Raw genomic sequence first — 115,343 nt, 5'->3', positions numbered from 1 at the left:
GTTATAGCCCTTACCTTTTTCCGCGCCGTCTTCTTCAGAGATCACGTCAAAACCGTAAAGAGCATCGTAGAGTGAACCCCAACGTGCGTTCGCAGCGTTTAAGCAGTAACGTGCATTACGTACAGGCACTACTAATTGCGCACCAGCCAATAATGCGATTTCTTCGTCTACATTTTCTGTGCTGATTTGGAAATCTTCTACTTCTGGTAATAAGTAGCCAATTTCAGTAAGGAAAGCTTTGTAAGCTTCGAGTTCAAATTTGTTGTTGCGGTGCCATTCATCAATTTTAGCTTGAATGTCGTCACGCTTAGCCAATAGTGCTTTGTTCTTTGGGCTAAGATCGACAACGACTTGTTCAAAGTTTTTCCAGTAAGTTTCACTGTCTAAACCTGAACCCGGTAGTGCTTCATTTTCGATGAAATCGTAAAGTTCTTTAGCAATCGCTAACTTGCCTTTTTGAATACGTGCAGTCATTGTCTTTCCTGATATTGCTATTTTTTATAACAAGAGATTCTAGTATACCCATTTATACTTTGCTGAATAGTACTATCACATTCCTAAATAATGATCATTTTCTATGTAATGAAATACCCTCATCATTCAACATAATAAAGATCAGAAATACGACGTCATCATCAGCCTGAATACCTTTTTACAGTGTATAAAGTTTTTGAAATGTCGAAATTAGACTTAAGTGCAGAATTTTGTTCTAAAACTGAACAAATAGACCCAAGCGTCAAACAAACTCACTCGATTAAGCCATGAAATGCTGCCAATGTCGATGCTACAACTTCAACCAATCAGTTTAAATTTAACGCTTTTATCGATGAATTATTAAACAACCCTTCTTCTTATTAAATGATGCTTTTATCTTCCGACCTCGCTTTTAAAGTCGATTGTTCGATCTATACTTTTTCTTATCTATGCATGTAATCTAAAACTAAAAATCAAAAAAAAAGAACGCCATCAAGACGTTCTTTTTTCATTCCAACAGAAACGCTTAATTTTCTGCCGTAGATTCTGGTGCATTGATTTGACGGTGAGAGGTATGTAGATAATCATCAGATTGCATTTCCAATAAGCGCGAACGTGTACGCTCAATTTCAAATGCCAATTTTTCACCTTGATATAATTCAATAATCGTATCTTCTGAAGTAAGCAACAACTTCACACCACGGTCATAAAACTCATCAACTAGATAGATAAAACGACGAGTCCCTTCAGACAAATAATCCGTCATGTGCGGCACATTACTCACCAAGACCGTATTATAAATATTGGCAATTTCAATAAAGTCCGCTGGACTACGTGGTTTTAGGCAAAGCTCAGAATATTCACACCACAGCACATCTTCCGTATGACCAATGGTTTCTACAATACGCTGATTAATAATAATTGGCTCTTGTGAAACCGTTTGGGTTTGCGTTAATGCTGTAAAACGCTGTGCCATCCACAACTTATGTTCATGTGTTAAAGGCGACTTAAACAACTGCGCTTGTTTCAATACACGTAAACGATAGTCTACGCCTGAGTCTACATTTAAAATCACACAGTTCTTTTTTACCATTTCGATGGTTGGGATAAAACGGTCACGGTGGATCCCGTTTTTATATAAACCATCTGGTGCGATGTTAGATGTTGCAACAAGGGTGATCCCACGCGTAAATAATTTTTGGAATAGATCACTCAAAATCATTGCATCCGTGACATTGGATACAAAGAATTCATCAAAGCAGATCACGACTGCTTCTTTATAAATTTGGTCGGCAACAAGGTCTAGTGGATTACGCTGACCTGAAAGCTTATTTAATTCACGGTGTACGTACTGCATAAAGTGATGGAAATGCATACGTGTTTTGCGTCGAAATGGCACAGAATCATAAAACTGATCCATCAGCCACGTTTTACCACGTCCTACACCGCCCCACATATACACCCCTTTCGGTGCAGTTTGACGACGGAAACGACGAAACGCTTTTTTAGAAGCCTTAAAACGTTGGATTAATTCTTGCCAAACTCGATCCAACTCATGCACCGCTTGCGCCTGTTCCTGATCTGGTAAAAACTGACCAGATGCTAAGGCTTGAGCATAACGCTCAGCCGGTGAAATCGGAGTAAATGCGGTGTTGTGTGGTGACTGAAAATCTGACATATCATTAAATACTTTTTTGGGCTAAATGAATTATAACGAAGAATAAACTCGAAGATATAACACTTTGGCAGTAAAGCGCATTGGCTATTTATTATATTGTCTCGGACTATGCCCAAACCAACGTTTAAACGCATGATTAAACGCCGCAGGTTCTGAATAGCCCAGCAATTCAGCAATCATTTCAATTGAATATTCATTATATTCAATCATACGGAGTGCTTTATCTTTAATAATATCTTCACGAATTTGCTTATAACTGGTATTTAACTGTTGCAGTTGATGACGCAAAGTTCTTTCAGGCAAGTTCAACGCTTGAGCAGTTGCTGCCATACTTGGCATCGCACCACTTTGTAATTCCAAATAATCTTGCACACGCTGAACCAATGATGGCGCATCTTCATCGGCGCTTAAACGTTCTAACTCCGCAATACATTTCGACTCATATAATCGAAAAGTAATAATATCTGCGGATGGAATACGAATATCTAAAACATCTTCATCGAACCAAAATGCCGCAAATGGCGCACCAAATCGAACTTGAGAGCCATAATAATCAGTAAACATTTTTAATTTTTCAGGATCTTTGGGTTCAGCAAACGGCAAATCAATTTGAACTTGTGGTGTCGATAACCCCATCATTTTGTAAAGATCGCGGATGAATTTATAAGTTCCTGAAATTTCCGACTGCGCCAATAATGCACCCAGTGGTGCATACACATCTTGCGGTTGGTAGCATAAAGCCACTTTATGCTGACTGATTTGCAAACTCAAACGCCCAGTTAGATGCGTCAACTGTTGAAAGCGAATTCCCTGATTTAAAGCTTGGCGTAAAGTATCACTGGTGACCAATAACATCAGCAACGGGCCATAACCCGCCAATGTATAATGCTGACCAATAAATAACCCTTGCTCAGGTTCTACATCTTTACCAATGACTTTCAGTACATCCCACTCCAAACTCGGATGAATCACCGAAGTAGGATCGAGTGCATCGACACGCAGCCCAATAGTTTGCAAACGTTGATCGACATCTACGCCTGCTTTACGCATTCCTTGTACTAAATACATCAGGCTTAGAATAGATCGTTTCATAAATCGTAAAATGACATTAAATTTCTTCTTTTTTACTACAAATTTGCAATTATGAACATTGCCGTTTCGATCAATTTTTCTGTCACCTCAATCATATTGTTCTGATCATGAACTCAAGTATGCTTAACTTGTAATCTCGCTTGGAATTAAAAAAATGATGCAGGAAGCGCAAACAAAAACAGTGCAAACCCCAAAAGCCAATTCTGAAATACATACACAAATCGCCATCATCGGCGGTGGTTTTGGTGGTATTGCTATGGCGATACGCCTTTTACAACAAGGTAATCAAGATTTTTTGATCCTCGAAAAAGCCAATGATTTTGGTGGAACCTGGCGTGAAAACCGCTACCCTGGCGCTGCGTGTGATGTGCAATCACATATGTATTCGCTTTCTTTTGCACCCAAAACAGATTGGTCAAAACGTTATGCTGAAGCGCCGGAAATATTTGACTATATCCAACAGGTCACCCGTGAATATAATTTAAAACAATTCTGTCGCTTTAACAGTGAAGTACTTTCAAGCCAATACAATGAATCAATCTGCGACTGGCATTTAGAACTCAAAGATGGCGTTAAAATTACCGCTCAATACGTGATTTTTGCATCTGGCCCGCTACATGTCCCGCAAATTCCACACATTCCGGGCATTGAAAAATTTAAAGGCAAAGTGTTTCATTCTTCTCAATGGGATCATCAATATCCATTAGAAGGTAAAAAAGTCGCATCGATTGGTACAGGCGGCAGTGCCATCCAATACATTCCTGAAATCGCACCACAAACAAAACAACTGTATGTTTTTCAACGTACCGCAGCTTGGGTCATTCCACGAGATGAACGCAGTTATCATGGTTTAGAAAAATCATTATTTAAAAAATATGATTGGTTTCGAAAAATTCACCGCGCTCGCCTGTATTGGACCAACGAATCACGTGTCGTGCCAATTGTTAAACCAACTACCATGAAATATGCGCAAAAACTGGCAGAACTGTATATTAAGTATCAAGTGAAAGATGCTGAACTTGCCAAGAAACTAACGCCAAACTACATCATGGGTTGTAAACGCATTTTAATTTCTAATAAATACTTTCCAACCTTTAATCGACCTAATGTGGAATTGGTCAGTGATGCAATACAAGAAATCACTGAAAATGCCATTATTACCAAAGATGGAAAATCCCGTGAAATTGACTGCTTAATCTATGGGACTGGCTTTATTACTGACCCACGTATTTATCTCAAGTCCTTTGAATGTATTGGTGAAAATGCTCAAGAACTCAAACAAGTTTGGCAAGCTGGCGCAGAAAGTTTTTATGGCATTTGCACCAAAGGCTTTCCAAATCTGTTCCAATTATTAGGCCCCAATACCGTACTTGCGCATAATTCAGTGGTATTTATGATTGAGGCACAAGTCGATTACATCTTACAAATGATGCAATTGGTTTCAAAATCTAATATTCAAGCCATCGCTGTCAAAGATCAGGTGCAAGATCAATTTAACACTCATGTACAAGACATGCTTGATGGTACGGTATGGCAATCAGGCTGCGTGAGTTGGTATCAGCAAAATGGCGGTAAAAATTTTGCACTGTGGCCAACTTATACATGGAAATATTGGCTGGCTACTCGAAAAATAAATCCAGCCGATTTTCGACTCCTCAGTAAAACAAAATCTAGTCATGCAGCTTAAGCAATAACAGGTCATAATAGGCAGGTATTCATTATCTGCCTATTTTTGTATGCAATCTTTCTGGTTGATTTTCCAGCTCTTAGCCTGTTTAGGGCTTGGTTTTATTCTTGCACGTCGCCTACCCACTTGGCTTGAAAAAATCGCCTTTAAACTCCTGCCGTACTTTACTTATATTTTGTTATTTGCGATTGCGATCGAATTTTCTGAAACATTACACACTATTCCAGCACCTCTGCAAATCCTCTCTTCATCAGTACTTATTGCACTATTGACCTCAATGGGTGCGTTTATTTGCTGCTATATTTTGTTTAAGCTTTTAGGCTACAAACCCAGTCATGGCAAAGTGTCCATGCAGTTAGTGACAAGCTCACTCATCAATATTAGCTTTGCTTTTATTGCATTAGGTTTAGGTTATGCTTTTGCTGAAATGGCAGCACATTTTAGTCTTCAGCCACATATGAGTACTTGGGATCTACTTTTAGTCTTTATGTTTCTGATTGGGCTTGATCTCGCCTACTCACCGCTCGATCGTTCTTGGTTAAATTGGAAAATTCTACTTGTTCCTCTGGGCTGTATCGTCGGTTCACTTTTGGGCGCTTTTGCTGCAGCCTATCTATTGCCACAAATCAGCCCGAAAGATTTGATTATGCTGTCACAAGGATATGGTTTCTATTCGATGACAGGCATCGTCGTGACTGAATTAAAAAATGCGCATCTAGGCAGTATCGCGCTGATGAATGATTTATTCAGAGAAATCTTTGCGATTGTGTTTATGTATATTATTGGCTGGCGTTACCCACGCTCTGCAATTTCATCTGCGGGTGCAACAGCTATGGATGTCACCTTACCTATGGTCAAACAAGCCTGTGGTAATGATTTTATTCCACATGCCATGGTCAGCGGCTTTATCCTTTCTGTACTTGCACCTATATTGGTGAGTATATTAGCAGCTATCTAACCCTCACCTAAGTCCTCTCCCAGAGAGGGAAAGGACTTCCTCTCTCCCTTTGGGAGAGAGTTAGAGAGAGGGTAAATTTTAAAGTGTCGCCAAAATATCTTTTAAAGTCTGACGCATATTCTCCGATTTAGTAATTGGACGGCCAATCACCAAATGTGTAGAACCATCAAGCATGGCTTGTTTAGGCGTCACAATTCGTTTTTGATCATCAGCAGCAGAACCTGCAGGACGGATACCCGGTGTCACTAAAGCAAAGTCAGCACCCAAAGTTTCACGCAGCATTTTTGCTTCTTGAGCCGAACACACCACACCATCTAAGCCACTTTCTTTCGTTAAAGTCGCAAGACGTTTCACGTGTTCAAATGGTTCAAGATCTAAACCTAAATCCGCAAGATCTTCACGGCCCATCGAGGTCAAAACTGTAACAGCTATCAGCTGAGTATTGTAATTGCCCGCCTTTAAGCGCTCCACACAGGTTTCCATCATTTTACGACCACCTGATGCATGGACATTGACCATCCACACACCCATATCCGCAGCTGCACAAACTGCTTGCGCTGTGGTGTTTGGAATATCATGGAATTTAAGATCTAGAAATACTTCAAAACCTTTATCATGCAAGGCCTTAACGACACTTGGACCCTCATGGGTAAATAACTCTTTACCAACCTTAACTCGACATAATGCAGGATCTAACTGCTCTGCAATTGTAAGTGCGTCATATTGGCTTTTAGCATCTAGTGCAACGATGATACTCAAGAGACTTACCCTTCATTTTGACAAAATTAGTGCATTATAGATGGATTCAACTTGATCAGAAAGTCATAAAACTCATGTTATTTGAAATGATTAATTTGAATTGAGCTATCTCATTATTTTATTTGAGATATGCGTTTTATTTTTTCAGTCCATAAAAAAACACCCCGATGATCCACCGGAGTGTTTAATATAAAATTTAACTATACTCATAAAAGTAGTTAATTTACTTCATAAACCCAATTATAACGGGTTAGAAGGACGCTCATTTGCATCAATATCTAAAACTGTTTTTTCATGACGTGTATGTGCAGCCGCTTCAGCAGCAGCCAGTTGAGCAGTTTGAATTTGCTCTTTACGTAGGCGGTCAATATCTTTACGTAGACGTTTAATTTCCCAGTTATTTTGAAATACTCGGAATACTTGCACTGCTAATAAAAGACCTAAAACCAAACCTAATGACAATGTTAATAGCAATAAAAGCCCTAAACGCATTGCAGGCACTTGTGTAAACAACAAATCGACTGAAAGTTCAGTGCCGTTTTGCAGAACCAAAGCCAATGAGTATCCAAATAGGACTAGTAGAATTACGACCAATACGTAACGCATAAACACCCCTAACAATGTTTTGAATTAGTTTGCAGATTCGTTTACCGCATCACGTAAAGCTTTACCAGGTTTAAAGTGCGGTACAGCTTTTGCTGCAACTTCAACTGATTTACCTGTTTTTGGGTTACGACCCACACGTGGTTCACGGTGATGTAATGCAAAACTACCAAAACCACGGATTTCAATTCGGTTGTCTGTAGACAAAGCTTCGATCATTTGATCGATCATTATCTTAACGGCCTCTTCCACTAAGGGTTCAGCTAAGTGTGGGTTTTTAAGAGAAATACGCTCTATTAAGTCAGACTTATTAAGTGCTTCAGTAGTCATCTGCGACCTCTTTAATTATCAAGCTACCTAGGATCAGTTTCCCGATAATAACCTGTTTAAATACAAAACGGTAGCGTAATAATCACTTACTACGCTACCGTTACAGTAATTGTGTAAAATATATTAATTAATTTACATTAACAATACAATTCAAACACTTACTTAGTGGTTCATTTGAGCTTTGATCAAATCACCAATAGTCTTAGGACCATTGTCTGAAGTTGCTGTAGCTGTCTTGTTCAAGTTAGCTACTGCTTCTTTTTCTTCAGCTTCGTCTTTCGCTTTGATAGACAAGTTGATAGAACGTGATTTGCGGTCTACGTTGATGATTTTAGCTTCAACTTCTTGACCAACTTCAAGGAACTTAGTTGCATCTTCAACGCGGTCGCGGTTGATTTCAGATGCTTTAAGAGTCGCTTCAACTTCGTCAGCTAACTTAACAGTAGCGCCTTTAGCGTCAACTGCAGTTACAGTACCTTTAACAAGCGCACCGCGTTCGTTAGCAGCTAAGAAATCGTTGAACGGATCGCTGTTCATTTGTTTGATGCCAAGGCTGATACGGTTGCCTTCAGCGTCTACTGAAAGGATAACCGCTTCAACTGTGTCACCTTTCTTGTAACGACGGATAGCTTCTTCGCCTTGTTCGTTCCAAGAAATGTCAGACAAGTGAACTAGACCATCGATACCGCCTGGTAAACCGATGAAGATACCGAAGTCAGTGATTGACTTGATAGTACCTGAAACTTTTTCACCTTTATCGTGTTCTTTAGCAAACTCTTCCCATGGGTTAGCACGAGTTTGTTTGATACCAAGAGAAATACGACGACGCTCTTCATCAACTTCAAGAACCATAACGTCAACTTCATCACCGATCTGAACAACTTTAGATGGGTGGATGTTTTTGTTAGTGTGGTCCATTTCTGAAACGTGTACTAAACCTTCAACGCCTTCAGCGATTTCAGCGAAGCAACCGTAGTCAGTTAAGTTAGTTACACGAGCTTTAACGATAGAACCTTTAGGGTAACGGTTCATGATCGCTAACCATGGATCTTCGCCTAATTGTTTAAGGCCTAAAGATACGCGGTTACGTTCGCGGTCGAATTTAAGTACTTTAACAGTAACTTCTTGACCAACTTCAACAACTTCTGAAGGGTGCTTGATACGTTTCCAAGCCATGTCAGTGATGTGAAGAAGACCATCAATACCGCCAAGGTCAACGAACGCGCCGTAGTCAGTAAGATTTTTGATAGTACCAGTAACTGTTTGACCTTCTTCAAGCTGAGCAAGAAGAGCTTCACGGTCAGCTGAAGATTCAGCTTCCATAACAGCACGACGAGATACAACAACGTTGTTACGTTTAGCATCAAGTTTGATTACTTTAAATTCTAACTCTTTACCTTCTAAGTGAGTAGTATCACGAATAGGACGAGTATCAACTAAAGAACCTGGAAGGAACGCACGAACTGGGCCGATGTCAACAGTGAAACCGCCTTTAACCTTACCAGAGATAACACCAGTAACGATTTCGCCGTCTTCAAAGATTTTTTCAAGTTTAGTCCAAGTTTCAGCACGTTTAGCTTTTTCACGTGATAAAACTGTTTGACCCATACCGTTGTCAAGAGCTTCAACAACTACATCAACAGTGTCGCCAACTTGAACTTCAAGTTCACGTTGTTCATTTAAGAATTCAGCGCGGTCAACAATACCTTCTGATTTAAGGCCAGTGTCAACTGTTACCCAGTCAGAGTCGATGCTTACTACAACGCCTTGGATGACTGCACCCTTTTCAACGTTGAGGTTTAATTCGCTTTCTTCAAAGAGGGCTGCAAAAGATTCGGTCATGATATACCTAGTAAAGTCAGCGGTCTTGGATCAGACAAGGCCGGTTTAATTAAGCGTCTACATAGTCCGTATAAGACTGATCAAGCTATGCTTCTGCTGAAAATTCTTTAGTTTGCTAATTGCTGATCGATGTAATTCGTCATCAGCGTGAATACTTCATCAATACTCAAAGTTGAACTATCAATAAAATAAGCATCTGGCGCAGGCTTGAGTGGAGCGACTGCGCGTTCCATATCTCGCTTATCACGCGCTTCGATATTAGCTAAAATGTCGTTTATTTTAACATCCACGCCCATAGCCTGCAACTGATTTACACGGCGCTCCGCACGGGACTGAGCAGAAGCCGTTAAATAAATCTTGGCTTGAGCATTTGGAAAAATCGTTGTTGCCATATCACGGCCGTCTGCAACCAAACCAGGTGCTTGAGCAAAGGCATGCTGACGTTCTAAAAGCGCAGTTCTAAGTGCAGGAATTGCAGCAACTTTTGAGGCAAACTCTCCGACTCTCTCAGTACGGATAACTTTTGAGACATCTTCACCATCTAAAAGCACCGAAACACCTGCTTCATTTGTCACAAATTGTATGTCTAAATTTGTTGCAATTTTTACGCATTCATCAAGCTTTGAGTCTAATGCATCAATTAAGTCTTGCTTATGCAATGACAATCCCAACAGACGATATAACGCACCTGAGTCGAGTAAGTGGAACTGATAATGTGCCGCAATTTTTGCTGCCAATGTTCCTTTACCTGAGCCACTTGGGCCATCAATTGTAATGATTTGAACTGTCATTGCTCTTCCACTTTTGTTTATACGGTTTTTGCAAGTTTTGAAAAACCAATTTTAATCGCTGACTTCAGTTGCGCAAGGATTAATTGACTAACGAATGGCGCACGCGCCTGTAATTCAATCGTATAAGTGACTAAAGTACGCGCAGCATCAATCGCTTCGAATTGAATCACACCCAAATGATGTTTCACCAGTGGGTTTTTAATAATCTTATATTCAATGCGTTGGTTTGGCTCAAGCAAGGTAATTTGCTCTTGTAACGGCTTCACTGGCCCAAAGCCCATACGACGTACAGAACCCACACCATCAGGACGTTCAGGATCTGCAGAATCTTTGACGCGCACCACTTGAATCGGCGCAAAAGCCACGTTATAGGTTGAATGTTTTGAAAGTAATTCAAAAACTTGCTCGACCGGTGCATTAAATTCTTTTTTTACTTGAATGGATTTCATGATGTACCCTATTTTATTTGACAATATTAATTGTCAGTAGAGTTTACTTGATTTTTTAAATTAAGTTCAGTCAAAGTGGCTTTTTCCTGTAACTTCATCAGTCGTTTTTGTTCACGACGCATTTTAAAAAAATCACTTAATTGTTGGGAGCATTGCGCTTGTAGGCAACCATGCTCAAACTCAAAGATATGGTTATAGTAGCCTGAATTTAATAATTGACGCGAACTGACCAAAGAACCTGCTTTAGGCTCAGTCGTCGCAAATACCACACGCTTAATTCTCGAATGTACCAAAGCGCCCACACACATTGTGCATGGTTCCAAAGTCACATATAAGGTTGCATCGTCAGGTAAACGGTAATTATCGATATTTAAACAAGCTTGACGCAAAGCTTGTACTTCCGCATGTGCGGTGGGATCTTTCAGAGAAATCGGCGCATTAAACCCTGCACCTATGACTTGATTTTGACTCACAATGACTGCGCCTACAGGAATTTCTTGCAATTCGGCAGCTTGTGCAGCCTGCTCGAAAGCAAGCTGCATCCAATGTTCATCACTATATAGATTTTGTTCAGACATCAATTAATTAAATTACGCCATACTGTCTTAACAGTGCATTCCAACTGTCAATATTGGTTACAGGAGGCTCATCTGCCAAAATTCCTTTGAGAGAAAGATCTGTACCTTTTTTCCATTCTGGAGACAGGTCTTTATCGACTAGACGGGCGCGTACACCTTCAACAAAGTCCGCATGACGAATTTTCCAATCCGAAATTTGGGTTTCCAGTTCAAACACTTCATTCCAAGAATGCAATTGCTTGCCCCACTGCCACAACAACCATGTTAATGCTGCTGTTGCAGGTGAACCTTTTTGTAGATTTTCACTGGCTTGACGTAGCCAATCACTGCGTGCATCGCTTAAACCAATAATTGATTCATAGTCATGTTCAAAATTATGCCCACGGCACACACTTTGAATCACATCCAAAGAATTTTGTAATGGGCCAGGCCCCACAGGACGATGCATACTATTTAAAGTGTCATCGATGGCACGAAAATCGCCAGCTGGATAATGATCCCAATCAATATTAATGACAGTTTCAAGTACGTTATCACGCTGTGCATCACAAATATGCGTTGCCCAACCGATACCATATGCACCTGCTGCGGTCATAATTGAGCCCGTTAACCCAGTAAACAACCCAATGGCGCCACGATCAGCCAAGAAACGTGTCGCACCGACATCTGGATACAAACCGATATTAATTTCAGGCATTGCTAAACGTGAATAAGGTGTCACCAAACGAAAAGGTGCAGCCATAAACAGACCTAAACCACCACCCATGACATAACCTTCACCCCAAACCAAAATCGGCTTTGCATAATTATGCAGCAGCAAATCTAGGGCATATTCTTGTTCAAAAAATTTATTCGCCGTTTCAACTTCATCATTGACCACCAATTGTCGCAATTTGCGTACATCGCCACCTGCACAAAATGCTTTCGGCGTAGTGGAATCTAACCAAATTGCTTTTACAGCATCATCGTGTTGAAAGTCCTGAAAGACTTCAAGCAACGCTGTACAGATTGATTCATCTAATGCATGAAGCGATTTTGGGCGATTCAAGCGAACAATGCGCCAGCCCTTTTTCGCTTCTTCAACAATCAGATCTGGGTGATAATTTTTTGAAACGGGAGAATAAGTCATGCGTCCAGCTGCCAGTCTATTGGCTCAATGCCATTTTGTTTAAGATAATTATTACTTTTTGAAAACACCTTACAACCAAAAAATCCACCGCGGTTTGCAGCCAAAGGAGATGGATGCGCGGCTTTTAGCACTAAGTGCTTATTTTGGTCAATGCGTTGTCCCTTACGCTGTGCATATGCCCCCCATAAAATAAAGACGATATGCTCACGTTGTTCATTTAAAACATCAATCACATGGTCTGTAAAATCTTCCCATCCACGTTTTTGATGTGAAGTTGGTTGCCCAGCCTCAACAGTCAGTACCGCATTTAAAAGCAACACACCTTGTTCTGCCCAGCGTGTTAAGTCCCCATGTTTTGACACAGGTACCCCAAGGTCGGTATTTAACTCATGAAAAATATTACGTAAAGAAGGTGGTAATGCAACCCCCTTTTGTACCGAAAAGCTTAAACCATGTGCCTGATTTGGCCCATGATACGGGTCTTGACCTAAAATCACCACCTTTACATTTGCCATAGGCGTCGTGTTTAGGGCATTAAAGATCAGCGGATTCGGTGGATAAATCACTTTATCCTGTTTGATTTGTTGTAGCAGAAAGTCTTTTAACTCATCCATGCGGGGGCTAAGCAAAAACTCACTTAGGGCATATTTCCAGCTAGGCTCAAGCTGCACTTTAGCGAGTTTTGCTTGTTGCTCTTCTGTTAAAGACATCACTGTTAACCAATCCTAATAAAACCAAATATTTACTTAAATTCTAACTTGTAAATCAACTGCAGGGTTTAAAAATTTTTGACCCTGTTTTAATTTTTCATACATCTGGGTATCGTTCCATTCCGACTGAACCTGTTCGGAGAAGATAATTTGATCTAACTGCAACAACCCCATTTGTGCGTTGTCGATATCTTCTAAGAAGCTTTGCGCATAGCCTGTGTCTGTCTCATGCACAATTACAGAATACACCTCAACATCACCCTCACCATTTTGAGTTTCTGTTGATTTTAGAACTTGTTGTGCTAAGTAAAAGAAGATTCGTGAAAACTGTTCTGCTGAGGGCGATACGGGTAGTTCAACCCAACGTGCACTGAACTGTTTGCAGGCACGAATGTACTCAGCATCATCGTGTTGCCAAAAACAAATCGCGTGATCAAAACTGTCAAATAAGTCTTTAATTACCCCTTTGAGCAAACCGAAATCGTAAACCATTTGCCCATGGTCAAGTTTCGACGCTTTAAGTAATAGTTCGACTTTATAACTGTGTCCATGAATGGAACGTTTGCAACGGTCTGACGTGCAATTACGCACGATATGCGCGTTTTCAAACTTAAATAACTTACGAATTAACATGTGTCGTAATGCAATCAAATAATCTATGGGTTCTTAGAGATTATAATGCAAAAGTCTAACAAGAGGCATTAATTTTGCTATTCAGCACAATTGGGAAAAGGCATCATGAAAATTTAGCGACCTTTAAGACCTAAAATGGTGCCATACTGCGAAAAGCCACATATACATCTTTATCTTTTCGCACTAACTCACTGGTAAATTGACGCTTTCTTTCATTTAAAATAATTTCAATTTGCGCTTTAAAATAGTTCGACTGCACACCCAATTGTGAATTTAAAACTTCCCTATTTTCTGTGCTCACCTGTGCAAATGGCTCCATTGCCCATAAATCATTGATATTTTCGAAATGTTCAAATTTGGCAGCTTTTTGTTGCAAAGCTTGCTCAACTGCATTGACATCTAAACGATCATCCATAGTCGCTAACAAAAATGCAGGAGCGGTATTAATGTTTACCGTTGTTTCATGCGAGGGCAAGCTGCTCACATAGGGCGCAATCAGTTTATATTGAGCACCTTCAAAACCACGGACTGATTTCAGTTCTTCCACACTATGGAATTTTGCATTTGGCGGTAGTGCCGCATTATTTAAACCACGATAGTACGCCAGCTCTGCTCCCATCGGGCCAGAGGTCTCATCATCTTCATCTTGCCAATCAATCACGGCTTGACTTAATTCTGCGGGTAAACCAACACGCTGCAATATTTTTTCAAACCATAGCTTTGCTTTGTCATTTACCACACCCTCTTCTGAAACCAAACTATTAAGGTTAAATTTTCCAGATTCGTCTTGGAGCACACCTGCAACAGTTCCACCTTCCACAGGAAAGGCTGGCATAGGCTGAGCCCAATTTTCTTGGAGGTGATCCACCTGCCCTGCATTTTCGGCATCATTTACCAAAAGTTCAGCAAAAAATGCTTCAGCACTTTTCGCATATAACATCGATTGATTTTGGCGCATCACGTAGGCGGTATTTTCAGAAGTATGGGCTTGTTGTTTTGCGATGCCTGCTGCAACTATGGTTGCCAAAGCTACCATCATCAGGATAGTTAACAAAGCGATGCCACATTGCTGTTTCATAAGCAACTCCGAACTTCAAATGCCTCTACTACCTGACCGTTAACCATTCTTATTTTTATCCAATAAAAAATCAGTATTTAACAAACTGAATAGCCATTCATAGTCTGTTCCATCGACTGTGAGTTGCATCCTAATGCCGCGTGGTAACAGTTGTATGGTTTTTTCATTATTCAGATCTGCGGCAGCATCTGGCCAACTTTCCAACTCATTTGGATTGAGTACCGTGATTTTAAATTGTTCAACATTATCCAGTAATACACTCGAATCTGGCTGATCATGCCCCGTTTGGTTGAGATTTTTAAATTTTAGCCGATACAATTTTTTTTCATCAGCTTTGTATTGATATTCCACTCGCTCATCAGGTGCAATGCCCTGATTTAATGGGTCAGTGACACCAGTCTTACTGAAATTAAATCGGCCATTTTGCAACACCAACGCTGGTTGAATATCTCCATTAATATTGGCAGTTAATGGCACAGCTTGTACCGTGTCTCTGAGTATTTGCTGATGGGCATCTTGCAACTGACTCAGCCGTGCCTCATGGGTTGCGTTTCGTTCCTTCACTTTCGAGACATAATCAAAAACCTTCCAGCCCAATGCAGATAGCACTGCAAAGATGGCAATCGCAACCAAAAGCTCAACCAAGGTAAATCCTGCTTGATTCTTCATTCCTTGCTGCACAAGCACAGGCATATCTTGAGATGTACGTTTTTTTCTAGTTATTATTTTCATCCAACGGAGCCTTATAGTTAAAGAACACCAAACTGCTAATCCCTGCTTCAACATCGCCTGTTTCAGCATTCATCAAACTCACTTGGATATCAATCCGTTGTACATTTGGACTAATGGTGGCTTGGGCTTTTTTGTCAATTTGCCATCGTTCGCCTTGTTCAGTGACCTGTTTAGATGCAGTACCTGTCATCCATTCACGATTGATTTCCATCTTAGCGATTTCATTCAGCGCAACGAATTGTGCTTTATTTCTTAAAATTGCGTGTGCTGTCGACTGTGTATATTGCATCGCAACATTAGACAAAGCCATTGCCGCAGTCGCAAAAATCGCCAATGCCACCATGACTTCAAGTAGCGTAAATCCTTTAGCCCCCATTAACTTTCCCTAAATGATCAATTTCGATTTCATTGCCAATGGGACGTTCTTCAAAATAAAACTGTATACGCACAGGCTTCACTTCCCCATTACCTAACCAAATCAACTTGGGTGCATTGGTATTTAACAAATCATCATTATTGGCATTTTCATACTGCTGGTCTAAAGGCTGAATCGTAAAAGAGACATTTTCAGGTAATACTCGGGTTTCAAAGTTTTTATAGTTTTGCCATTTATTGTTCTGATTTAAAATACTATTTTCTACACGTTTTTGTTCTGGTAAATATTCTTGTACCGCATAGCTTTGCGTGTTGACATCCGTTCCAGCTTTTTGCTGTAAAGCCAATATCAAAGCTTGATCATTTGCATCACGTAAAATTCGTTTCAGATCCATCACAAACACTTCGCGTGCTTGCATGGCTTTGCGTTGATCTGTCCCACCAATATTTAAAAGTACCAATGAGGCCATGATGCCCATAATCACAATCACCACCATCAATTCTACGAGGGTGAAGCCACGAACCGATGATGGTGATGCACTTTTCATAAGCAGCCTTTAAGCGAATTGAGCAACCGCATGCACTTGTTTTGGTAAGGCCAAGGCTTGATCAATATAAGCAACCCGCAAGGTGTCTCTTGAACCCAAATAACGCTGATAAAAACTAGAGTTCAAAATTGCTGCAGCACCATGTGTAAGTGACCAAATCGAAGCAAGATAATCACGTACTGGCATGCTACTTTGAATCGACTCCAAATAACGCTCAGTTATACGGATGATCAATCGTAGGCGCTGTTTGCGCACTTGATAAAGTTCACTAAACAAGTGTTGAATACCCACACCCGTTGTCGATAAACGCTCTTCAATTTGATGAAACAACACTGTACGTTCTGGGTGATGTAAGTGATGCAACATAAAGAAAGCAAGGTGTTCAGGAAAAGCTTTATCGGTGTCTTTAATCATTTCCAATAACATGCGTTCATTACGAATAATGAGCAACATATATAGTTCATCTTTACTTTGAAAATGTTTATATAACGTCCCTTTTGCCAAGTCGAGTTCTGCCGCTAGCGCATCTAGTGTCATCCCTGCTTCGCCATTTTCCAATAGCAGCTGCTCTGCCACTTGGAAAATTAATGCCTCTCTTGCTCTAAACTGAGCTTGACGATCCATCTTCACCCTATACTCTCTTACTCTTATATCAATTCAAATTATTTACTTAAGATTGAGGAGATTTTCAAAGTTTTGCATTGTAATGAAAGCCATCTCTTCAATTGACTTATCATATACATCACTTAAGGCTTTGGCTACATAAGGAACGTATTTTGGTTCATTAGACTTTCCTCTATAGGGCATCGGTGCAAGGTATGGGCTATCTGTTTCAATCAGCACGCGATCCAGTGGTACTTGCTTGGCCACATCACGCAAATCTTGTGCATTTTTAAAAGAAACAATGCCTGAAAATGACACGTAATAACCACAATCTAAGACAGCTTTTGCCGTTTCCCAATCTTCAGTAAAACAATGCAAAATACCGTGAGTAGATTTCTCTGCACGGATAATATCCACCGTATCATGCTTTGCAGAACGAGTATGTACAACCACCGGTTTTTTCACGGCTTGCGATGCGCGAATATGGCGGGCAAAACATTCTTTTTGCTCTGCAACAAAGTCGGTACTATGAAAATAGTCCAGCCCTGTTTCACCAATCGCCCAAACCTTTTCAGGTTGTGCTAATTCAATGAGATATTCTTCTGTTGCCCGAGCCATCGTTGCAGGATCTTCACATGGGTGCACCCCAACGGAATAACCCACATCGGCATGACGTGAAGCAATTTTTGAAAGTTCGATATGGTCATCTAGATCAACCGAGATACTCATAAATTTTGAGACCCCGGCTTGACGAGCCTGATCCAATGCAAGATCTAAATTACCCTCATAAGAGCTTAAGTCAAGCATGGTTAAATGGCAATGGGTATCTACAAACACAATATGTACCTACAAGTCTTCACTGTTGTAACTACATAGTGTAACTTCTACGCCCCTCAGATTTAAGCCCTGCAAGTAAACGTTCTGCTTCTGTTTTGAAATAAACGCCTTTTTCGCCGCTTAATTGAATTCCAAAGCCTTGTGGTTTAATGCCATTTTGCTTTTGCGAAATCCAAATCACTTTCCCTGTCAAAGGAATTTTTATACTTTGTTCAGGCAGCGTAGCCAATAAGAAAACTTCATCACCCATTTTCACAGCTTGCTTTGATGGTACAAATAAACCGCCACCAACGACATAAGGCATGTAGCTCGCAAAAAGTGTTTCCACATCTGGAATATTAGCGTGAACAATCCCGCCCATACGTGGTTGCATGATTTTTCCCCTTAATTAAACATTCATCAGTTTGATGCAAAGCTCATCTACGACCAGATTCCCCTGTACGTTCTGCTCGATGAACTGCTTAGACTGCTGTAATTCTGTATAAATCCCAAAGAGTATTTCGAGCGAATATTGCTCTGCCAACACTCCAAAATCCAAATCTATATTTTTTATGGATTGATTTAGCTTGACACAAATTATATCGGACAACAAGTATTCAAACATTTGACTAAAATCACTAAAACTCAGAGCTTTATTCCACTTGGTCGCAATTGCCATCGGCATGTTTTTTTGTGTCACAAGTTTTTGCCAATCTTGTAGAAAATCTTGGCGCATATTTAACCATTCGCTACTTGCCAATGAAATCGCTTGTAATGGCATTTGACTGGCTAAGTTCATGAGAACTTTGCGCTGAGTTTCACCACTATCGGGCAAATGCTGCTGTAAATAAAGTTGTGATTGTTCTGGTTCGATACGATCCAATGCATAGTGCTGCATTCGACTGCGAATTGTTGCTGGCAATTTCAAATAATGCTCTGCCAACAACATAATCACAATCCGTTCGCCCGGCTCTTCTAGCGTTTTCAGCAACGCATTCGATGACGCAATGTTTAATGCTTCAGCAGGCTCAATCAACACAACTCGCCAACCATCCACGGTTTGTTGTACAAAAGGCAACAAATCACGAATTTTTTCGATTTTAATTTTGGCATTTTGCTTTTTATTGTCTTCATCTGTACTGATGTGGACAAAATTTGGATGTGTATCTGACTTTAACCACTGGCAACTCCCACACTCACCACATGGCTCAGTCCGCTCATCACGTTTTTGACACAGCACCCATGCAAGAAATTGTTTTGCAAATGCCTCTTTACCACAGCCTTTTTTGCCATACAAAAGCACGCCATGTCCCAGTTGTGGAAAACGGCTGGTTAATGTATTCCATGTATTTTGCTGCCAAGGGTACACTTGCGCCACAATTTCATTTTGCATAAATCATTTAACCTTATTCGAAGTTTGAAACATCCATTTGGTTCAAACGATCAAGGTCAGATTGAGTGTCTACGCCCGGTGGTAGGTTCGCTTCTGCCACAGCAATGGCAATACGGTGACCATTTTCCAAAACGCGTAATTGTTCAAGGCTTTCTAATTTTTCTAGTACACCCATATCCCAAGTGACATATTCTTGTAGCAGTTTTACGCGGTATGCATATAGGCCTAAATGACGATAAGCCTGATCATGCAAGGTTTGTTCTGCTTGCTTTGCACCATCACGGTCATACGGAATAGTCGCACGGCTGAAATACAGCGCTTGATTGTGCTTTGACATCACCACTTTGACGATACTGTCACGTTGAAACTCATCCAGACTATGAATCGGCTCACAGAGCGTCGACATTGAACATGTCGGCTGATCAACGAGTAATTGTGCAACTTGTTTTACCAATTGAGCGGGAAGCAAAGGTTCATCGCCTTGCACATTGACAATAATGTCATCACTCGCCCAACCTTTGATGCGTGCAACTTCACTTAAACGATCTGTCCCTGATGGATGCTCTGCAGAGGTCAATACCACATCAACCCCTTCCGCACGACATACTGCTGCAATACGTTCATCATCTGTAGCAACACAAAGGTCATCGAATCCTGCAACTTTTTGGGCTTGATCGACCACTCGTAAAATCATCGGACGGCCATGAATTTCAAGCAATGGCTTACCTGGTAAACGAGAACTTGAAAAACGTGCAGGAATAACAATATGTTTCATAAATTAAATGCCTTCGGGAAGTTTCAGACCCAGTTGTTTCAACTGCGCATGCAAAGTTTCATAACACGCAGGTGACAACACTGCATCTACAGGAACAACCCATATTTCTCTTTTAAAATCTGGATTATTTTTGAGGATCGCTAAAATTTTAACTGCATCTTTTTCAGTGGTAATGATGGGATTGGCATCTTCAAACTGCAAATCACTCAGTTCATATTCATAATGATCCGGGAATTCATGACATTGAAATTGATGAATCCCCATGTTTTCTAGGGTTTTATAAAAGCGTTGCGGAAAGCCGATACCCACCACAGCATAAAAATCTTTATTTGCATCAAATGTCGTCACAAGATCTTTATTGAGCAAATAAGGCTGCGCCGCTTCTAGGTGCATATTCAGTGGAGAACTTGGATCTGCTGAATGCTCAATGACCGTTCCACTGGCAAGGCGCTTTTTCGGTTCACGCAAATAACCTTCGGGTAATAATTTTTCATTGCCTAAACCACGATTATTATCCAGCACGATCCACTCCAACTGACGTTGAAGCGCCCAATGCTGCAAACCATCATCGCAGATAATCAAATCCAATTCATGCTTGGATAGTAGCAACTCAATACTTTGCTGGCGGTTTGGACCGACTGCCATCGGCACACCTGTAGACTGAACAATTAAGCTCGGTTCATCACCCACCATTTCAACCGTCGAGTCTAAATCGACATAAGCCGGAAATGGTCCTTGACCACCATAGCCACGACTGATCACACCAACACGCAGGTTTAAGCTATTTAAATAACTGACCAAGTGAATGAGCAAGGGGGTTTTGCCACTCCCACCCACTGTAATATTTCCAATGACCATGACTGGAATAGGCGCTTTATAGCTTTGCTTAATACCTGATTGATAGAGTTTTTTATTAAGTAAAAATCCGCCACGATAAAGCCATGACAAAGGTCTAAACACAATGAGCCACTTTGCCTGTTCATTCCAAGCATCCTGAATCAATTGTGCAAAAGACATGACTTAATTTTCCTCAAAATTACGCTGATGAAGTTGGTAATATGCACCACGTTGTGCCATCAATTCTGTATGCGAACCTTGTTCAATAATACGCCCTTTATCCATCACTACAATACAGTCTGCATTTTCAATGGTCGATAAACGATGCGCAATCACGATCGTGGTACGATCTTGCATCGCAGCGTCAAATGCTTGCTGAATATAAAATTCAGATTCGTTATCTAGCGCACTAGTCGCTTCATCTAAAATTAAGATCGGTGCATTTTTCAAAATGGCACGTGCAATCGCAATCCGTTGACGTTGACCACCAGATAGATTTAAACCTTGGGCACCCAATGGTGTGTCATAACCTTGCGGTAAATCCATAATAAAATCATGTGCAAATGCAGCTTTGGCAGCAGCAATGACTTGCTCATCTGTTGCATGCTCGAGCTGACCATAAGCGATATTTTCACGTACTGTACGGTTAAACAAAACCACTTGCTGATTGACCATCGAAATCTGAGTACGCAAGCTATTGAGTTCTATGTCGTGAATATCATGCTGATCTAGCAACAATTGTCCTGATGACACCTCTTGGTAACGCACCAACAGATTGACCAATGAAGTTTTACCTGCACCTGAACGCCCAACCAATGCAACGGTTTGCCCTGCATTAACTTTTAAATTGAAGTCATGAATCGCATGGTGACCATCAGCATAGATCAAATTGACATTTTTAAATTCGACATCGCCTTTCAAAGCAGGCTTCAGCGTGCCGTCATTCACTTCTTCAGGCATATCAAGCAATTCAAAAACTGAATAAGCTGCTGCCATGCCTCGTTGTAGTTTTTCGTTGACATCCGTCAAGGTTTTAATTGGCTTACTCAACATACCTGCGGCAGTGATATAGGCAACAAACTCACCCGCGGTTGTATCTTGTAAAATCTCTGGGCGTAGCGCGATATACATCACGATACTGAGCGCGATCGACATAATCAGCTGAACAATCGGGCTATTGAGTTGCTGCACCACAACCATTTTTAAGCCGCGACGTAAGTTCTCCATTGAGCTTTCATAAAAACGTTTTTGTTCATAATCTTGCCCTGCAAAGCCCTTCACTACCAAGTTGCCTTGTACTGTCTCTTGCACCACATGGTTAACGTCACCCATGGTACTTTGTACTTGCATGGATAATTTACGCATCCGCTTGGACGCTTTACGGATGATCAGACCAATAATTGGGCCAAAAATCAAAATACACAGGGTTAAACGCCAGTTGGTATACAGCAAATAACCCAATAATGCGATGGTAATTAGACCCTGTTGTACAATCGTTTTCAGTGACTCAGACGATGCCGCCGTCAACTGTTCAACGTTATACATAATTTTTGCAGTGATATGACCGCTCGAATTATCTAAATAATATTGCGAAGGCAAACGCATGAGTTTTGCGAACACTTGCTGACGAATATTAAAAATTAAGTTTCGAGAAATCACTGCGGTAAAATATCCCCCCATGAACAAACCGAGTCCACGGAAGAACATCAATAAAACCACCAAGAGTGGAAATAAGGTTGTAAAGCTTTGATCTTTGTTTTGAATGGCTTCAATAATGCGTTCCAATAATTTTGCGACAGAAACTTCTGTCGCAGCATTAATACCGAAACCAAGCAAAACCAGCAGGCCGATTCCCCAAAAAGGTTTTAAATAACTTAATAGGCGTAAATAGACCTTAAAATCGTGCTTCACTAATAACCTCGAGTTGGAACTTTGGTACTGATGTTGATATTCACAAATCCAAGTTGACCTGCAACATCCATCACCCGAATCACATCCTGATGTGTTGCTTTTGCATCTGCTGCAATCACAAACATTAAATCACGACGATCATTGGCTGTCTGTTTAATTGCAGTATTCAAATCAGAGACTTCTTTACTCGCCAATGACTGACCATTGACAGAATAGTGTCCTGAAGAATCCACCACAACTTCAATCTTTTGATCATAGTTTTTAGGTGGAACACCCTGTGCATCTGGCAAAGTCAAGTTCATTCGACTCATCTGGTTAAAGGTAGTCGAGAGCAACAAGAACACCAAAATGAACATCAAACAGTCAATCATCGGTGTGAGGTTGATATGAATATCTTCAATCTGACGACGTTTAAATTTCATGCGCAGTCTCCACTCAGCTGGCTTTCTGAATGTCCTGACTTTCTACTTCAGGTGTTTTTTTATAAAACAAAGCGGCATGAAATAATGTCGACTGCTGTTCTAACTCAGCCACATATTCCTGAACCAAACGCTGGAAATAACGATGCGCAAACAATGCAGGCACAGCAATCAACATACCGGCAGCAGTGGTAATCAATGCTTTAGAAATACCTGGCATCATTAACACTGGATCACTATTGGTGCCTATATCAATCATTAAGAATGCTTCAATAATACCGATCACCGTACCCAACAAACCTAGTAAAGGTGCAACAGCACTTAAAGTGCCCAAAAAGTTGATATTTTTTTCTAAATAACCAATTTCTTGTGACGCTGTGACTTCCATTTGCGCACGTGCATATTGCTCGTTTTGATCTTTACTAGCGTAACCTGCGCCCAATACACGACCCAATGTACTTTGTTGTAAAGTTGGACTTTGCTTTAGCTGCTGCACCACATCTTTCACCGATGTGTTTACATTCATCATCAAGTCTTTTGGCAACACCATTGATTTTTTTAAACGAATAAAACGCTCAATGGTAATAGCTACCGTAAAGATCGAACAAATGACGAGCGGGATCATTAACCACCCGCCCGCTTTGACTAATTCCCACATTTGATTTTCCCCAATAAATCGAATTTAAAAATTATTCAGCTAGACAAATATTTAAAATGCCATCTAGCTCTTCAAGAGTATGGTAGCTAATCACCAGCTTGCCTTTCCCTTGTTTATTATGATCAATTTTCACGTCTGCACTGAAACGATCAGAGAGACGTTGTGTCAGTTGTTGAATGTCTGATGAAACAATTGGTTTAGCTTTTTGTTGTTTTGGTGCATTCAAATCACGAACAAATTGTTCGGTTTGACGTACAGACATACTTTTTTCAATCACCATTTCAGCAACTTTAAGCTGATCTTTGGCTTTTAACGTCAAGATCGCACGTGCATGCCCCATATCGAGCAAACCTTGCTGCATAAAGTCTTTGACTTGATCCGCTAAAGACAAGAGGCGTAGCAAGTTACTAATCGTGGTACGTGCTTTACCGACCGTATCGGCAATCTCTTGATGACTTAAACCGAACTCGTCATGGAAGCGTTGTAAAGCCATAGCTTGATCGATTGGGTTCAGATCTTGACGTTGAATGTTTTCAATCAATGCCAAGGCAATTGCCACTTGGTCACTCAAGTCACGAACAATGGCTGGAACTTCGGTTAAACCTGCAAGCTGAGCCGCACGCCAACGACGCTCACCTGCAATAATTTCATAGGGATGCTTTTCATCTTCTACAGGACGAATCACGATTGGCTGCATGACGCCATGCTTTTCAATCGATGCAGCAAGTTCTTGTAAATCTTGTTCTTTAATGAAACGACGCGGTTGATACTCACCACGTTTCAATAAATGCACATCAATTTGTTTTAACTGTCCATGATCTAAAGCTTTTGCTTCGAGCTGTAGTTTTTCTTTTTGGATTGAGCCGAGTAAGGCATCCAGACCACGACCTTTAGCCAGTCCGCGTTTTTTTACGGTCATGCTTTAGTTCCTTTTTTTACTTTGGTTTTTTTTAACATCTCAGCTGCCAAGTTCAAATAAGCAACTGCACCCTTCGAGCTTTTTTCAAAATAAATCACTGGTAAACCGTGCGCAGGCGCTTCAGCCAAACGAATATTACGCGGAATGACCGTGTCATAAAGTTTCTGACCGAAGTATTGTTCAAGCTCAGCAGACACATCACGTGTTAAGGCATTACGCGCATCGTACATGGTACGAAGCACACCCACGATCTCTAGATCTGGGTTTAAAGCTTGCTGAATACGGTCAATGGTTTGGGTTAGGTCAGCCAAACCTTCTAGGGCATAATATTCACACTGCATTGGAATCAGCACAGCACGTACCGCTGCAAGTGCATTGACAGTGATCAAACTTAAACTTGGTGCACAATCGACAATAATATAGTCGAAGTCTTTTTCGACGCTTGCCAATGCTTCACGTAAAATAAACTCACGACCGTCTTGATCTGCAATTGCAAGCTCAACGCCAGCTAAGTCACGGTTTGCACCTAAAACCTTATAGCCCACTTCCGCTTTATAAATAGCGGTTTCAATTGGCACTTCACCAAGTAAGACATCCGTGACTGAATACAACAAATCATTTTTTTGAATGCCCGAACCCATCGTGGCATTGCCTTGTGAATCCATGTCCACAAGTAAAACTCGTTTTTTTAATATGGCTAAAGATGCAGCCAAGTTCACAGCAGTTGTGGTTTTACCTACGCCACCCTTTTGGTTTGCAATCGCAATAATTTGAGCCATGGTAACCCCAGTCCTTTGAAAATTTTAAATACGTTTAAGAAAAATTAAATGACGCTGCTCATCAAGTCGTGGAACTTTTAATGCAACGATATCAATCTTGAAATCACTTTTCAGTGTTTCAACTTCTTCTTCAGGAATTAAGCCTTTCATCGACGCGATAATACTTTGCGCATGCATATACGGTTTAGACGCATCCACAAAATCCGTTAACGATGCAAAAGCACGACTGGTAATCACATCAAACTGCCCCAGTTCATTAATGCTGTCTTCATTTTCGACACGTGTTTGTACCGCAATGACATTTTTTAGTTTTAAGTCAGCAATAAATTGTTTTAAGAATCGAATTTTTTTACCGTTGGCATCTAAAAGCACACATTCACGTTCAGGCTGACACAGTGCAATGATCATGCCCGGCATGCCACCACCCGTACCGATATCCAATAAACGACCTGCAGGCAAATCATTTAGGATACTTAAGCTATCCAATAAATGCTTAACCAACATTTCTTTAGGATCACGAATAGCAGTCAAGTTATACGCTTTGTTCCACAGCACTAGGGCATCTTGGTATTTCAGCAATAGATTTAATGCTTCTTCACTCAAATCTAAGCCAAGCTTTTGACTACCTTGCTTTAAGTCTTGAAAAAAAGGATGCATAAAGAAGACATCTCAATAAAAATTAACTGAAGTATACCGATTTCTAAGCCGTGGAACAGTAGCTAACGCTTAGCGAATATGCACTTAATCGTACATGCCTTGGCGAATCTGTAGATCTAGATCACTTAAACGCTCAGGTGTGCCAACATCAACCCACGCAGTTTGCATTTTCTCTGCAGAAATTTTTCCATCCAACATAGCTTGTTTCAATAAAGGTGCGAGCGGACGCTTGCCAGCTTCCAATCCATTAAACATGTTTGGATGTATAACTGCGATTCCGCTATAGGTGAGTGCCTCGCCTGCATGTTCTTGCTCAAAGGTATAACTACGCCCAGCATCCAAGATAAAATCACCCTTTGGATGTTGCGCTGGGTTAGTCACATAGACCAAGTGTGCCAAGTCATCTTTTAGCTCAACATTGAGCAAGGCCGAAAAATCGTAGGTCGTCCAGACGTCACCATTCACCAAAATAAACGGTTCTGTCCCAAGCAAAGGTAAAGCATTAATAATGCCACCGGCTGTTTCCAGACCTTCCGCTTCACGTGTCCAGCGAATATTCACACCAAACTGCGAACCATCACCCAAAGTACCAATCAGGATATCTGCAAGCCATGCAGAATTGATGATGATTTCAGTTACGCCAATTTTTTTTAGCTTTTCTATATGCCAAACAATCAGTGGTTTTCCACCCACTTCAAGCAAAGGCTTTGGCTTATACAATGTTAAAGGGCGCATCCGATTTCCGAGACCCGCAGCTAAAATCATGGCTTTCATTATGCAACAACCTCATAAGTGCCGTATTTGGCTTCAAATTTCGGCAATACTTTAGCGCGAATAAATTGCATAAAAGGTTGTAATTCTGCATATGGTTTACTTTCTTCAAGTAAATACCACATCACACGCGGCAAATCTTTGAGATAACCTGACTTACCATCACGCTCAAATAAGCGCACAAAAATGCCTAAAATTTTGATATGACGTTGAATCGCCATCAGGTCAGCGTCTTGTTTGAATTGCTCAAAGTTACGACCTTCTTTAGCCGATGCAGGTAGCAAATCATAGAACGTCTTAAACCATGCATAAACACGATCTGCATTCCACTGCACATAGGCATCACGTGTGATTGAGATCAAATCATAAGTATCTGCACCAATCACAGCATCTTGGAAATCAATCACGCCCTGATCTTGCTCACCATCAAGTACCATCAAATTACGGCTATGAAAATCACGATGCACAATCACTTGAGGCTGAGCCAATGCAGCATTGGCTAAGATAGCAAAGGTTCGTTTAATCAGTGCCGATTCTTCTTCAGTAGGCTGCACTTGTAGAGATGGCAATAACCAATCGGTTAACAGCTCCATTTCAGAAATCAGCTTTTCATAGGTATATGCAGGAAAATGCGCAGTACCATCAATTGACTGTAATTGAATCAACTGTTTAAAACTTTGAGCATAATGTGCGTCTACGGTTTGATCATTCAACAACGTAGACAATAAAACATCACCAAAATCTTCTAACAATAAGAAGCCTTGATCGAGGTCTTTGGCCACGATATGTGGTACACGCACGCCATGTGCATCAAAAAATTCATCAATCGACACAAAAGGACCACAATCTTCTTTTTCTGGTGGTGCATCCATGAGCATAAATGTTTTATTATTCAATTTGATTCGTGCATAACGACGGAAGCTTGCATCGCCTGCTAAGAAGTTAATTTCAAATTGATCTGAACCGAGTACAGATGAAATCCAAGTTTGTATCAATTGTTCACGTTGTGTATTCATTTGCGATAAATTCTAATACAGGCTGAGTTTTTAAAGTGCTAAGTGTAGCTACTTATCAACTTTTTCTCTATGATGCGACAATAATTAATTGCGATTAAGCATACCTGGTTAATGAGACAAATGAAGCATCAGTTTAAATTTAATCCTTTAGCGACTGCGATCTTAACCCTTCTATGTGGTAGCTCGTTACCAAGCTATGCAGCACCTGTTTCAAACCCGTCCACGGATGACGATACAGAACAACTCAAACAAAGCATTTCAGAAGCTTATCCGGGGCAGCAGTTCTTCGAACAATATTATGTCGATAAATCTGCACCTGAAGCACAGATTCGTAACACCAATCAATTAAGTTCTGCGTTTTGTACAGGCACCTGGATTACCCCAGTTGCTCCAACAACGAAAGCAGTCGCACCTGAAGATGCAACCTCTACCATTACCGCAGACTATGGTCATTTTGACCCGAATGGCGACTCCATTCTTGAAGGTAATGTTCTGATTGACCAAGAAGGTCGTCAAATTCGTGCCGATCAAATCAAAATTGATAAAACCCAAACCTATGCCAATGCTTCTGGCCGCGTGCAAATGGCACAGTCTGGGCTGATTTCGCAAAGTGATTCGATTGATTACAATTTAAAAACCCAACAGGGTGATTTAAATAACAGTTTCTTTATTGCTGAACAGCAGCATGCACACGGTCGCGCTGAGAAAATTTCACGTACTTCAACCGAAACACTCGAATTAGAAAACGCTGTTTATACCACTTGTCCACCTGATGAAAAACCAACGTGGAAAATTCAAGCAGACAAAATTAAGCTGAATCAAGAAACTGGTCGTGGTGAAACCAAAGGTACAACATTATATGTAAAAAACGTACCTGTGATGGCTGTGCCCTATTTCAACTTCCCGATTGATGACCGTCGTACCACAGGTATTTTGACCCCAAGCTTTGGTTTTACCAATGATGGTGGTGTTGAACTTGCCGTTCCCGTCTATCTCAACCTTGCACCAAACTATGATGCAACGGTCACACCACGTTATATTGCAGACCGCGGTCCAATGATGGAAGGCGAATTCCGCTATCTCACTGAAAACTTTGGTTCAGGGATGGTGTGGGGTGGTTATTTACCATCCGACCAAAAGTATGATGATCAGGATCGTAAAGACTTACATTTCCTCCACAACTGGAAAATTAACGATCAATTTACAACCAATTTAGAATACAATTATGCATCTGATAAAGACTATTTCTCAGATCTCAATAATAATCCAAACTCAAAAACTGACCTGAACTTACGCCGTGCATGGGAACTCAATTATAAAAATGGTATCCCTGGCCTAAAAGCACAGCTTAAAGTGGAAGACTTCCAAACACTGGATAAAACTGTCAGTGATGAAGACCGTCCATATGCGCGCTTGCCGCAATTCCTACTGAACTACAAGACTGGTAATCCGCTCGGCTTACAGTACGAATTTAACAATGATACGGCTTACTTCAAAAAGAACTTACGTAGTAATAATATTCCAAGCAATACTGGCGATTCGCCAATGTATGAGCCAAGTGGTGCACGTATTTATAACGACTTTAGTGTACGTTATAACTATCGTAACCCATGGTCTTTTGTAATACCAGAAGTGTCTATTCGTAACGTCAACACGATTTACGATCAAGACACCGTTAATGCACAAAACATTAGTTCATCAAATGAAAGTAAATCAGTCGTTGTACCGCAATTCACTTTAGATGCGGGTCTTGTGATGGAGCGCGAAGGTCGTTATCTACAAACCTTAACGCCTCGCTTTTTCTATGCGTATTCTCCATACAAAAAACAAGACACCAACCCGAACTTTGACTCAACCACAGCGTCAATTAATTATGACCAGTTATTTAGTCCGCGTCGGTTCTATGGTAATGACCGTTTAGAAGACAACAACTTCGCATCTCTAGGCTTGAGCTATAGTTTATTTGATGATGTTGGTCTTGAGCGTTTAAAAGCTAGCGTTGGTCAAAGTTTCTATTTTGAAGACCGTCGTGTCACACTGAACAACGTCTCTGATAAATTTGATACCGAACGCCATACCGGCCCTGTCGTGAGTATTTCTAGCCAATTATCTGACAGCATCAGTGTGAATGCCAATTCAGCATGGATGGCGAATGGTGATAATGCTCAGCGCGATATTCAAATGTATTACACAGGAAATAAAGGCAATTTATACAATGTCGGTTATTTCTATCGTAAAGACATTCCTAATCGCCAAGACAGCTATGACCAAGCAGTAGCATCGTTTATTCAACCTATACACAATAACTGGCGTATTATTGGTCATGCACAATATGACCTCGACAACAGTATTGCGCGTGAATATTTACTGGGTGTGAACTACGAGTCATGCTGCTGGGGTGTTTCAGTTTATGGTCGTTCGTACTATAACGATTTAGATGATGTAACATCTTCAGATGTTAAACCAAAACGTGCCATTATGGCGGAGTTCACTCTAAAAGGTTTAGGTGGCTTCAACAATAAATTAACCTCTTTGCTTGAAAACCGAGTGTTGGGTTTTAACAATATTAATCAATCTTGGACAGAACGTTAATGAAGACAAAACAGTTAAAACAAATTTTTAAAGCGTCAGCCTTGGCACTTTGCCTATCAACTTCTGTATCTGTATTTGCTGCTGCGCAACCTAAAGATGAAATTGTAGCTGTCGTTGACAATAGCGTGATTCTACGTAGTGATCTTGATCAAAGCATTGCCGAGATCACTCACCAATTTCAAGCAAAAAAACAAACCGTCCCACCGACTGAATACTTGCAGCAACAAGCTTTAGAACAGCTGATTTCGCGCCAAGCACAGCTTGAACAAGTGAAACGCTATAACGTCAAAGCGGATGAAAAATCACTCAATGAAGCCGTACTTAAAGTTGCGAAAGATGCCGGCTCTCCAAGCTTAGAAGCGTTTCAGCAAAAATTAGATGCTGTTGCACCAAATACTTATGCAGGTTTACGTGCACGCATCGCTGAAGACATCGCTTTACAACGTCTACGCCAACAGTTGGTCACTTCTCGCATTCAAATCAGTGACCAAGATGTGAAAAACTTCTTAAGCTCACCACAAGGTCAAGCTGCGTTAGGTAATCAAGTTCATGTCTTACATGTACGTGTAGCTAGCAGTGATAATGCCGTTAAAATCGCGGAAGACATTCGTAAAGAACTTGCAGCAAGCAACGATGTAAAAGCGATTACTAGCAAATACAGTACCAAAGACATTAAAGTTGACGGTGCCGATATGGGCTTCCGCAACTTATCTGATATTCCAGATGAACTTGCTGCACGTGTAGCTCCTTTGCAAGTTGGTCAAACCACTGAACTAATTTCAGTACGTGATGGCGTTCATGTTTTAAAATTGGTCGACCGTAAAAGTGGAGAACAAAAAGCCATTGTTCCTCAATACCAAACTCGCCATATCCTAATTCAACCATCTGAGGTTGTGAGTCCTGAAAATGCCAAGCAAATGATCGACAACTTGTATAATCGCCTGCAAAAGGGTGAAGATTTTGCGGTCTTGGCTTCAACGTTCTCGAATGACACTGGTTCTGCTGCCAATGGTGGTAGTTTAGGTTGGGTTAGCCCAGGTGTTATGGTTCCAGAATTTGAAGCAATGATGAAATCAACAGCGAAAGGTGAAATCAGCAAGCCTTTTCAGTCACAGTTTGGTTGGCACATCCTTCAAGTGACCGATACACGTCAACAAGATATGACACATGAAGTACAAGAACGTATGGCCCGTCAGATTTTAGGTGAGCGTCAATTCGACACTGAACTGGACAGCTGGTTACGTGAAATTCGCAACAATGCTTATGTTGAAATTAAAGATCCTACTCTAGATCGTAAAAAGAAATAAGTGAATAAATAAAAAAACCAGCTTCGGCTGGTTTTTTTATGTCGATTCTTATCATCATTCAGCACTTTAGTAATTATTACATACCCGTTATGAAAACAATCTACTCTTTTATAGGCAAAAAAAACCTCCCATTTGGGAGGTTTTTTTAACTCAATTAACGATTGTTGTTTTCGTCGTCTTGAGCATCTTCAAATTTAGTTTCGCCATCAAAACCAGCATTTTGACCGCCGAAGCTACTTTGACCGCCAAAGCCACCTTGACCACCAAAGCCACCTTGAGCGCCAAAGCCACCTTGACCACCGAAGCCACCTTGACCACCGAAGCCACCTTGACCACCGAAGCCACCTTGACCACCAAAGCCACCTTGGCCACCGAAGCCACCTTGTTGACCGCCGAAGCCGCCTTGTTGACCACCGAAGCCGGCAGCGCCTTGAGCACCAGCAGGAGCACCAGCAGGACGTGGGTTACGTGCTGGAACAACAGTTGAAATAGCGTGTTTGTAAACCATTTGGCTTACAGTATTTTTTAATAAAACAACGTATTGGTCGAAAGATTCAATATGACCTTGTAATTTAATACCGTTGACAAGGAAGATCGACACAGGAATACGTTCTTTACGGAGAGAATTTAAGAACGGATCTTGTAAAGTTTGACCTTTAGACATGTTATAACTCCAAAAAATAATAAAAATCAGCGCAAAAGCTACCTTTACTTTTCAATTAAAAATTATCAAAAAGGTAGTCTGTAAATTTTGCTTTATCCGTAGCACTTTCGCAAGTCTTCTTGAGCCTGCTGCGCAGTTAAATATGTAGTAAATTTATGCGTTTCTTGCAAAGATCTTAACCAAGTATATTGACGTTTTGCAAGTTGTCGTGTTGCAAAAAGTGCCTTATCCTCCATTTCACGCTGTTTTTCGCTACTTTGATCACTATTTTTCAAAAAATCTAAAGCTTGACGATATCCAACTGAGCGCATAGAGGGTAAATTTTCATTTAAATCGTATTTTTCAATGAGAGCTTTCACTTCATTTAAAAATCCAATTTCCCACATTGTTTTTAGACGTTGAGCTATACGCTCATGTAATTCTAATCGGTCGGGCAATAATGCGTAATTATGAAAATTGTAACGGTATGGTACGTTTTTAGGTTGCTCAGCTTGTAACTGCGTAATGGGTTTACCTGTTAATTTAAAAACTTCGAGCGCACGGATAATTCGTTGCTTATCACTCGGTTTAAATTTTTCACCTGCCAATGGGTCTACATTGCACAGTTCTGCATATACAGCATCCCAACCTTGCGACTCAGCTTTGGCTTCAATTTCAGCACGTACAGCATAGTCTGCACTTGGTAAGTTTGAAGACAACCCTTCCAATAAAGCCTTGTAATACAACATTGTACCACCGACTAAAATCGGTGTTTTACCTCGTACATGCATATCATCAATCAGTACACACGCATCTTCCACAAAGTTCGCTGCCGAATACACTTCTAGCGGACTGATAATATCAATCAAATGATGTGGATATTTTTCCAGCTCAACTTTACTCGGCTTGGCCGTACCAATATCCATATCCTGAAAAACCAAAGCAGAATCGACTGAAATTAATTCGAATCCACCTTGCTCGTATAACTCACATGCCAAGGCGGTTTTACCGCTTGCAGTTGGTCCCATTAAGTTGATGACCGGCAATTGATTTGACATGTAAAACTACTCTCCCCGAGCAAAAAGTTTATCTAGCTGTGCCAATGGAAACGCACGCCACGTCGGACGCCCATGGTTACATTGGCTGGCAAATTCAGTTTGTTCCATCTGACGCAGTAATGCATTCATTTCAGATAGACTTAAAATACGGTGTGCGCGTACAGCGCCGTGACAGGCCATGCCTGCCAATATTTGATCACGCTTTTGTAGTAACCCTGCAACCTGATCACTTGGGTCTAAATCATTTAATAAATCTGGAATCAGCGCATCAAAGTCTGCTTTATGCAAAATGGCAGGAACACCTCGGACAATGACTTGCTCATCGCCATATTGGTCTATTTCTAAACCTAGGCGTGCCAATTGTTCTTTGAGCTCATCGACGCGCATCGCTTGCATCCGACTGATACTGACGACTTTAGGAATCAGCAACTGCTGTGATGTCCAAAACTCAGGTTTATCCCAAGCTGTTTTCATCTGTTGCAAAACAATGCGTTCATGTGCCGCATGCATATCAACAATGATTAAACCTTCGGTGTTTTGGGCCAAAATATAAATACCATGCAATTGCGCAATGGCAATCCCCAAAGGATGCTCATCAACTTTCTGCTGAATATGTTCAGCTAAAGCGGTATCCGGATCATTTAACGACTCAGTTTGACGTAAAGGCGCTAAATAACTTTGCAATGCATTATTGAGCTGTCTGGAACCCGCTATATTTGACTGATATCCAGTGCTATTGTTCGACGCATTTGAATATTGCTGTGTATAAGCTTCCTGACCTGTTGGCGCATGATTTGAAGCATATTGCACCGTTGCTGGCGAACTAAAGTCAGTAAGTCCACCTGCGATCTCTGGACTAACAAAATTTGTGCCTTGCTCTGCAACTGGCTGAGGTTGATGTAATGAAAATTGTTCCTGATGACGCGGCTGCGGAATAATATTTTCGTGTGCCTGCCCATCAAGTTTCATTGCAGATGACAATTCGGCGGTCGCGGTTTGAAATTGCGCTAATGTCGATTTGGCAAAATGACGAACAAACTCATGTACTTCACGTTGATTTAGAAACCGAATTTCATGCTTGGTCGGATGCACATTCACATCGATATTTTCAGGATCAACTTCCATAAACAACAAATAAGCGGCATGTTGATGCCCATGCAAAATACCGTCATAAGCCATGCGAAGTGCATGTGAAACGGTCTTGTCTTTTACGATACGTCCATTCACATAGACGTATTGCATATCGGCCTGCGCACGTGCATCTGAAGGATGGCCTAACCAACCACTGAGACGCATATTGACGCTATCAGCATCTATCCAGTACGCATTTTCAGTAAATTGACGGCCTAATAATTGTTGTACCCGCTGAAAACGGAGCGCGCCACTGTCTGCAATAGGCAAGTTCAGCTTAATACTATTGTTATGCTCAAGGACAAAACGTATATCAAAATGGGTCAGTGCCAAACGACGGACAATTTCTTCGATATGTCCAAACTCAGTCCCCGGTTTTTTGAGGAACTTACGCCGTGCAGGCACATTAAAAAATAAATCTTGCACACGAATGGTGGTGCCTTGCGTCGCTGCCACAGGCTGAATTTCTTGCGAATCAAATGCAGTGCCATTTACTTCGACCTGATAGCCTACACCGTCATCATTTTGGCTACTGGTCAATGTCAAACGAGACACCGCAGCGATCGAAGCCAAGGCTTCCCCACGAAAACCTAGACTTACAATGGCATGCAAATCTTCAGCAGTTTGGATTTTACTTGTGGCATGGCGCATGACCGCCAAAGGTAGATCTTCAGGGTGAATACCCCGACCATTGTCTATTATTTCAATCAGTGTACTGCCGCCTTGTTCAATACGAACAATCAGCTCAGTCGCCCCTGCATCAATGGCATTTTCCAGTAATTCTTTGACCACAGAAGCAGGACGTTCAATCACTTCCCCTGCGGCAATTTGGTTGGCTAAGGCAGGATCAAGCGTTCGAATGCGGCGGGCACTGATTTCATTCAGCATGGTTAAATTTTTGCTCCAAAGCATTTTGCAAAGTTTCTGAAGAAGAGCTTAAAGTCGCTGTACGGGTGCTTTCATCCGCAGACTTTTCAATATTAATAATTAAATCAGCCTCAGGGATTTCGTCGCCCCCTTTAGATGGCCATTCAAATAAAAATAGGGCGTTCTGCGTTTCTAAATAATCACGGATACCCATAAGTTCAAGCTCATAAGGGTCATTCAGACGATATAAATCAAAATGAAAAATATCTTGTCCTTGAATATTGTAAGGTTCAACCAATGTATAGGTTGGACTTTTTACCGCACCTTGATGACCCAAGTGTTGTAAAAAATAACGTGTTAAGGTGGTCTTTCCTGCACCCAAGTCACCAATTAAATACGCTACACCCGTCGTAAAATGCGTCGCCAGTACGGTAGCTAAGTTTTGGGTATCGACTTCACTATTAAGTTCCAGACTGAATGAATACTGCATATTACTCACAACATGTACATAAGAATTAAATATGATAGCATCGCACTGGCTAAAATGGATATGTTCACACTATAGATTGAGCATTTTTCATGATGTGTTCTCTGCTTTATTTGCTCAGTTTTTAGATCTTTCTTCATGCACAGTTTTGAATTTACTCCCCCAATGATCAATGGTGTTAGTGCCAGTAAAGTCTTCCTTGACGGTCAACACATACAAGCCACAACGGTCTATGCATATTTGTGTGAGCAATTTCCTCATATCCAAGCAGCAGAGTGGCAACAACGATTTAAGGATGGTCTAGTCTATGCTGCAGATGGTGACGTTTTAACGATAGACAGTCCTTTTGAAGCAAATCGTCATGTTTATTATTATCGATTCTTAGCGCATGAAATCCATGTTCCCTTTGAGCATCAGATTTTATTTGAAAATGATCATTTCATCGTGGTCGATAAACCGCATTTTCTCACCATGAGTCCGACCGGTCAGTATGTACAAGAAACCTTGTTGGTTCGACTCAAAAAACAAACGCAGCTTGAACACCTGACACCGATTCATCGTTTAGATCGTGAAACTGCCGGTGTGGTTCTCTTCTCCAAATGTGTCGAAAGCCGTGGGCTATATCAACAGATGTTTGCCAAGCGGCAAGTTCAAAAAACCTATCATGCCATTGCAGCTTATCGAGATGACTTAAATTTCCCAATCACAACTCGCTATCGTATGGAAAAAGGTCAGCCATTTTATACAATGCAACTGGTAGATGGTGAGCCTAATAGTGAAACATACATTAAGCTCCTCCAGCAGCATGGAAACCATGCAAAGTATGAATTAAATCCCCATACCGGCAAACAACACCAACTTCGTGTACATTTAAATGCTTTGGGCATTCCAATTCAAAATGACCCCTTTTATCCAGTAGTACAACATAAGGCAGATGACGATTTCAGCCAACCTTTACAACTACTTGCGAAACAGCTTGAGTTTATCGATCCTGTGACAGAGCAGGCTTTTCAATTCAGTTCTGCCTATGAATTGACACTGTAAATCTATTGTCATTACATTAAATTGATAAAATACTGCCAAACTTTCTTGAATTTATAACAGTTTTGATTAGAATAAATGCGAAAAGTTAAGTATTTAAAAGCTTTCTAAGAATATGAGAAAAACTGAAGTCTACCAAATCCGTCTCGATTCACAGGAAAAGAAACAGGCCTTTGCCGTTTTTAAACAATTAGGCATAACACCTGCACAGGCTGTACGTCTATTCTTTAAACAAGTTGTTTTAACCAAATCGATCCCCTTCTCTATTGAAAACCAAAATATCAATATTGAACAATTGATTAAGTTGCGCAAATTAAAACAACAAGAAGCCCAAGCTATTTCAACCATTGAAATTAGCCCTGCTGAATTAGAAATTTTAAATAATGATCCATTATTAGATGATGATCATCTCGACTTGTTTGAAGAACTCAATGCAATTTTGGGTGAAGGTGACAAAACTTAACACTGTCGCATTTATAAACAATTTATAAATCAACCAATTTCGAAATTTCGATATGCTTCATGCAAGACTGATAAAAATAGCATGGAGTATAGAAAAAAATGATCGTTCGACGCGCAACAGAAGCAGACCTTCATCCACTTGCTGTTTTATTTGATGAATATCGCCAATTTTATGGCACCTCTTCTAATCTTGATATCTCATATAAATTTCTAAGACAACGTTTTGAAAATAATGAAAGCGTAATTTTTATTTGTCTAAAAGATGAAGTGATTACTGGGTTTATCTTACTGTATTTAGGCTTTTCATCTGTGGCTTGTTCAACCTACTATATTTTAGATGATGTCTATGTCAGCCCTGTATATCGTCGTCAGGGTTCAGCCAAACAATTGATCGATACCGCAGTTCTCTTTGCACAACATGAAGGTGCGCTTCGAATCAGCCTCGAAACTCAAAAAAATAACTATCACTCACATCAACTCTATGAATCGATGGGCTTCATTAAAGATGATGAATTTCAAACCTATCATTACTTTATTCGCTAATGCTCTGCTAGGCATTAAAAACATCATCAACGCATATTAGAAACGCATCTTTAAATAATTAGCAGACATATTTATGGGCTTTAATACCGCACACCCATCCTTCAAATGATGACCTATCAAAGCCCAGTACCCATTACTGTGGAGCGATATTTTCGCGAAATTTCGATTGTTCAATTTGCGCTGCATTCAAATAGATCCATTCACCCTCAGCGAGATCATCAAGCTTTAATTGTCCTATTTGAGCACGATGTAAAGTTTCAACTTTATTGCCGACAGCCGCCAACATCCGCTTCACTTGATGATATACCCCTTGATGAACAGTCATTTGTAATTGCTGTGAAGCCAATAGCTGCACATCGGTTGCAGCGAAAATGCCTTTTTCGTTTCGCAGCTCCACGCCTTGTTGCAATTGTTGCATTTGCTCAGGCGTCACAGGATCTGCGGTATGCATCGAATACACTTTGGCAACATGCTTTTTAGGGTGTGTCAGTGCTTGCAGATATTGACCATCATCCGTGAGCAGCAACAGTCCAGTGGTGTCTTGATCCAGCCGCCCTACGCATTGCAAACCACGATTTAACAGCACATCATCAAATAATTCAAAAACACTAAAATGATGGGTTGCCTGATGCGAACATTCATAACCTTTGGGTTTATTTAACGCAATATATATATGCTCACGATAGACATAGTCCTGTCCATGCACACTGTAAGTTAAATCATTCAAGTCCAGTTTTTGCTTTGGATTATCTACAATCTCACCGTGTATTTCGACCGCACCATTTTTAATCAACTGTTGGCAATATTTACGCGAACCAAAACCTTGTGATTGCAGCATTTTTTCCAGAAACATAGAACAACCTAATAAACACCATATATTGCTATTTTATACTGAACAACGAGCCAACTTGCAGGAAAAATAGCGGAAATGATCTTGAACGCCAGTTTTTAATGTTTCTGCGCTACACTATTGATTATTTATTGAAGTTTCTCACAAATATCCTATGTCTCAGTTGGATTTAAATCTGATCGTGTTATTGGTGTTATTGGCTTGTGGCATCTTTAGCCACAATACAGCGATCACCATAGCAGCAGGTGTCTTGATTGTTTTCCGCATCACGCCTTTAAGTGAATTTTTCCCCTATCTGCAACAATATGGCTTAAACATTGGCATTATTATTTTAACCATTGGCGTACTCACGCCGATCGCTAGCGGAAAAATTCCTGGTGATTCGATTTTAAAATCCTTTTTAAGTTGGAAATCCCTCGTCGCAATCGCTATTGGCATCTTTGTCGCATGGCTAGGCGGACGTGGTGTCAAACTGATGTCGAATCAGCCAGATGTTGTTGCCGGACTACTGATTGGGACAGTCGCAGGTGTTGCGATGCTGCGTGGTGTACCCGTCGGCCCACTCATTGCAGCAGGCATCTTGTCGCTACTGATTGGGATTAAGCAATAAGGCTGTTACTTACATAAAATAAAATTTTAAATTGAGCCATGCTGCATTTGAAATAAACGTCGACTAAGCATGATTCCAACGAATGACAACGCTGACATCAAGATACCCGCCCAAAACCACGCTCCAGTCTGTGAAACTACGGTGGCAATCAACGGAGGCAGAACAAATTGGGAAATGGCAGAACATTGTAAAATCATGCCGATCGTCGTACTAATTGCCGCGGGATAAGGTGCAAAATGCAGTGCTTGTGCAAAGACCGTCGCAGCAACTAAGCCACCAAAAAGCGAAAAACTAAACACCGTTAAATATTGCAATAAAAACGGTAACGCATCTTTAAAGAGATAAAATTCTAAGGAGCAAATGATCAAGACAGCAAAACCCAGTTGGACTAAAGTTTTAGCTTGAAAACCACGCTGTAATAGCAGTCCACACCCCCATGTGCCCACTGCATTCGCAACGGCAACACTGGCTGTTAAAGCGCCTGCCAATTCTGCTGAAATTTGGTTTTGGGCATAAATCATCGGTAAGAAGCCCACCAATGCAAACCACTGCCCTGCATATGTCCCAAAAATGAGCGCCAAAAGCCATGCTGCTGGATGTTTAAGAGTATCTCGAATGAGACCAATAATAGGTGTTGTATTCAGCGCCACATTAGGCTGAGGAATAAACATGGCGATACAGAGTAGTAATGCTGCAGTAATCATAGCGAAACTGAGCCAAACCACACTCCAACCATATTGAGCAATTAGAAATGGCGCCACCAATAAGGCTATGCCCATACCTCCGCCCATATAAGCACTCCACAGTCCCATCTTTGCGCTGATGTGCTGTAGCGGTACAAGCTGACGAATAAATGCAGGCCCTGTGAGTGTCACCAATAAGAAGCCAAATCCTTCTATGACACGCAGTAGCAACAAGACATCAAAGCTTTGTGCAAAGCTCCCCCATGCACTTGCTATCGTCAATAGACTTAAGCCCAATAAGATACACAGTTTAAATCCAATTTTTTGGATATAACTACCAATCAACAATGCAAAGCACATTCCTGCACCCTGTACTAGTGAGAGCAATAAACCAGACTGAATAAAGCTAATGCCGAGTTGCTGTTGTAATACAGGTATTGCGGGCGGTAGTTTCCCGATATGCATTGCAGCAATAAAACCTGCCGCAATAATGAATAAATCTTTTGACATCCCTTTCATTGAATTGTCATGCTCTTTTCGCCATGCAATACTGCACAGCTTAACAATTCAAAATATTATTTTGAGTCAAAAAACAAATGACCTTAGATGATTTTTCAATTATTTAATCATCTTGCACCGTCACATGCTAAGCGTACTTTGATTCAAATTAAACAACGATACTTAGTCATGTCATCCGCATTTGTTTGAGACAGGACAAGTTTTCATCAAAACGTTTTGCGATACTTTAGATAATATGAAGGTAGTGAACGAATTTACCTGCATAACTATGAGTGAATTATTTAAGCAGTGAGATATTTAGGCAGTACGTTATTCAGGATTGATTTGTTTACGTTCACGCTTATTGGCGTACATTTTCAAATCTGCCATTTCGACCAATTGATCGATGGATTGGGCATCCTCTGGAAATAAAGCCATGCCAATACTGGCACCAATTTTCAAACTCATTTGCTCGAATGCAAATGGCAGTCCGCAACTTTCTGCGATTCGATTCATCGCCGTTTGCGCACGCTCTAAGTTGGCAATATTGGTTAAAATCACAGCAAATTCATCACCACCCAAGCGTGCAACCAAGTCATCTTGACGTGTTTCACGCAAAATGCGCTGTGCAATTTCTTTCAGTGCAGCATCCCCAATGCGATGTCCAAACTGATCATTAATCGGCTTCAGACCATCCATATCAATCATCAAGATACCCAGTACTTTTTTCTGCGCACGTGCTTTTTCTATCCCTTGGCGTAAAAAGTCGACAAACAAAGCCCGATTAGCTAAGCCGGTTAAGCTATCTTGAGTCGCCAATTTATATAACTCTGTCGCACCGAAACGTGTCGCATGGTACATCGCCGCAGCGATCAACTCAGACATCAAACTCAATATATGTAAATCAGCTTCCTGAAAGGCATCGACTTGATCAGAGTAAATCTTTAATACACCGACACCTTCATCACAGTGAATCAATGGCACCACAGCCATCGAACGCAACCCGACACGTTGACATGCCACGCGATCTACCCGTGCATCTGTTTCCGAATCTTGGCAATACAGTGTTTGTTTTTGCGCTATACATAGACCCGATAAACTATTTTCAATATGTAGTCTTAAACCCAGTAAATGGCTCGCCCCGCCAGACACTGCACGATAGACCATATCACCATCTTCAGCCAACTCTACAACTGCACCTTTAGCATGTGTAATCTGCTGCGCCTGTTCTGCGACCACGGTCATCACTGCATTTAGATCTAAACCCAATTTGGCAATAGCTGTCTGAGTTTGAATCACAGACATGAGTTGAGTTGGTGAGGGTTCTATAGTATTTGGCATGATTGAGTTCAAACAGGGTTCAGTGTGAGATACAGCTCAATTCTAGAAATTATTCATTCACTTGTATAGCGATCTTAAAGTGATATCTGTGCATTCATGCACTTTAGATACAACTCATTGAGATACTGCGCTTTAAAAGAAAATGCACTCAAGGAAACAACAGAGCAAGTGGAATCATCGATACACATTTCGAAGGTTGGGGAAATCATGATGTATGGATGACCCACGTATTTCACGACTCTCCCCCTAGATATTATTTCAACGCGTAAATTTCACTCTGCATCCATTCTCCGCCTTCCAATTGCACATCTACAGCCTCACGTTGATATTCAGCACCTTCAAATTCATCTAAAGCCCCCAATGTGCGGCTAAGTTTTCAGAGATAAAAACATAGCATTCAATCGCCTGACCTGCCTTCGATAAACGAATGCCCGGACTGCCCATCGCTGCACCCCAGCCTTTATGTTCTAGCTCACCCCAAACCACACCTTTCTTCCACTCGCCACCAATACGCTCCATCACATGAGCATTGGGCTGACCTAGACGTCATGTCCCGTATACAAAAAGACTCTGAGTCATAGCTCCTCCTTAGTTGGAATAATATTGATTGCGTTTTTGTGAGAATTTCGCCAACTGTTTTAGGAAGCCTTCAAAATAGCTTTTTTCAGCCTCTTCGGTACGATAACCGGCGTACAAAGTTCGTCTTAAACCTTCAGGTGAAACACAATCTAAACGTCGAGAGGTCACCCAACCTTTTTGCTCATATTCATTCACGACCCAATCAGGTAATGCCGCAATGCCACGACCGCTTGCAACCAACTGAATCAGCATCTGGGTCAAATCTGTGGTACGGACGTGTTTAGGCTGAATATTGGCCGGTAAAAATAATTTCGCCATGATATCTAAACGATGTTTATCGACCGGATAGGTTATCAGCGTTTCTTCTGCTAATTCTTGAACAGTCACATTTGTCGCACGAACCAATGGATGTGTATTGGACAATACCAAACGAGACTCATATTCAAAGATAGGGAAATATTCCACACCTTTTAAATTGATTGGGTCTGCCGTAATCAGAAGATCAAACTCGCCTGTTTGTAATAGTTCATGCGGATTGGCTTCAAAGCCAGAGGCAAAGTCCAAATCTACATCGGGGTATTGCTGACGGTAGACATTCAATAACGGCATCAGCCAATCAAAACAACTATGACATTCAGAAGAAAAAATAATTCGGCCGGTTTGACCATGCACAATACGTGTAATGTCCGATTGCGCAATTTGAACTTGCGGCAAAATGTCATCGGCAAGGCGTAGTAAACGTTGCCCAACATTCGAAAAGGTCACAGGACGTGTTCGTCGGTTCACCACCTCTACCCCATACCAATGATCCAGTTCTTTCAACTGGTGTGAAAGTGCAGAAGGCGTTAAACACAGATCATTAGATGCAGCGACCAAAGAACCGTGTTCTCTGAGTGCCAATAAGGTTTTGAGATGGCGTAATTCCAACATGATTGTTCTCAACAAAACTTGGGAGCAACTTTGCAATCGAATAGTTTTCGCAAAGCATTAATGAATTATACTCACCTTATCATTATTTTATTAAGTTTTATTCATTTAAAGTTTTATTTGGAACTTTAATCACCAATTCATCGTTTTTAAGCAGATGCAAAGGATGAAAATAAACACGATGCCCCTTATTAAAAAAGCCAGATTGATCAATCTGGCTTTAAATGTATGTAATCCAAAGAATGTGTTATTCCACAAATAATAAAGCCAAACGAACTTGGTCATATCCCATGCGTGGACTGGTCAACTCCACAATTGGGCGCAGCTTAATAGTACCATCATCGTTATAATGTGCTGGGTCTTGTCGTTTCGCCAAACGTTTATAAATTTTACGCACCTGCTCAACCACGTCTTCTCCCGGATGTGCCACCGATATATCTAAACCTTGCTCTTTTTGCAGACGAGCCAAATGATTAATAATCGTAGCAGGTGTTAAACCACGCTCCACTGCAATATCTTGAATTTCATAACCTTCCTCAAACAATTCACGAGTTTGATCTAAAGTCGCTGTGGCAAAGCTTTGTTTCGCACCAGTTTTGGCAATTTTCTTTTCATTGCGCTCGATTTCCACTTCATTCAGTGTTCCGCCACAATGGCGAATAAAGGCTTTGTGTTGAACGGTTAAATCGGCCTCTGCAAAATTGGTTTCCGCTTCATCAGAGAGTTCCTGAAAACGTCGATCGGCTTTAATCGCCAAACTGTCGAGTTCTAAAGCTTGTTCATTAAAACCAAGTAAACGCAAACCATCTAATGTTTTTAAACGCGACAATGCCACATAACCCTGACCTTTCTCAAAAGTATGCGTCAAGTTAATTTCAGCCGCTGCAAGGGTCATCCCTTGAGATTTGTGAATGGTGATCGCCCAGGCCAAACGCAGTGGAATTTGTTGGAAACTGGCAATGGTTTTACCATCATCATTATCGACAGACCATGTTTCAGGTTCTACCACCAAGGTCGTGCCATCAGTGAGTTTTACTTTAGGCAAGATGCCATATTCATCATCTTCTTCAAAACCTATCACTTCACCGAGGCTGCCATTGATATAGCCCACGTCAAAGTTGTTTTTTACAAACATCACTTTGGCATTTTTCTTTAAGGTCAAAGTTTCCGGCGCACGCACGGATGATTTTAAGGTTTCGATCAGTTTATCATTACCATCACATTGGGCATCAAACTGGCGAGATTCTTGCTCAATTTCATTTAGATGTTTATAGTTAATACTATCTACATCCATATTATGGGTATACAAGCGCGTAAAGGTTTCACCTATATTTTGTGAACTTGTCTGCCTTAAAGCATGCAAATGATCGCCCGTAATTTGCTGAGCACGAATCGCATTTAGAATATCATTGAGATAGTCATTACCCTGACGATGTTGTTCGGTCAAATAACACACGCGAAACTTCGCTTCTACCCATGCCTCAGACATAAAGCAAAACTTGTCACGGTTTAATTCACCTTTGCGTCCCACAGGGGGTAACTGGAAGAAGTCACCTGCAACAATGACTTGAATCCCCCCAAAAGCATCTTCACTGTCTTTAAAAAATTTTAAAACTTTATTCACCAAGTTTAATTGCTTGGCATGCAACATCGAAATTTCATCGATGATTAAAACTTGGGCATTTTCCAAATGCTCTTTTAAATATTTACGTTCTTTTAAGCGCTTTAACTCATCTTCGGAAATCGCATCTTTAATCCCAATCCCTGCCCATGTATGAATTGTCATGCCATTCATATGGGTTGCAGCAATCCCTGTAGAAGCCGTAATTGCCACCGGCACTTTGCGCGCTTTCAGATAATTGATGTACTGATTTAAAGTATAAGTTTTCCCTGCACCAGCCGAACCTGTTAAAAACACATTTTCGCCTGCTTTGAGCAGCTTGAGTGCAGTTTCTTGTTTCATAAGACCTATACCGTAAAAGAACGGCTATAGCCTAACGATTTTTGACTCAAAAGTTAAGCGCACAACACAGTTTACTAAATCCGTATTTCGCCAATCTTACTTTAAGCTATTGAACCTATTTAAAAATTCTTTGGCGATATTTACTTTTTCTATTTCTGCTTGGGTATTATTTGAATACTCGAGTTGATCAAAAACCAAAATGTGGTTTTGCACATGACAGCCCAAAGTCATCGATACATGCAAAATGGGATGGTACATATGAAAAGCTACATATACTCTTGCAATGATACTGGCGCTATAACTTGATGCCAAACAATGTTTAAATTGAATAGATTCATCAATAATTCGATCGATGGTTTTTAATTCTTCAAAGACCCACTCTTGAAAATAGATTTTGTCTTCTGTTGTAAATGGCTGCCAGACTGTTGTCTCAAATTTACGCTTTAATTGAGTTAACACTTCTTGCTTTTGTTGCTTGGCATGCCAATGCACCGCCTGATGAAAGACCCCATTCCAGGTAATATTTTTAGGGACTGTATGACCTGTAGAATAAGTCGCACTAACATAGTCACGCACATAGGCATCAAATACAGATACTCTTAAATTAGCATGCTTTAAATAAAATAAATTTCGAAAATCCTGCAGTTGAATTTTATGCTGTCGTAACATACTTAAAAACTGGCGATTTTCTTGGGTTTCTGGACGGATATAATCCATCAAAGCCTGCGGTAATTGCTGCGTACAACGTACTAAATGTTGCAGATAGGCCTGCATAATACGGCTCAAAGGTAGATAGACTTTTTTTATGGCCTGATCCTCCGCGCCTAACACCTGTCGCATTAAGATCAACCACTCATCTAAATACAAAATCGATGGGCTGATCACTACACGATGGTCATCATGCTGCTGATATTTTCGCTGTAAAACAAACTGTAGATTTTTTTCATGATTAAACCAATCATGTTCATGCGCAATCGTATGGCAATTTTGAATAAATAAGCGCGCTGCAACAAATTGAAAATGTTGTAAGGTCGCAAGAATCAATGCGGGATGAATATGCTGCGTATCGACAAAACTTAATGCCGTCACAGCCACTCGTACATTACTGTGTTGAAAATTACGACTCAGCCAATCCAATACTTCGGCTGACTGCTTGAACATCCATCGCACTGCACGGTTGTTATCGAGTAAAGGGAGTTTTCCACATTTTTTTTGCCAAATTGCTGTGGCTTGCACAAAATTGCTATGGCTTAATATGTCCTGCTCTGCCCAAACATCCCGATGCATCAAACGAATAAAACCCAACAAATTGGGACGCTCATATGCATGGTCGAGCAACAAAATAATATCTTCTATATGTTCATTTAATTCTTGTAAATTGAACCGATCTTCATAACTCAAACTCATGATCCGGCAAATCGTTGGATCTAAAAATTGTGCTGTAGCAAAACAAATCTCGTCCAAACTATCCATCAAGAGCTGTATCGGCAATATTTCAGCTTCTGTAAGTGAATGAAGCGCAAACATCTGCTCAATCTTTTGCATCAACCAATGTGGTAGACAGATTTGGCATTCGATATACGTTTGTAATAGCGGTGTCTGATAAATCTGCTGCTCTTGCATCAACTGATCAAAAATTTGCGCTTCAACTCCTGTCATCTGTGCTAAAAACTGCTGAACACGCGCTGGCCCATTTAGATGTTGAAAAACGGACTGTAAGATCAATTGTCTAAATTGCTGTGCTTTTTCTCTGAGCAAGAGTGAATGTTGCGGCTTTAGGTCGCCAGTAAAAAAATACAATTCATGAAATAAGAAATCTTCTATTGTTTCAATACATGGCACTGTCGAATGCAATTCAACAATTTTGATGGGTCTAAATGGACTTCTAGGAAACTGATAGCCAATCGATTCACGACTTTGTAGCTGTAAGGTCCACAGTCCATTACACAGTTGAATGCGGTGCTGCTCTTGTTCAATTTTAAAGATATTTTGTGAATTGAGTGCTGTAGCAAGTTCCATTTGCTCTTGATACAACTGCTTTAAACTTGGAGATATTCGAATAAGTTGCCGAGCAATATGCTCTAGCTGCGGGGTCAAGCTTTTCTTTTCCATCTTCCGCCCTAACGATCGTTGATTATTTTTCAACCTTCACTATAGTCAAAGTTTAATGCTCCGACTACTGCCATTAATCAGCCAAATAGCTGTACAAAAGGTCAATACAAAGGCGTTCAATAAAAAAATCTAAAAGCTATTGTTGTGACAAAATTCACCATGATTTTGAGCTGTGACTGACAAAAAATGAATGAAGTTTAAGAGTAGTCACTATTATTGATTTGTAGAATGTTGTTCTGAACGGATTTTCTTAAGCTGTTCTATCGCATTGTAAATATCTTGTTGTAGTGCCTCTCGATAGAGCTTTAAATCCTCCACACTCTGAATATGACTCAAACTTTGACGGGGTAAAAATTGAAAATAGAATGGAATGCGCTTGGGGATAATACGTTTGGGTAAAGACGGAATCACATCACCATGACGTAATAATTTATCGATTTTTTGTATTTTTAATAGTTGTTTAAACCAACGATGTTCAACGATCACACTGGCATCAAAGCCCAGCTCAAAGACTTCATCCCCACCTAAAGCGGCAAAAGGCACGATGTCATAATTAAATTCTTGCGCCAGTTTTAAAAAGCCATAACGTTGCTTCCAAATCAGTTGATAGGCTTCGCCTTTGCGTTTCAAAACCTCTCGACCACCACCGGGAAAAACTAAAATGGAATAACCTTGTTGCATCACTGTTCTGACATAGTCCTGAATACCTTGGACTGCACCGAACTTTTTGACCATGCCACGCCAACCAGGCAAATAAAAATGGCTATGATCAGCAATACTGACCACAGCCACTTTATGTTCATTGTAGAGATAATCAATAATCACCGGTGAATCGAGTACACCGTAAATTGTATGATTCCCTACATACATTGCAGGTTTTGATGCATCAATATATTCAGCGCCAAAAAAGGTCGGCGTGAAATACATGCGGGATAAAGCGCTTAAACGCTTTATCCATTTTGCATCATGTTCAACCTGCAAATGTGCTGACCTTAGGCAGCATCATGTTTTTGAACAAGTACAGAACCTACTGAGTAGCCTGCACCAAATGAGCAAAGTACGCCATATTCGCCATGGTTTACTTCATTCGCAGTACGGTGCAATGCAATAATGACACCTGCTGATGAAGTATTGGCAAACTCATCAAGAATGATTGGCACAAGGTCTGGCTGAGCATGTTCTTTACCCACAACCAGTTTCAGAATCAATTCATTCATGCTGGCATTTGCTTGGTGTAACCAGAAGCGTTTTACATCTGTTGCCGCAATTTTATTGTCATCCAATTGCTTAGTGATCATTTTCGCCACTAATGGACACACTTCTTTAAATACTTTACGACCGTCTTGACGGAAACGGTTGTTGTCGATGTCAGCATCGACTTCACTCATATTTAAGTAACCGAAGTTGTTACGAATGTTGTTTGAGAACTGAGTAAACAGGTCAATATCCAACACTTCAAAACCAGCTTTGGTTTCAGTTTCTTCAATGATCGAAGCCGTTGCAACGTCACCAAAGATGAAGTGACAGTCACGCATACGGAAATCTGTGTGACCAGATGTGATCTCAACGTTTACCAATAACACGCGACGAGCGCCTGATTTGATCGCGTCATAGGCTTGCTTGATACCAAAAGTTGCAGCTGAACATGCAACGTTCATGTCATAGGCATAACCCTGAATACCCAACGCAGTTTGAATTTCAATTGAAACGGCTGGATATGCACGTTGAATGTTAGAGCATGACAAGATCACAACATCGATGTCTTCAGCAGTCACACCCGCATTTTCCATCGCTTGCTTTGCAGCAGCTACGCCCCATTCCGCTTGAATAGACAATTCATCATTTGAACGTTCATGCAATACTGGACGTAAACGTTTTGGATCTAAAATACCGCTTTTTTCAGCAACATAACGTGCTTTTACGCCAGATGCTTTTTCGATAAATTCTGCACTTGAACCACGGCGCGCTTCTAGCTCACCGGCTTCAATTTTTTCAGCATTATCACTGTTGTACTGTTCCACATAAGCATTTAAAGCTTCAACTAACTCTTCGTTAGTAATTACGTCTTCTGGATGATAAAGACCTGTACCCGTAATGCGGATGCCCATGTAAAACTCCTTTTAGAAATTACCTATATCTTAACTGATTCCGAGCTTATCCCATACTTTTTGCAAGCGGGATGGAGAAATTGGCATCTTGGTCTTCATTGGTTGAGAGAAAATAGAGATGCGTAACTCCTCAACCATGAAATACAATTCTTTAAGGCGAGTGTCATTTTTAAACTTAAATAATTTTTCCATCCATGGGTCAACTTGATCAATGGCAGAATTGTCCCTTTGTAGGTTATTTGGCAAGCGGTCTAAACGCAAGACTAATGCCTTCAAATATCTTGGAAATTCGAGCCACACATCGGAAGTTTTGCCATAAACGAAATCTGAAAGTTGCATCAAATCGAGTTGATCTTCAATGTCATCAATGTTCTTTCCAAACACAGAATCATCTAAAACCAACAATTTCCGACGTATATCCTGCCATTGAATATAGGTTTCAGTTAAAACGGCTAATGCTTGTTGCCCATGGGTTAAGAAAGATTTCTTTACATTTAAAATCAGGTTTTGGTACTCCTGCACATTGACAGGTAGCTCATTTATTGCAAGCTGAAGTGTGGCATAAACTAACATTTGCTCTAGTTTGGCTTTGTCACCTAGCGGTGAATAAGCCAATGCCAAGGGTTTAGAAATCTGTTTTTTCAACTGACGAACTAAGTCACCCAACTGCATATGAACCAAACGAATGATCCCTTCGCGGTGTTGTTTGACTGCTTCAAATTGGTCATTGAAAGTCTGAATCACCACACCAGATTCGTCTTTGGCATCCAACTCTGCAAAGCCTTTGACTGGAACAAGCGCTTGATATTGTTTCACCACCACACCCGTGACTTTTTGTGATGCTTCGAACACAAAATTATCAGGGAAGGTTTTAAACTCACCTTTTAACTGTTTGACTGGGCTATGAGTTTCCGTACGACAGCGTGCTTTGAGTTCATCTAGATCACGACCTTGCTCAATCACACGGCCTTTTTCATCAATGACTTTGATTAAAGGCTGCAGATATTGCTCAACACGTTCCCAAGAAAAGTCCTTATCTGTGATTTGCTCACCACGCAGTTGGAACGCCAAGAAACTAAAAATATGCTCGCGCAAATGCACGGCATCGACACGATCCATTAATTTACGAGCCGTATCTGGTATTGGCACCAAGTGACGGCGTTTATCCTTAGGCAGTGCTTTAAGCAAGGCTTCAATCAGGTCTTGTCGCCAACCGGGTATGCCCCATGACCAAATATTTTCATCCACTTGCGGCAAAGCTTGAACTGGAATTTTGACCGTTGCACCATCTTCATCATGACTTGGGTCAAAACGATAACTTGCAGCCAAACGCAGTTCACCATTACGTAGGTAGTCTGGAAATTGCTGGGTCGTTGGACGGTCATTCATCCAAAGCGCATCATCATCGATAAATAAATGCCGTGGATTTTTCGGTTCTACAGTTGCACGCCAGTCTTCAAAACTACGACGACTTGCCACCTCTTCAGGCACTTTTGCAGCATAAAATTGGTAGATGGTTTCTTCATCCACCACCAAATCACGACGACGCAGTTTATCTTCAACACGCTCAACTTCTTCGAATTTTAATAAATTGTGTTTTAAGAACGGCGGCGTAATACCCAAATGTCCCGTCGTCAACGCATCACGTAGGAAAATTTCATGCGCCGCCGGATGATCCACTTTTTCATAATTAATCTGACGACGTGGCTCAATAATCAAACCAAACAAAGAAATTTGATCATAGGCATTGACTACACCAGATTTTTTGGACCAATGAGGTTCAAAATAATGATGCTTCAATAAATCGCCAGCAGCCAATAAAATCCATTCAGGTTCAATTTTCGCCAATGTACGAAGATATACCTGAGAGGTTTCCACCATCTCAAAAGCCATGACCCAAGGTGTATTGGTTTTATGCAAAGTTGATGCAGGGAAAATGCGTGCCTTTTGCTGACGCACTGCCATGAACACATTACGTTCATCGGTTTTGTTGGCAATAAATGAAAGTAAACCCGTTAATAACGCACGGTGCAGATTTTCATAATTAGCCTTCTTTTCATTAAAGGACAGTTTTAAGCCCTGAGCCAAATCCACCAATTGCTCATGGGTTTTTTTCCACTCACGGAGGCGTAACCAACTCAGGAAATGGTTGCGTGCAAATGTACGACGCTTATTTTCACTCATGTCACGGTTGGCAACCAAAGCTTCCCATAATTTGATATAGAACAAGAAATCCGAGTCAGCTTCACGAAACAAAGCATGTTTCTGATCGGCCTGCATTTGTTTATCCGCAGGACGTTCACGTGGATCTTGTACCGCTAAAGCAGCGACAATAATCAAGACTTCATTTAATACGCCAAAATGCGCTCCACCCAAAATCATCCGTGCAAGACGTGGGTCGATCGGCATTTTCGCCATTTGCTGACCAATTTTGGTTAAGGAATCTCTCCCAACCCCTCTTTTAGAAAGAGGGGCTTTTTCAGGTCTCCCTTTTCCAACAGGTGAGGCGTTGTTTGTCGCAAGAGAGGGATTTGATTTACGTTCAGAAAGCGCACCAAGCTCAATTAATAGTTTACGACCATCATTCACCAAACGATGATCTGGCGGCTCAATAAAATCGAAGTCTTCTAATTCACCAAAGCCCAAACTTTGCATTTGCAAAATAACCGAGGCCAAGTTGGTTCGTTTAATCTCCGGTTCGGTAAATTCAGGACGACTCATAAAGTCTTCTTCTGAATACAGTCGAATACACACACCCGGTGCAATACGACCACAACGACCTTTACGCTGATTTGCTGCCGCCTGTGATACAGCCTCAATTGGTAGACGCTGTACACGTGAGCGATAGTTATAACGGGATATACGTGCAAAGCCACTATCAATTACATAGCGAATATTCGGTACAGTTAAAGCCGTTTCTGCCACGTTGGTGGCAATAATAATACGTCGCCCACCGCCTGATGGATTAAAGATCTTTTGCTGTTCTGCCAAAGCCAATCGAGCATATAAGGGTAAAACTTCGGTATGTCGTGGCCCAAACTTTTGCAGTGTTTCCTGTAACTCACGAATTTCTTGTTCAGTGCTGGCAAAAATCAAAATGTCGGCATGTTCAGGATGACCTTTTTCCTGCGCATCTTGAAAACATTCTTCTACAGCTGAAACCACGGCACGAGGTAAATTTTCTTCAAAATCGTCAAACTCATCATCATCACTACCGACAATGCTCAGCTCTGAAATCGGACGATAACGCAATTCTACAGGGAAGCTTCGACCTTCGACCTCAAAAATAGGTGCCCCATTAAAGTAATTCGAGAAGCGATTTACGTCTAATGTCGCGGAAGTAATAATGACTTTGAGATCTTTACGGCGTGGCAAGAGCTGTTTGAGATAGCCCATAATAAAGTCGATGTTCAGCGAACGTTCATGCGCTTCATCGATAATAATCGTGTCGTATTTATTTAAGAAGCGGTCATTGGCCAGTTCAGCCAATAAAATACCATCGGTCATTAACCGAACGATGGAATCTTGTGAACCTTGTTCATTGAAACGAACTTTAAAGGAGATCGACTCCCCCAGCTTTTCGCCCACTTCTTCTGCAATACGCTGCGAAACGCTACGTGCAGCCAGTCGACGGGGTTGAGTATGGCCAATCAAACCCGTTAAACCACGACCTGCAAGCATGGCAATTTGAGGCAACTGTGTGGTTTTACCCGAACCCGTTTCACCTGCCACAATAATCACTTGATGCTTTTGAATAGCTTCAATTAGTTTGTCCGCATACTGCGTAACAGGTAAGTCTTGATTTAATTTAATATTGGGAATGCGGACAATCCGTTCGCGCACTTTCGCATTCGACTTTTCAAACAAATCTTGAAATTTTTCAGGATTGGCTTCTTTGCCTTTTTTCAGCCGACTTAAGCGATGGCGATCACGAACCATGACCAATTGATCGACATTTAACTGACTTGGCACAGATGCATTATCCTAATAATTAAAATAGAACCAAATATTTTACGCTGTATGTAAAAATAGTGAAAGATGAATCTATTTTTTGCGTGCCTGAAACCAATAGATGAAGCCGAACAGAATAAAATGATAAAAAACTAAAATTGCGGCCAATAACCAACAATTGCCACATGCTTCTATACTGTCATGTAATGGTTGATAAAATGACACTGTATAGAATATACTCAATGGCACAATTAAAAACATCAATAAAGTGAAAGTGATGATCAAGAAATGATGAACAGATTTTGCTAAGCACAAAAAAATTGAAAATAAAATGCAAATCAACGCAATAAAAATAAATAAAAGAGGTTCATCCGATGAAGAACCATTCATTTCAGCATAATAATTAATTTGATTCGGGCTAGCACCTTGAAATGAAAGCACATTCTTGATTCATCCAGTACAGAATAATAAAGCCACATGCTGACTAGAATAGGCAACTCAAGCCAATCCATTTGAAAGCTTTATACATTAGTTTCAGTGCCATAGAAAATGTAAACGAAACTAAAAACAATAAATATGCTCTGCCCGATCACCCATGCGAACAACCAACCATTATGACAATAAACAATACTGTCATAGATAATTTTTGAAATTGAAGCAGTTTCTATCATTAAAATGATGATGAATTGAAAAATCGCATATAGCCATAATATAACCACATACCAAGCACGTCTAAATGATAGCAACAGTGGGAAAAAAAAGAAGATTCCAACGATTCCCATGGTACTCAATAGTGTAGGATCATCTGATGAAGTTCCTAATAGTTCATTAAAATAGGTCGCTTTTTGAGGTTGCAAGTATTCATAGATACATAAATTTGTACCTGTGTCTTCAACTTTAAGAATACATAGTGATGCACGTGCAAGACTGAGAATGGCAATGATACGAAAAAATTGACTAAGCACCTGATCAAATCTGGAGTCATTTTATGTTCATGCCATCTTATATGAACAAATTCTATAATTTGAAATATTTTTTATAACTTTTTTAGAGATCACCCTTGAAATCTTATGCCACAAGCATCATGTTGGTTACAGACTTTGAAAAGATGATTTTGTCATTTTACTTTCAACTTTATATGGCATTGATATGGCTTATATCGAATGAAATAATGATAAATAATCGTTATTGCTGAAATAGTTCTGGAGTGTACTAATTCGGATTTTCCGATATTAGTTATGTAAAAATACTATTTCAGCAATAAGAAAAATTTCTGTACCCTATTGGAAATCAAAAACAAACCTCAATCATGGAGACAATGATGAGCTTAATTAATACTGAAGTTAAACCGTTTAAAGCACAAGCATTCCAAAATGGTCAATTCATCGAAGTAACTGAAGCTGATCTTAAAGGTAAATGGTCTGTTGTATTCTTCTACCCAGCTGACTTCACTTTCGTTTGCCCAACTGAACTTGGTGACCTTGCTGACAACTATGCAGAATTCCAAAAACTAGGTGTTGAAATCTACTCAGTTTCTACTGACACTCATTTCACTCACAAAGCTTGGCACGATTCTTCAGAAGAAATCAAAAAAATCCAATACGTAATGGTTGGTGATGCGAACTGGACTCTTGCTAAAAACTTTGACGTATTAATCGAAGCTGACGGTCTTGCTGATCGTGGTACTTTCGTTATCGATCCAGAAGGTAAAATCCAAATCGTTGAAATCAACGCTGGTGGTATCGGTCGTGATGCTCAAGAACTTCTTCGTAAAGTTAAAGCAGCTCAATACGTACACGCTCACCCAGGCGAAGTTTGCCCAGCTAAATGGAAAGAAGGCGACGCAACTCTTGCTCCTTCAATCGACCTAGTTGGTAAAATCTAATCTGTATTAGATTGAACTGATTCAAAAACCACGCTTTTAGCGTGGTTTTTTATGCCTATTATCTGCGAGTATATACCTCTATACACCCTACGCAGTTCACACTTTATTCATACAACTTTAACGTACTAGCACTTTCTACATATCTGTAGATATTCATCAAGTTAGAGCTTACACAAATATAATAAAAATGCGCCGCAAACCCGATTGTCTAGGCTTACATCTTTGCCAGTATTTCAGTATTTTTAACATGAATTTTAGGTCAATTGCTTATTTCAGGAAGATGTAAGCCCATGAAAAAATATTTCGTCTCGATCAGTTTAATTTTATGTTCGTTTACAACTTTTGCTGCCGTGAACTGCGAAGGTGAAATTAAAAACCAAAGTATTCGTGAAGATATTAAAGTCAAAAAAAATTGTCAGCTTGAAGGTTTAATTGTTCATGGCAATGTTATTTTAGAAAATGGTGCAAGTGTTGAACTGCATGACAACCACATCAAAGGCAATATTGAATCGAATAAAAATTTTACCAAGATCATTGCCAATCATAACAATATCAGTGGCAATGTCGATTTTACGACTGGAAAAACATCCAACTCCTCAATAACCAAATTTCAGGCGACCTCAAATTAAAGAAAAATAATGGCAATATTGTTCTAAATAATAATGAAATCGCAGGTAATTTGATTTGTCTTGAAAATGCTTTTTCAATTAATGGCAGCAACAACCAAGTCAAAGGCAATAAATCAGAACAATGCCGTAGTTTTTAACCCGCCCTACACTAATATGGGAGAATAACGCTTATGGCATTTCTTTGAACTGGCAATATTTTTATCAAATTAGTTGATAAAGAAATGAAAAAAATGTGAGATAAAACTTTATTTTTTAACAATTCTGCAATACTCCACGCCCCGAATTTGTCTTAATTTCAAATGAGATAAAACCTTTAACTGCAGTATGACTATAACAACGCAATAAGGGGGTGGCTTATGACAACAACTGTTGTAACTTCTTGGAAATACAGTTCTTCTTCACGTTACTTAAAAATATTTTATGCAAATGGTTCTGGGGATCTCTTTTATCCAGTTTCACCTTTTATTTATGATAATTTACTTCGATGTAGTGATAAAACGGCATTTGTCCACAAATATTTAGAATATGATCTACATTTTTCACGAGTAAGCTTACAGGGTTAAACTGCTACACTTAGCGCTATAGCAACAGTATTTTTATTAATTAAAAATATTTTCGATCAAATCAGGGCTGTATGCCCTGATTTTTAGTTGCGCCAAGTCACCATAAAGAGCCCTGCGCCCACATTTAATGTCGTACTGATAAAACGATCATCCGCTTCAACACGTTGGATAAATTCAGCGACCTCATTGGCATGTGACAGCACATTATCCACGATTAACACGCCACTTTGAACTTGTATCAATTCAGCTAAATATGGCCAATACGCGATATACGCATCACGTTCTGCATCCAATAAAATGAAGTCATAACGCTGATTTAACTGCTGTAAAAAATGCAGCGCATCGCCATGATGAAATTCAATGTATTCGGATAAAGCTAAATTTTCCGCATGCTGTTTAGCTTGTTCGATACGCGCTGTATCAATTTCAATGGTTTCGACTCGCCCTTGTGTAGACTGGGCAGCATCTGCCAACCACAGCGTGGAATAGCCTGTAGATGTTCCAATTTCCAAGATCTGTTTGGCTTGTTTTAAGCGAATTTGCATAGCCAAAAACAGTGCAGACTCAGGCTCAATATTTCGGTAACGCGCAAGTCGGTTATTTTGCGCAGCATCGTGAGCACTAAAGTCTGCATAGAGTTGTTGCATATAGTTTTTAAAATTTGCATCCATGCTCATGATTCTGTCCTTTTGTTATTTCTTTCATATTTAAAGATTAAAGTACTAAATATCTGCTCAGTGGGTTTCTTGGATCAGTTTAAAACGTGGAATTACTTCACCATCAATTTCAACGGTTTCCATAAACATCTCTAAGGGTCTGACCCACATTGAATAGTCGTCATACAAGCACTGATAGACCACAACTTTTTCACGCGTTTCACTATGTGTTGCAACATGAAAGACTTGATACAACTGACCTTTATAATGCTGATAAATCCCTTGCTTGACCTGCATGCCATTTCCCTAAAAAGTTCTCAATACAATAGGGTTGACTCTAGCATTGTCTTGCTTAAAGCGCGATGAATTCGTTTATTTTTCCACTATTTAACTTGCATTTCTCGATAATGACCCAATATTGGCTGCATTCACATCAGTATATTTTTATGATTTAGAAAGAAATTTAATCATTTGATTTGTAAAACCGATTAATTTTATAAAAACAAACCGTTTCACCTATTTAATGGTTTGTTCTATCATTCTCTCATCAAATAAATTTACTCCTCTGGAGACGTTAGCAATGTTAGATCAAAATACTTCTGCTCAATTAAAAACCTTACTTGAACGCCTTGAAGGCCCGATTGAAATCGTCGCGACTTTAAACGGCACGGAAAAATCAGACAGAATTAAAGAATTGGTGACCGAAGTTGCCGCTTTATCTGATTTAGTGACTGCACGTTTTGACGGTAACAACAGCCGTGCGCCAAGTTTTGGTATTGCAAAAGCAGGTGAAACTCCACGCGTATTCTTCGCAGGTCTACCGATGGGCCACGAGTTCACGTCTTTGATTCTAGCTTTGCTACAAACTTCAGGTTATGCACCGAAAGTTTCTGACGAAGTACTGAATACCATTAAAGGTCTAGGTCTTAAAACTGACTTTGATGTGTTTGTATCACTCAGCTGCCATAACTGTCCTGACGTGGTTCAAGCACTTAACTTGATCGCAATTTACAACCCGGGTACAACTGCAACCATGATTGATGGTGCATTCTTCCAAGACGAAGTGGAAGAACGCAAAATCATGGCTGTACCAATGGTATTCCAAGACGGAAACCACATCGGTCAAGGTCGTATGACTTTGGAAGAAATCATTGCCAAATTAGACACCAACTCTGCAGCGAAAGATGCTGAAAAGCTAAATGCCAAAGAAGCCTTTGATGTCCTTGTGATTGGTGGTGGCCCTGCAGGTAATACTTCTGCAATCTATGCAGCACGTAAAGGCATTAAAACCGGTATCGTAGCTGAACGCATGGGCGGTCAGGTGATGGATACCATGGACATTGAAAACTTCACGTCGATTCAAAAGACTCAAGGTCCTAAGTTTGCTGCTGAAATGGAAGCACATGTACGTGAATACGGTGTGGACATTATGAACTTGCAACGTGTATCTGACATCAAAGGTGCTGACCAAACAGCTAATGGCTTGGTTGAAGTGACTTTAGAGAATGGTGCAAAACTTGAATCTAAAACAGTGATTCTTTCAACAGGTGCACGTTGGAGAGAAATGAACGTTCCGGGTGAACAAGAATACCGTACACGTGGTGTTGCATACTGCCCACACTGTGACGGTCCATTGTTTAAAGGTAAACGTGTTGCAGTGATCGGTGGTGGTAACTCAGGTGTCGAAGCGGCGATTGACCTTGCTGGTATTGTGGAACATGTAACGCTAGTTGAGTTTGATACTAAGCTTCGTGCTGACCAAGTCCTTCAAGACAAGTTAAACAGCTTACCGAATACCACTGTGATCATGAATGCATTGTCTACAGAAGTGGTCGGTGATGGTTCACAAGTGACTGCACTGAACTATAAAGACCGTGCAACAGATGAAATCAAAACGATTGAATTGGCTGGTATCTTCGTACAAATCGGTTTGTTACCAAACACTGATTTCTTAAAAGAAACAGCAGTTGAACTTTCAAACCGTGGTGAGATCGTAATTAACGAGCGCAACGAAACCAATGTGAAAGGTGTATTTGCTGCCGGTGACTGTACAACAGTACCGTACAAACAAATCATCATTGCAACAGGTGAAGGCGCGAAAGCATCATTATCTGCTTTTGATTACATCATCCGCTCTGGTCAATAATTCAATTTAGACAGAACAGCAAAAGCCAGTTTTCGAACTGGCTTTTTTTATGTCTGAAAATTCATCTCTTGTTTCATTTATAAATTATTAATAAAACAAATATTTAACTCTCTGACGCTTTTCACTTACACAATAATGAGCAAAACAAACCGTTTAAAACTTGTACAGCAGCTTATTTGCACATTAAGATAAAACAATCATCACGGATTGATGGTTGACAATAACAACAAGAATGTTGGTCAAATTCGACTAAATGGAGAAAAGCAATGCACTATCAATATCACTGTGCTTGTTGCAATAAAGTATTGGCTTCAAGCGATAAAGAATGTTCCGAATGTGGCTCGCATAATATCCGTAGCCCATATGGCTTTTGGATATTTTGCATACTCAGTTGTTTGGCTGTTGCCATTCTATTTAAGAGTGTCCAAGTGTATTTGCAACAGCACGATACTGAAGCGACAACCCAACTCAACATCTTTGAAGTACTCAAGCAGGATGGTAAAAATTAAGCGCTCATACAGCAGCTAAATACAGCCTTAAGAACAGGCTGGCAATGTGTAAAATTTTAGCTAAGCTGAATTTAAGCACCGTTATCGGGTCGCGTTAAAGTCATTCAAAGAGATAAGTTAAAATGATGAAAGCCTGAATGATTTCAGGCTTTTTTATGCGCTAGCATCGCCCTACTCACTTATCTTCACGAGGAAAATTCTTTAAACTATGGCAATAGCAATGAGGTTCTATAGACGATGGTGCAGTTAATAAAAAAAGGCGGTTTACGTGAACGCGCCAATCGTAGCAGATTATACAAGGGCTCTGAAAATACCGAAACCACCCTCAAACCGAACCGTTATCGTGATCATGCTGAAACTACCAATGTTGCACAAGATCCATCAAATACAGCACCATCTAAAGACCAAGATCAAACCAATCCAGAACAATAAAATTGGCACATAAAAAAAGCCAAGTCTTAATACTTGGCTTTCGCTTTGCTAACAGCAATATGTTTGCAGCTATTGAAGATTGAACATTCTAATTGCGTCGAACCACAGCCAAATCGCAAAAATTAAAAATAACGCCCCTGAAACCACATCAATATAACTACCCGAACGTTGGTAGAGTGCTTTAATTTTAGGCAAAGACATAATCATCATAAACAGACTAAATACAATAAAGGTCTGAATCGGAATGATGACAGCTAGCTGTGCTTTTAGGTTACTACTGGCTGATGAACTCAACGCCAGTGAGAACACACTACTAAAATAAATCAATGTTTTCGGATTGGCTAAATTCGTAAATAAACCTAATAAGAAATAATTTTCAGTATTCTGCTGACTTAAGGCCTGCCCATCTTCTAAATTGGCTGTTTGATTTAAACTTTTAAGCCCACCACTAAACATCGCCCAACCCATTTTCGCCAAGAAAAATCCACCAACAGCCATTAAAACTTGTTGTATCCATGGAAATTGCTCAACCAGAACCGTAAAGCCCAATAAGGTTAAAACGACCCATACCACAATCCCGACAGAGATCCCCGCAATAATTTTTAAGGTATTTGCACGCGTTGTTGATGCAGCACTTTTAGCAATTAATAATACGTCTGGACCTGGACTCAACTGCGCAACAAAATGTAGCGCGCAGATGGTGAATAACAGTGACATGCTAGCTGATTCATTTGAATTAAAACGTGAAGATTATATCGCCTGTTCAATTTTTTTTGTTGGCAACACAAGGTTTATTTTTAGGCCGTATCAAAATTTACGCAAAAAAAAAGCCGAATACACATTCGGCCTTTCATACTGAGTTAATTATTTTTTATTGACATCTTTCAGTTCAATTTGTTTCGCATCTGGCGTCACTTCACGAGCTTCACCATCAATAACGGATGAATCACGACCTGATTGTTGATTTTGCATATCTTGCATTTGACGCATCATATCTGCAAATGGGTTCTGACCTTGAGCACCGCCCATGCCTCCCATATCGCCCATCATGCCACCCATCATTTTTTCCATCATGGCTTGCTGACGCTTCATCATTGTTTTCATCATGACTGCTTTCATGGCATTTTGTACAGGTGGAATCAAAATAAGTAATGCCATAATATCTGAGATTAGACCCGGTAACAGCAATAAGAAACCAGCCAAAATTTTTGGTAAATTTCCAGTTAAAGCTGGATCATTACTCATTTGACCTGCTTGCATTTGCTGCATTTGAGGCATCAGACCTGATGAATATTTACGGATAATATTCATCCCTATAAAGAAGGCCGCCACGAACCAGAAAAAGACATACCACATGCTGCCGACGAGGTCGCCCACACCGATCCAGACAAACACTTCCAGGATCAAGCCTGCTAAAATCAGAAGAAATAATTTCATGAAAATTAAACAAATCTCAGTAAATTAATTTAAGGTGTTGCGTTCAACTGCTCAATCACTATCAAGCTTTTTTGACACGCTTATGTAACAATATGGGCATTATTTTATTTTTAAAGGGCAAATAGGGCAAACATGTCATTAATTATCGGTATTGACCCTGGGTCGCGCTTAACTGGTTACGGCATCATCGAAAAGGATGGTTCTAAACTACGTTTTGTCGATGCTGGCACCATTCGTACCGAAACAACAGAAATGCCTGAACGCTTAAAACGTATCTTTGCTGGTATTGATCGTATCGTAAAGTTTCACGGGCCTACTGAAGCAGCGGTTGAACAAGTATTTATGGCTCAAAACCCTGACTCGGCCTTAAAATTAGGTCAAGCACGTGGCGCTGCTATTGCTGCTTTAACCAATTTAGATTTACAAGTCGCTGAATATACTGCGCGGCAAATCAAACAATCTGTGGTCGGCTATGGTGCTGCAGATAAAGAACAAGTCCAAATGATGGTTATGCGCATTCTGAACCTAAGCATCAAACCCCAGCAGGATGCAGCCGATGCTTTGGCTGCCGCGATTTGTCATGCGCATGCGTCTGGTAGTATGAGTAAAATGGCTGTACTGAATGCCTTAGGTGGTATGGCTCGTGGCCGAAGCCGTGTAAGCACTCGACGTCGATAAATAATCGTCAAATCATATCGCTCAGTAATTCAGACAGTTTTCAAAGCCCACTCAATCTAGTGATCAAATTTAGCGGATCATTTTAAAACCGCTATAGTCTAATTCATGCATTGGAATTTCTTGCTGATCGATTTTAGTCACGTCTGCTCGTAAAGGCCCCACCAGACTGTGTTTCAGTATTTTATGAATGGCATCTTCAGTTCCAATAATCAGCGCTTCAACTTCGCCCGTCGCTAGATTTTTCACATAGCCATTTAAACCGAGTGCAAGCGCTTGCTGCTCAAACCAACGACGGTAGCCAACACCCTGCACTTTACCTTGAATTCGCAATTTAACCGCATGCATTTTAGTCTTCAACTCCTGAATGATTGACCACATGATAAACCGCTTGGGCCATATCCTGTGCTTGCAAACCACGCATCCCCGACTTCGCTAATACATCACCTGCTAAAGCATGCAGGCTTACGATTTCGTGCAGATGAATTTGCTGATGAAATTGTGCTTTTAAACTTGCAATCATCCCTGCAAGCACATCTCCCATACCGCCTGTACCCATTCCTGCATTACCTGCGGTGCAAATCCAAAGCTGATCTTCAAGTATTAAGCTGCCTGCGCCTTTAAGCACCCATTGACCTTGAAATTTTTCTTTTAAATACTGAATTGCTTGTACACGATCTGCTTCAACTTCAGCAGTAGTAATACCCAGTAATTTCGCAGCTTCACCCGGATGTGGCGTTGCATAGGTTCGTGCATTCAAATTTTTAGGTGCTTCAGCTAGAAACCATAAGGCATCTGCATCCAAAACAATTTCCAAGGTTGACTGCTGAATCAATGGAAACCATGACTGAAACTGCTGTTGTGCCCAATCGTCACGACCAAGCCCCATGCCAAAGCTAATCGCATCGACATGATCGATCAGTTGCTGAATCGCTTCTGTAGTTAATGCATTGATATCGCGTAGCATAATATTCGGTGCGCGCGCCAAAATAGCGGTGTGATGTCGTGCATCACAAACAACCGTAACCTTACCTGCACCTGCATGGAATGCAGCCTCAGCAGCCATAATCACCGCCCCACCCATTTCAGCATGGCCACCAACAACCAAAACATGGCCATAACTGCCTTTATGACCAAAAGCTTGACGTGCAGGTAAAGTGATTTTCTGTGGCGACAAATACGCAAGTGGTTCAAGCTCAGCATCAGTCGGTATGCATGCTATCACCGAAACTTCACCTGCATATTCCTTCGCTTGACCTGTAAATAGCCCTGCTTTTAGACCCAATGCCGTAAAGGTATAATCGGCTTGAAATGCGATGGGTAAAGGCTGTCCTGTATTGGCATGTAAACCGCTTGGAATATCAATAGCAACTTTGAGTCCCGTGCATGCATTTAATCGTTGAATAATGGCTTGCCATTCGCTAGAAAGTTCACGATTGAGCCCTATACCAAATAATGCGTCGATATAAACGTCATAGTCATGCTGAAAATCAAAATGTGTATAGATCTTGAGCTTGTGATCTATCGCTTCTTGTACAGCAGAATGTAAATCTTTCGATGCTCCAATTTCAGCGGCATAGATATCGACTTGAAAGCCTGCTTGCTGTAGGTATTGCGCTGTAAGATAGCCATCTCCTGCGTTATTGCCCTGTCCACAACATACAGCGATATTTTTTAAATTTTGCTGCTTTAACCTTGGAATGAGTTGCTGAGCAATCGACCATGCGACCTGCTGCATCAGACCATAACTGCTATTGTGCTGAGCAAACCAACGCTGCTCCCAAGCTTGAATACTTTGGCTAAGATAAACAGGGCTATGGTAAACTTGCAGACGCATTGTTTTTCCTTGTTATGATTATGGCCGCTTCAACTCCTGCACAAAAAATTCCTGTCGATCAATATGATCCAGAAACCCTAAAAGCATGGATTAAAGCACAAGCCTTAAATTTAGGTTTTTCTGATTGTGTCATCGCAAAGCCAGATGCTCAAGAGGAACTCCCTCGTTTTAAAGAATATTTAGAACGTGGTTATCATGGCGATATGAAATTCCTAGAGGAAAACCTTGAAAAACGTGCCAATCCAGCACTTTTAGTCCCCGGCACCCGCAGTATCATTTGTGTCCGCATGGATTATTTGGTCGAAACCCCAAAACCACGTTATGTTCCTGATGAGCCAAACTCAGCCATCATTGCACGCTATGCACGAGGTCGTGACTACCACAAAGTCATGCGTGGTCGTTTAAAAACCTTGTCGAATATCATCCGTGAAAAAATCGGAGATTTTGAATCTAGACCCTTTGCCGACTCTGCACCAGTGTTTGAAAAATCCTTAGCTGAAAATGCAAGCATGGGCTGGACAGGCAAACACACCTTACTGATTCATAAAAAATCAGGCTCATTTTTTGTATTAGGTGAGCTGTTTACATCACTCGATTTGCCTTTTGATTCGCCGGCAACCAAACATTGTGGTTCATGCACAGCCTGTATTGATATCTGTCCAACTCAGGCCATCGTTGAGCCCTATATGTTAGATGCACGTAAATGCATTGCCTACTTAACCATCGAATACAAAGGCATCATTCCTGAAGAATTACGCCGTGGCATTGGCAACCGTGTGTTTGGTTGTGATGACTGTCAACTTATTTGTCCATGGAATAGCTTTGCGCATAAAACTCAAATTGAGGACTTTTATCCACGTCATGGCCTCGACCAAGTGAGTTTATTAGATCTTTGGCAATGGGATGAAGCCACTTTTTTAAGCTGTACTGAAGGCAGTCCTATACGACGAACAGGCTATCAAAGCTTTATGCGAAATATCGCGATAGGCTTAGGCAATGCACCATACAGTTCAAATATTGTTCAATCATTAAAAAATTCTCGCGAAAAACATGACGCGATTGTGCAAGTTCATATTGATTGGGCAATTGCAGAACAAAACTCAAAAATGCTTTAAGGGTTTTTATTCTCTATTTTCCAGATCCTTACTAAGTTTTCATTTAAGCTAAAACTTAGTGACGTAATCCAAGAAAATTAATTTTTTAGCTAAAATAAACATTGCAGCGATTGTGCTGTCATTTAGCATAACTTTGTAAGTATCTTAAATATCAAAAGTTCTTTGAAAAAGTCATTTCAATGTATTTTAGCTAAATTTCAATGTTACAAAATAGTCTTGGAAGTCTGCAAATTTTACGTATGATGATCTGCATTAGGCAGAAAATATGGATCATTTATGAGCTACCGAAATGACTGGACACATCCAGAAATACAAGAGTTGTATCAACAACCATTGATGGATTTATTATTCCAAGCACAGACCATTCACCGTGAATATTTCCAAGCCAATCATATTCAAGTCAGCACCTTACTTTCGATTAAAACCGGTAAGTGCCCTGAAGACTGTAAATATTGCTCACAGTCCGCACATTATGACTCTGGATTAGAGGCTGAAAAACGTCTGGCTGTGGAAAAAGTCATCAATGAAGCGAAAGCTGCGCTTGCCTCAGGTTCTTCGCGTTTTTGTATGGGCGCTGCATGGCGCAATCCACATGAACGGGACATGCCCTATGTGTTAGAAATGGTGCGTGAAGTCAAAGCGCTTGGACTTGAAACCTGTATGACCCTTGGCATGCTGAATCAATCTCAAGCAGAGCGCCTACACGAGGCAGGCTTAGATTATTACAACCATAACCTCGATACCTCTCGTGAGTATTATCCCAATGTCATTAGCACGCGTAGCTATGATGACCGTTTAACGACGCTAGACTATGTTCGCCAATCTGGAATGAAAATCTGTAGCGGCGGAATTGTGGGCTTAGGTGAAAGCCGTGATGACCGTATCGCCTTTTTGATGGAGTTGGCAACGCTGCCGATTCATCCTGAATCCGTGCCGATTAATCTCCTTGTCCCTATTCAAGGTACCCCACTTGCAGAGGTTGAGAAACTTGATGTGATCGAATGGATTCGCACCATTGCAGTCGCACGGATCATTATGCCAAAAAGCTATATTCGACTCTCTGCAGGTCGTGAATCCCTGAGTGATTCAGAACAAGCTTTGGCATTTATGGCAGGTGCAAATTCACTCTTTTCTGGTGAAAAACTACTGACCACGCCAAATGCAGGCGAAGGCAAAGATCAGCTTTTATTTAGCAAACTCGGTTTAGTGGCTGAACAGCCCAAACCAACTGCTGCACAGCTTTCAACTGATGCTATGCAAATGGCTTAAAATAAGCCCCGAAGTTCGGGGCTTAGTTCAATTGAATGATCAGTGATAGGTATCAAAGTGCAATGCAAGAGATGGTGCGAATAAATGAAATGGCTAAATCACCATGAGTAGGGAAAATATATCGTTTACTTAACAAAGTTATGTGCTGTTATTAAAATTCCATAGCCTGCATTTAAATAATCCCCTTCACGAATAATGTCTTGACCATTGGCATGTTGAACCACCAATTGCTGCTGAATCGCATCATAATGAAAAGATTCAAAGCAATCTTGATGTTGTAATAACCATGCAATGGTATCTGCCATATTGGCATCGACGGTATAACGCTCGGCTTGAAAATCTTTACTCATATCTGCATGAAAACTGTGAATGTGATTCTATTTTAATGATTTCAATATTGACCGGCATTAAAAAAGTGAGCTTTCGCTCACTTTTTTTTCGGCTGAGACTCTGCATTACTTTGTCACACCGCACTTACGACATTCCTTGTGCGAACCGATTTCTTCCATTTGCTCGTATTCGTAAATATGCATGCAAAATAGTTTTCTGAATAATTGAAGCATGTTGTTAAAACTCCCGTTTATTTATTAATGTGCTTCTGAATATTTCGTCCTGAAATATTATGATCATGCCTAAACACGCCATAGCTAATTTATTAGCATATTTTTCCAATGAGTCAAATATCTTTACTTTAAAATGACACAATTTCGGATAATCGGTTATTTTTAAGCCTTCCTTATATTCACCTGAGTTATAAGGATTTTTATTAATATCAACATCACAGATATAGATTAATTTTCAGCAAATTTTGCACAAATAAACTCCCCCTTAGGAGAGTTTTTTCAAATAGATGATCACATGAGTAACGTTATTCACAAGCCCAGATTTAAACGTTCTGACTGGCAAACTTCGCACGTGCAGCATGCAATTTTTTATAGCTATCAATCAGACGTAAATGACGATCTAAACCTTGAAGTTGCATATTGGTTTCAGTTAAACCGTAGAAGCGAAGACTGCCATCCATTGAACCAATCACTGCATCCATACGTTCGTCACCAAACATACGACGGAAATTATGTTCATAGTCATTGAGATCTAAGTCATCGTCCAATTCAACTTCTAAAACCACATTCATACATTGATAGAACAAACCACGTTCGACCGTATTGGTGTTGTACTGAAGGAAGGTTTCGACCAACTCTTTTGCTTCTTCAAACTCTTGTAGCGCAATATAGATCAGTAGTTTGAGCTCAAGAACCGTTAATTGACCCCATACGGTATTATCATCAAACTCAATCCCGATGAGCGTCACAATATCCGTGTAGTCATCCACTTCAAGCTCTTCTAAGCGCTCAACCAATGACACTAACTCGTCTTCATCTAAACGATGAATGTTTAAAATATCCTCACGGAAGTCCAAAGCTTTGTTGGTATTATCCCAAACCAAGTCTTCAACCAAATATACTTCAGAATAACCCGGAACTAAAATACGACATGCCGTAGCACCTAGATGCTGGTAGACCGCCATATACACTTCTTTGCCCATGTCTTCTAGAATCGCAAACATCGCTGCAGCTTCTTCCGCATTGGCATTTTCACCTTCAGATGTGAAATCCCACTCTACAAAATCATAGTCTGATTGTGCGCTAAAGAATTTCCAAGACACCAAACCACTTGAGTCAATAAAGTGTTCTACAAAGTTATTTGGCTCAGTGACTGCATTTGAACTAAAAGTTGGTTTTGGTAGATCGTTTAGACCTTCAAAGCTACGACCTTGTAGAAGCTCGGTTAAGCTACGCTCTAAAGCCACTTCGAGTTTAGGGTGCGCACCAAAAGATGCAAAAACCCCACCAGTACGTGGGTTCATTAAGGTTACGCACATCACAGGGTACCGACCACCAAGTGAAGCATCTTTTACCAATACAGGAAAACCTTGTTCTTCAAGCCCTTTAATACCTGCAACAATACTTGGATATTTGGCTAAAACCTCTTCAGGGACATCTGGTAATGCCAATTCACCTTCTAAAATCTCACGTTTGACCGCACGCTCAAAGATTTCCGATAAACATTGCACTTGAGCCTCAGCCAACGTATTCCCTGCACTCATCCCGTTTGACAAGTATAAATTTTCAATCAAGTTTGATGGGAAATACACTGTTTCACCGTCGGACTGACGGACAAATGGAAGAGAGCAAATACCGCGTGCTATATTTCCTGAATTGGTGTCATATAGATGTGTACCTAATAACTCATTTTCTGGGTTATAAATTTCACGTGTGTAGTCATCCAAAATTTCGACAGGTAACTCGCCTTCTGGGCCGGGTTGGAACCATTTTTCATCTGGGTAATGCACAAAGTCAGCATTGGCAATCTCTTCACCCCAGAACTGGTCGTTATAGAAGAAGTTGCAATTGAGACGTTCAATAAATTCACCCAAAGCCGAAGCTAATGCGCTTTCTTTGGTTGAGCCTTTACCATTGGTAAAACACATTGGCGATTGTGCATCACGAATATGTAGAGACCAAACATTCGGCACGATGTTACGCCATGATGCAATTTCAATCTTCATGCCTAAACCAGCCAAAATACCTGACATATTGGCAATGGTTTCTTCTAATGGCAGATCTTTACCCGGAATAAACGTGGTACTTTCTGACGCTAAATTTGGCATAAGTAAAGCTTGTGCATCTGCATCAATGCTTTCTACTTCCTCAATGACAAACTCAGGACCAGTCTGAATCACTTTTTTAACCGTACAGCGGTCAATTGAACGCAAAATGCCTTGACGGTCTTTTTCTGAAATATCCGCAGGCAGTTCAACTTGGATTTTGAAAATTTGCTTGTAGCGGTTTTCAGGATCAACAATATTGTTTTGTGATAGGCGGATATTCTCTGTCGGAATGTCTCGTGCTGCACAATACACTTTTACAAAATAAGCTGCACATAATGCTGATGACGCTAAAAAGTAGTCGAATGGTCCGGGAGCAGAACCATCACCTTTATAGCGAATAGGTTGGTCGGCAATTACCGTGAAGTCATCAAATTTGGCTTCTTGTCGAAGGTTATCGAGATAATTAACCTTAATTTCCATGTGGGCACCTAAATATTCTTATGTGTCAGTGCAACACATAAAAATGAAAACATAAGCCGAATAACTGTAGGACATTGACTTAAAAATGTGAGGCCAGTACCAATCTAAGCGCTGTTGGGCACGGTACTGACAAGAATGGGCATTATTATAAGGTTATTTTGACTGTTTGATAACTTTTGTCGTGATTTACATCACGATAGGATTCGACACTTTGTGCATTTTGGTCGAATCCAAGCTCAACTGCTGCAACTACAGCCAATTTGTTGTGTTAGTGTGCAGCCGTGAAGAAAAAGGCTTGTCTTTTAAAAAAATCTTCGCTAGTATGCTTTGCGTCTGAACTTGTTGATAAATAACACATTCAGAATATAGGGCCTATAGCTCAGTTGGTTAGAGCAGCGGACTCATAATCCGTTGGTCCACAGTTCAAGTCTGTGTGGGCCCACCATATAAAACAACCCCTTACGTGTACTAATCGTAAGGGGTTTTTTAATGTTAAAAACTAAATAAAGTCAGTCTAAGCCTTTAAAAGATATGGCAGATAACCTATAGATACGCACAAAACTTCAAGCCAGCTTGAGTAAACCACGATTGCTTAATACGAGAAGTAGGTTATAAAAAAATACATTCAAGAAAAATGTAAAAGCTTAAGTTCTAAATACCCGTAAATTAAGTCACGATTTGTTATACTTAAAAGATATTATTTTATTCATTATAAGCAAATGTTTTTTTGATTCATGACTTTTAGAAATACTACATATTTCGCATTTTATAAGCGCAAAAATTAAGACTCAACCTGTTCAGGCTTTCTTAAGTCCAAATAAAACTCAATAATTGACCAAATAACAATCAAAGCAAACATAGCAACAGCGAATAACACAGCAGTTAAATAAATCATGCTTGAGTTCTCCGTTAGAAAACGAGTTAAGACCAACAGGTTAAAAGTTTTAACCTACGACAAAAGTCTAATAAGAATTTCTGACGGTGCCTAGCCATATTTAGCAAATTTTTAAGAGTATTTTTATCTATGATGATAGCTTTGCTATATAAAATTTAACCGATTTATTGCTAAAAAATATAAGACTTCAGCCCTCTTTTTTAATCCGATTTGAAATATATGCACAATTCGGATCAAAGCTCACTTAAATGCTCTTGACTCATAGGACAAACAAGCAGAAATTACACCTTTTTTAAATCACCGTATCACCGACTATGTTGAAAAAGTTTATTGGCGAATCCGCATTTAAATTGGCGGGCTGGAAATACCACGTAGAACCTGATGTTTTAGAAAATAAACAAGTGATCGTCGGCTTTGAACACACCTCAATGATGGATGCTGTTCTTTCATTGGCCCTTTGCCAAATTTACGACATTAAAATTCACACGCTGATTAAAAAAGAACTCTTTAAAGGTCCATTTAAACCTGTTCTTGAAGCGATTGGCGGTATTCCTGTAGACCGTAAAGCCAATAAAGACATCGTGACTCAAATGGTTGAGCATTTTGAAGTTAACGAAAAATTTAATTTAGTCATTGCTCCAGAAGCGACCCGTGCAGTACGTGGTGAAGCACGAAAACCAATTCGTACAGGTTTTTGGTATATTGCTAAAGCAGCAGGTGTGCCGATTGTATTAATGTATGCCAACTCAAAAACCAAACAAGGTGGTATTTTCGGTAAGATTTACCCGACTGAGCTCGATCACGATTTAGCCTTAATCAAGCAGCTCTATAAAGATAAAGTAGGTTTAGACATCGTGATCCCAGAACCTAAAAATAAAGACTAAGCGCAATTCACGTTTTTTAAGATATACGTATTTAAAGATATAAATGTATCGTGCTCCACGCATTGTACATTTATATCTTCCTGTTATAACAGGATCAGACTCCCCCTTTTAGCCCGATTCTCATCATAAGAAAAATTACAGTACGGGCGTTTAGACATTTCACATTATTTTCTCAAATTTGGATATTTTTTTTTCAACTACTCAATTCATGAAATCCAGTACTTTCACACAAAAAAGCCATTATGGTAGAATTTGCTCAATTTGATAGGCATAAGGCCAATCTACAAGGAGCATATTTCGCATGGCGGGTCATTCCAAGTGGGCTAATACTAAGCATCGTAAAGCAAAACAAGATGCAAGCCGCGCTAAAGTATTCACAAAATTTATCCGTGAAATCGTGACAGCTGCACGCTTAGGCGGCGGTGATGTAGCATCTAACCCACGTTTACGTGCTGTTGTTGAAAAAGCATTAGTTGCAAACATGACACGTGACACCATTAACCGTGCGATCCAACGTGGTGTGGGCGGTGAAGAAAATACCGATCTAAAAGAAGTAACCTACGAAGGATATGGCGTTGGTGGTGTTGCGGTCATCATTGAAACAATGACGGATAACTTGAACCGTACTGTTCCTGACGTTCGTCATTGCTTCTCGAAAACTGATGGTAATTTAGGTACTGCAGGTTCAGTAGCTTATATGTTTACCAAACGTGGTGAGATTACTTTTGAAGATGTTTCTTTAGAAGATCAAATCATGGACGTCGCTTTAGAAGCGGGTGCTGAAGACATCGAAGTGGACGAAGAAGAAATTCTAGTTATCACCACACCTGAAACTTTCGGTGAGGTTCAGGATGCACTTGCAGCAGCAGGTTTAAAATCTGATAACGCCGAAGTGGTCATGAACCCTTCAACTAAAGCGTTAATTTCAGATATCGAACAAGCGAAAAAAATCATCAAAATGATTGATATGTTTGAAGATCTTGACGACGTTCAAAACGTGTATACCAACGTTGAATTCACCGATGAAGTGATGGCTGAGTTAGAAGCTCTATAGTTCAATCGAGTGAAGTATAAAACGCACCCTTCGGTGCGTTTTTTATTGCCTAGCTTTCAACTGTTTGAGTTTATATATGAGGGCTGCATTTAAACCTTATTTAATAAGCCATTACAGTTAAAAACATTATATTGTTTAATTACAAAGCTCGAATGTAATGCAACCACATGTTCAATTTTACCAATACGTTTGAGTAAAATTTCACTATAATTTTCCATATCACGCGCAACGACTTCAACAATAAAATCTGCCGACTGCCCTGTCACTAAAAATGCATTGATTACTTCTGGAATACTTTCAAGTTCTTCTAAAAATTTAGCAAATGTATCGGTATCATGTTTGCTTAAGGACACCTGCAGCAGTACATGCAAACTAAAGCCCAATTTTTGATAATTAATTTCACGTTTTAGACCACTGATAATATTGTGATCAATCAATTGTTTGATCCGACGATGAACTGAACTGACCGATAAATTCACCCGCTCTGACAGTTCATTTAAATTGACATCTTCATGGGTCAAAATTTCTAAAATTTGTTTATCAAAACGGTCTAGTTCCATCAGTCTACTCCAGCCATTTTTGAAAACAGTGCTGATGATCCCAATTCATCAAACACCTGTTGTCATTTTCAATGTTATTTTAAGTTTTAAAATCAGCATTTATGTGCAAGTTTTCTCATGTATAGCATGATTTATTAAAAATAATAAAGCTCATATGCATTATGAACATAATAATTTGCATAAATATCGTGTTTAAATGAATGTTTTTTCATCAAAGTTTAGTTTTTATATTCTAAATAACGTCTTTAGACAACCTACCAATAAAGCTTCTCGATGCATTCCATTGATCTGAATAAATCAATTTCAGATAAAAGGAAAATAAATTTTATTTTATATTTTTCAACTTTTTATTTTTACTATATTTTTCAATGTGCGCTCTATTTCACATTTTGCTTTTTTTCACTTATTTACTAGATTTGGTAATTACATTAAAAAATAGCGGCGGTTCATAAATATACAAAAAAACAAAAACGGAAGAATAAACATGGCAATTAAATTACTGAGTTCACTCAGCTCAAAATTAAGTTCTGTACTAAGTCCTTCCCTACAGCTCAGTACAATTAGCAGCACGGTCAGTAACCTACTTAGCCCGCTTAAACCTACAACCAATATCACAGATACGCTGACAGGATTATTGTGTAATTTAGGTGGCACAAAGTCTTTTGATTTTAGCGCACTGACTAAATCGCTTCCGCAAGTGATTAGCACGATTCAAAGTCTTACATCCAATAACGGTTCAAATTCGGATGCACTCAAGACATTGATGACAACTCTGCAACCACTCCTACAAAACTTAGGTAGCAACGCTGGCTCAACAGAGATGAATCAGTTGGTTCAATCTTTACCTACCATTGTCAACAGCTTGCAAAGTTTACTGAGTAGCACCAATGATCAAGGTAATCTTCCTGACAATATTAGCAATGCTGTAAATGCCATCAAACCATTGCTTGCTATGCTTGGAAGCGCAACAGGGTCAACGGATGCAACACAAATTATCAATACACTCAGCCAAGTTTTAGAATATACGCAACCTATTATTCAGATGATTGGGAGCTCGTCTTCTGGAAACATCGACTTTGGGCAAATTGCACAAGGTGCAACGACTGCCCTCCTACCTTTATTAGCTTCAATCAATAAAGACAACTCAACTATTGATATGGAACAATTGAGTCATGCTTTACCGACTGTGATTGGAAGTGTGACCAATCTAGTGACCGCCATTTCATCAGCCAACCAAGGCAATATCCCTGAGACCATTTCAGGGGTGATCAAAGGACTTAATCCGCTTTTAGATTTACTGGCAAAAAGCGATGTCATCGATACGGATCAGGCTCAAACCGTCAAAGCGATTTATGATGTATTAAATAGCGTGAGCACCATTTTGGATGTGGTCAACAATCCATCCTTACTGACGCTTTCAACTAATTTAAATCAAGTGATTGACTCGTTGAAACCAGTCATTGCTCTGATGGACAGCAATGGTGAAGCGACTCAGTTCCTCGATCAACTGACCATTCCAGATCTTGGCGATTTACTCGGCAATCTTGCTGCAGAAAAAATTGATCTGGGTTCAATCTCGGATCAGTTCAACCAATTGACTGAAAACCTCACAGGCCAATTACCGAATATTAATGACCTATTGGAAAATTTAGGTTCTGCTCAAGGTGATTTTGATATCTCCACCATCATCCCAAGTATTAAAGATGCGCTAGGAAATATCTTCTACCCTGTTATGCCGCTGAATACTTTACAAGCCGATAGTATCAGTCCAGTGCTGAATATTTTGGATATTCAACAACAAAGCTATATTTAAGGATTGAATGTCTGACGAAAAAGCGCGCTTTTAGGCGCGCTTTTTTAAAGCAATATGACGTAAATTTTTCATATAAAGGGTTTATACACCACGCCAATCTACCCGTGCATTCCGTTCTGTTTGGTATATACGTTGCACATATTGACCTAAAGGCAAATCGCTCAAATAGGCTTTGTAAGCTTTAAACTCTTCTGACAAAGTTTCGCCATGCTCTTTTTCCCACGGCGTTCCAACAATCTCTAATATCGGCGCCAACATTGAACACACTGCAATATCAGCCAAACCTAATCGGTCGCCTACAAAATAACGCCCACCTTGTTCGATCAGACGTTGATTTAAATCAACCACAATTTCGTCCAATCGCTCACGTGAAGCCGCAACCTTATCCGTATCTAATTGATAACCTTTAGAAACCAGTGCCTTTATAATGGGCTTGGAATATTTTTCAAACTGACGTAAATAGCCCTTTTCACCAATTAAAATATCAAGTGATTCTTCACTTTCATTTAATACATGTGCCAACCCCCAACGGCGCACATGTTGGCCTAACTCAATGGAGAGTTCATTAATTTCTAAAGCGTCTTCACGCAGTTTGACATCTGGACGGATCAGACTATGTTCGGGGTAGGTCGCATCCAAGTAAAAGGCGATTTGAGTTGAATCTGCAACCCAATGATCTTGATCACGTAAAATCGGTAATTTGTTTTGCCCTGTTTTAAGCTGTGCAAATGCACGATGTACACCCGGCATTAAATTATGAGCCACATAATCCAACTCTTTATGATCGAGTAACCAGCGCGCCTTTTCACAAAAATGTGAGAGTGGAAACTGGTAGAGAGTTCGCATAAAAGCTCCAAGTTTTTGTTGTAACTGTAGTTTATAAAACCCAGTAATTTTATAGGGATACTTTAGTCACTGTGTTATTGAAACACAATGTCATTTTTGCACCTATTCTGCATCTGTAGTGCAACTCAAGCATTATTCAGACGTGAATTCATCTCTATCTCTGCGCGATTCAATAAGATATACATTCTCCTGCCCATATCACCTGACTTTATTATGGCTTTCATGTAAAATCATCCACAATTTTTTTATAATACTTTGTGAGTTATTTCATGGGTTTTAACTGTGGTATTGTCGGCCTGCCGAACGTTGGTAAATCAACGCTTTTCAACGCATTAACCAAAGCTGCGATTGCTGCTGAAAACTTCCCATTCTGTACAATTGAGCCAAATACTGGGATTGTACCTGTACCTGACCCACGTATGGATAAACTTGCTGAAATTGTAAACCCACAACGTGTTGTCCCAACCACGATGGAATTTGTGGATATCGCAGGTCTCGTTGCTGGTGCATCTAAAGGTGAAGGCCTTGGTAACCAATTCTTAGCCAACATTCGTGAAACGGATGCTATTGCACATGTTGTACGTTGTTTTGAAGACGAGAATGTCATTCACGTAAATGGCAAAATTGATCCACTTGACGATATCGCAACAATCAACACTGAACTTGCACTTGCTGACTTAGAAGCTGTTTCTAAAGCAATTACACGTCTAGCAAAATCTGCAAAAGGCGGCGATAAAGAAGCGATTGCGACCAAAGCTGTTTTAGACAAAATCTTACCTTTACTGGATGAAGGTAAACCTGCGCGTGCAGCTGACCTTGATGAAGATGAACGTAAATTGGTGCGTGGTTATGGCTTCTTAACCCTTAAACCAACCATGTATATTGCCAACGTTGCAGAAGATGGTTTCGAAAATAACCCTCACTTAGAAGCAGTACAAAAATTAGCTGCTGAAGAAAATGCGATTGTGGTTCCACTTTGCAACCAAATCGAAGCAGAAATTTCATTACTTGAAGACGAAGACCGTGCGGAATTCCTTGAAGCTTTAGGCATGGAAGAACCTGGTCTAAACGTAGTTATTCGTGCAGGTTATGGCTTACTCGGCCTTCAAACATACTTCACAGCGGGTGTACAAGAAGTTCGTGCTTGGACAGTAAAAATTGGTGCAACTGCACCTCAAGCTGCAGGTGTGATTCACACTGACTTCGAAAAAGGCTTTATTCGTGCTGAATGTGTTGCCTACAACGACTTCGTTCAATACAACGGTGAAGCTGGCGCTAAAGAAGCAGGTAAATGGCGTTTAGAAGGTAAAACATACATCGTTCAAGATGGCGATGTTTTACACTTCCGTTTTAACGTATAAGACAGTACTCATAAGAAGCCAGCAATTTGCTGGCTTTTTTAATTTCAGGCAAAAGCTCAAGTCAAAAAATAAGCATATTTAAAAACTTAAAACCTACTTAAAAACAAAATTATATCGACACGAATACATGATTTGGTTGCCGAGTCACCACAGTGCAACGACTTAAATCTCTACCGTTCTGCTATAAATTTACTCATAGGCACTAATGCCTATTTTCATAGAACAATAGCAATGAAAAAAATCAGCACAATTCTAACAGCAGGTATCTTTACAATGCTTAGTGCAACTGCGTTTGCATGTCCACAAGGCACCACACTTACAGGTGGTACAGGTGCAAACCATAAAGGTGGTACTTGTGTTTCCATTGCTAAAGATGCAAAACATCAGGACCGTACTGCTACACATGCAGCACAAGCTGCGCAGCATGATGCAAAAGTCGCTCGACACGATGCAAAACAAGCCAGCCAATTGGCTCAGAGTAAAGTGAAACATAATCAAAAATTAGCAAAACATGATGCAGCTCAAGCACAGCATCTTGCAACACAAGCAAAATCAGAAGCTAAAACTTCAGCCCATGCTGCCAAAGCTGCAAATACTGACGCAAAAGCAAAAATCGCTGCACAAAAGGTCGCAGCGGAACAACATAAAGCAGCTGTTAAATCCTAAACAGTTGAGAATCAACACATCGCAAAAAAAAGCCGGAATTATCCGGCTTTTTTATTCAAATCATTTATGGGTGAGCAGTTTGTAATGCTTTTGCATCCATCTCTGCGCGCTGTCTTCTTGCTTCTGTCAGCATGCGTTGTTCAAGCTCTTTACGAAAGCCTAGTAGAAACACAAACTCAGCTAGAACAAATAAAGGCCCTATTGCCAAGCCAATGACATCATCCATAAACGCAGGCTTTTTCTTTTCATAATAATGACCGATAAACTGGATGATCCAACCCACTACAAAGATCCCCACACTCCAGATCAGCCAAGACATAAGGCTCATTTTTGCGATCATTAAGGCTAAGGGATATGTGATTGCAAACACCAAAAGCATGATCAAACCGAAAATTTTATCTAAACTCAGGTAATAGATGACACTGGCAATAATCAACAACAATGCAAGGGTCAGTTCAAAACCTGAAATCATCAGCCCTGCTCGTGCGGTTAGACACATAATCGAAAACACAATAAGCGGAATACCCACAAAATGCGTTAGCACATTTTTTCGATCTAAATGATATGCTGCATATTGGCTTAGCAGTCTTTCAAGCTTGCTCATCAACTTACTCCTTGTTCATTTACTCATTTCACTATATAAAAAATGCATCAATAAAGTTGTCAGCTAATAGACAAGTTGGACCATAAAATAAGGATATGCTGTGCTGGACGCTCAATATGTGCATCAACTCAATAAAAATGTGTGGTATTCAGGCTTAAATGTTTCCTTCCAAGACTTTATCTGCGGCCATGCCCTGACCTTAACTTTCGAAAAAGACGCACGTGTTTTTTTATCAGGACAGCGTTTTAATGGTATGTATGCGGTCTTAGAAGGTGCAGTTCGCTTAGGCTATATCGATATTCATGGCAAAGAAGCGATTGCCGCCATTGCTGAGCCGATTATGTGGTTTGGCGAAATATCCTTGGTTGACCAATTACCACGTTCTCACGATGCCATCTGTACCAAAAAATCCACCTTATTACACTTACCGGCTCAAGCAATTCAGCAATTATTACAACAACACCCCGAGTTTTGGTTTCATATTGCCCAGCTCACCAGTCAAAAGCTTCGCTATGCTTTTATGGAACTCATTGCCTTACAAACGCAAAGTTTAAGTCAACGTCTCGCACAGCGCCTGCTGTTTATTTTAAATGGATATGGAAATCATTTGGAAATTGAGCAACACACCATACACATCTCACAGGAACAACTCGCGCAACTGATGAATTGCTCAAGACAATCAGTCAATCAGGAGCTTCAGCAGTTGGAAAAAATGCAGGTGCTTCGTGTTGCGTTTAAACAAATTGAAATTTTAGATCTAGCGCAGTTACATCAGATTGCTCATGCACTTCCTGTGCATGATGTCTGACATTTGTGATTTAAATAAGTGCATTTAATTGCACCAGAATGATTCTTTATAATTATTTTGCTTTTATTTGTGGCACTTCGCTTTATCGAATTTTGATCAAGACAATAATTGGCAAACATTTACACTGTCAAAACCATTTGTACATGCTGCAACTTCTTGAGTTGATGCTTCTGATTTGTCTTCAGTCGCTGCTTGTACATTGACTGCTGTAGTCAAAACAGCCAAAACCGATAACATCATTAATGTTTTTTTCATCTTAATCACCTATTCAACGTCTTTAATTTAATTTACATACTTCATCTTATACGCAGTTATTTTTACACAATTTATCAAATAATGATAATTTTAATTTTTTATTACATTATTCATACTTTGTATTATTAATATTTTAAAGATATTAATTGAAGAGAAAGTCAGACGACTAGCGTTCTATAATGGGGAGTTTTTAACAATAAATTTTTCTCAAAAGATATTTTTACAATTCATTATCAATGCTTTATCTATTTAAATTCAAAAAATAAACATGTAAATTTGAAACTAAGCTCAACGCAAAGACAGCAGTCTGATTTATTTTTTATATGAAATAGCGATACTTTGAGGAGGATTTTCCAATCCTCTATTATAGATTTATTCTTGTTTTTTGATACTTTCCAAAAAAAGCAGTGAAAATTCACTGCTATGATCGAGTTAAACGCCTACTTTTTTCGGATCGGTATTTCCGAGTTCAGGGTTTTCAATCGCACCTTTGCATTGATTTTTATCACGCTCATAATCTGCTTGCTTTTGTGCAACAGTCGAACTCTGATCAATACTTTCACGTGCCCAAATTTCCAGACTTGTTAAAGCTTTACGACACAGTGCATATTTACCTTCAGTCACAGAATCGGTCATTTTGACATTGATACGCCATTCGGTACTCAATTTACGCGCTGGAATACGAACTTTCTCTTCCATCTGATCGACTTGCTTTGCATAAACAATCGGATCGACTTCATTGATAAACGCCCAAGCTTTGGCAGCATACTCCGTTGCATCATTGGTTAATTTAGGTGCTGCTTTAATTTCGACTTGAGCTTGTTCAGCTCCATCATTACCACAGGCCTGCAACAACACCGTGCTGCTCAATAATGAAACAATCAGTATCCCACGCATCTTTAACCTCTGCATATCCGGCTCATTTCAGCAAACATATTCGGCAATATGCTAGTGAATTCGAGTACAATACTCAATCATCATTTGACCTGTTGTTCAACTCTTTCAAAGGTGTGTCGTGTCTGAGCACAAACTTCCTACAGTTCAGCCTGCGGGTTTTTGGCAAGGTGCTAAAGATAGTCAAGCCATTATCTTTACCTATCTTCCTGTTTCTTTTGCATTTGGGGTTTCTGCGACTCAATTTGGTTTCACTGCGTGGGAAGCCTTATTTTTATCATGCTCCATGTATGCAGGTGCCAGTCAGTTTCTCGTCGTTGCTTTACTGGGAAGTGGAACATCTATTTGGATGACTGCTCTTACTGTAATTGCCCTCGATATCCGCCATTTACTCTATGGCCCTGCCTTACAAAACCTGATTCAAGACCGACTCAATTTAAAGAAAACTGCAGTTTGGGCTTGGGGTTTAACTGACGAAGTTTTCGCATCAGGTATGATCAAACTGTCGCAACATCGTCAAGAATGGTCAGAATCTTGGATGTTAGGACTCAGCTTATTTAGTTGGCTGTCTTGGGCAACAGGATCATTTTTAGGCGGTTTATTTGCCGATCAAGTCAGCAACCTTCCACAATTTTTACAAGCTGCTCTCGACTTTCTACTGCCTGCATTGTTTTTAAGCTTTTTACTTGCAGCATTTGAGAAAAAACATACATTTGTGGTCACGGTTACAATTATTGTTTCTGCGATTGCCTGCTACTTTATTGACTTGTCTGCCGCGATTTTTATCGGTATTTCTTCTGGTATTTTTGCCGGTTTATTCAAACATTATGTTTTAAAAAAACCTGATCCTGAGCATATGGGTGAAGCATCATGAATCTAGAAATTATCCTGGTCGGGATCTTGGTCGGAATTGCGAATTTTGCATCACGGTTTGGGCCATTTTTTGTAATTCAGAAATTTCAGCAAGGTTCACAGCAGCGTGGTTCTTTATGGCTCAAAATCGCTTTGGGCTCGATTGGCATTGCCGCAATTAGTTCAATGTTGGTGGTTGCAACCTTACCACCTCTGCTTGAAACCCCAAATAAAAGCTTTGCCATGTTGGTTGGATTTGCTGTGCTTGCAGGTTTGTATTTCAAGTTTAAGAAAATTGTACCAGCCACGCTCACTGCAGCACTGACTTACGGCTTAGTCTATACCTATATACCTTTTCATCTCTAAAGCCGTGTCAGCGACAATCCAAATAAAATCTCGAGCACATGCTTATTTATCCTGTGCTTTTTAATCTGCAATATTTATGAGATAGTCAGCATATAACATAAAAAATCTAGCGAAAACCAATAGATGGCAAAGTACCATTTTATTCAAGGCAAAATTTATATTCATTCCAGACAACCATCTGAATTGAGTTGGGGACTGCAAAAGCCCATCGAAAGTATATATTTTCAATGCTTCATTCAACGCCAGCTGTTCAGTGGTAATTTCTGCGCTGTACATTGCCAACCTGCAGATCTGATCCGCGCCATTTATATAGAGAAAAATCAGCAACAAAAGATTGTGGGCTTATATAACTGCACACAGCAGATTCTGCACTTACATCCACGTCGCCTGATGTTTTCACACATATCGATGCCCCGCCTATTCAGCAATTTTCTGCAGCTGATCGGCTTCTTATTGATTTTTCTATTGTGCATTTTCAGCCTCAGTTCATGGCTCAATTCATCATTTCACCTTCTATCGGTAGCTGCAGACGCACTCTATTTCACTGCCATTTTAATTGGCTTAATATTGATTTTATGCATATGCGTCGCACCACTGCTCGGATTGCTGTACTGGTCCAATTTCCGCCAAACATCTATACAGCTTTGTGCGCTTCAATGTGCAAATTTGGATATTAAGCCATTCCGTGCATGTGTAAAAAATGTAGGCATATTTAAAGTGAATTTAACTAAAAACAACTAATTACCACTTTTTAAAGATTTTAACAGATAAATAATTACACGAACGCTCCCCATAAAGATATAAAAAAAATTGTTGGACAATATCATTTATTTATGTGAACACTCGCTTATCTCTCGAACAAGTTCTGCTATGCTTAAATTCCCATAAAATCAAGCATGGATGATTTACATGAGCGTCACTATTGGTACTCCACTTCAGTCTTCAGCGTATAAAGTCTTACTGTTAGGTTCTGGTGAACTCGGTAAAGAAGTTGTGATTTCATTACAACGTTTGGGTGTAGAAGTTCATGCTGCCGATCGTTATGACCATGCTCCTGCCATGCAAGTTGCACATTTTTCTCATACTTTAAATATGGCAGATCCTGAGGCACTTAAAGCCTTAATTTCTCAAGTGAAGCCTCATTTGATTGTCCCTGAAATTGAAGCCATTGCGACTCAAGTTTTGGTCGAGATTGAAGAACAAAATATCGCCACTGTCATTCCTTCTGCAAAAGCTGTCAACCTGACGATGAACCGTGAAGGGATTCGCCGTCTAGCTGCCGAAGAGCTTGGACTCCCGACTTCAGCCTACCGATTTGCCAACACACTTGAAGCGTTCCGTGCTGCATGCGATGACATTGGTTATCCAAACTTTGTTAAGCCTGTCATGTCGTCTTCGGGTAAAGGACAGTCACGTGTAAAAAGCTTTGATGAAGTCGATGCTGCTTGGGAATATGCACAAACAGGTGGACGTGTAAATCAAGGTACAGTGATCGTGGAATCACAAATTGACTTTGACTTTGAAATCACCCTGCTGACTGTTCGTGCAAAAAATGCAGAAACAGGTGAAATTGAAACATCATTCTGCGATCCGATTGGCCACCGCCAAGACGCTGGCGACTATGTAGAAAGTTGGCAGCCACAACTCATGACTGCTCTTGCATTAGAAGAAGCCAAGCGTATTGCCAATAAAGTAACCATTGCATTAGGTGGATGTGGCATTTTTGGGGTGGAACTGTTTGTCAAAGGCGATAAAGTATGGTTTAGTGAGGTATCACCTCGTCCACACGATACAGGCCTTGTCACTCTTGCATCGCAATTCCAAAGCGAATTCGAACTGCATGCACGTGCCATTCTTGGTCTGCCTGTGAATACTGCTCGACACAGTACTGCTGCGAGCGCAGTCATCTATGCAGGCGTGGATGATACCAATTTATCATTTACTGGCTTAAATCTTGCTTTGGCTAATCCAGACACCGATTTACGCCTCTTTGGTAAACCAGAAGGCTTTAAACGTCGCCGTATGGGCGTAGCAACAGCACGTGCTGAAACCACAGATCATGCGCGTGAACTTGCTCAACATGCTGCACAACAAGTCAGTGTTCAACAAAACTAAGTTTGTAACACCTTAACGGACCACTGTTCATGATCAATACGCTTCCTCTGCTGAATTACATTAAAAGTAACCACGACATTCAGGCGATTAACCAATGGCGCTCAGATGTTGAAAATCAGCTACAGGAATGTTTTGAAAATGGACAGTCGATTCGTGATGTGATTTTGGCTCGATCGAATCTAATCGATGAAGCCTTAAAGTTCTTATGGACACATGCTGAACTCGACCAAACCGATCTCGGTTTATTTGCTGTCGGTGGCTATGGTCGCCGCGAAATGCTGCCTTACTCCGATGTCGATATCATGATTTTGTCTGAGGATGAAATCAGCCCAGAACAAGAAAAACTCATCTCGAGCTTTATTTCAACACTTTGGGATGTTGGTAATTTCAAACCGGGCATCAGTGTACGTACTATTAATGATTGTGTTGCTCAAGCCACCAATGATTTAACTGTGGCAACAGCGCTGATCGAAGCACGTTTGATTGTGGGCAATGAACACCTAGCCAAATGGCCACGCCGTATCGTATCGCAGACATGGACGGATAAAACCTTCTATGATGCAAAAATGCAAGAGCAAGCAAAACGCTATGCTCAACATAACCATACCGAAAGCAACTTAGAACCCGATATTAAAAATGCGCCCGGTGGTATCCGTGATATCAACCAAATCGGATGGATTGCAAAGCGTCATTTCCGTGTCAATCGCATCTATGACCTTGTACATCTAGGTTTTATTTCAGAGTTTGAACTTGGCGTTCTTGAAGAAACAGAAAGCTTTCTTTGGGAAATCCGTCATCATTTACATCGCTTAACCAAGCGCGACGAAAACCGATTATTGTTTGATTATCAACGTGACATTGCCGCTAAATTTGGCTATCAACGTGAAGAAGGTAAATCACCAAATTATCCAATCGAACAGTTCATGAAACGTTACTACCGTAGCGCTCAGCAAGTGACGACTTTAAATGAAATGCTCTTGGCTTATTTCAATGAATCGGTCATCACACCGCGCTTGCCTGACTATGAACGTAAAATTGAAGAGATCAATACCAATTTCAAATTAGTCGATGGCAAATTGGCGGTGCAGCATCATAAAATTTTCTCTGAAAATCCAAGTGCTATTTTAGAAATTTTCTACCTCTTGGCGAATCGTCCAGAAATTGAAGGGATTCGTGCCCGAACTTTACGTCTATTGTCTCTTGCGGCAAAACGTATTGATCAAAACTTCCGTGACAATCCTGCACATCAAGCCTTATTTATGGCGATCATTCGCTCACCCTACCGTTTATATGACACCATGGTGGCGATGAAACGGTATGGTGTGCTCGGCAACTATATTCCTGCCTTTGGGCAAATCATGGGACTCATGCAATACGACTTGTTCCATATTTATACTGTCGATGCCCATACCCTATTATTACTGCGTAATTTAAACCGTTTTAAAGAACCTGAATTTGCCAAGGACTTCCCTGTCGTTAGCTCTGTATTCCAACGACTGGCGCGCCGTGACATCGTATATTTAGCGGCAATTTTCCATGATATCGCCAAAGGTCGTGGTGGTGACCATAGTGAACTTGGTGCTGCGGATGCAATTGATTTCTGCCGTACCCATGGGTTTACTGAACGTGAATGTAACCTTGTCGCATGGTTGATTCAAAACCATCTATTGATGTCCGTTACTTCTCAGAAAAAAGACATTTCCGATCCAGATGTGGTGAAAGAATTTGCTGAGAAAATGGGTGATATGGAACATCTCGACTATCTCTACACCTTAACAGTTGCTGATATCAACGCAACCAATCCGACACTTTGGAATACATGGCGTGCATCACTCATGCGTCAACTGTATACACAAGCGCGTGATGTGATTCGTTCAGGTTTAGGGCGTCCTGTAGACTATCCAATGCTGATTGAAGATACCAAATTTGCAGCCAGTGAACTGTTAGTCAATGATTTTGCGCTCTATGATGTAGAAACCGTTTGGCAAGAACTCGGTGATGAATATTTCCTAAAAGAATCTGCCGATGAAATCGCATGGCATACACGCGCCATTTTAAAACATGGCAATAATGCAGAACCATTGGTGATGATGCGAGCACATCGTAAATTTGCACAAGATGCGGTACAGATCTTTATTTACACTCAAGATCAGCCTAACTTGTTTGCAACCACAGTGGCAATTATGGACAGAATGAATCTAGACGTTCAAGATGCTCGGATTATCACAGCATCCACTGCATTTAGTTTGGACACCTATGTTGTACTTGACCGTTTTGGCACCTTATTAACAGATCCTGAACGTGAACAAACCGTTATTGAAGCGCTCAAAAAAGCCTTGAGCCAATCTGACAAGTACCCAGGCCTGATGCAACGTCGTATTCCACGTCAACTGCGTCATTTTGATATTGAAAATACCGTGAGTATTTCTTTTAATGAAGCGCTTCAACAAAATATGGTTGAAATTGCGACACTTGACCATCCGGGCTTACTTGCTAAAGTCGGTGGTTTATTTATGATGCAAGGCCTAGATATTCACTCTGCGAAAATTGCGACGCTCGGTGAACGTGCTGAAGATATTTTCTATGTCACTAAAAAAGATGGCTCACCTATGAGCGATTCAGAAGCAGAAACGTTTGCTGCACAATTAAAGTCAGCACTTGATGAAGCTTCGAATCAGGTTTGTAGTCATCATTAACTTAAATTGATCGGTATCCATTCCATGAACTCCAGTTTGTCATTATTGCACCCTTATCCATTTGAAAAGCTAAATAAGCTATTTCAGGATGTGAAACCCGCAGAGTTGCCTTTGATTCCCCTATCGATTGGTGAGCCAAAGCATCCTGCACCGGAGTTTGTGAAACAGGCCATTATTGATAATTTTCAACACTTATCAACTTACCCAAATAGCAAGGGTTTACCTGAGCTTCGCACAAGTATTGCAAATTGGTTAACCCGTCGCTTTAAACTCAATAGCATCAGTGCAGACACCAACGTCCTGCCTGTATCAGGTACACGTGAAGCGATCTTCTCGTTTGTACAAGCTTTGGTTAAACGTGAAGATGCCCCTTATGTGGTGATGCCAAATCCGTTTTACCAAATCTATGAAGGCGCAACTTTACTTGCGGGTGCAGAGCCTTACTTCATCAACTGTACAGAAGAAAATAACTACCTTGGCGACTTTGACGCTGTACCAGCTGAAGTTTGGGAAAAAACCGCTTTACTGTTTGTCTGCACACCGGGTAATCCTACAGGTGCGGTACTTTCTAAAGAACAGTTTAAAAAACTGATTGCACTGTCTGACCAATATAATTTTGTGATTGCGTCGGATGAATGCTACTCAGAGCTTTGGTTTGATGAAGCACCTATTGGTCTGCTTGAAGTCTGTGCTGAAATGGGCCGTGATGACTATAAAAACTGCGTGGTATTCCACTCACTGTCTAAACGTTCTAACCTACCGGGTATGCGCTCTGGCTTTGTGGCAGGTGATGCTGCGCTTTTAAAACCTTATTTACAATACCGTACTTATCATGGCGCTGCGATGCCTGTTCAACACCAGTTGGCTTCAATTGCAGCTTGGGATGACGAAGCACACGTCGAAGAAAACCGCGTACAGTACCGTGCAAAATTTGAATTATTCCAACGCGAACTGGGTCACCTACTACCATTACAAAAACCTGATGCAGGGTTCTACTACTGGTTAAAAGTGGATAATGATGAAATTTTTGCCAAAATGCTGATGGAAAAAGCACACGTTAAAGTGCTTCCAGGCCGTTATTTATCACGTGATACAGCACAAGGTAATCCGGGTGAAAATCATGTCCGCTTAGCCCTTGTTGCAGATATTACCCAATGTGAAGAAGTGATTCGTCGCTTAAAAGCAGTACTTTAATTGATTTAAAGTGTTTTGCTTAAAACAAAAAATGCCCCAGATTTGGGGCATTTTTATTTGAGTCATTTCTTAACATTCGTTCAGAGCTAATCATCTAGCAATAATTACTTATAAACAATCATTGAGAAATCATTGAAAACCATTAGAAATCAAATGTACCACCCAATTTAAATGTTTGAGGTTCGCCCAGTGTTAAACGCTGTATGAAAAATAAGTATGGTCATAACGGATTGTTGTAAAGCGAATAGATAAGCAGACATCTGAAAGGTTTTAGCTAGTTGCAAAGTAATATCTTTCATTATCAATTAGATACACCAGTAATAACAGATCATTTATGGAACTCAAAATTTGCCTTCTGCTATAAGCTTATTGAGGTGGATGAAGAGCAAATTCATGTTCAACGGTATAACTGAGATTTTTATCGACCATCGGAATGGGTTCAAGTCGCGCAACCAATAGGGATTTTTGTACTTTTTGATCAAAGTTTTTAGAGCCTGAACTTGCAATGAGTTTTGAGCCACCAATATAGCCTGTTGCAGCAATCACTGTAAGCTGTAGTTTGACAGGTTGTTTATATGTTTTCATCTCAGACGCAGACAGCACATATTGCGGTGCATTTACCCAAGAAACTTCATACATTTTCGGTTTTACATGTGGATCAATTACATCTGCAACACGCGTAGGTTGGTATTCTTCTATAGGTGTTTTTAACAATTGCAATAATGCGTTGACCCGAGCATCTGTAGTACGGTCTAGATTGCTTGCAACAACAGACATTTTTGTAGGTTCAGATGCACTTGGAGTGCTATCTGCCCAAGCTAACCCCACACATACGAGTAAAAAAAACGTTAAAACACAAATTCGACGTTTAACCATCTGCTTAAACAATGTTATGACCTTCAAATAAAGACACTTCAGTATAAAACATCCAAAAAATAAAGACGCTTCCGCGCCTTTATATCAACCTCAGTTCGGCCAATGATTCACTTCATTTTGACTGAGCCAAAGCTTTTTCAATATCTTCATTCAATGTTTCAGGCTTGGTCGTGGGTGCATAGCGGTTTAAGACCTGACCATTTTTTCCAATTAAAAACTTCGTAAAATTCCACTTAATGCCATTTCCCAATACGCCTTTCGAGTTATTGGTTAAATAACGGAAAATCACATGCGCTTCTGGGCCTTTTACATTCACTTTGGCAAACATTGGAAAAGATACGCCATAGTTTTTTTGACAAAATGCGCCAATTTGATCATTTGAACCCGGATCTTGTCCGCCAAATTGGTTGCATGGAAAACCTAAAACCTCAAAACCTTGATCTTTATACTGTTCGTAAATTTTCTCCAAACCAGCAAATTGAGGAGTAAACCCACATTTACTAGCGGTATTTACAATTAATAAAACCTTGCCTTCATAATCTGCAAAGGATTTATTACTTCCGTCCAGTAATTCTGCTTCAAACTGGTGAATGGTGGTCATGGATAAGTTTCCTCATCATTTTTTTGTTTTGTTTCTAATTCTAAGGATGCTGAATTAATACAATAACGCAATCCAGTCGGCTGTGGTCCATCAGGGAAAACATGCCCTAAATGTGCGTCACAATGATGACAAACAATTTCTGTTCTGACCATACCGTGTGTCATATCTACATTTTCTTCTACTGCAGCAGGTTCAATCGGCTTATAAAAGCTCGGCCAACCACAACCGCTATCGTATTTTGTTTCAGAAGAAAAAAGCGGTTCCCCGCAACAACGACATACATACGTGCCAGCTTGTTTCGTATTCCAATATTTTCCAGTGAAAGCTTGCTCCGTGCCTTTCTGACGCGTTATGCGAAACTCTTCTGGCGACAATTCTCTTTGCCATTCTCTTTCTGTTTTATTGAGTTTTCCCATGATGACGTCCCTTTATATCGTGGTATTTAAAATAGGATAATCCTATATTTACGTCATTCAATCTTAAATTTCTAGTCTTTATTCAACAATTTACAAAATCTATATAATGACCCAAAAAGCAAAAAGTAAGCAAATATAAAATCGTGGTGAGCAAAATACAAAATTAAATGCTTTTTTGTGAGCACCTTTAGTGATAATCTTAGCGCTACTCTTGCTCAGGATTAAAAAATGTCGCAGAAAAAGAGCGTAATTTTTAAAAATCTGCTGCCCGTGATCAAACAATATCAACAGGCAGGGTTTACGCATGAAAAAATAGTTGCTTTACTCAGAGACGAACATCATCTCGATTTAGTAACGACCGAGACATTTAAAAGCTATTTATACCGTTATGCAAAAGTGACCTCCACTCTTTCCGAGAATATAAAAATGCCGAATACGTTTAACACCCCACGCGAAATTAAGAAATCGTCTAAGCTCGAGCATGTTTGCTACGACATTCGCGGACCTGTGTTACGAGCGGCCAATGAGATGGAAGAGGCTGGTCATAAAATTATTAAATTAAATATCGGCAACCCTGCACCTTTTGGTTTTGAAGCGCCTCAAGAAATTATTAACGATGTGGCACTCAACCTGCCAAATGCAATTGGTTATACCGACTCAAAAGGCATCTTCCCTGCCCGTAAAGCGATTTGTCAGTATTATCAACAAAAAGGCATCTTAAACATGCACGTCAATGATGTGTATGTCGGTAATGGCGTATCTGAACTGATCGTGATGGCAATGCAAGGCTTGCTCGACGATGGCGACGAAATGCTAGTGCCTATGCCAGATTATCCGCTTTGGACAGCAGCAGTTAACCTTTCTGGCGGTACAGCTATTCACTATAAATGTGATGAAGAAAATTTCTGGTATCCAGATATTGCCGACATGGAAAGTAAAATCACCCCGAATACCCGCGGTATCGTGGTGATTAACCCAAACAACCCAACAGGTGCGGTTTACCCACGTCATGTGCTTGAGCAAATTGTAGCTCTTGCGAAGAAATACGACTTAATTTTATTTGCTGATGAGATTTACGACAAGATCGTTTATGACGGCATTGAGCATGTCTCTGTTGCATCTTTAGCAGGCGATCAGCTATGTATTTCATTCAATGGCTTATCTAAAGCGTATCGAATTGCAGGTTACCGTTCAGGCTGGATGGCAATTACAGGCGATAAATCACGTGCGCTAGACTACATTGAAGGTTTAGACATGTTGGCTTCAATGCGTCTCTGTGCCAACCACCAAGCGCAATATGCGATTCAAACAGCTTTAGGCGGTTATCAATCAATTAATGATCTCATCCGTCCGGGCGGCCGTTTATATGAACAACGGAACATTGCTTGGGAAATGTTGAATGATATTCCGGGTGTGTCTTGTGTGAAACCAGAGGGTGCTATGTACTGCTTCCCTAAACTGGATCCTGAAATTTACCCAATTCAAGACGATGAGAAATTCATGTTGGATTTCCTCCGTGCTGAAAAAGTACTTTTGGTTCAAGGTACGGGCTTTAACTGGCCAACACCAGATCACTTCCGTGTGGTGTTCTTGCCTGCTGAAAATGAACTACGTGAAGCACTGACTCGTTTAGGTCGTTTCTTGGCGAAAATGCGTTAATTCATAAGTGCTTTAAAAATAAAAAAACCGTACGTGCTGTACGGTTTTTTTATTACTGTATGCTTAAATTTGATTTCTATTCTGTACTCACACCGTAGCTATCTTTTTGAATAGTTAAGTTTTTAATAATTTATTTTGAGCTTAGACCTTAGTCAAAACTTTAAGATCTGTTGATTTTTCTACAGCATATTCATGTTATTTTTTAACCAATCATAAAAACACATGAGTACAGGATGTTCTCAAACAAAATTAAACTGAGCCTATTTCTCTGTCTAAGCATGTGCCTAGGCATCGGGATATTACGTTTTTCCTATACCGCACTCCTCCCTTCAACCCGTGAAGCATTTGGTTGGAGCCCAAGTTTTGCCAGCATCTTAGGCAGTGCCAATTTGCTCGGCTACTTGATCGGTGCATTTTGGGCCATGAAATTACCCCAAAATAAAAGCATGGTGAGCTATATCCAACTCGCAGCTATTGCAGGAACACTCAGTTTACTCAGTTGTGCATTTTCAGGTTTTTCAGAAATTTGGTACAGCACTTGGCGCGTAATTTCAGGGATCAGTGGTGGATTATTGATGATCCTCTCCCCAAGTGTCGTGGCCCAATGTTCACAGCTTCAAGACCGCTTTAAAATCAACTTTATTGGTTTTAGCGGTATTGGCTTGGGGGTCCTAATGGCAACGCTATTTTTGCCTTACATCCAACAAATGCCAACAAAGTGGGCTTGGTTGATTTTATTTTCTTTTTCAAGCCTGATTTGTATTTTACTCAGCGTGCTTTTAAAAGGTTTTAAATCACAGCTCACAACATTCACCACGATTTCAGCTGCAGAACATAAAGTTGATGGAATTTTCTATTGTCTCTTAATCGTGTATAGCACCAGTGCTTTTGCTTACGTGCCCCATTCATTATTTTGGATTGACTATTTAACTCACACCCTACACCTGAGCCCGATCGGGATCAATTTCAATTGGATTTTATATGGTCTAGGGAGTGCTTTAGGAGCCTTTGCTGCTTACTGCTTAGCACAAAAACTGGGAAATATTAGTGCTCTTAAAATATTGTATAGCAGCTATGTCTTGGCGATTTTTATAGCAATTATTAATATCCATCCACTTTTTACTTTTTTATCTTCTTTTGCTACAGGTTTGCTCAATCCGGCAGTGGTTTTTCTCACCTCTTATACCATTTTGCAAATCTATGGTAGCGCCTATAAAAAGCTATGGAGTATTGCAACCCTGTGCTTTGCATCTATTCAATTGATCGGTGGTTTAAGCTTTAGTTTTTTACAGCGAATCGGTGTTGATTATTCACAGCAATTTATTTTGGCCGCATGCGTACTCTGCATTGGAACACTACAACTCTTTTGGTTTACTCGCACAGCAAAATTGAGCAAAAATACCGTCTAGGTCGATCACAAGACATTCAACTGCATCATCATTCACACATACAAAAGTCATGCATACAAAGAAAAGACCTATATAAATAGGTCTTTTCATTTTGATAAAGAGTGAATGGGCTAAGCTTTTTTCAGCTTTTTCTTTAATTTTTTCAGAGCAGAATTATGCTTTGAAATTTTGTTCAACCTCGCTTTAATTTCCTTTTTAAGTGATTTGGTTTTCTTAGACAAATTCATCTCCTTCTCGTCTACGTATAAAACTTTAATTTCGTTCAATGAGTAAATCGTTTGACCAAATGAACTTTGACTCACAAAGTCTTTAGCCTATTAATGATGTTGTTGACGCTGATTTCGTTGATGTGGCTGTTGTTTCTGTTTCTTCTGATCTTGTTGCTGTTGCTGTTGCTGCTGTTGTTGATCAGATTGTTGGTTTTGTTGATGCTGTTTACGAGACATTTCATTTCTCCTTTTTCATCACAAATATCGCAATGTACTGCTGCTAGGTGTACTTCTACTAAAGGACAACAACCAATGTACCGCTAATTTTCAAGGAACCAAGCCGATAAATGTTTCGAATTACGTCATTGTAAAATTTCTGGAGAATAATTAATTTGAAATCAATCCCCCTCTATTTTCTGCATTACCTAAGTTCACTCGAATAGTGTGGTTTTAAACTTTTGGTAACATGACAAGCATGCCAAACCATCTGATTGATTGCGTGAAGTCATCTTTTTATCTCGTATTTTTAAATGGCTTTGAGTAACCCTTTTTCTGTGTGTTTAATTAATTCCCATAAAAAAGGACTGAATCATTCAGTCCTTTTTTCACCTAGCATTTTTTACACTTAGATTGGCAAATAAACTCAGTCCATATGCTCAATGATGGCTTGTCCAAACTCCGAACAACGCAAGAGTTTTGCACCTTGCATGAGTCGTTCAAAATCATAGGTCACCGTTTTGGCTTCAATGGCACCTGCGATCCCTTTAATAATTAGATCTGCCGCTTCAGTCCAGCCCATATTTCGCAGCATCATTTCTGCAGACAGAATAATAGACCCAGGGTTTACTTTGTCTTGACCCGCATATTTAGGTGCAGTGCCATGTGTCGCTTCATAAACTTGTACCGCGCCACCAATATTGGCACCCGGTGCAATACCAATGCCGCCAACTTCAGCCGCCAAAGCATCTGAAATATAGTCACCGTTTAAATTTAGGGTAGCAATGACTGAATAATCGGTCGGACGCATGAGAATCTGCTGTAAAAAAGCGTCCGCGATCGCATCTTTAATCACGATTTCTTTGCCCGTTTTTGGATTTTTTATTTTGACCCAAGGACCACCATCTAGCAATTCACCACCAAAGCGCTCAAGTGCGACTTCATAACCCCACTCTTTAAACGCCCCTTCGGTATATTTCATGATATTACCTTTGTGCACCAAAGTGACATTCGGCTTATCATTATCAATGGCGAATTGAATAGCTTTACGTACCAAACGCTGAGAACCTTCTTTAGATACAGGCTTAATCCCGATACCGCAATTTTCCTCAAAGCGAATCTTAGTGACGCCCATTTCCTCTTTAAGAAATTTGATCATTTTCTTGGCTTCAGGCGAATCTGCTTTCCATTCGATCCCTGCGTAAATATCTTCTGAGTTCTCTCGGAAGATCACCATGTCTGTACGTTCAGGATGCTGAACAGGTGAAGGAACGCCCTTAAACCAACGTACTGGGCGCACACAGACGTAGAGATCTAATTCTTGACGTAGTGCAACATTTAGCGAACGAATGCCACCACCGACAGGCGTCGTTAACGGCCCTTTAATTGAAACCACAAATTCGCGTAAAGCCTCAAAGGTTTCTTCGGGCATATAGGTGCCATAAATTTTATTGGCTTTTTCACCACAATAGACTTCCATCCATTCTATGGCACGTTTTCCACCATAAGCTTTTTGCACTGCAGCATTCACTACGGTTTTCATCACTGGCGTGATATCAACACCAATACCATCGCCTTCAATAAATGGAATAATTGGATTATTGGGAACATTGAATGATAAGTCTGAATTTACTGTAATTTTTGTCCCATCCACTGGAACGACGATCTTCTGATAACCCATTTTTATGATCCTCCCTGAGAAGCGAGTGAAAAAATAATTGCTGTTTGATAAGACTTTTAATTGCGCTTCACGCATAATACTCTAAAGCAAATCTACCTTTTTTGAGATTTAGATGGGAAATAGCTGCATTTCCCTATTGAATAAATCTTAACCAATTTGAATTATTGTATTTAATAGAAGTTATTTCCTATGAAAATCGTCATCTTAAACAAGCCATATGACGTGCTCTCCCAATTCCGTAAAGACGAAGCGCATATGACCATATCTGACTTCGTGGACGATCCTAGTCTACGTATTGCAGGTCGTTTAGATATGGACTCCGAAGGTTTGGTATTTTTAACCGATCATGGTGGTTTAAATCAGTACATCACCAATCCTGAAAATAAAAAGTTCAAAACCTACTTAGTGCAAGTCGATGGCGACATCACAGAAGAAGCGCTTGAACAATTACGTAAAGGCGTTGAGCTAAAAGATGGTATGACTTTGCCAGCCAAAGCCATTAAAGTGCAACAGCCAGAATGGTTATGGGATCGTGATCCTCCTGTACGTTTCCGTGCAAACATTCCAACCTCTTGGGTTGAAATCCAAATTTGCGAAGGCCGTAACCGTCAAGTTCGTCGTATGACTTCAGCAGTAGGTTTCCCGACTTTACGTTTAATTCGTACACGTATTGGTGCCATCGATTTAGTTCAATTGGGTTTAGAACCAGGTGAAACCAAAGAAATTGAGCCTTTACTGTACCCTGACTTTCAAAATGTACCTGCAGAAGAACCTTACCGTTCGCGCTCTTATGTGAAAAAACCAGGCGGTACAGGTGGTAAGCCAATGGTTCGTAAGAATAAAGATGGCTCAGTGAAAAAGTCAGGTACAAAACGTATCTGGCAAATGGATGAGAGCGAAAAACCCAAACGCCGTACCAATGGCACAACTCGTCCGAATACTAAAGCCCCTCGTGGCCGCGGTCGTAACGGACGTTGATAAAAAGCTTCAAAAATGGCCTACAATCTACGTAGGCCTTTACATTTTTTTATAAACCTAACAATTATTTAAGATTATTTTCATATTTCGACACTATAATAAGTTATAACAATATAAACGTTGATTATTTAAACTTCAAAAATGAGCAGCACATCTACACACAATAGAAGCAAAGTATTAATTATTCATGACAACCGAATTGGACATTTAAATCCCGCTCTCGCTGTGAGTGAAATGATTGAGAAGCGCTTTTATCTACAATCTGAGCAGTTTGCAATTCCTACTTTACCTAAGCGTACAGTGAGCGTTTTTAAGAAACTGTCTAATTTCCCGAATTTGTTTCGCACGCTCGGGCGTTTATACTTTAAATTCTTACCAAGAAATTTAGAGCATACCGACGTTATCGTCTGTTCAGGTATGCCTAATTTAATTTATGCCGCTTATTTATCTCAACGTTTCAATATCCCACTTATTTATGCAGGCGGTACACGTAAATTTAATTGGCGACTTATTGATTGGACTATTACGACGATTCCAGAAGATCATTCTGGTAGACAAATCATTATTCCTACAGGTGCTGTACCTTCTAAAATTACTCGCTTAGCGCATATTCCGTCGAATCATGAAGCATGCCTGTTAATTGGTGGACCGACAAAAGAGTACCCTTTTACCCATCAAGACTTTGAAGAGATGATTCAGCAATTTGTTCAATTCGCAGATCACCATCAAATTCAGGCGTCAGTCGTATGTTCTCGTAGAACACCTGCGTTATCAGAACATGTGATTCAAATGTTAAAAGATAAAAATATTGAGCTTGTGAATACTTGTTCTAAAACTTCTATTTGCGATGTGTTAAAGCGAAGTGAATATATTTTTGTTACTGAAGATAGTGCAACGATGTTATCCGAATCAATCCAAACCGGTCGCATTGTTATTTCAGTTTGTCGTGAATATTCTGAAAAAGATGAAATTATTCAAAATTATTTAGATCTCGAATTAATACAACGTAAAACTATTGGGCAGATTACTGAAGCTGCATATATCAAGCCAAAATTAAATGCTCAACATATTGAACAAATCGTGACTCAACAACTTGCAGAAGATTTGAGGGCAAAATCTCAAGAACTGAGTTTTTATAAATGTCATGCAAAAAAAGCTGTTATCTATTAATTAAAAATTTTATTCGATAGAAATTAAAGCTCAAAATTTTAAAGTAATTTAATACGTTCAGTACATGAATGTTTTAATGACTATGGGCAAGAATAAATGCCGACAAGATACTAATCAATTAGAATTTCAACAATAAAACCCATACGAGTGTATGGGTTTTATCTAACAAGTTAATTAGATTTGCATTAAGCCTTCAACCACTTCTCCGCTTTAGCCTGATCTTCAACTTTAAGTTCAACTTCCGTCAATTCTGAACCTGCCGCTTCTACTTCAAAGCTCATCAACTCATCACGGCGGAATGCCAGTACGGTATAAGTTCCATCTTGCTTGGCATATTTTTCTGCCAATTTAACGGTTGCTTTTAGACCATCAATTGCAATAATCACATCGTTCGCAGACAAGCCAGCTTTTGCAGCTGCACCGTCACGGCGAGCAGACTGAACCAACACACCTTCAGGCTTATCAGCCAGTTTTAAACCAAATGGCAATGATTTGTCATTTTTGAGTGTATAGCTTAAGCCAAACTCAGGGAACAACTGATCTAACGGCAATTCATCTGTAGTATTAATCAAGTGATTGATTTGTTCTAACCAATCATCACCCGTTAATTCATTACATAAATTGAAAATAGTCCGTTCATTCACTTGAATGCCATTTTGCGCATTTGCATATAATTTACGCATTAGGGCATCAAGACTTGAACCACGTAGACGTAAGCCAAGGTCTAAACACAGCGCCACGAGGCAGCCTTTATTATAGTAACTGGTACCTGCATTATTTGAGTTTTCATCCTGACGGTAGAATTTCACCCATGCATCAAAGCTTGATTCAGCAACGGTTTGAATTTCACGACCCGGATTTTGCAAATAGCGATCAATTTGTGCTTTTAAAAGCTTGATATAAGAATCCTGATTAATCACACCGCTACGCAGCAAGATCAAATCATCATAATACGATGTGAATCCTTCAAAAATCCAAAGCAAAGAAGTGTAGCCTTCTTTGTTCAAATCATAATTCACAAAGTTTTCTGGACGGATAAATTTTACCAACCATGAGTGGAAATATTCATGGCTGCATAACCCTAAGAAACGTTGATAATCTGCCGATGGCTCTACAGGTTCATTGGCTTTTGGCAAATCATCACGCGGGCTAATTAAACTTGTACTATTTGGATGCTCTAAACCACCATAGCTATTGGCCGTTGCCATGGTCATAAAGGTATAGTCTTTAAATGGTGCTGAACCAAACATGGAAATTTCTGTCGAACAAATTTTTTCGATGTCTTGCTGCATACGCTGCGCGTTCATAGCATGTTTGCCCGACACCACAAATTCGTGTGGAATGCCGTTGGCTTCAAAACTAAAACGGGTTTGTTCCGCCAGTTCAAACGGTGCATCAATTAACTGAGCATAGTTATCTGCATATAAGGTATAACGACCTTTCACTAAACTTTTTGACTTCAATCCAGTCGCAAGTTGGAAATGCTTTAACTCGGGTGGCAAGAATACTTCAACCTCAATGGCTGTATGTTCTTGGTCAACTAAACCTAAACATGCGCAAGCTGGATTAACGTATAAACGGCTTTGATCAACATAAGCACCACGGACCGACAAATCGAAGGCATATACATCATATTCAACCGTGATCAACTCATGATCTGTATTGAATAAGCGCCATTTATTTTTTTCAAATTTCTCAATTTGTAACAAACGCCCATCTTCATCATAAGCTCGAACAGCTTCGATATGCTTCGAAAATTCTCGGATTAAGTAACTTCCGGGAATCCAAGTTGGCAAAGAAAGCACCTGTGTTGGATTTGCCAAGAAACGTGCAGTGACATGGACTAGATGCTGACGATAATCGTCAAATTCGATTTGATAATGCAACATAATGGGCGATATAAAATTAGTAAAAGATAACTTATCAATTAGATTAACATTTTTTACAACTGAATGCGGAACTGTCGCAATTGTCTACAATTATGACTAGTCAGCAGAAAAAAAAAGGCATAGCATGCCTAAAAATTTTTTCGTTTTACCACCAACGGAATGGTTGGTTAAGGAACCTCATTGAAACACGTGATCTACCTCATCGCGCTGCTTAGTTTTCTATGCTCCACGATAGCAAATGCCGCCCTTTTAAATATTGTCCCTGAAACCGTGGAAGCTGAAGCTTGGACCATTTTAGACCCTCAGTCGGGTCAGGTGATTGCAGAACATAATAGCCATGTTCAGCGTGCTCCTGCTTCACTTACCAAAATGATGGTGGCTTATATTGCTTTAAAGGAAATTAAAGCAGGTCATTTAAAGAAAAATGAAATCCTAACCGCAACCCCAGTTGTACAAGTGGTTCAATGGGATGAATCACAAATGTATCTCAAAGCAGGCGAACAAATTTCAGTTGATCAGCTTTTAGCAGGTCTTGTGGTCATGTCTGCCAATGATGCCGCTGTGACTTTAGCTGAACGCATTTCTGGTGATATTCCAAAATTTATTGAACGCATGAACAAAGAAGCTAAAGCTTTGGGCATGAATGATACCAATTTTCAAAATCCTGCCGGTATTACCATGCCAGAACATTATTCATCGGCGGCTGACCTTGCACGTTTAGGGCAAGCACTTGTTACCGAAACACCTGACTATTTGAATTATTCTAAACAACAAAGTTTTAGTTATAATCACCGTTTCCACCATGCAACTAATATTTTACTCAAACAAGATCCCACCGTTGATGGCTTAAAAACAGGTTTTACTAAAGCTGCAGGTTATAATTTAGCTTTAACAGCCAACCGTTTGATCGCGAATCCTGACGCGCCAGAACGTCGTTTGATTGTTGTGGTATTAGGGGCAAAAAGTGGATTAAAACGTGCAGAAGTAGCACACAACCTCATGAACTTGGCTTATACCTATACACGTAATGAAGTTGCAATCAAAGATAAGCAATTAATTGCAGAATTACCTGTGGTTAAATCAACCTTGAAAATGTTTAAGGTAGAAACTCAACAACCTAAACTGATTACAACTTCACTTTATGATCAAGCTTATGCCATCGATTTAAAAGCGTTTGATCCTACACAGCAACGTATTCTTTTAAATACTGGCAATGGTCAAATTCAAGCCATTGAACCACTTCATGAAACACAGACCAAACTGAGTGTTGAAGTGAATGAAAAAGAACTCACTGCGCCTTTGGCTGAAGTGATGAAATTAGCGACCGTTACGGTTTATCAAAATAACCAACTGATTAATACCTTTGATATTGAAGATGACGTACAAATTGAAGAAGCCAATGTTTTTGAGCGTTTCATGATGTGGATCAAAGGCCTTTTTAGCATCTTTAATACTGATTCAGCAGAAGTTAAAACCTACCCTTTAGGTCAATGATGTGATTATGTAACTTGTAAGACAATTCGTTATTCGTGCAAAAAAGAAGATGGCATACTCGTGCCATCTTCTTTTTTTTCAACAATAATAAAATAGGTAATTCAATGAATAACGCTGATGACTCCAAGTTACACCATATTGTCATTGTCGGTGGTGGTGCCGGTGGTTTAGAACTGGTCACCCAACTCGGTGATTTACTCGGTAAAAAAAAGAAAGCGCGTATTACCCTTGTAGATATGAAACTCACGCATGTATGGAAACCCCTCTTGCATGAAATTGCCGCAGGGACGATGTCGGTTAGCGAAGAAGAAATTAACTACTATGCGCATGCTGCGAAGCATCATTATGAATTTGTCTTGGCTAAGTTTGAAGATGTCAATCCTGCTGAAAAAACTATTCAGCTTAGCAAAGTCCAACAAGGTAAATATGAATCTACTCAAGAACAACTGCAACTGAGTTATGACACCCTTGTTCTTGCTTTAGGCTCAGTTTCCAACGATTTCAACACGCCAGGCGTGTATGAACATTGCCACTATTTAGACAGTCTGCAACAAGCTGAAATCTTCCAACAAGATCTCTTACAGTTGTATTTGGATGCACAAAATAGTAATACAGCACGTGAGTTGAAAATTGCCATTATTGGTGCAGGTGCAACGGGGGTTGAACTTTCAGCAGAATTGGTTGAAGCCAAAAATAATTTTTATAAATATGGTTTAAATAAAATTCATCCTCAAAGCGTACAGATCAATTTGATTGAAGGTGCTGATCGGATTCTGCCTGCACTCCCTGAAAAAATGGCCGAGCATGCACAGCAGCAATTACAACGCATGAAAATTGAGGTCTTAACCACTAAACGTGTGGAAAAAGTCGATGCTGAACATGTTTATTTTAATGATGGAAGCAAAATTAAAGCCGAACTAAAAGTTTGGGCGGCAGGCATTAAAACACCAGAAGTAATTTCTAAACTTGAAGGCTTTGAAAAAGACCGCATGGGGCGTTTAAGTGTATATGCAACATTACAAACTAAGGCACACCCAGATATTTTCGCGTTTGGTGATTGTGCACATTGCCAACCGCGTGCAGATGAGCCTGTCCTCGGCCCACGCGCTCAAGTTGCTAGCCAACAAGCGTCATTTCTCGTGGATTGTTTAAAGGCGCGTATCCGTGGTCAACAACTCCCAATGTTCGTATTTTCAGACAAAGGCCCCCTAGTCTCATTAAGCAAGCATAAAGCGGTTGGTGAACTTTTAGGTCAGGTCAATGTTCAAGGCTTTGTTGCCAAATCAATGTACGTTTCACTTTATCGAATGCATCAAGCCACAATTTACGGCTACGCACATGCAGGACTATTAACGGCTAAAGATTTTGTTACACGAAAAATTGCGCCTAAAATTAAATTGCATTGAAATTTACAGATTTGCCCCGATTAATGAAAAAAGCATCATAAGCATTTAAAAATTGCATTTTTTTGATAAATTTAGTCTACAAAAGTGCAATTTCACTTTATGATGTAACCCTTAAAAAATTGAATGGATCAATAACATGACTGCTATTGCAAATAACTCTGTGGTTTCTTTCCACTACACATTGACTAATGCAGAGGGTGAAACTCTCGACCAATCTCAAGGTGAGCCACTAGCATATTTGCACGGCGCTGGTAACATCATTCCAGGTCTTGAAAAAGCTCTTTTAGGCAAAACAGTTGGTGAAAAATTCACTGTAACTGTACCTGCTGCTGAAGGTTATGGCGAATACAACCCTGATCTCGTTCAAGAAGTTCCTGCTCAAATGTTCCAAGGCGTGGATAACATCCAACCAGGTATGCAATTCCAAGCTCAAACTGATGACGGCGTTCAAATCGTGACAGTTAAAGCGGTTGAAGGCGACAACGTTGTTGTTGATGCGAACTTTCCACTTGCTGGTCAAGATTTAACTTTCGAAGTTGAAATCGTTGAAATCCGTGAGGCTTCTGCTGAAGAACTTGAACACGGTCACGTACACGGTGCAGGCGGTCACCACCACTAAGATCTTCTGATCTCTAGTGCAAAAAGGCAAAGTTTTTACTTTGCCTTTTTTATTGCGCCTGATATAGGTATGCCATATAAGAACTTTTCAAACTATTAAATACAAAAAAGCAGGCCACGGCCTGCTTTTTTAAAACGGATAATTAATTCTTATGAATTAACGACGTTGGTTATAAATCTGCTGCGCTGCAGGTAGATTTTTACGCATCGCTTCAATACGTTGTGAGTTTGATGGATGCGTTGATAAGAATGATGAACCTCCCGCACCTTCAAGCTTATTCATTTTTTCCCAAAGCGTAATCGCCGCTTGTGGGTTATAACCTGCACGTGCCATTAACATTAAGCCACCTTGGTCTGCACGGCTTTCCAAAGAACGTGAATAAGGCAGACCTATACCAATTTGACTACCCAACTGCGCGGCCGCAGTACCCAATTGACCGACATTATTGCCTGCGGCACTTAAACCAATATTCAGCGCAAGATCCGTTAAGGCTTGAGCACCCAATTTACTTTTTGCATGTTCTTCAAGAGCATGGACCATTTCATGTCCCATAACTGCTGCAATTTCTGCATCGGTTAAATTCAGTTTATTGACGATACCTGTATAAAATACAACTTTACCGCCTGGAGCGACAAAGGCATTAACTTGATCAGATTTCATAACCGCCAATTGCCATTGGAACGCTTGACCCGTTTGGTTCATTTGGTCTGCATAAGGACGCAGTTTTTGGAATACAGTATTAATGCGCTTATATGTACTCGAAGAGGTATCGAGCTGATTTTTAGAACGCGCATCTGTCACCATTTTGTTATAACTTTGTGTTGCTTGCGCGTTCAATGTAGCAGTATCCGCTCCTGCCATATCTGCCACTGTCGCACAGCCCGAAATCGTCATTACACCGGCCATACACAGGCTCGTTAGAATTATTTTTTTCATTAAGGATACTCCAGACCATTAAAATATAAGTGAATTTATGGATATTATATTCTTATGGTTTGGAGCTTAAAACGAAGTTATAGCGACTTATAATAGTATTTATGTAATTTTTTTAAGCTGAAAATTGAAGAACCAACCAATAGATTAAACAAACCACATTCAAGCCCAAATACACATGCATTAATGGCTTAATTTTTTCTTCTAACTGCACATTTTTTCGCTTAAAAAATAAGACAGCATTTTGTATCAAAACTATGGGTACAAGAATACAGGCAATAATCACCGACAACCCAATGAGGGCTTGATAAATTAATTGTGGATCTTGAGTTTGGGCACGAATGATCATCATAGCAATAGTGGGTGCTCCCCCCATCGCAAATAATAAAGAATAAAAAATGGTGGTCGAAATATTCTTTTGCATCCTGCACTTCTCTTCCTAATTCAAATTGCATTTTAGCAACTCACCACAAAGTGTATAGCGTACTAAAATGCAACTTTAGTCTTGAAAACCGCAGATATTAACGACGTACACTCGATGGTGTCGCATTTTTATAATATTGTTGCGCTTCCGGCATCATTTTTTGCATAGCAGCAATACGGTCATTATTGCTTGGGTGTGTAGACATAAATTTGCTCAGTGCGTCGTTGCCACTATTATCATTCGCATTCATTTTTTTCCACAATGAAATCGCCGCTTCTGGATTGTATCCAGCCTTTGCCATCATCACTAGGCCACCTTTATCCGCGCGGCTTTCCAAATTACGTGAATACGGTAAGCCCACACCGAACTGACTACCCAAATCAAGCAAGGTTGCACCATAGCCGCCTGCAGCATTGCCTACGTATTGTGAACCTATACTCACTGCAAGATTGGTCAGTGCTGAAGCGCCAATTTTATTTTTTGCATGTTCTTCTAAAGCATGAACCATTTCGTGACCCATGATTGCTGCGACTTCATCATCCGTCAGTTTGAGGGTTTCGACGATTCCTGTATAGAAAACAACTTTCCCGCCGGGTGCAACATAGGCATTGATTTCTTTAGATTTAATAACGGCAACTTTCCAATCAAAAGCCTGACCCGTTTGATTCATCTGATCTGCAAATGGTTTCATTTTCCAGAAAACACGGTTTACTTTTTGATAGGTCGCAGATTTCGTATCGAGCACTTGTTTGGTCTGTGCATCTTTCAGCATTGCGTTATAAGACTGAGTTGCCTGTAAGTTCAATGATGCAGAATCGGCACCTGCAAGATCAGCAATCGTGGTACAACCTGATAAAGAAGCTGCTACGGCAAAGCATGCCAAAGATTTTTTATAATTCATCATGATCTCTAGTTATTTATAAAGAGTGTCAAATATATACAAAAAATTGACTGACTCAATATTTTTATGCTTATTTTTTTCAAAATCTTTATTTTTCCATTATTTAAATTTAATATCTGATGTTACCCCGTAAAAATAATTTCACATTTTTTAAATACTTTTAAGTATATTCGACGGAGTCTTACATCTTGGGTTTAAATACAGGGATTAGACTTCGGCTGGAGGTACACATATGAAACAATGTTTCTCATTAGGCAAAATGAGAAGCGTGCTTCGCAAGGAAACCATCTTGCGGTGCAATGCACCTCACCGACAAAACTCGTTCACTAGTGTCAAATTATTCACAGTATTGCAATAACATTTTTAATTAAAAGTTGTCCTGTCTCAAACACTTGCGGATGACCTTACCGCGTATCATTCTTTTATTTGAATCAAATGGCACTTCGGATGTTACTGCGTTTATCAGTTAATAATACCTGTCATTTTTTGAATTTTTATTCTTCGCCCTATAAAAAAAGCCCCGCTATCGCGAGGCTTTTGACATCTTAATTCAACAGCACATTATGCGTCGAATGGATGACGTAATACGATTGTTTCATCACGGTCTGGACCAGTTGAAATGATGTCGATTGGACATTCAATCAATTGCTCTAAACGTTTCACGTAGTTAATTGCATTTTGTGGCAATTGATCTAGTGATTTCGCACCGAAAGTAGACTCAGACCAACCTGGCATGGTTTCGTAGATTGGTTTTAAAGTTTCAAATGCAAGCGCATCAGAAGAACCTACACAACCAGAATCAGCTGCTTCGTAACCTACACAGATTTTCACTTCTTCTAAACCATCTAGAACATCTAGTTTAGTTAAGCAAATACCAGAAAGTGAGTTTACTTCTACTGAACGACGTAGAATTTCAGCATCGAACCAACCACAACGACGTTGACGGCCAGTAGACGCACCAAATTCAGAACCGACAGTACCCAAGTGTTTACCGATTGCATCACCAACATCGTTAGCAGCATCATAAACAAGTTCAGTTGGGAACGGACCAGCACCTACACGAGTTGTGTACGCTTTAGTGATACCCAATACATAGTCAAGGTGCAATGGACCAAGACCTGAACCAGAGCTTACGCCACCAGCAGTTGTGTTTGAAGAAGTAACATACGGGTATGTCCCGTGGTCAACGTCAAGAAGTGAACCTTGCGCGCCTTCAAACATGATTTTCTTGCCTGCTTTGCGGTAAGCATGAAGTTCGCCAGTCACGTCCATCACCATAGGTTCGATGACTTTACGCCATTCGTCACATAGAGCGATTACATCTTCAACTTTAACGGCTTCAACACCGAAGAATTGAGTCAATTGGAAGTTATGGTATTCAAGAAGCTCTTCTAGTTGAGCTTTAAGATGAGCACCACCACGAACCAAGTCAGCAACACGGATTGCACGACGAGCCACTTTGTCTTCGTATGCAGGACCGATACCACGACCTGTTGTACCAATTTTCGCATTGCCACGTTTTTTCTCACGTGCTTGGTCAAGGGCGATATGGTGTGGAAGGATCAACGGACAGTTTGGAGAAATACGTAGACGTTCACGTACAGGCACGCCTTCTTTTTCTAAAACTTCCATTTCGTGGATTAAAGCTTCAGGTGATAAAACAACACCATTACCAATTAAGCACAATACGTTGTCACGTAAAATACCAGATGGAATGAGGTGTAAAACAGTTTTCTTACCACCAACCACAAGTGTATGACCTGCGTTGTGTCCGCCTTGATAGCGAACTACCGCAGCCGCTTGATCTGTGAGCAGGTCGACGATCTTACCTTTACCTTCGTCGCCCCATTGGGTACCAAGTACCACAACATTCTTGCCCATAATAGCCTCATTGCATCATGCTGTTAAAATTGGAAAAAACGTGTGTGCCCGCAGGCACATCCGAGATTAAATTTGTTTGATTGTCCACTCGCCATTTGCATTCACCAACTGGTGCGTTGCATACGGTGCTGAGCTTAAATCATCATTACCTAACAATTGAACCACACTGAACCCTTCGGTACGTGCTGCCTCAATTGCCTTTAATAAATCTGCTTCGATGCCGTTTGGTGCAACCAAAACTTGGCTTTTCTGAACTTGACCTGCAGTTAATGCATATAGATCACAAGAGAAACCTGTCGCTGGACGCGCGCGACCGAAGTGTTCACCAATACCGTCATAGCGACCGCCTTGAGCCAATGGCGCAGCACGGTTTGGTGCATATACGGCATACATTAAACCAGTGTGATAATGATATGAACGAAGTTCTACAACATCGATACCAATATGTAGTTCTGGCCAACGCACCTGAATTGCGGCTTGTGTCGATTTCACTGCATCAAATGCAAGTTTAAATGCTTCGTTATTTAAAACTTCAGCACTTAAATTTGCTTGTAACGCATCTAAATCACTTGCAAAACGACCTAAGGTATAAAAATCTTGACCGAATGGAAGCTTTTGTGTGAATTCAGCAAGTTCAGGTAAAGCTTTACGTTGATACAAGTCAGATAACTGACGTTCAACTGCTTTGCTCAAGCCAGCTTGTTTCACCATGCTGCGGAATAAACCGACATGCCCTAAATCAAGATGGATACCATCTGCATGACCTGCTTTAGCAAGCAAGTTGATCATGACATCAATCAGTTCAACGTCAGCATCAATGCTGTCTGAACCAAATAATTCTGCACCTAACTGTAAAGGTGCACGTGTGGTATTAAAACCCTGTGGTTTAGTATGTAGTACTGTACCAGCGTAGCAATAACGAGCTACACCTTCGACAGGATGTACATGCGCATCAATACGAGCCACTTGTGGTGTCATATCGGCACGCACACCAAGCAAACGACCTGAAAGTTGATCGATCACTTTAAAAGTGGCTAAGTCTAAATCTTGATTCGATTCTGAAAGAGAAGATAGAGATTCGATGTATTCAATGAATGGCGTGTACACCAACTGATAACCTCGAGATGCGAGGAAATCTAATGCTTCACGACGCAAAGATTCAATCACTTGCGCCTGTTCTGGCAGTACATCAGCTACACCATCAGGTAATAACCATGTCTCTGAAATGGGCATGTTGTAAACCTAAATTCTTGTCAGCGCGGAACAAATCCGCATAAAAAAATCGGGAGCACACCCGATTTCTCCTAGTTTAGCACGATAGTTTTACGCTTGCACACGACTTTTTCATAAAAGATGCTTCAGCATTCATTACTTCATCAACAGCTTTAATTTTCACAACTAAATATATGTTTATGCTTATATTTTAAAATCCTGTGAACGTTATTTTTTAACCATTTGATAAAAAATAATAAGCATCCTACTTTCTAGAGATGAAGTTTTAAACAAAGTTATAAATATGATCAGGCTCAATAACTTAATTTAAGACACGAACATCAATCCAATGGAAGCGCTGTAGTTTGTTTAACGGCCTGTAACGGTATCTCTGTTTTTACATTTTGCACACTGGCGATCTGCGTTAAATGATGAATCTGAAACTTTCGATAGGCTTCTAAATCTGCCACGACGATACGTAAGAAAAAGTCACAATCCCCTGCCATGAGTTGACATTCAACCACCTCAGGCATCGTTTGAATCGCTGCGACAAAATCATTCACGGTTTTTGCATCTTGACCTTTTAGCCAAATCCGCGCAAATACCGTTAAACTTAAATTCAATTTTGACTGATTCAGTAAAGCCACATATTTCTCAATATAGCCTTCATCTTCTAGTTGCTTGACCCGTCTCAAACACGGCGAAGGTGATAAACCAACTAGTTGGGCCAATTCATTATTTTGTAGCTTTCCATTTTGCTGTAATGCTTGCAAAATGCGTTTATCTATCTGATCCATCAATAAAGGCACTAAATTTCACAATAATCTTTATTTTAGCAATTTCATTGCACAATAAAAGCAATCTTACATAAAATAGCTGCCAAATGCTGCTTAGATATTCATAAAATATTGCTTTTGATCTCGCTTCATGGAAAACGTCATGTTGATGTTTAGACAAAGTACACTCAATCACACCCATTCACAGCATTCTATTGAGTTTAAACGAGGTCTAAAAACATCTATTCCAATGCTGCTGGGCATTATTCCTTTTGCATTAGTTTTGGGTGCTCAGGCAACACATAAAGGATTTTCTAGTTTAGAAGTTCCGCTTTTGACTGGCCTTAACTTTGCCGGTGGATCTGAATTTGCCATTTTGGAAGTTTGGACCAATCCCCCTAATATTCTCATGCTGATGTTTATTACGTTTTTAGTGAATAGTCGGCACCTATTAATGGGGGCGAGCCTTGTCCCGTATTTACGACATTTACCGAATCGTACGGTTTATACCGCTTTATTTTTTATGTGCGATGAAAGTTGGGCTGTGGGTTTGGCTGATGCGCAAAAAAAATCTAATGTTTTGGGAATTCAGCGCGCCTTTAGTTTAATGTTCTATGCAGGCTTATGCTGTGCTCTATATTTGATGTGGGTTGGCTTTACCACGCTAGGGGCAATAATTGGACCGATACTTGGCGATATTAGTCGACTTGGTTTTGACATGGCCTTCCCTGCTGTATTTCTTGTTTTACTGCGTGGTATGTGGAAAGGCTTTAAAGCGGCGCGCCCATGGCTGGTCAGTTTGATTGCCGCATCTCTGGCGTATTTTTATCTCCCAGCGGGCTGGTATGTTCCGATTGGCGCAGTTACGGGTATTGCTTCTGCATTTTTCCTAATTGGAGATGATGCATGATCCACACTAGCACCCTGATCGCGATTCTATTTATAGCCTTAACCACTTACCTGACCCGCATCTTGGGTTATGTGTTACTGAAAAACCGTAGCCTCACCAACAAACAACGTCAAATTATGGAAGTTGTCCCCGGCTGTGTTTTGATATCAGTGATTGCGCCCTATTTTGTCAAAGATAATCCTGCCGATCTGATTGCGATAGCCATTACCCTATTTGCAGCATCACGTTTTTCGTTATTGCCTACCGTTGTGATTAGCATGCTTTCAGCAGCAGTATTAAGACAAATTTTGATTTAACTAAGTAATACGCGATCATGTTTTGAATAACGAAAGAACTACGATTTAAACCCAATGATGATGAATATTAGGAATCATCTTATTGGATAAAAAATACCTATACCTTGAGATCACATGCATTTAGTAAATATCGAGGTATGGGTAGTCTTTTGTATTTTTCGATTAACTTTGATCAGTCTTGACCACTTTTGCCAAAAGGTTCACCAACTCTGCATTTTGCAATTCAACTTGTTGTAATTTATGAGCGGTCTGATCTAGAACTTCTTGCTGGATATGCATTTTCTTTGCAAGGTCTTGCATAATTTCCAAGGTCTTTTTCAGGTTGGCTTCTAGATGCACCACTTTTTCTTCAAGTGGCAAGGTTTCATGCGCGGTAGACTGCGATACGTCACGATTAAACTGTAGCCAAATTAAAAATATAACCGCCAGCGCCAATAATAAAATAAATCCCCAAAGTAACATCAACATCATGTTCAATACTCTTTATATATTTCTTTGACTTTCATCTTAAACAATAAATCGGCTGTGCTTGAATATTTTTTAAAGTTTTTCAATATTTTCGAGCCAAATGTAGGTCATTAAGTATGATTTTTCATCTAATTTTAGAAAATAAAAAAACATCTACAAGCTAGTAGATGTTTTCTATATTGGATAAATTTGAATGTTTATAGAGAATGAAAACTTTCACATAAATCGAGCAAGCGATTCGCATAACCCCATTCATTGTCATACCATGCGAAAACTTTTGCTTGTTTTCCTACCACCATGGTTTGATTCAAATCGACAATCAATGAATAAGGTGAATGATTAAAATCACTTGATACCAAAGGTTCATCGGTTACTGACATAATTTCATGATAATCAAAACGTGCAGCGTTGCTTAACACTGCATTTAACTCGTGCTTGGTGATAAGCGATTGGGACACAAAACTTAAATCGATTGCAGCAACATTGATCGTCGGTACACGAATCGAATAGCCATCGATTCGATCTTCCATTTTCGGCATGACCCGTTTCAATGCCCCTAGAGCAGAAGACGTCGTTGGAATAATATTTTGACCCGAAGCTCGCGCCCGACGTAAGTCACGATGTGCATGATCCAATACAGACTGATCCGCAGTCACAGCATGAATTTCTGTCATCAGTGCGGTGTCTATACCAAAGGCATCATCAATAATTTTGACTAAGGGCACCAAAGCCTGCGTGGTACAAGACACACTGGAAATAATTTGATCAGTCGCTTTTACTTCACGATGATTAATACCATACACGATCGCAGCATCAACACTGTCAAACGGTGCTGCACCAATAATCACACGTTTGGCACCTGCACCAATATGCTGTGTAGCTGCCTCTCGCGATCTAAATAAACCTGTGCATTCGAGTACCACATCGACATTCAGTTGCTGCCAAGGCAAAAGACTCGGCTGTGCTTCATTTAAAACTTGCACTTTGAGATGTGCTTGGGCACAAGAGATCTCTAGAAAAATAGCGCCATCTTGTTCAAGAATGTCGACTTGGCCTGCAAAACGACCATGCGTGGTGTCGTATTTAAACAAATGCACCATGGTTTCCACATCAGCGACATCATTTATGGCAACAATTTCATAGTGAAATTCCTTTGGATTTTCAAACCAAGCGCGTAATACATTGCGTCCAATTCGACCAAATCCATTAATTGCCACTCGCTGCATGACCAATCCTTCGTTTTAAAACAAAAATAAAGCATCTATATGTTAATGGATTTCAACATGAAAACGTTATCATTTATTCGTTTAATGCTTATTGGGCTATATTTTTATAAAGCGTTAATGCCTGTATAGATCCAAATATTAGCTTCACTGAAAATGTACAGCACCAAGATCAAGTTCAATCACTCTTAATAAAATGGATGCAAACATGCAATTTTCCCAATGAACTGAAAAATATAAAAGCAATGCACCTTCATGTAGAGCATTCATCAACGTGCTGAATTTGAACTTTTAAAACTTTTCAAGACATATAAATAACTGATGTTATGCACGAAAAAGTAATTAAGCATTTTTAAAATGCTTTTTAAGTTTATTCGACGGAGTCTTACATTTTTGAATTGATAAAGGGATTAGCCTTCGGCTGGAGGTACTCTTACGAAACATTGTTTCTCATTCGGCAAAATGAGAAGCGTGCTTCGCAAGGAAACCAACTTGCCGTGCAATGCACCTCACCGACAAAACTCTTTCACTAGCGTCAAATTATTAAAAATATCGCAAAAACATTTTTGATTAAAAGTAGCACTATCTCAAACACTTGCGCATGACGTTACCGCGTATCGTTCTTTTATTTGAATCAAATTGCGCTTCTGATGTTACTGCGCAACATCAGTAAATAAAACGCAGCAACAGTGCGCTCACAAGATTAATCAATAAATACTTTCAGCGTTCCAAAGGTTTAAAAATCTAAAAATATAGGTGCTAAATTTAAAACATATAAAAAGTCATAGAGATAGCCGAAAATCATTGGTCACTACACCTTTTTCCGTTATAATTTAGCGTTTTTAAATTTTATGTCAGCATCTCAAGCCAGCTTTAAAATTTTGTAAGACTTGCTTGATATGCTATTACCAAATCGAAATTAGGAGAGACTTGGTTGTGAGTACTCGTTTTATGACATCAGCTGAAATTCGCGAAGCTTTTTTAAGCTACTTTGAATCGCAAGGGCATACACGTGTCGCGTCGAGTTCTCTGGTACCTGCCAACGACCCAACACTATTGTTCACAAATGCTGGTATGAACCAGTTCAAAGACTGCTTCCTCGGTCTTGAAAAACGTGACTACGTTCGTGCAACTTCTTCACAAAAATGTGTCCGTGCCGGCGGTAAACACAACGACTTAGACAACGTTGGTTATACAGCACGTCACCACACGTTCTTTGAAATGTTGGGTAACTTCTCATTTGGTGACTACTTCAAACGTGATGCCATCACATTTGCTTGGGATTTCTTAACCAACGAAAAATGGTTAGGTCTGCCAAAAGATAAACTTTATGCCACTGTTTACCATACAGATGACGAAGCATTTGATATCTGGAACAAAGAAATTGGTCTAGACGCTTCACGAATTATCCGTATCGGTGACAACAAAGGCGAAAAATACGCTTCAGATAACTTCTGGGCAATGGGCGATACAGGTCCTTGTGGTCCATGTTCTGAAATCTTCTTTGACCATGGTGACCACATTTGGGGCGGCTTACCGGGCACTCCTGAAGAAGATGGCGATCGTTTCATCGAAATTTGGAACAACGTATTCATGCAGTTCAACCGTACCGCTGATGGTGTTCTGCATGCCCTTCCTGCACCTTCTGTAGATACAGGTATGGGCCTTGAGCGTATTTCTGCAGTTTTACAGCATGTAAACTCAAACTACGAAATCGACCTATTCCAAAACCTACTTAAAGCTGCTGCTGAAATCATTGGTTTAGATACCACTGAACTTGAAGCAAAAGCTCAAGCAGAAAACAAACCAGTTGACTACCCTGCTTCACTTAAAGTTGTGGCTGACCATGCACGTTCTTGCTGCTTCTTGATTGCAGACGGTGTTAACCCGTCTAACGAAGGCCGTGGCTATGTACTTCGCCGTATTATCCGTCGTGCAGTACGTCATGGTAACAAATTGGGTGCAACAGGTTCATTCTTCCATAAAATGTTGCAACCACTCATCAACGTGATGGGCGCTGCTTATCCTGAGCTTGCTGCACAGCAAGCACGTATCGAAGCACAACTTTTGAAAGAAGAAGAACAATTCGCAAAAACTTTAGAGCAAGGTTTGAAATTGCTTGAAGGCGAATTGGCTCAACTTAAAGGTTCAGTGATTCCAGGCGAAACTGTATTTAAACTTTACGATACTTACGGCTTCCCGACTGACTTAACAGCAGACATTGCACGTGAACGTGATTTAACCATTGACGAAGCTGGTTTCGAAGTCGAAATGGCGGCTCAACGTCAACGTGCGCGTGATGCTGGTAAATTTGCTGTCGACTACAACTCAATTGTGAAAGTTGAAGGCGAGACTCAATTTGACGGCTATGACGCAACTCAAGGCCAAGGTCAAATTGTTGCAATCTACAAAGACGGCGAACAAGTTGATGAAGTTTTTGAAGGTGACGAAGCACTAATCGTTCTAAACCAAACTCCTTTCTATGCAGAAAGTGGCGGTCAAGTTGGCGATACAGGTATCTTCAAAAACGAAACTGGTATTTTTGAAGTTCAAGACACCAAAAAATCAGGCGGCGCTTTTGTACACCAAGGCATCGTGACCATGGGTAACTTAAAAGCAGCTCAAGCAGTTGAGGCGATTGTTAAAGCGGATATCCGTGAAGCAACTTCACGCAACCACTCTGCAACTCACCTATTACATGCAGCACTTCGCCAAGTTTTAGGTACGCACGTACAGCAAAAAGGTTCATTGGTTGCAAGCGAACTTTTACGTTTTGACTTTGCTAATGACCAACCTGTTTCATTTGAACAGCTTCAAGAAATTGAACGCATTGTCAATGCCGAAGTGATTGCCAATACTGCTGTTTCAACTGAACTTTTAGACATCGAGGCGGCCAAAGAAAAAGGCGCAATGATGTTGTTCGGTGAGAAATACGGTGACGAAGTACGTGTACTTTCAATGGGTACAACCAAAGATGAGAAAAACTTCTCTATCGAACTTTGTGGCGGTATTCATGTAAAACGCACCGGTGATATTGGTCTATTCAAAATCACTTCTGAAGGCGGTGTTGCTGCAGGCGTACGTCGTATTGAAGCCGTTACGGGTACTAAAGCTGTTGAAGCTGCGCAAAAAGCAGATCGTGACATTCATGCAATCAACGATTTGCTGAAAGCGCAAAAAGATCAAACTTTAGAAAAAGTTGAAGCTTTGTCTCACACAGCATCTAGCTTGCAAAAACAAATTGAACAATTGAACCAAAAATTGGCAAGCTTCCAAGCCGCTGAGTTATTGAGTCAAGTTCAAGAGATTGCTGGCCGCAAAACATTAATCACCACGGTTCAAGGTGTAGATGCGAAATCACTTCGCAACTTGCACGATGGTGTGAAATCTAAGTTAGACAATGCTGTGATCGTGATCGCAGCGGTTGATGCCGACAAAGTGAGCCTCATTGCTTCGGTTGCTAAAGAATACACTGCTGCTGTAAAAGCAGGTGACATCATCAAACACCTTGGTCAAGAACTTGGCGGTAAAGGTGGTGGTAAACCTGATATGGCTCAAGGTGGTGCGCCTTATAGCGACAAACTTGAAGCGGTAATGACTGACCTCGTTGCATGGTTAGCTGCAAAATAAGACCAAAAGTCCTATAGCTCAAAGTGACTCACCTCCTTTGAGCAAATCAACAGGTTTAAGCAGTGTGTTTTTTAATGCTGGATCCTGCTTAAACACTGTTGATGCGTGAAAGCGCAAACTCAATCATCATGTTGAAACCAATATTCAACCTCTGGCTAAATGATGAAAATGGAGTCTAAAAGGCTGGGTTCATGTGAATCCCCTGC

The 115,343-nt window shown here is 40.2% G+C and carries 112 protein-coding genes and 1 tRNA gene (1 of these 113 only partly in view); 39 read left to right on the top strand and 74 right to left on the bottom strand.

What is annotated here, in order from left to right; translation table 11 throughout:
- From FTV27_RS06725 to FTV27_RS06715, 3 genes are all read right to left on the bottom strand, one after another.
- Positions 1-474, bottom strand: partial view of a malate synthase G gene (locus tag FTV27_RS06725; RefSeq protein ID WP_180077654.1) — the start only. Its footprint begins 1,689 nt before the window's first position; only the first 474 of its 2,163 coding nucleotides appear in the window; it begins with the start codon at positions 472-474; its stop codon lies off the left edge, out of view.
- Between the two features lie 526 nt (positions 475-1,000).
- Positions 1,001-2,152, bottom strand: a complete 1,152-nt coding sequence (gene zapE / locus FTV27_RS06720) for a cell division protein ZapE (protein ID WP_111885050.1) — start codon at positions 2,150-2,152, stop codon at positions 1,001-1,003.
- Positions 2,153-2,236: 84 nt separating this feature from the next.
- Positions 2,237-3,244, bottom strand: a complete 1,008-nt coding sequence (locus FTV27_RS06715; protein WP_111885051.1) for an AraC family transcriptional regulator — start codon at positions 3,242-3,244, stop codon at positions 2,237-2,239.
- 157 nt (positions 3,245-3,401) lie between these two features.
- Between FTV27_RS06715 and FTV27_RS06710 the strand changes: the two genes are divergently transcribed.
- Both FTV27_RS06710 and FTV27_RS06705 read left to right on the top strand, forming a co-directional pair.
- Positions 3,402-4,931: an NAD(P)/FAD-dependent oxidoreductase gene (locus FTV27_RS06710; RefSeq protein ID WP_180077751.1), complete on the top strand. Its 1,530-nt coding sequence runs from the start codon at positions 3,402-3,404 to the stop codon at positions 4,929-4,931.
- A gap of 49 nt (positions 4,932-4,980) precedes the next feature.
- Positions 4,981-5,889 (top strand): lysine exporter LysO family protein, encoded by a 909-nt coding sequence (locus FTV27_RS06705; RefSeq protein WP_180077652.1) that lies wholly within the window; start codon positions 4,981-4,983, stop codon positions 5,887-5,889.
- Between the two features lie 78 nt (positions 5,890-5,967).
- Here the strand turns inward: FTV27_RS06705 and pyrF are convergent, their stop codons facing one another.
- The 28 genes from pyrF to FTV27_RS06565 all read right to left on the bottom strand — a co-directional run bounded on the left by pyrF (position 5,968) and on the right by FTV27_RS06565 (position 28,000).
- Positions 5,968-6,648, bottom strand: a complete 681-nt coding sequence (gene pyrF / locus FTV27_RS06700) for an orotidine-5'-phosphate decarboxylase (RefSeq protein WP_180077650.1) — start codon at positions 6,646-6,648, stop codon at positions 5,968-5,970.
- A gap of 240 nt (positions 6,649-6,888) precedes the next feature.
- Positions 6,889-7,254: a lipopolysaccharide assembly protein LapA domain-containing protein gene (locus tag FTV27_RS06695; RefSeq protein ID WP_078188931.1), complete on the bottom strand. Its 366-nt coding sequence runs from the start codon at positions 7,252-7,254 to the stop codon at positions 6,889-6,891.
- A gap of 24 nt (positions 7,255-7,278) precedes the next feature.
- Positions 7,279-7,581: an integration host factor subunit beta gene (locus FTV27_RS06690; protein ID WP_067767464.1), complete on the bottom strand. Its 303-nt coding sequence runs from the start codon at positions 7,579-7,581 to the stop codon at positions 7,279-7,281.
- Between the two features lie 162 nt (positions 7,582-7,743).
- On the bottom strand, positions 7,744-9,423 hold the full coding sequence (rpsA, locus tag FTV27_RS06685; protein WP_078193655.1) for a 30S ribosomal protein S1: 1,680 nt from the start codon (positions 9,421-9,423) through the stop codon (positions 7,744-7,746).
- A gap of 107 nt (positions 9,424-9,530) precedes the next feature.
- Entirely contained in the window at positions 9,531-10,214 is a 684-nt protein-coding gene (gene cmk, locus FTV27_RS06680; RefSeq protein WP_078193656.1) for a (d)CMP kinase, read from the bottom strand.
- Between the two features lie 17 nt (positions 10,215-10,231).
- Positions 10,232-10,663 carry an SRPBCC family protein gene (locus tag FTV27_RS06675; RefSeq protein WP_111885054.1) on the bottom strand — a complete coding sequence of 144 codons (432 nt, stop codon included), beginning with the start codon at positions 10,661-10,663 and terminating at the stop codon, positions 10,232-10,234.
- A gap of 26 nt (positions 10,664-10,689) precedes the next feature.
- Positions 10,690-11,241 carry a tRNA adenosine(34) deaminase TadA gene (gene tadA / locus FTV27_RS06670; protein WP_078193658.1) on the bottom strand — a complete coding sequence of 184 codons (552 nt, stop codon included), beginning with the start codon at positions 11,239-11,241 and terminating at the stop codon, positions 10,690-10,692.
- A 7-nt stretch (positions 11,242-11,248) separates the two neighbouring features.
- On the bottom strand, positions 11,249-12,370 hold the full coding sequence (locus FTV27_RS06665) for an enoyl-CoA hydratase/isomerase family protein (RefSeq protein ID WP_180077648.1): 1,122 nt from the start codon (positions 12,368-12,370) through the stop codon (positions 11,249-11,251).
- Positions 12,367-13,080, bottom strand: a complete 714-nt coding sequence (gene ung, locus FTV27_RS06660) for a uracil-DNA glycosylase (RefSeq protein ID WP_078193660.1) — start codon at positions 13,078-13,080, stop codon at positions 12,367-12,369. The genes FTV27_RS06665 and ung overlap by 4 nt, the downstream gene beginning before the upstream one ends.
- A gap of 36 nt (positions 13,081-13,116) precedes the next feature.
- Positions 13,117-13,713: a 6-carboxytetrahydropterin synthase gene (locus tag FTV27_RS06655; protein ID WP_180077646.1), complete on the bottom strand. Its 597-nt coding sequence runs from the start codon at positions 13,711-13,713 to the stop codon at positions 13,117-13,119.
- A gap of 130 nt (positions 13,714-13,843) precedes the next feature.
- On the bottom strand, positions 13,844-14,791 hold the full coding sequence (gene gspK, locus FTV27_RS06650) for a type II secretion system minor pseudopilin GspK (protein ID WP_180077644.1): 948 nt from the start codon (positions 14,789-14,791) through the stop codon (positions 13,844-13,846).
- A 39-nt stretch (positions 14,792-14,830) separates the two neighbouring features.
- The gene (gene gspJ / locus FTV27_RS06645; RefSeq protein WP_180077749.1) at positions 14,831-15,460 is read right to left on the bottom strand and encodes a type II secretion system minor pseudopilin GspJ; all 630 of its coding nucleotides are present in this window, start codon (positions 15,458-15,460) and stop codon (positions 14,831-14,833) included.
- A gap of 46 nt (positions 15,461-15,506) precedes the next feature.
- The gene (gene gspI, locus FTV27_RS06640) at positions 15,507-15,899 is read right to left on the bottom strand and encodes a type II secretion system minor pseudopilin GspI (protein WP_180077642.1); all 393 of its coding nucleotides are present in this window, start codon (positions 15,897-15,899) and stop codon (positions 15,507-15,509) included.
- Positions 15,889-16,446, bottom strand: coding sequence for a type II secretion system protein (locus FTV27_RS06635; protein WP_180077640.1), 558 nt, complete (start codon positions 16,444-16,446; stop codon positions 15,889-15,891). The genes gspI and FTV27_RS06635 overlap by 11 nt, the downstream gene beginning before the upstream one ends.
- A 9-nt stretch (positions 16,447-16,455) precedes the next feature.
- Complete coding sequence (locus tag FTV27_RS06630; RefSeq protein ID WP_180077638.1) at positions 16,456-17,070, bottom strand: TetR/AcrR family transcriptional regulator; 615 nt, start codon at positions 17,068-17,070, stop codon at positions 16,456-16,458.
- Positions 17,071-17,112: 42 nt separating this feature from the next.
- On the bottom strand, positions 17,113-17,886 hold the full coding sequence (locus tag FTV27_RS06625; protein WP_180077636.1) for a TatD family hydrolase: 774 nt from the start codon (positions 17,884-17,886) through the stop codon (positions 17,113-17,115).
- A gap of 31 nt (positions 17,887-17,917) precedes the next feature.
- Positions 17,918-18,259, bottom strand: a complete 342-nt coding sequence (locus FTV27_RS06620; protein WP_111885061.1) for a PilZ domain-containing protein — start codon at positions 18,257-18,259, stop codon at positions 17,918-17,920.
- A 15-nt stretch (positions 18,260-18,274) separates the two neighbouring features.
- The gene (locus tag FTV27_RS06615) at positions 18,275-19,258 is read right to left on the bottom strand and encodes a DNA polymerase III subunit delta' (protein WP_180077634.1); all 984 of its coding nucleotides are present in this window, start codon (positions 19,256-19,258) and stop codon (positions 18,275-18,277) included.
- A gap of 13 nt (positions 19,259-19,271) precedes the next feature.
- Positions 19,272-20,033: a 3-deoxy-manno-octulosonate cytidylyltransferase gene (gene kdsB / locus FTV27_RS06610; RefSeq protein ID WP_180077632.1), complete on the bottom strand. Its 762-nt coding sequence runs from the start codon at positions 20,031-20,033 to the stop codon at positions 19,272-19,274.
- 3 nt (positions 20,034-20,036) lie between these two features.
- The gene (gene lpxK / locus FTV27_RS06605; protein ID WP_180077630.1) at positions 20,037-21,050 is read right to left on the bottom strand and encodes a tetraacyldisaccharide 4'-kinase; all 1,014 of its coding nucleotides are present in this window, start codon (positions 21,048-21,050) and stop codon (positions 20,037-20,039) included.
- A 3-nt stretch (positions 21,051-21,053) separates the two neighbouring features.
- Positions 21,054-22,781, bottom strand: coding sequence for a lipid A export permease/ATP-binding protein MsbA (gene msbA, locus FTV27_RS06600; RefSeq protein WP_180077628.1), 1,728 nt, complete (start codon positions 22,779-22,781; stop codon positions 21,054-21,056).
- The gene (locus FTV27_RS06595; protein WP_180077627.1) at positions 22,781-23,203 is read right to left on the bottom strand and encodes a biopolymer transporter ExbD; all 423 of its coding nucleotides are present in this window, start codon (positions 23,201-23,203) and stop codon (positions 22,781-22,783) included. The genes msbA and FTV27_RS06595 overlap by 1 nt, the downstream gene beginning before the upstream one ends.
- Positions 23,204-23,216: 13 nt before the next feature.
- Positions 23,217-23,858 carry a MotA/TolQ/ExbB proton channel family protein gene (locus FTV27_RS06590; RefSeq protein WP_078188956.1) on the bottom strand — a complete coding sequence of 214 codons (642 nt, stop codon included), beginning with the start codon at positions 23,856-23,858 and terminating at the stop codon, positions 23,217-23,219.
- A gap of 31 nt (positions 23,859-23,889) precedes the next feature.
- The gene (locus tag FTV27_RS06585) at positions 23,890-24,777 is read right to left on the bottom strand and encodes a ParB/RepB/Spo0J family partition protein (protein ID WP_111885065.1); all 888 of its coding nucleotides are present in this window, start codon (positions 24,775-24,777) and stop codon (positions 23,890-23,892) included.
- On the bottom strand, positions 24,774-25,556 hold the full coding sequence (locus FTV27_RS06580) for a ParA family protein (protein ID WP_078188958.1): 783 nt from the start codon (positions 25,554-25,556) through the stop codon (positions 24,774-24,776). The genes FTV27_RS06585 and FTV27_RS06580 overlap by 4 nt, the downstream gene beginning before the upstream one ends.
- 24 nt (positions 25,557-25,580) lie before the next feature.
- Positions 25,581-26,213, bottom strand: coding sequence for a 16S rRNA (guanine(527)-N(7))-methyltransferase RsmG (rsmG, locus tag FTV27_RS06575; RefSeq protein ID WP_180003083.1), 633 nt, complete (start codon positions 26,211-26,213; stop codon positions 25,581-25,583).
- A gap of 84 nt (positions 26,214-26,297) precedes the next feature.
- Positions 26,298-26,987 carry an N-acetylmuramate alpha-1-phosphate uridylyltransferase MurU gene (gene murU, locus FTV27_RS06570; protein ID WP_180077625.1) on the bottom strand — a complete coding sequence of 230 codons (690 nt, stop codon included), beginning with the start codon at positions 26,985-26,987 and terminating at the stop codon, positions 26,298-26,300.
- Positions 26,987-28,000: an aminoglycoside phosphotransferase family protein gene (locus tag FTV27_RS06565; RefSeq protein WP_180077623.1), complete on the bottom strand. Its 1,014-nt coding sequence runs from the start codon at positions 27,998-28,000 to the stop codon at positions 26,987-26,989. The genes murU and FTV27_RS06565 overlap by 1 nt, the downstream gene beginning before the upstream one ends.
- A gap of 120 nt (positions 28,001-28,120) precedes the next feature.
- Here FTV27_RS06565 and FTV27_RS06560 point away from each other — a divergent pair, with 120 nt between their 5' ends.
- Positions 28,121-30,592 (top strand): LPS-assembly protein LptD, encoded by a 2,472-nt coding sequence (locus FTV27_RS06560; protein ID WP_078193726.1) that lies wholly within the window; start codon positions 28,121-28,123, stop codon positions 30,590-30,592.
- Entirely contained in the window at positions 30,592-31,899 is a 1,308-nt protein-coding gene (locus FTV27_RS06555) for a peptidylprolyl isomerase (RefSeq protein WP_078193677.1), read from the top strand. The genes FTV27_RS06560 and FTV27_RS06555 overlap by 1 nt, the downstream gene beginning before the upstream one ends.
- 154 nt (positions 31,900-32,053) lie before the next feature.
- Here FTV27_RS06555 and hfq read toward each other — a convergent pair whose 3' ends face one another.
- From hfq to tsaE, 4 genes are all read right to left on the bottom strand, one after another.
- Positions 32,054-32,563 (bottom strand): RNA chaperone Hfq, encoded by a 510-nt coding sequence (gene hfq, locus FTV27_RS06550; protein WP_078193678.1) that lies wholly within the window; start codon positions 32,561-32,563, stop codon positions 32,054-32,056.
- Positions 32,564-32,655: 92 nt separating this feature from the next.
- Positions 32,656-33,600, bottom strand: a complete 945-nt coding sequence (gene miaA, locus FTV27_RS06545) for a tRNA (adenosine(37)-N6)-dimethylallyltransferase MiaA (RefSeq protein ID WP_078193679.1) — start codon at positions 33,598-33,600, stop codon at positions 32,656-32,658.
- Positions 33,601-33,606: 6 nt separating this feature from the next.
- Positions 33,607-35,619, bottom strand: a complete 2,013-nt coding sequence (mutL, locus tag FTV27_RS06540; protein WP_180003095.1) for a DNA mismatch repair endonuclease MutL — start codon at positions 35,617-35,619, stop codon at positions 33,607-33,609.
- Positions 35,609-36,088, bottom strand: coding sequence for a tRNA (adenosine(37)-N6)-threonylcarbamoyltransferase complex ATPase subunit type 1 TsaE (tsaE, locus tag FTV27_RS06535; protein WP_180077621.1), 480 nt, complete (start codon positions 36,086-36,088; stop codon positions 35,609-35,611). Before tsaE ends, mutL begins: the two co-directional genes overlap by 11 nt.
- Before the next feature lie 135 nt (positions 36,089-36,223).
- On the opposite strand from tsaE, the gene FTV27_RS06530 reads away from it, so the two are divergent.
- From FTV27_RS06530 to FTV27_RS06520, 3 genes are all read left to right on the top strand, one after another.
- On the top strand, positions 36,224-37,129 hold the full coding sequence (locus tag FTV27_RS06530; protein ID WP_180077619.1) for a pseudouridine synthase: 906 nt from the start codon (positions 36,224-36,226) through the stop codon (positions 37,127-37,129).
- Between the two features lie 112 nt (positions 37,130-37,241).
- A complete protein-coding gene (locus FTV27_RS06525; protein WP_078193683.1) occupies positions 37,242-37,589 on the top strand; it encodes a type II toxin-antitoxin system RelB/DinJ family antitoxin in 348 nt (115 codons plus the stop codon).
- 98 nt (positions 37,590-37,687) lie between these two features.
- A complete protein-coding gene (locus tag FTV27_RS06520; RefSeq protein WP_078193684.1) occupies positions 37,688-38,131 on the top strand; it encodes a GNAT family N-acetyltransferase in 444 nt (147 codons plus the stop codon).
- 133 nt (positions 38,132-38,264) lie between these two features.
- On the opposite strand, the gene FTV27_RS06515 is transcribed toward FTV27_RS06520, so the two are convergent.
- Positions 38,265-38,984 (bottom strand): pseudouridine synthase, encoded by a 720-nt coding sequence (locus FTV27_RS06515; RefSeq protein WP_180077617.1) that lies wholly within the window; start codon positions 38,982-38,984, stop codon positions 38,265-38,267.
- 151 nt (positions 38,985-39,135) lie between these two features.
- Here FTV27_RS06515 and FTV27_RS06510 point away from each other — a divergent pair, with 151 nt between their 5' ends.
- Positions 39,136-39,591 carry a DUF441 domain-containing protein gene (locus FTV27_RS06510; RefSeq protein ID WP_111885075.1) on the top strand — a complete coding sequence of 152 codons (456 nt, stop codon included), beginning with the start codon at positions 39,136-39,138 and terminating at the stop codon, positions 39,589-39,591.
- 26 nt (positions 39,592-39,617) lie between these two features.
- Here FTV27_RS06510 and FTV27_RS06505 read toward each other — a convergent pair whose 3' ends face one another.
- The 11 genes from FTV27_RS06505 to FTV27_RS06460 all read right to left on the bottom strand — a co-directional run bounded on the left by FTV27_RS06505 (position 39,618) and on the right by FTV27_RS06460 (position 54,718).
- The gene (locus FTV27_RS06505) at positions 39,618-40,784 is read right to left on the bottom strand and encodes a CynX/NimT family MFS transporter (RefSeq protein WP_233944307.1); all 1,167 of its coding nucleotides are present in this window, start codon (positions 40,782-40,784) and stop codon (positions 39,618-39,620) included.
- Positions 40,785-41,102: 318 nt separating this feature from the next.
- Entirely contained in the window at positions 41,103-42,113 is a 1,011-nt protein-coding gene (locus tag FTV27_RS06500) for a sensor domain-containing diguanylate cyclase (RefSeq protein ID WP_180077613.1), read from the bottom strand.
- A 253-nt stretch (positions 42,114-42,366) separates the two neighbouring features.
- The gene (locus FTV27_RS17340; protein WP_373684544.1) at positions 42,367-42,474 is read right to left on the bottom strand and encodes a gamma-glutamylcyclotransferase; all 108 of its coding nucleotides are present in this window, start codon (positions 42,472-42,474) and stop codon (positions 42,367-42,369) included.
- A complete protein-coding gene (locus FTV27_RS17335) occupies positions 42,462-42,632 on the bottom strand; it encodes a hypothetical protein (protein ID WP_373684545.1) in 171 nt (56 codons plus the stop codon). The genes FTV27_RS17340 and FTV27_RS17335 overlap by 13 nt, the downstream gene beginning before the upstream one ends.
- A gap of 69 nt (positions 42,633-42,701) precedes the next feature.
- The gene (locus FTV27_RS06490) at positions 42,702-43,622 is read right to left on the bottom strand and encodes a LysR family transcriptional regulator (protein ID WP_078189020.1); all 921 of its coding nucleotides are present in this window, start codon (positions 43,620-43,622) and stop codon (positions 42,702-42,704) included.
- Between the two features lie 244 nt (positions 43,623-43,866).
- Complete coding sequence (locus FTV27_RS06485) at positions 43,867-45,582, bottom strand: AAA family ATPase (RefSeq protein WP_180077611.1); 1,716 nt, start codon at positions 45,580-45,582, stop codon at positions 43,867-43,869.
- Between the two features lie 96 nt (positions 45,583-45,678).
- The gene (locus FTV27_RS06480; protein WP_180077609.1) at positions 45,679-47,694 is read right to left on the bottom strand and encodes a hypothetical protein; all 2,016 of its coding nucleotides are present in this window, start codon (positions 47,692-47,694) and stop codon (positions 45,679-45,681) included.
- A 213-nt stretch (positions 47,695-47,907) separates the two neighbouring features.
- Positions 47,908-48,675, bottom strand: a complete 768-nt coding sequence (locus tag FTV27_RS06475; RefSeq protein ID WP_180077607.1) for a 1-acyl-sn-glycerol-3-phosphate acyltransferase — start codon at positions 48,673-48,675, stop codon at positions 47,908-47,910.
- 11 nt (positions 48,676-48,686) lie between these two features.
- Positions 48,687-49,802, bottom strand: coding sequence for a beta-ketoacyl-ACP synthase III (locus FTV27_RS06470; RefSeq protein WP_111885081.1), 1,116 nt, complete (start codon positions 49,800-49,802; stop codon positions 48,687-48,689).
- Positions 49,803-49,832: 30 nt separating this feature from the next.
- On the bottom strand, positions 49,833-53,741 hold the full coding sequence (gene hrpA / locus FTV27_RS06465; protein ID WP_218949533.1) for an ATP-dependent RNA helicase HrpA: 3,909 nt from the start codon (positions 53,739-53,741) through the stop codon (positions 49,833-49,835).
- Between the two features lie 533 nt (positions 53,742-54,274).
- Entirely contained in the window at positions 54,275-54,718 is a 444-nt protein-coding gene (locus FTV27_RS06460; protein ID WP_180077602.1) for a hypothetical protein, read from the bottom strand.
- A gap of 356 nt (positions 54,719-55,074) precedes the next feature.
- On the opposite strand from FTV27_RS06460, the gene ahpC reads away from it, so the two are divergent.
- The 3 genes from ahpC to FTV27_RS06445 all read left to right on the top strand — a co-directional run bounded on the left by ahpC (position 55,075) and on the right by FTV27_RS06445 (position 56,830).
- Positions 55,075-55,638: an alkyl hydroperoxide reductase subunit C gene (gene ahpC / locus FTV27_RS06455; RefSeq protein WP_078193727.1), complete on the top strand. Its 564-nt coding sequence runs from the start codon at positions 55,075-55,077 to the stop codon at positions 55,636-55,638.
- Between the two features lie 290 nt (positions 55,639-55,928).
- Positions 55,929-56,267: a hypothetical protein gene (locus tag FTV27_RS06450; protein ID WP_180077600.1), complete on the top strand. Its 339-nt coding sequence runs from the start codon at positions 55,929-55,931 to the stop codon at positions 56,265-56,267.
- A gap of 356 nt (positions 56,268-56,623) precedes the next feature.
- Positions 56,624-56,830: a KTSC domain-containing protein gene (locus FTV27_RS06445; protein ID WP_078189026.1), complete on the top strand. Its 207-nt coding sequence runs from the start codon at positions 56,624-56,626 to the stop codon at positions 56,828-56,830.
- An 83-nt stretch (positions 56,831-56,913) separates the two neighbouring features.
- Here FTV27_RS06445 and FTV27_RS06440 read toward each other — a convergent pair whose 3' ends face one another.
- Together FTV27_RS06440 and FTV27_RS06435 are read right to left on the bottom strand one after the other, a co-directional pair.
- On the bottom strand, positions 56,914-57,507 hold the full coding sequence (locus FTV27_RS06440) for a class I SAM-dependent methyltransferase (RefSeq protein WP_180077598.1): 594 nt from the start codon (positions 57,505-57,507) through the stop codon (positions 56,914-56,916).
- Positions 57,508-57,564: 57 nt separating this feature from the next.
- Positions 57,565-57,783 (bottom strand): DUF1653 domain-containing protein, encoded by a 219-nt coding sequence (locus FTV27_RS06435; RefSeq protein WP_078189028.1) that lies wholly within the window; start codon positions 57,781-57,783, stop codon positions 57,565-57,567.
- A 283-nt stretch (positions 57,784-58,066) separates the two neighbouring features.
- On the opposite strand from FTV27_RS06435, the gene ahpF reads away from it, so the two are divergent.
- The 3 genes from ahpF to FTV27_RS06420 all read left to right on the top strand — a co-directional run bounded on the left by ahpF (position 58,067) and on the right by FTV27_RS06420 (position 60,573).
- Positions 58,067-59,632 carry an alkyl hydroperoxide reductase subunit F gene (gene ahpF, locus FTV27_RS06430; RefSeq protein WP_180077596.1) on the top strand — a complete coding sequence of 522 codons (1,566 nt, stop codon included), beginning with the start codon at positions 58,067-58,069 and terminating at the stop codon, positions 59,630-59,632.
- A 266-nt stretch (positions 59,633-59,898) separates the two neighbouring features.
- Positions 59,899-60,141 carry a hypothetical protein gene (locus tag FTV27_RS06425; RefSeq protein ID WP_078192893.1) on the top strand — a complete coding sequence of 81 codons (243 nt, stop codon included), beginning with the start codon at positions 59,899-59,901 and terminating at the stop codon, positions 60,139-60,141.
- Between the two features lie 237 nt (positions 60,142-60,378).
- Entirely contained in the window at positions 60,379-60,573 is a 195-nt protein-coding gene (locus FTV27_RS06420) for a hypothetical protein (RefSeq protein ID WP_180077594.1), read from the top strand.
- 69 nt (positions 60,574-60,642) lie between these two features.
- Here the strand turns inward: FTV27_RS06420 and FTV27_RS06415 are convergent, their stop codons facing one another.
- Together FTV27_RS06415 and FTV27_RS06410 are read right to left on the bottom strand one after the other, a co-directional pair.
- Positions 60,643-61,290, bottom strand: a complete 648-nt coding sequence (locus tag FTV27_RS06415) for a LysE family transporter (protein WP_180003124.1) — start codon at positions 61,288-61,290, stop codon at positions 60,643-60,645.
- Between the two features lie 147 nt (positions 61,291-61,437).
- On the bottom strand, positions 61,438-62,010 hold the full coding sequence (locus FTV27_RS06410) for an FxsA family protein (protein ID WP_078192890.1): 573 nt from the start codon (positions 62,008-62,010) through the stop codon (positions 61,438-61,440).
- Positions 62,011-62,142: 132 nt separating this feature from the next.
- On the opposite strand from FTV27_RS06410, the gene ruvC reads away from it, so the two are divergent.
- On the top strand, positions 62,143-62,688 hold the full coding sequence (gene ruvC, locus FTV27_RS06405; protein ID WP_078189034.1) for a crossover junction endodeoxyribonuclease RuvC: 546 nt from the start codon (positions 62,143-62,145) through the stop codon (positions 62,686-62,688).
- Positions 62,689-62,757: 69 nt separating this feature from the next.
- Here the strand turns inward: ruvC and FTV27_RS06400 are convergent, their stop codons facing one another.
- Both FTV27_RS06400 and FTV27_RS06395 read right to left on the bottom strand, forming a co-directional pair.
- On the bottom strand, positions 62,758-63,033 hold the full coding sequence (locus tag FTV27_RS06400) for an acylphosphatase (RefSeq protein ID WP_168379658.1): 276 nt from the start codon (positions 63,031-63,033) through the stop codon (positions 62,758-62,760).
- Position 63,034: 1 nt separating this feature from the next.
- Complete coding sequence (locus FTV27_RS06395; protein WP_180077592.1) at positions 63,035-64,522, bottom strand: NAD(P)H-hydrate dehydratase; 1,488 nt, start codon at positions 64,520-64,522, stop codon at positions 63,035-63,037.
- Between the two features lie 20 nt (positions 64,523-64,542).
- On the opposite strand from FTV27_RS06395, the gene queG reads away from it, so the two are divergent.
- Together queG and bioB are read left to right on the top strand one after the other, a co-directional pair.
- Positions 64,543-65,637, top strand: a complete 1,095-nt coding sequence (queG, locus tag FTV27_RS06390; RefSeq protein WP_180077590.1) for a tRNA epoxyqueuosine(34) reductase QueG — start codon at positions 64,543-64,545, stop codon at positions 65,635-65,637.
- Positions 65,638-65,913: 276 nt separating this feature from the next.
- Positions 65,914-66,906: a biotin synthase BioB gene (bioB, locus tag FTV27_RS06385; protein ID WP_180077588.1), complete on the top strand. Its 993-nt coding sequence runs from the start codon at positions 65,914-65,916 to the stop codon at positions 66,904-66,906.
- A 125-nt stretch (positions 66,907-67,031) separates the two neighbouring features.
- On the opposite strand, the gene FTV27_RS06380 is transcribed toward bioB, so the two are convergent.
- Together FTV27_RS06380 and FTV27_RS06375 are read right to left on the bottom strand one after the other, a co-directional pair.
- On the bottom strand, positions 67,032-67,256 hold the full coding sequence (locus FTV27_RS06380; RefSeq protein WP_180034670.1) for a hypothetical protein: 225 nt from the start codon (positions 67,254-67,256) through the stop codon (positions 67,032-67,034).
- A 536-nt stretch (positions 67,257-67,792) separates the two neighbouring features.
- Complete coding sequence (locus FTV27_RS06375; protein ID WP_180077586.1) at positions 67,793-69,997, bottom strand: OsmC domain/YcaO domain-containing protein; 2,205 nt, start codon at positions 69,995-69,997, stop codon at positions 67,793-67,795.
- Between the two features lie 368 nt (positions 69,998-70,365).
- Between FTV27_RS06375 and FTV27_RS06370 the strand changes: the two genes are divergently transcribed.
- The 3 genes from FTV27_RS06370 (at position 70,366) to FTV27_RS06360 (ending at position 72,830) form a co-directional block, all read left to right on the top strand.
- Positions 70,366-70,442: transfer RNA gene (locus FTV27_RS06370), tRNA-Ile, on the top strand.
- Positions 70,443-71,206: 764 nt separating this feature from the next.
- Positions 71,207-71,776: a 1-acyl-sn-glycerol-3-phosphate acyltransferase gene (locus tag FTV27_RS06365; protein WP_180077584.1), complete on the top strand. Its 570-nt coding sequence runs from the start codon at positions 71,207-71,209 to the stop codon at positions 71,774-71,776.
- A gap of 301 nt (positions 71,777-72,077) precedes the next feature.
- Positions 72,078-72,830 carry a YebC/PmpR family DNA-binding transcriptional regulator gene (locus tag FTV27_RS06360; RefSeq protein ID WP_111886000.1) on the top strand — a complete coding sequence of 251 codons (753 nt, stop codon included), beginning with the start codon at positions 72,078-72,080 and terminating at the stop codon, positions 72,828-72,830.
- 89 nt (positions 72,831-72,919) lie between these two features.
- Here the strand turns inward: FTV27_RS06360 and FTV27_RS06355 are convergent, their stop codons facing one another.
- On the bottom strand, positions 72,920-73,390 hold the full coding sequence (locus FTV27_RS06355; protein ID WP_067763303.1) for an Lrp/AsnC family transcriptional regulator: 471 nt from the start codon (positions 73,388-73,390) through the stop codon (positions 72,920-72,922).
- 484 nt (positions 73,391-73,874) lie between these two features.
- On the opposite strand from FTV27_RS06355, the gene FTV27_RS06350 reads away from it, so the two are divergent.
- Positions 73,875-75,203, top strand: coding sequence for a hypothetical protein (locus FTV27_RS06350; protein ID WP_180077583.1), 1,329 nt, complete (start codon positions 73,875-73,877; stop codon positions 75,201-75,203).
- Positions 75,204-75,284: 81 nt separating this feature from the next.
- Here FTV27_RS06350 and FTV27_RS06345 read toward each other — a convergent pair whose 3' ends face one another.
- A complete protein-coding gene (locus tag FTV27_RS06345) occupies positions 75,285-76,049 on the bottom strand; it encodes a glutathione S-transferase family protein (RefSeq protein WP_180012150.1) in 765 nt (254 codons plus the stop codon).
- Between the two features lie 269 nt (positions 76,050-76,318).
- Between FTV27_RS06345 and ychF the strand changes: the two genes are divergently transcribed.
- Both ychF and FTV27_RS06335 read left to right on the top strand, forming a co-directional pair.
- Positions 76,319-77,410 (top strand): redox-regulated ATPase YchF, encoded by a 1,092-nt coding sequence (gene ychF, locus FTV27_RS06340; protein WP_078189045.1) that lies wholly within the window; start codon positions 76,319-76,321, stop codon positions 77,408-77,410.
- Positions 77,411-77,641: 231 nt separating this feature from the next.
- A complete protein-coding gene (locus tag FTV27_RS06335) occupies positions 77,642-78,076 on the top strand; it encodes a hypothetical protein (RefSeq protein ID WP_249748796.1) in 435 nt (144 codons plus the stop codon).
- Between the two features lie 64 nt (positions 78,077-78,140).
- Here the strand turns inward: FTV27_RS06335 and FTV27_RS06330 are convergent, their stop codons facing one another.
- On the bottom strand, positions 78,141-78,680 hold the full coding sequence (locus tag FTV27_RS06330; RefSeq protein WP_180077581.1) for a DUF962 domain-containing protein: 540 nt from the start codon (positions 78,678-78,680) through the stop codon (positions 78,141-78,143).
- A gap of 100 nt (positions 78,681-78,780) precedes the next feature.
- On the opposite strand from FTV27_RS06330, the gene FTV27_RS06325 reads away from it, so the two are divergent.
- Positions 78,781-79,488, top strand: a complete 708-nt coding sequence (locus FTV27_RS06325; RefSeq protein ID WP_180077579.1) for a Crp/Fnr family transcriptional regulator — start codon at positions 78,781-78,783, stop codon at positions 79,486-79,488.
- 96 nt (positions 79,489-79,584) lie between these two features.
- Here FTV27_RS06325 and FTV27_RS06320 read toward each other — a convergent pair whose 3' ends face one another.
- Both FTV27_RS06320 and FTV27_RS06315 read right to left on the bottom strand, forming a co-directional pair.
- A complete protein-coding gene (locus FTV27_RS06320; RefSeq protein WP_180133541.1) occupies positions 79,585-79,743 on the bottom strand; it encodes a hypothetical protein in 159 nt (52 codons plus the stop codon).
- A 432-nt stretch (positions 79,744-80,175) separates the two neighbouring features.
- Positions 80,176-80,655 (bottom strand): hypothetical protein, encoded by a 480-nt coding sequence (locus FTV27_RS06315; protein WP_180004110.1) that lies wholly within the window; start codon positions 80,653-80,655, stop codon positions 80,176-80,178.
- 103 nt (positions 80,656-80,758) lie between these two features.
- Between FTV27_RS06315 and FTV27_RS06310 the strand changes: the two genes are divergently transcribed.
- The 5 genes from FTV27_RS06310 (at position 80,759) to dapC (ending at position 87,860) form a co-directional block, all read left to right on the top strand.
- On the top strand, positions 80,759-81,511 hold the full coding sequence (locus FTV27_RS06310) for an AzlC family ABC transporter permease (protein WP_180077577.1): 753 nt from the start codon (positions 80,759-80,761) through the stop codon (positions 81,509-81,511).
- Positions 81,508-81,855, top strand: coding sequence for an L-valine transporter subunit YgaH (gene ygaH / locus FTV27_RS06305; RefSeq protein WP_078189050.1), 348 nt, complete (start codon positions 81,508-81,510; stop codon positions 81,853-81,855). Before FTV27_RS06310 ends, ygaH begins: the two co-directional genes overlap by 4 nt.
- Before the next feature lie 900 nt (positions 81,856-82,755).
- On the top strand, positions 82,756-83,970 hold the full coding sequence (purT, locus tag FTV27_RS06300; protein ID WP_171263820.1) for a formate-dependent phosphoribosylglycinamide formyltransferase: 1,215 nt from the start codon (positions 82,756-82,758) through the stop codon (positions 83,968-83,970).
- A 29-nt stretch (positions 83,971-83,999) separates the two neighbouring features.
- Positions 84,000-86,666 (top strand): [protein-PII] uridylyltransferase, encoded by a 2,667-nt coding sequence (glnD, locus tag FTV27_RS06295; protein WP_180077575.1) that lies wholly within the window; start codon positions 84,000-84,002, stop codon positions 86,664-86,666.
- Between the two features lie 24 nt (positions 86,667-86,690).
- On the top strand, positions 86,691-87,860 hold the full coding sequence (dapC, locus tag FTV27_RS06290) for a succinyldiaminopimelate transaminase (RefSeq protein WP_180077572.1): 1,170 nt from the start codon (positions 86,691-86,693) through the stop codon (positions 87,858-87,860).
- A gap of 366 nt (positions 87,861-88,226) precedes the next feature.
- Here dapC and FTV27_RS06285 read toward each other — a convergent pair whose 3' ends face one another.
- The 3 genes from FTV27_RS06285 to msrB form a co-directional block, all read right to left on the bottom strand.
- Entirely contained in the window at positions 88,227-88,736 is a 510-nt protein-coding gene (locus FTV27_RS06285; RefSeq protein ID WP_180023948.1) for an energy transducer TonB, read from the bottom strand.
- A 112-nt stretch (positions 88,737-88,848) separates the two neighbouring features.
- Positions 88,849-89,337, bottom strand: coding sequence for a glutathione peroxidase (locus FTV27_RS06280; RefSeq protein WP_078194370.1), 489 nt, complete (start codon positions 89,335-89,337; stop codon positions 88,849-88,851).
- Positions 89,334-89,753, bottom strand: coding sequence for a peptide-methionine (R)-S-oxide reductase MsrB (msrB, locus tag FTV27_RS06275; RefSeq protein ID WP_180077570.1), 420 nt, complete (start codon positions 89,751-89,753; stop codon positions 89,334-89,336). Before msrB ends, FTV27_RS06280 begins: the two co-directional genes overlap by 4 nt.
- A 228-nt stretch (positions 89,754-89,981) precedes the next feature.
- Here msrB and FTV27_RS06270 point away from each other — a divergent pair, with 228 nt between their 5' ends.
- Both FTV27_RS06270 and FTV27_RS06265 read left to right on the top strand, forming a co-directional pair.
- The gene (locus FTV27_RS06270; RefSeq protein ID WP_078189059.1) at positions 89,982-91,412 is read left to right on the top strand and encodes a pyridoxal phosphate-dependent aminotransferase; all 1,431 of its coding nucleotides are present in this window, start codon (positions 89,982-89,984) and stop codon (positions 91,410-91,412) included.
- Positions 91,413-91,645: 233 nt separating this feature from the next.
- Positions 91,646-92,821 (top strand): YbfB/YjiJ family MFS transporter, encoded by a 1,176-nt coding sequence (locus FTV27_RS06265; protein WP_180077568.1) that lies wholly within the window; start codon positions 91,646-91,648, stop codon positions 92,819-92,821.
- Positions 92,822-93,138: 317 nt separating this feature from the next.
- Here FTV27_RS06265 and FTV27_RS17160 read toward each other — a convergent pair whose 3' ends face one another.
- Positions 93,139-93,267 (bottom strand): hypothetical protein, encoded by a 129-nt coding sequence (locus FTV27_RS17160; protein WP_257229978.1) that lies wholly within the window; start codon positions 93,265-93,267, stop codon positions 93,139-93,141.
- A gap of 406 nt (positions 93,268-93,673) precedes the next feature.
- A complete protein-coding gene (gene icd, locus FTV27_RS06260; RefSeq protein ID WP_180004095.1) occupies positions 93,674-94,927 on the bottom strand; it encodes an NADP-dependent isocitrate dehydrogenase in 1,254 nt (417 codons plus the stop codon).
- A 189-nt stretch (positions 94,928-95,116) separates the two neighbouring features.
- Here icd and FTV27_RS06255 point away from each other — a divergent pair, with 189 nt between their 5' ends.
- Positions 95,117-95,905, top strand: coding sequence for an rRNA large subunit pseudouridine synthase E (locus tag FTV27_RS06255; RefSeq protein ID WP_078194376.1), 789 nt, complete (start codon positions 95,117-95,119; stop codon positions 95,903-95,905).
- Between the two features lie 141 nt (positions 95,906-96,046).
- Entirely contained in the window at positions 96,047-97,075 is a 1,029-nt protein-coding gene (locus FTV27_RS06250) for an ELM1/GtrOC1 family putative glycosyltransferase (protein ID WP_078194377.1), read from the top strand.
- 185 nt (positions 97,076-97,260) lie between these two features.
- Here FTV27_RS06250 and FTV27_RS06245 read toward each other — a convergent pair whose 3' ends face one another.
- Positions 97,261-98,964 carry a M61 family metallopeptidase gene (locus FTV27_RS06245; protein ID WP_180077566.1) on the bottom strand — a complete coding sequence of 568 codons (1,704 nt, stop codon included), beginning with the start codon at positions 98,962-98,964 and terminating at the stop codon, positions 97,261-97,263.
- A 180-nt stretch (positions 98,965-99,144) separates the two neighbouring features.
- On the opposite strand from FTV27_RS06245, the gene FTV27_RS06240 reads away from it, so the two are divergent.
- The 3 genes from FTV27_RS06240 (at position 99,145) to FTV27_RS06230 (ending at position 102,483) form a co-directional block, all read left to right on the top strand.
- Entirely contained in the window at positions 99,145-100,458 is a 1,314-nt protein-coding gene (locus tag FTV27_RS06240; RefSeq protein ID WP_180077564.1) for a D-alanyl-D-alanine carboxypeptidase PBP6B, read from the top strand.
- A gap of 104 nt (positions 100,459-100,562) precedes the next feature.
- Entirely contained in the window at positions 100,563-101,864 is a 1,302-nt protein-coding gene (locus FTV27_RS06235; protein WP_180077562.1) for an NAD(P)/FAD-dependent oxidoreductase, read from the top strand.
- Between the two features lie 136 nt (positions 101,865-102,000).
- Entirely contained in the window at positions 102,001-102,483 is a 483-nt protein-coding gene (locus tag FTV27_RS06230) for a peptidylprolyl isomerase (RefSeq protein WP_078194383.1), read from the top strand.
- A 156-nt stretch (positions 102,484-102,639) separates the two neighbouring features.
- Here FTV27_RS06230 and FTV27_RS06225 read toward each other — a convergent pair whose 3' ends face one another.
- From FTV27_RS06225 to FTV27_RS06200, 6 genes are all read right to left on the bottom strand, one after another.
- Entirely contained in the window at positions 102,640-103,419 is a 780-nt protein-coding gene (locus FTV27_RS06225) for a M48 family metallopeptidase (RefSeq protein WP_078194384.1), read from the bottom strand.
- A 112-nt stretch (positions 103,420-103,531) separates the two neighbouring features.
- Positions 103,532-103,840, bottom strand: a complete 309-nt coding sequence (locus FTV27_RS06220) for a hypothetical protein (RefSeq protein WP_078194385.1) — start codon at positions 103,838-103,840, stop codon at positions 103,532-103,534.
- Between the two features lie 97 nt (positions 103,841-103,937).
- On the bottom strand, positions 103,938-104,741 hold the full coding sequence (locus tag FTV27_RS06215) for a M48 family metallopeptidase (protein WP_078194387.1): 804 nt from the start codon (positions 104,739-104,741) through the stop codon (positions 103,938-103,940).
- A gap of 561 nt (positions 104,742-105,302) precedes the next feature.
- Positions 105,303-106,622: an adenylosuccinate synthase gene (locus FTV27_RS06210; RefSeq protein ID WP_078189071.1), complete on the bottom strand. Its 1,320-nt coding sequence runs from the start codon at positions 106,620-106,622 to the stop codon at positions 105,303-105,305.
- A gap of 66 nt (positions 106,623-106,688) precedes the next feature.
- Positions 106,689-107,855, bottom strand: a complete 1,167-nt coding sequence (locus FTV27_RS06205) for an ATP phosphoribosyltransferase regulatory subunit (protein ID WP_180077560.1) — start codon at positions 107,853-107,855, stop codon at positions 106,689-106,691.
- A gap of 320 nt (positions 107,856-108,175) precedes the next feature.
- Positions 108,176-108,631 carry an Lrp/AsnC family transcriptional regulator gene (locus FTV27_RS06200; RefSeq protein ID WP_078189073.1) on the bottom strand — a complete coding sequence of 152 codons (456 nt, stop codon included), beginning with the start codon at positions 108,629-108,631 and terminating at the stop codon, positions 108,176-108,178.
- A 142-nt stretch (positions 108,632-108,773) separates the two neighbouring features.
- Here FTV27_RS06200 and FTV27_RS06195 point away from each other — a divergent pair, with 142 nt between their 5' ends.
- The gene (locus tag FTV27_RS06195; RefSeq protein ID WP_180077558.1) at positions 108,774-109,520 is read left to right on the top strand and encodes an AzlC family ABC transporter permease; all 747 of its coding nucleotides are present in this window, start codon (positions 108,774-108,776) and stop codon (positions 109,518-109,520) included.
- On the top strand, positions 109,517-109,816 hold the full coding sequence (locus tag FTV27_RS06190; protein WP_078194391.1) for an AzlD family protein: 300 nt from the start codon (positions 109,517-109,519) through the stop codon (positions 109,814-109,816). Before FTV27_RS06195 ends, FTV27_RS06190 begins: the two co-directional genes overlap by 4 nt.
- Before the next feature lie 162 nt (positions 109,817-109,978).
- Here FTV27_RS06190 and FTV27_RS06185 read toward each other — a convergent pair whose 3' ends face one another.
- Both FTV27_RS06185 and FTV27_RS06180 read right to left on the bottom strand, forming a co-directional pair.
- Positions 109,979-110,281 (bottom strand): hypothetical protein, encoded by a 303-nt coding sequence (locus FTV27_RS06185; protein WP_180004122.1) that lies wholly within the window; start codon positions 110,279-110,281, stop codon positions 109,979-109,981.
- Between the two features lie 200 nt (positions 110,282-110,481).
- Complete coding sequence (locus tag FTV27_RS06180) at positions 110,482-111,510, bottom strand: type I glyceraldehyde-3-phosphate dehydrogenase (RefSeq protein WP_180077557.1); 1,029 nt, start codon at positions 111,508-111,510, stop codon at positions 110,482-110,484.
- Between the two features lie 933 nt (positions 111,511-112,443).
- On the opposite strand from FTV27_RS06180, the gene alaS reads away from it, so the two are divergent.
- A complete protein-coding gene (gene alaS / locus FTV27_RS06175; RefSeq protein WP_180077555.1) occupies positions 112,444-115,137 on the top strand; it encodes an alanine--tRNA ligase in 2,694 nt (897 codons plus the stop codon).
- Positions 115,138-115,343: the final 206 nt, after the last annotated feature.

Origin of the sequence: Acinetobacter sp. YH12251 (assembly GCF_013417465.1) — a bacterium.
GTDB classification, from domain to species: domain Bacteria; phylum Pseudomonadota; class Gammaproteobacteria; order Pseudomonadales; family Moraxellaceae; genus Acinetobacter; species Acinetobacter amyesii.
Note: the sequence above shows the minus strand (reverse complement) of the source record. Positions and strands in the feature narration are given on the sequence as shown.

Bases quoted from the DNA above. Each gene is read 5' to 3' on its own strand.
- zapE (WP_111885050.1), bottom strand. From the start codon at position 2,152: ATGTCAGATTTTCAGTCACCACACAACACCGCATTTACTCCGATTTCA.
- FTV27_RS06715 (WP_111885051.1), bottom strand. From the start codon at position 3,244: ATGAAACGATCTATTCTAAGCCTGATGTATTTAGTACAAGGAATGCGT.
- FTV27_RS06710 (WP_180077751.1), top strand. From the start codon at position 3,402: ATGCAGGAAGCGCAAACAAAAACAGTGCAAACCCCAAAAGCCAATTCT.
- FTV27_RS06705 (WP_180077652.1), top strand. From the start codon at position 4,981: ATGCAATCTTTCTGGTTGATTTTCCAGCTCTTAGCCTGTTTAGGGCTT.
- FTV27_RS06695 (WP_078188931.1), bottom strand. From the start codon at position 7,254: ATGCGTTACGTATTGGTCGTAATTCTACTAGTCCTATTTGGATACTCA.
- FTV27_RS06690 (WP_067767464.1), bottom strand. From the start codon at position 7,581: ATGACTACTGAAGCACTTAATAAGTCTGACTTAATAGAGCGTATTTCT.
- rpsA (WP_078193655.1), bottom strand. From the start codon at position 9,423: ATGACCGAATCTTTTGCAGCCCTCTTTGAAGAAAGCGAATTAAACCTC.
- cmk (WP_078193656.1), bottom strand. From the start codon at position 10,214: ATGACAGTTCAAATCATTACAATTGATGGCCCAAGTGGCTCAGGTAAA.
- FTV27_RS06675 (WP_111885054.1), bottom strand. From the start codon at position 10,663: ATGAAATCCATTCAAGTAAAAAAAGAATTTAATGCACCGGTCGAGCAA.
- tadA (WP_078193658.1), bottom strand. From the start codon at position 11,241: ATGTCTGAACAAAATCTATATAGTGATGAACATTGGATGCAGCTTGCT.
- FTV27_RS06665 (WP_180077648.1), bottom strand. From the start codon at position 12,370: ATGACTTATTCTCCCGTTTCAAAAAATTATCACCCAGATCTGATTGTT.
- ung (WP_078193660.1), bottom strand. From the start codon at position 13,080: ATGTCTTTAACAGAAGAGCAACAAGCAAAACTCGCTAAAGTGCAGCTT.
- FTV27_RS06655 (WP_180077646.1), bottom strand. From the start codon at position 13,713: ATGTTAATTCGTAAGTTATTTAAGTTTGAAAACGCGCATATCGTGCGT.
- gspK (WP_180077644.1), bottom strand. From the start codon at position 14,791: ATGAAACAGCAATGTGGCATCGCTTTGTTAACTATCCTGATGATGGTA.
- gspJ (WP_180077749.1), bottom strand. From the start codon at position 15,460: ATGAAGAATCAAGCAGGATTTACCTTGGTTGAGCTTTTGGTTGCGATT.
- gspI (WP_180077642.1), bottom strand. From the start codon at position 15,899: ATGGGGGCTAAAGGATTTACGCTACTTGAAGTCATGGTGGCATTGGCG.
- FTV27_RS06635 (WP_180077640.1), bottom strand. From the start codon at position 16,446: ATGAAAAGTGCATCACCATCATCGGTTCGTGGCTTCACCCTCGTAGAA.
- FTV27_RS06630 (WP_180077638.1), bottom strand. From the start codon at position 17,070: ATGGATCGTCAAGCTCAGTTTAGAGCAAGAGAGGCATTAATTTTCCAA.
- FTV27_RS06620 (WP_111885061.1), bottom strand. From the start codon at position 18,259: ATGCAACCACGTATGGGCGGGATTGTTCACGCTAATATTCCAGATGTG.
- FTV27_RS06615 (WP_180077634.1), bottom strand. From the start codon at position 19,258: ATGCAAAATGAAATTGTGGCGCAAGTGTACCCTTGGCAGCAAAATACA.
- kdsB (WP_180077632.1), bottom strand. From the start codon at position 20,033: ATGAAACATATTGTTATTCCTGCACGTTTTTCAAGTTCTCGTTTACCA.
- lpxK (WP_180077630.1), bottom strand. From the start codon at position 21,050: ATGTCTTTTGCACAATTGATTCAGGATGCTTGGAATGAACAGGCAAAG.
- FTV27_RS06595 (WP_180077627.1), bottom strand. From the start codon at position 23,203: ATGAAATTTAAACGTCGTCAGATTGAAGATATTCATATCAACCTCACA.
- FTV27_RS06590 (WP_078188956.1), bottom strand. From the start codon at position 23,858: ATGTGGGAATTAGTCAAAGCGGGCGGGTGGTTAATGATCCCGCTCGTC.
- FTV27_RS06585 (WP_111885065.1), bottom strand. From the start codon at position 24,777: ATGACCGTAAAAAAACGCGGACTGGCTAAAGGTCGTGGTCTGGATGCC.
- FTV27_RS06580 (WP_078188958.1), bottom strand. From the start codon at position 25,556: ATGGCTCAAATTATTGCGATTGCAAACCAAAAGGGTGGCGTAGGTAAA.
- rsmG (WP_180003083.1), bottom strand. From the start codon at position 26,213: ATGCATCCTTTTTTTCAAGACTTAAAGCAAGGTAGTCAAAAGCTTGGC.
- murU (WP_180077625.1), bottom strand. From the start codon at position 26,987: ATGAAAGCCATGATTTTAGCTGCGGGTCTCGGAAATCGGATGCGCCCT.
- FTV27_RS06565 (WP_180077623.1), bottom strand. From the start codon at position 28,000: ATGAATACACAACGTGAACAATTGATACAAACTTGGATTTCATCTGTA.
- FTV27_RS06560 (WP_078193726.1), top strand. From the start codon at position 28,121: ATGAAGCATCAGTTTAAATTTAATCCTTTAGCGACTGCGATCTTAACC.
- FTV27_RS06555 (WP_078193677.1), top strand. From the start codon at position 30,592: ATGAAGACAAAACAGTTAAAACAAATTTTTAAAGCGTCAGCCTTGGCA.
- hfq (WP_078193678.1), bottom strand. From the start codon at position 32,563: ATGTCTAAAGGTCAAACTTTACAAGATCCGTTCTTAAATTCTCTCCGT.
- miaA (WP_078193679.1), bottom strand. From the start codon at position 33,600: ATGTCAAATCAATTGCCGGTCATCAACTTAATGGGACCAACTGCAAGC.
- mutL (WP_180003095.1), bottom strand. From the start codon at position 35,619: ATGCTGAATGAAATCAGTGCCCGCCGCATTCGAACGCTTGATCCTGCC.
- tsaE (WP_180077621.1), bottom strand. From the start codon at position 36,088: ATGCAGTATTCATTCAGTCTGGAACTTAATAGTGAAGTCGATACCCAA.
- FTV27_RS06530 (WP_180077619.1), top strand. From the start codon at position 36,224: ATGCACAGTTTTGAATTTACTCCCCCAATGATCAATGGTGTTAGTGCC.
- FTV27_RS06525 (WP_078193683.1), top strand. From the start codon at position 37,242: ATGAGAAAAACTGAAGTCTACCAAATCCGTCTCGATTCACAGGAAAAG.
- FTV27_RS06520 (WP_078193684.1), top strand. From the start codon at position 37,688: ATGATCGTTCGACGCGCAACAGAAGCAGACCTTCATCCACTTGCTGTT.
- FTV27_RS06515 (WP_180077617.1), bottom strand. From the start codon at position 38,984: ATGTTTCTGGAAAAAATGCTGCAATCACAAGGTTTTGGTTCGCGTAAA.
- FTV27_RS06510 (WP_111885075.1), top strand. From the start codon at position 39,136: ATGTCTCAGTTGGATTTAAATCTGATCGTGTTATTGGTGTTATTGGCT.
- FTV27_RS06505 (WP_233944307.1), bottom strand. From the start codon at position 40,784: ATGTCAAAAGATTTATTCATTATTGCGGCAGGTTTTATTGCTGCAATG.
- FTV27_RS06500 (WP_180077613.1), bottom strand. From the start codon at position 42,113: ATGCCAAATACTATAGAACCCTCACCAACTCAACTCATGTCTGTGATT.
- FTV27_RS17335 (WP_373684545.1), bottom strand. From the start codon at position 42,632: ATGGAGCGTATTGGTGGCGAGTGGAAGAAAGGTGTGGTTTGGGGTGAG.
- FTV27_RS06490 (WP_078189020.1), bottom strand. From the start codon at position 43,622: ATGTTGGAATTACGCCATCTCAAAACCTTATTGGCACTCAGAGAACAC.
- FTV27_RS06485 (WP_180077611.1), bottom strand. From the start codon at position 45,582: ATGAAACAAGAAACTGCACTCAAGCTGCTCAAAGCAGGCGAAAATGTG.
- FTV27_RS06480 (WP_180077609.1), bottom strand. From the start codon at position 47,694: ATGGAAAAGAAAAGCTTGACCCCGCAGCTAGAGCATATTGCTCGGCAA.
- FTV27_RS06470 (WP_111885081.1), bottom strand. From the start codon at position 49,802: ATGGGCATCCGCATTACGGGTACAGGTCTTTATCATCCAGAAGACGTA.
- hrpA (WP_218949533.1), bottom strand. From the start codon at position 53,741: ATGGTTCGTGATCGCCATCGCTTAAGTCGGCTGAAAAAAGGCAAAGAA.
- ahpC (WP_078193727.1), top strand. From the start codon at position 55,075: ATGAGCTTAATTAATACTGAAGTTAAACCGTTTAAAGCACAAGCATTC.
- FTV27_RS06450 (WP_180077600.1), top strand. From the start codon at position 55,929: ATGAAAAAATATTTCGTCTCGATCAGTTTAATTTTATGTTCGTTTACA.
- FTV27_RS06445 (WP_078189026.1), top strand. From the start codon at position 56,624: ATGACAACAACTGTTGTAACTTCTTGGAAATACAGTTCTTCTTCACGT.
- FTV27_RS06440 (WP_180077598.1), bottom strand. From the start codon at position 57,507: ATGAGCATGGATGCAAATTTTAAAAACTATATGCAACAACTCTATGCA.
- FTV27_RS06435 (WP_078189028.1), bottom strand. From the start codon at position 57,783: ATGCAGGTCAAGCAAGGGATTTATCAGCATTATAAAGGTCAGTTGTAT.
- ahpF (WP_180077596.1), top strand. From the start codon at position 58,067: ATGTTAGATCAAAATACTTCTGCTCAATTAAAAACCTTACTTGAACGC.
- FTV27_RS06425 (WP_078192893.1), top strand. From the start codon at position 59,899: ATGCACTATCAATATCACTGTGCTTGTTGCAATAAAGTATTGGCTTCA.
- FTV27_RS06420 (WP_180077594.1), top strand. From the start codon at position 60,379: ATGGTGCAGTTAATAAAAAAAGGCGGTTTACGTGAACGCGCCAATCGT.
- FTV27_RS06415 (WP_180003124.1), bottom strand. From the start codon at position 61,290: ATGTCACTGTTATTCACCATCTGCGCGCTACATTTTGTTGCGCAGTTG.
- FTV27_RS06410 (WP_078192890.1), bottom strand. From the start codon at position 62,010: ATGAAATTATTTCTTCTGATTTTAGCAGGCTTGATCCTGGAAGTGTTT.
- ruvC (WP_078189034.1), top strand. From the start codon at position 62,143: ATGTCATTAATTATCGGTATTGACCCTGGGTCGCGCTTAACTGGTTAC.
- FTV27_RS06400 (WP_168379658.1), bottom strand. From the start codon at position 63,033: ATGCATGCGGTTAAATTGCGAATTCAAGGTAAAGTGCAGGGTGTTGGC.
- FTV27_RS06395 (WP_180077592.1), bottom strand. From the start codon at position 64,522: ATGCGTCTGCAAGTTTACCATAGCCCTGTTTATCTTAGCCAAAGTATT.
- queG (WP_180077590.1), top strand. From the start codon at position 64,543: ATGGCCGCTTCAACTCCTGCACAAAAAATTCCTGTCGATCAATATGAT.
- bioB (WP_180077588.1), top strand. From the start codon at position 65,914: ATGAGCTACCGAAATGACTGGACACATCCAGAAATACAAGAGTTGTAT.
- FTV27_RS06380 (WP_180034670.1), bottom strand. From the start codon at position 67,256: ATGAGTAAAGATTTTCAAGCCGAGCGTTATACCGTCGATGCCAATATG.
- FTV27_RS06375 (WP_180077586.1), bottom strand. From the start codon at position 69,997: ATGGAAATTAAGGTTAATTATCTCGATAACCTTCGACAAGAAGCCAAA.
- FTV27_RS06365 (WP_180077584.1), top strand. From the start codon at position 71,207: ATGTTGAAAAAGTTTATTGGCGAATCCGCATTTAAATTGGCGGGCTGG.
- FTV27_RS06360 (WP_111886000.1), top strand. From the start codon at position 72,078: ATGGCGGGTCATTCCAAGTGGGCTAATACTAAGCATCGTAAAGCAAAA.
- FTV27_RS06355 (WP_067763303.1), bottom strand. From the start codon at position 73,390: ATGGAACTAGACCGTTTTGATAAACAAATTTTAGAAATTTTGACCCAT.
- FTV27_RS06350 (WP_180077583.1), top strand. From the start codon at position 73,875: ATGGCAATTAAATTACTGAGTTCACTCAGCTCAAAATTAAGTTCTGTA.
- FTV27_RS06345 (WP_180012150.1), bottom strand. From the start codon at position 76,049: ATGCGAACTCTCTACCAGTTTCCACTCTCACATTTTTGTGAAAAGGCG.
- ychF (WP_078189045.1), top strand. From the start codon at position 76,319: ATGGGTTTTAACTGTGGTATTGTCGGCCTGCCGAACGTTGGTAAATCA.
- FTV27_RS06335 (WP_249748796.1), top strand. From the start codon at position 77,642: ATGAAAAAAATCAGCACAATTCTAACAGCAGGTATCTTTACAATGCTT.
- FTV27_RS06330 (WP_180077581.1), bottom strand. From the start codon at position 78,680: ATGAGCAAGCTTGAAAGACTGCTAAGCCAATATGCAGCATATCATTTA.
- FTV27_RS06320 (WP_180133541.1), bottom strand. From the start codon at position 79,743: ATGAAAAAAACATTAATGATGTTATCGGTTTTGGCTGTTTTGACTACA.
- FTV27_RS06315 (WP_180004110.1), bottom strand. From the start codon at position 80,655: ATGCAGAGGTTAAAGATGCGTGGGATACTGATTGTTTCATTATTGAGC.
- ygaH (WP_078189050.1), top strand. From the start codon at position 81,508: ATGAATCTAGAAATTATCCTGGTCGGGATCTTGGTCGGAATTGCGAAT.
- purT (WP_171263820.1), top strand. From the start codon at position 82,756: ATGATTTACATGAGCGTCACTATTGGTACTCCACTTCAGTCTTCAGCG.
- glnD (WP_180077575.1), top strand. From the start codon at position 84,000: ATGATCAATACGCTTCCTCTGCTGAATTACATTAAAAGTAACCACGAC.
- dapC (WP_180077572.1), top strand. From the start codon at position 86,691: ATGAACTCCAGTTTGTCATTATTGCACCCTTATCCATTTGAAAAGCTA.
- FTV27_RS06285 (WP_180023948.1), bottom strand. From the start codon at position 88,736: ATGGTTAAACGTCGAATTTGTGTTTTAACGTTTTTTTTACTCGTATGT.
- FTV27_RS06280 (WP_078194370.1), bottom strand. From the start codon at position 89,337: ATGACCACCATTCACCAGTTTGAAGCAGAATTACTGGACGGAAGTAAT.
- msrB (WP_180077570.1), bottom strand. From the start codon at position 89,753: ATGGGAAAACTCAATAAAACAGAAAGAGAATGGCAAAGAGAATTGTCG.
- FTV27_RS06270 (WP_078189059.1), top strand. From the start codon at position 89,982: ATGTCGCAGAAAAAGAGCGTAATTTTTAAAAATCTGCTGCCCGTGATC.
- FTV27_RS06265 (WP_180077568.1), top strand. From the start codon at position 91,646: ATGTTCTCAAACAAAATTAAACTGAGCCTATTTCTCTGTCTAAGCATG.
- FTV27_RS17160 (WP_257229978.1), bottom strand. From the start codon at position 93,267: ATGTCTCGTAAACAGCATCAACAAAACCAACAATCTGATCAACAACAG.
- icd (WP_180004095.1), bottom strand. From the start codon at position 94,927: ATGGGTTATCAGAAGATCGTCGTTCCAGTGGATGGGACAAAAATTACA.
- FTV27_RS06255 (WP_078194376.1), top strand. From the start codon at position 95,117: ATGAAAATCGTCATCTTAAACAAGCCATATGACGTGCTCTCCCAATTC.
- FTV27_RS06250 (WP_078194377.1), top strand. From the start codon at position 96,047: ATGAGCAGCACATCTACACACAATAGAAGCAAAGTATTAATTATTCAT.
- FTV27_RS06245 (WP_180077566.1), bottom strand. From the start codon at position 98,964: ATGTTGCATTATCAAATCGAATTTGACGATTATCGTCAGCATCTAGTC.
- FTV27_RS06235 (WP_180077562.1), top strand. From the start codon at position 100,563: ATGAATAACGCTGATGACTCCAAGTTACACCATATTGTCATTGTCGGT.
- FTV27_RS06230 (WP_078194383.1), top strand. From the start codon at position 102,001: ATGACTGCTATTGCAAATAACTCTGTGGTTTCTTTCCACTACACATTG.
- FTV27_RS06225 (WP_078194384.1), bottom strand. From the start codon at position 103,419: ATGAAAAAAATAATTCTAACGAGCCTGTGTATGGCCGGTGTAATGACG.
- FTV27_RS06220 (WP_078194385.1), bottom strand. From the start codon at position 103,840: ATGCAAAAGAATATTTCGACCACCATTTTTTATTCTTTATTATTTGCG.
- FTV27_RS06215 (WP_078194387.1), bottom strand. From the start codon at position 104,741: ATGAATTATAAAAAATCTTTGGCATGCTTTGCCGTAGCAGCTTCTTTA.
- FTV27_RS06210 (WP_078189071.1), bottom strand. From the start codon at position 106,622: ATGGGCAAGAATGTTGTGGTACTTGGTACCCAATGGGGCGACGAAGGT.
- FTV27_RS06205 (WP_180077560.1), bottom strand. From the start codon at position 107,855: ATGCCCATTTCAGAGACATGGTTATTACCTGATGGTGTAGCTGATGTA.
- FTV27_RS06200 (WP_078189073.1), bottom strand. From the start codon at position 108,631: ATGGATCAGATAGATAAACGCATTTTGCAAGCATTACAGCAAAATGGA.
- FTV27_RS06195 (WP_180077558.1), top strand. From the start codon at position 108,774: ATGTTGATGTTTAGACAAAGTACACTCAATCACACCCATTCACAGCAT.
- FTV27_RS06190 (WP_078194391.1), top strand. From the start codon at position 109,517: ATGATCCACACTAGCACCCTGATCGCGATTCTATTTATAGCCTTAACC.
- FTV27_RS06180 (WP_180077557.1), bottom strand. From the start codon at position 111,510: ATGCAGCGAGTGGCAATTAATGGATTTGGTCGAATTGGACGCAATGTA.